General features: G+C 60.5%; 111 protein-coding genes, 1 tRNA gene and 1 pseudogene (2 of these 113 cut by a window edge). 58 read left to right on the top strand and 55 right to left on the bottom strand.

Annotated elements, in window-relative coordinates:
- Together IHQ71_RS11310 and IHQ71_RS11305 are read left to right on the top strand one after the other, a co-directional pair.
- Positions 1-474, top strand: partial view of an LpxI family protein gene (locus IHQ71_RS11310; protein WP_258162059.1) — the 3' portion only. It extends 399 nt beyond the left edge of the window; only the last 474 of its 873 coding nucleotides appear in the window; the start codon falls outside the window, past its left edge; the stop codon is at positions 472-474.
- Positions 471-1,634, top strand: coding sequence for a lipid-A-disaccharide synthase (locus tag IHQ71_RS11305; RefSeq protein ID WP_258162058.1), 1,164 nt, complete (start codon positions 471-473; stop codon positions 1,632-1,634). The genes IHQ71_RS11310 and IHQ71_RS11305 overlap by 4 nt, the downstream gene beginning before the upstream one ends.
- A gap of 33 nt (positions 1,635-1,667) precedes the next feature.
- On the opposite strand, the gene gltA is transcribed toward IHQ71_RS11305, so the two are convergent.
- Positions 1,668-2,960, bottom strand: coding sequence for a citrate synthase (gltA, locus tag IHQ71_RS11300; RefSeq protein ID WP_258162057.1), 1,293 nt, complete (start codon positions 2,958-2,960; stop codon positions 1,668-1,670).
- A 632-nt stretch (positions 2,961-3,592) separates the two neighbouring features.
- Between gltA and IHQ71_RS11295 the strand changes: the two genes are divergently transcribed.
- Positions 3,593-5,998, top strand: a complete 2,406-nt coding sequence (locus IHQ71_RS11295) for a ComEC/Rec2 family competence protein (RefSeq protein ID WP_258162056.1) — start codon at positions 3,593-3,595, stop codon at positions 5,996-5,998.
- Positions 5,999-6,022: 24 nt separating this feature from the next.
- Positions 6,023-6,697 (top strand): TetR/AcrR family transcriptional regulator, encoded by a 675-nt coding sequence (locus tag IHQ71_RS11290; protein WP_258162055.1) that lies wholly within the window; start codon positions 6,023-6,025, stop codon positions 6,695-6,697.
- Between the two features lie 27 nt (positions 6,698-6,724).
- On the opposite strand, the gene glp is transcribed toward IHQ71_RS11290, so the two are convergent.
- The 5 genes from glp to IHQ71_RS11265 are packed head-to-tail and all read right to left on the bottom strand — an operon-like array spanning position 6,725 to position 12,183.
- Complete coding sequence (gene glp / locus IHQ71_RS11285; protein WP_258162054.1) at positions 6,725-7,945, bottom strand: gephyrin-like molybdotransferase Glp; 1,221 nt, start codon at positions 7,943-7,945, stop codon at positions 6,725-6,727.
- Positions 7,945-8,433, bottom strand: coding sequence for a cyclic pyranopterin monophosphate synthase MoaC (gene moaC / locus IHQ71_RS11280; protein ID WP_258162053.1), 489 nt, complete (start codon positions 8,431-8,433; stop codon positions 7,945-7,947). Before moaC ends, glp begins: the two co-directional genes overlap by 1 nt.
- Before the next feature lie 2 nt (positions 8,434-8,435).
- On the bottom strand, positions 8,436-9,248 hold the full coding sequence (gene trpC / locus IHQ71_RS11275) for an indole-3-glycerol phosphate synthase TrpC (RefSeq protein ID WP_258162052.1): 813 nt from the start codon (positions 9,246-9,248) through the stop codon (positions 8,436-8,438).
- 5 nt (positions 9,249-9,253) lie between these two features.
- Positions 9,254-10,264, bottom strand: coding sequence for an anthranilate phosphoribosyltransferase (gene trpD, locus IHQ71_RS11270; RefSeq protein WP_258162051.1), 1,011 nt, complete (start codon positions 10,262-10,264; stop codon positions 9,254-9,256).
- A 23-nt stretch (positions 10,265-10,287) separates the two neighbouring features.
- Positions 10,288-12,183, bottom strand: a complete 1,896-nt coding sequence (locus IHQ71_RS11265; protein WP_258162050.1) for a peptidylprolyl isomerase — start codon at positions 12,181-12,183, stop codon at positions 10,288-10,290.
- 279 nt (positions 12,184-12,462) lie between these two features.
- On the opposite strand from IHQ71_RS11265, the gene ytfQ reads away from it, so the two are divergent.
- The 9 genes from ytfQ to IHQ71_RS11220 all read left to right on the top strand — a co-directional run bounded on the left by ytfQ (position 12,463) and on the right by IHQ71_RS11220 (position 23,673).
- Entirely contained in the window at positions 12,463-13,428 is a 966-nt protein-coding gene (gene ytfQ / locus IHQ71_RS11260; protein WP_258162049.1) for a galactofuranose ABC transporter, galactofuranose-binding protein YtfQ, read from the top strand.
- A 116-nt stretch (positions 13,429-13,544) separates the two neighbouring features.
- Positions 13,545-15,068 carry a galactofuranose ABC transporter, ATP-binding protein YtfR gene (gene ytfR / locus IHQ71_RS11255; protein WP_258162048.1) on the top strand — a complete coding sequence of 508 codons (1,524 nt, stop codon included), beginning with the start codon at positions 13,545-13,547 and terminating at the stop codon, positions 15,066-15,068.
- Entirely contained in the window at positions 15,065-16,087 is a 1,023-nt protein-coding gene (locus IHQ71_RS11250; RefSeq protein ID WP_258162047.1) for an ABC transporter permease, read from the top strand. The genes ytfR and IHQ71_RS11250 overlap by 4 nt, the downstream gene beginning before the upstream one ends.
- On the top strand, positions 16,087-17,052 hold the full coding sequence (gene yjfF / locus IHQ71_RS11245) for a galactofuranose ABC transporter, permease protein YjfF (protein WP_258162809.1): 966 nt from the start codon (positions 16,087-16,089) through the stop codon (positions 17,050-17,052). Before IHQ71_RS11250 ends, yjfF begins: the two co-directional genes overlap by 1 nt.
- Before the next feature lie 16 nt (positions 17,053-17,068).
- A complete protein-coding gene (locus tag IHQ71_RS11240) occupies positions 17,069-17,803 on the top strand; it encodes a FadR/GntR family transcriptional regulator (RefSeq protein WP_258162046.1) in 735 nt (244 codons plus the stop codon).
- Positions 17,804-17,934: 131 nt separating this feature from the next.
- Entirely contained in the window at positions 17,935-19,245 is a 1,311-nt protein-coding gene (locus tag IHQ71_RS11235) for a hemolysin family protein (RefSeq protein ID WP_258162045.1), read from the top strand.
- A 58-nt stretch (positions 19,246-19,303) separates the two neighbouring features.
- Complete coding sequence (gene glmU, locus IHQ71_RS11230) at positions 19,304-20,662, top strand: bifunctional UDP-N-acetylglucosamine diphosphorylase/glucosamine-1-phosphate N-acetyltransferase GlmU (RefSeq protein ID WP_258162044.1); 1,359 nt, start codon at positions 19,304-19,306, stop codon at positions 20,660-20,662.
- A gap of 98 nt (positions 20,663-20,760) precedes the next feature.
- Positions 20,761-22,584 (top strand): glutamine--fructose-6-phosphate transaminase (isomerizing), encoded by a 1,824-nt coding sequence (gene glmS / locus IHQ71_RS11225; RefSeq protein ID WP_258162043.1) that lies wholly within the window; start codon positions 20,761-20,763, stop codon positions 22,582-22,584.
- A gap of 405 nt (positions 22,585-22,989) precedes the next feature.
- Entirely contained in the window at positions 22,990-23,673 is a 684-nt protein-coding gene (locus IHQ71_RS11220; protein ID WP_258162042.1) for a DUF502 domain-containing protein, read from the top strand.
- Here the strand turns inward: IHQ71_RS11220 and recG are convergent, their stop codons facing one another.
- Positions 23,674-25,779: an ATP-dependent DNA helicase RecG gene (gene recG, locus IHQ71_RS11215; protein WP_258162041.1), complete on the bottom strand. Its 2,106-nt coding sequence runs from the start codon at positions 25,777-25,779 to the stop codon at positions 23,674-23,676. It abuts the gene before it with no gap.
- A 108-nt stretch (positions 25,780-25,887) separates the two neighbouring features.
- On the opposite strand from recG, the gene IHQ71_RS11210 reads away from it, so the two are divergent.
- The gene (locus IHQ71_RS11210; RefSeq protein ID WP_258162808.1) at positions 25,888-26,196 is read left to right on the top strand and encodes a succinate dehydrogenase assembly factor 2; all 309 of its coding nucleotides are present in this window, start codon (positions 25,888-25,890) and stop codon (positions 26,194-26,196) included.
- Positions 26,193-29,693: a transcription-repair coupling factor gene (mfd, locus tag IHQ71_RS11205; RefSeq protein WP_258162040.1), complete on the top strand. Its 3,501-nt coding sequence runs from the start codon at positions 26,193-26,195 to the stop codon at positions 29,691-29,693. The genes IHQ71_RS11210 and mfd overlap by 4 nt, the downstream gene beginning before the upstream one ends.
- On the opposite strand, the gene IHQ71_RS11200 is transcribed toward mfd, so the two are convergent.
- Together IHQ71_RS11200 and IHQ71_RS11195 are read right to left on the bottom strand one after the other, a co-directional pair.
- Positions 29,690-30,346 carry a DsbA family oxidoreductase gene (locus tag IHQ71_RS11200; protein ID WP_258162039.1) on the bottom strand — a complete coding sequence of 219 codons (657 nt, stop codon included), beginning with the start codon at positions 30,344-30,346 and terminating at the stop codon, positions 29,690-29,692. The genes mfd and IHQ71_RS11200 overlap by 4 nt on opposite strands.
- Before the next feature lies 1 nt (position 30,347).
- Complete coding sequence (locus IHQ71_RS11195; RefSeq protein WP_258162038.1) at positions 30,348-32,177, bottom strand: extracellular solute-binding protein; 1,830 nt, start codon at positions 32,175-32,177, stop codon at positions 30,348-30,350.
- A 262-nt stretch (positions 32,178-32,439) separates the two neighbouring features.
- Between IHQ71_RS11195 and IHQ71_RS11190 the strand changes: the two genes are divergently transcribed.
- Together IHQ71_RS11190 and IHQ71_RS11185 are read left to right on the top strand one after the other, a co-directional pair.
- Positions 32,440-33,048 (top strand): invasion associated locus B family protein, encoded by a 609-nt coding sequence (locus IHQ71_RS11190; RefSeq protein ID WP_258162037.1) that lies wholly within the window; start codon positions 32,440-32,442, stop codon positions 33,046-33,048.
- Positions 33,049-33,159: 111 nt separating this feature from the next.
- On the top strand, positions 33,160-33,825 hold the full coding sequence (locus tag IHQ71_RS11185) for a DUF2161 domain-containing phosphodiesterase (protein WP_258162036.1): 666 nt from the start codon (positions 33,160-33,162) through the stop codon (positions 33,823-33,825).
- Between the two features lie 124 nt (positions 33,826-33,949).
- On the opposite strand, the gene ilvA is transcribed toward IHQ71_RS11185, so the two are convergent.
- The gene (gene ilvA / locus IHQ71_RS11180; protein WP_258162035.1) at positions 33,950-35,206 is read right to left on the bottom strand and encodes a threonine ammonia-lyase; all 1,257 of its coding nucleotides are present in this window, start codon (positions 35,204-35,206) and stop codon (positions 33,950-33,952) included.
- 132 nt (positions 35,207-35,338) lie between these two features.
- Entirely contained in the window at positions 35,339-35,947 is a 609-nt protein-coding gene (locus IHQ71_RS11175) for a dihydrofolate reductase family protein (protein WP_258162034.1), read from the bottom strand.
- Positions 35,948-36,107: 160 nt separating this feature from the next.
- Between IHQ71_RS11175 and gfa the strand changes: the two genes are divergently transcribed.
- Positions 36,108-36,677 carry an S-(hydroxymethyl)glutathione synthase gene (gfa, locus tag IHQ71_RS11170; RefSeq protein ID WP_258162033.1) on the top strand — a complete coding sequence of 190 codons (570 nt, stop codon included), beginning with the start codon at positions 36,108-36,110 and terminating at the stop codon, positions 36,675-36,677.
- A 5-nt stretch (positions 36,678-36,682) separates the two neighbouring features.
- On the opposite strand, the gene tgt is transcribed toward gfa, so the two are convergent.
- From tgt to coaD, 5 genes are all read right to left on the bottom strand, one after another.
- Positions 36,683-37,813: a tRNA guanosine(34) transglycosylase Tgt gene (gene tgt / locus IHQ71_RS11165; RefSeq protein ID WP_258162032.1), complete on the bottom strand. Its 1,131-nt coding sequence runs from the start codon at positions 37,811-37,813 to the stop codon at positions 36,683-36,685.
- A complete protein-coding gene (queA, locus tag IHQ71_RS11160; RefSeq protein WP_258162031.1) occupies positions 37,810-38,889 on the bottom strand; it encodes a tRNA preQ1(34) S-adenosylmethionine ribosyltransferase-isomerase QueA in 1,080 nt (359 codons plus the stop codon). The genes tgt and queA overlap by 4 nt, the downstream gene beginning before the upstream one ends.
- Positions 38,890-38,955: 66 nt before the next feature.
- On the bottom strand, positions 38,956-39,468 hold the full coding sequence (locus IHQ71_RS11155; protein WP_258162030.1) for a peptidylprolyl isomerase: 513 nt from the start codon (positions 39,466-39,468) through the stop codon (positions 38,956-38,958).
- A 24-nt stretch (positions 39,469-39,492) separates the two neighbouring features.
- Complete coding sequence (locus IHQ71_RS11150) at positions 39,493-40,053, bottom strand: peptidylprolyl isomerase (protein ID WP_258162029.1); 561 nt, start codon at positions 40,051-40,053, stop codon at positions 39,493-39,495.
- A gap of 20 nt (positions 40,054-40,073) precedes the next feature.
- Entirely contained in the window at positions 40,074-40,568 is a 495-nt protein-coding gene (gene coaD, locus IHQ71_RS11145; RefSeq protein WP_258162028.1) for a pantetheine-phosphate adenylyltransferase, read from the bottom strand.
- Between the two features lie 301 nt (positions 40,569-40,869).
- On the opposite strand from coaD, the gene IHQ71_RS11140 reads away from it, so the two are divergent.
- Positions 40,870-41,004 (top strand): hypothetical protein, encoded by a 135-nt coding sequence (locus IHQ71_RS11140; RefSeq protein WP_258162027.1) that lies wholly within the window; start codon positions 40,870-40,872, stop codon positions 41,002-41,004.
- A gap of 84 nt (positions 41,005-41,088) precedes the next feature.
- On the opposite strand, the gene IHQ71_RS11135 is transcribed toward IHQ71_RS11140, so the two are convergent.
- The 4 genes from IHQ71_RS11135 to IHQ71_RS11120 are packed head-to-tail and all read right to left on the bottom strand — an operon-like array spanning position 41,089 to position 44,376.
- On the bottom strand, positions 41,089-41,367 hold the full coding sequence (locus IHQ71_RS11135; RefSeq protein WP_258162026.1) for a hypothetical protein: 279 nt from the start codon (positions 41,365-41,367) through the stop codon (positions 41,089-41,091).
- A gap of 22 nt (positions 41,368-41,389) precedes the next feature.
- Entirely contained in the window at positions 41,390-42,460 is a 1,071-nt protein-coding gene (locus tag IHQ71_RS11130) for a hypothetical protein (protein ID WP_258162025.1), read from the bottom strand.
- Positions 42,460-42,867: a hypothetical protein gene (locus IHQ71_RS11125; RefSeq protein WP_258162024.1), complete on the bottom strand. Its 408-nt coding sequence runs from the start codon at positions 42,865-42,867 to the stop codon at positions 42,460-42,462. The genes IHQ71_RS11130 and IHQ71_RS11125 overlap by 1 nt, the downstream gene beginning before the upstream one ends.
- A gap of 12 nt (positions 42,868-42,879) precedes the next feature.
- Positions 42,880-44,376, bottom strand: coding sequence for an FAD-binding oxidoreductase (locus IHQ71_RS11120; protein WP_258162023.1), 1,497 nt, complete (start codon positions 44,374-44,376; stop codon positions 42,880-42,882).
- A 320-nt stretch (positions 44,377-44,696) separates the two neighbouring features.
- Here IHQ71_RS11120 and IHQ71_RS11115 point away from each other — a divergent pair, with 320 nt between their 5' ends.
- From IHQ71_RS11115 to IHQ71_RS11105, 3 genes are all read left to right on the top strand, one after another.
- Positions 44,697-44,834, top strand: a complete 138-nt coding sequence (locus IHQ71_RS11115) for a hypothetical protein (protein WP_258162022.1) — start codon at positions 44,697-44,699, stop codon at positions 44,832-44,834.
- A gap of 180 nt (positions 44,835-45,014) precedes the next feature.
- Positions 45,015-46,958 carry a hypothetical protein gene (locus IHQ71_RS11110; protein WP_258162021.1) on the top strand — a complete coding sequence of 648 codons (1,944 nt, stop codon included), beginning with the start codon at positions 45,015-45,017 and terminating at the stop codon, positions 46,956-46,958.
- A gap of 132 nt (positions 46,959-47,090) precedes the next feature.
- Positions 47,091-47,408 carry a multidrug efflux SMR transporter gene (locus IHQ71_RS11105; RefSeq protein WP_258162020.1) on the top strand — a complete coding sequence of 106 codons (318 nt, stop codon included), beginning with the start codon at positions 47,091-47,093 and terminating at the stop codon, positions 47,406-47,408.
- A gap of 72 nt (positions 47,409-47,480) precedes the next feature.
- Here IHQ71_RS11105 and gyrA read toward each other — a convergent pair whose 3' ends face one another.
- On the bottom strand, positions 47,481-50,306 hold the full coding sequence (gene gyrA, locus IHQ71_RS11100; RefSeq protein WP_258162019.1) for a DNA gyrase subunit A: 2,826 nt from the start codon (positions 50,304-50,306) through the stop codon (positions 47,481-47,483).
- Positions 50,307-50,492: 186 nt separating this feature from the next.
- Here gyrA and IHQ71_RS11095 point away from each other — a divergent pair, with 186 nt between their 5' ends.
- Positions 50,493-51,134, top strand: coding sequence for a MarC family protein (locus tag IHQ71_RS11095; RefSeq protein ID WP_258162018.1), 642 nt, complete (start codon positions 50,493-50,495; stop codon positions 51,132-51,134).
- Between the two features lie 2 nt (positions 51,135-51,136).
- Here IHQ71_RS11095 and IHQ71_RS11090 read toward each other — a convergent pair whose 3' ends face one another.
- Complete coding sequence (locus tag IHQ71_RS11090; protein ID WP_258162017.1) at positions 51,137-51,634, bottom strand: ribonuclease H; 498 nt, start codon at positions 51,632-51,634, stop codon at positions 51,137-51,139.
- Between the two features lie 50 nt (positions 51,635-51,684).
- Positions 51,685-52,206 (bottom strand): single-stranded DNA-binding protein, encoded by a 522-nt coding sequence (locus IHQ71_RS11085; protein WP_258162016.1) that lies wholly within the window; start codon positions 52,204-52,206, stop codon positions 51,685-51,687.
- Positions 52,207-52,529: 323 nt separating this feature from the next.
- On the opposite strand from IHQ71_RS11085, the gene uvrA reads away from it, so the two are divergent.
- The gene (gene uvrA, locus IHQ71_RS11080) at positions 52,530-55,451 is read left to right on the top strand and encodes an excinuclease ABC subunit UvrA (protein ID WP_258162015.1); all 2,922 of its coding nucleotides are present in this window, start codon (positions 52,530-52,532) and stop codon (positions 55,449-55,451) included.
- 17 nt (positions 55,452-55,468) lie between these two features.
- Positions 55,469-55,777, top strand: a complete 309-nt coding sequence (locus tag IHQ71_RS11075; RefSeq protein ID WP_258162014.1) for a hypothetical protein — start codon at positions 55,469-55,471, stop codon at positions 55,775-55,777.
- Here IHQ71_RS11075 and IHQ71_RS11070 read toward each other — a convergent pair.
- Together IHQ71_RS11070 and IHQ71_RS11065 are read right to left on the bottom strand one after the other, a co-directional pair.
- Positions 55,767-57,236: an NAD(P)H-hydrate dehydratase gene (locus IHQ71_RS11070; RefSeq protein WP_374990018.1), complete on the bottom strand. Its 1,470-nt coding sequence runs from the start codon at positions 57,234-57,236 to the stop codon at positions 55,767-55,769. The genes IHQ71_RS11075 and IHQ71_RS11070 overlap by 11 nt on opposite strands.
- Positions 57,215-57,619, bottom strand: coding sequence for a hypothetical protein (locus IHQ71_RS11065; protein ID WP_258162012.1), 405 nt, complete (start codon positions 57,617-57,619; stop codon positions 57,215-57,217). The genes IHQ71_RS11070 and IHQ71_RS11065 overlap by 22 nt, the downstream gene beginning before the upstream one ends.
- Here IHQ71_RS11065 and IHQ71_RS11060 point away from each other — a divergent pair.
- The 5 genes from IHQ71_RS11060 to IHQ71_RS11040 all read left to right on the top strand — a co-directional run bounded on the left by IHQ71_RS11060 (position 57,597) and on the right by IHQ71_RS11040 (position 61,507).
- Positions 57,597-57,935 carry a P-II family nitrogen regulator gene (locus tag IHQ71_RS11060; protein ID WP_137153622.1) on the top strand — a complete coding sequence of 113 codons (339 nt, stop codon included), beginning with the start codon at positions 57,597-57,599 and terminating at the stop codon, positions 57,933-57,935. The two genes, IHQ71_RS11065 and IHQ71_RS11060, sit on opposite strands and share 23 nt — an antisense overlap.
- A 61-nt stretch (positions 57,936-57,996) precedes the next feature.
- On the top strand, positions 57,997-59,406 hold the full coding sequence (gene glnA / locus IHQ71_RS11055; protein WP_258162011.1) for a type I glutamate--ammonia ligase: 1,410 nt from the start codon (positions 57,997-57,999) through the stop codon (positions 59,404-59,406).
- A 140-nt stretch (positions 59,407-59,546) separates the two neighbouring features.
- Entirely contained in the window at positions 59,547-59,909 is a 363-nt protein-coding gene (locus IHQ71_RS11050; protein ID WP_258162010.1) for a YciI family protein, read from the top strand.
- A 14-nt stretch (positions 59,910-59,923) separates the two neighbouring features.
- Positions 59,924-60,283: a YciI family protein gene (locus IHQ71_RS11045; protein WP_258162009.1), complete on the top strand. Its 360-nt coding sequence runs from the start codon at positions 59,924-59,926 to the stop codon at positions 60,281-60,283.
- Positions 60,284-60,286: 3 nt separating this feature from the next.
- Positions 60,287-61,507, top strand: coding sequence for an RNA polymerase sigma factor (locus IHQ71_RS11040; RefSeq protein ID WP_258162008.1), 1,221 nt, complete (start codon positions 60,287-60,289; stop codon positions 61,505-61,507).
- Here IHQ71_RS11040 and IHQ71_RS11035 read toward each other — a convergent pair.
- Genes IHQ71_RS11035 through IHQ71_RS11020 form a run of 4 tightly spaced genes read right to left on the bottom strand, consistent with a single transcriptional unit; the run spans position 61,504 to position 65,021 of the window.
- A complete protein-coding gene (locus IHQ71_RS11035) occupies positions 61,504-62,013 on the bottom strand; it encodes a GNAT family N-acetyltransferase (protein WP_258162007.1) in 510 nt (169 codons plus the stop codon). The genes IHQ71_RS11040 and IHQ71_RS11035 overlap by 4 nt on opposite strands.
- Before the next feature lie 38 nt (positions 62,014-62,051).
- Entirely contained in the window at positions 62,052-62,534 is a 483-nt protein-coding gene (locus tag IHQ71_RS11030; RefSeq protein ID WP_258162006.1) for a hypothetical protein, read from the bottom strand.
- 11 nt (positions 62,535-62,545) lie between these two features.
- Positions 62,546-63,586, bottom strand: a complete 1,041-nt coding sequence (locus IHQ71_RS11025) for a TAXI family TRAP transporter solute-binding subunit (protein ID WP_258162005.1) — start codon at positions 63,584-63,586, stop codon at positions 62,546-62,548.
- 19 nt (positions 63,587-63,605) lie between these two features.
- A complete protein-coding gene (locus tag IHQ71_RS11020; RefSeq protein WP_258162004.1) occupies positions 63,606-65,021 on the bottom strand; it encodes a hypothetical protein in 1,416 nt (471 codons plus the stop codon).
- A 193-nt stretch (positions 65,022-65,214) separates the two neighbouring features.
- On the opposite strand from IHQ71_RS11020, the gene hspQ reads away from it, so the two are divergent.
- The 3 genes from hspQ to IHQ71_RS11005 all read left to right on the top strand — a co-directional run bounded on the left by hspQ (position 65,215) and on the right by IHQ71_RS11005 (position 67,047).
- Positions 65,215-65,544 carry a heat shock protein HspQ gene (gene hspQ, locus IHQ71_RS11015; protein WP_258162003.1) on the top strand — a complete coding sequence of 110 codons (330 nt, stop codon included), beginning with the start codon at positions 65,215-65,217 and terminating at the stop codon, positions 65,542-65,544.
- Positions 65,545-65,652: 108 nt separating this feature from the next.
- Positions 65,653-66,600, top strand: a complete 948-nt coding sequence (locus IHQ71_RS11010) for a phosphoribosylaminoimidazolesuccinocarboxamide synthase (RefSeq protein WP_258162002.1) — start codon at positions 65,653-65,655, stop codon at positions 66,598-66,600.
- Between the two features lie 225 nt (positions 66,601-66,825).
- Positions 66,826-67,047: a hypothetical protein gene (locus IHQ71_RS11005; RefSeq protein WP_258162001.1), complete on the top strand. Its 222-nt coding sequence runs from the start codon at positions 66,826-66,828 to the stop codon at positions 67,045-67,047.
- A 6-nt stretch (positions 67,048-67,053) separates the two neighbouring features.
- Here the strand turns inward: IHQ71_RS11005 and IHQ71_RS11000 are convergent, their stop codons facing one another.
- The 3 genes from IHQ71_RS11000 to metG are packed head-to-tail and all read right to left on the bottom strand — an operon-like array spanning position 67,054 to position 70,204.
- Positions 67,054-67,896: an MBL fold metallo-hydrolase gene (locus IHQ71_RS11000; protein WP_258162000.1), complete on the bottom strand. Its 843-nt coding sequence runs from the start codon at positions 67,894-67,896 to the stop codon at positions 67,054-67,056.
- Positions 67,863-68,648: a TatD family hydrolase gene (locus IHQ71_RS10995; protein ID WP_258161999.1), complete on the bottom strand. Its 786-nt coding sequence runs from the start codon at positions 68,646-68,648 to the stop codon at positions 67,863-67,865. Before IHQ71_RS10995 ends, IHQ71_RS11000 begins: the two co-directional genes overlap by 34 nt.
- Before the next feature lie 8 nt (positions 68,649-68,656).
- Positions 68,657-70,204, bottom strand: coding sequence for a methionine--tRNA ligase (gene metG / locus IHQ71_RS10990; RefSeq protein WP_258161998.1), 1,548 nt, complete (start codon positions 70,202-70,204; stop codon positions 68,657-68,659).
- A 204-nt stretch (positions 70,205-70,408) separates the two neighbouring features.
- On the opposite strand from metG, the gene IHQ71_RS10985 reads away from it, so the two are divergent.
- Positions 70,409-71,209, top strand: a complete 801-nt coding sequence (locus tag IHQ71_RS10985) for a sulfite exporter TauE/SafE family protein (RefSeq protein ID WP_258161997.1) — start codon at positions 70,409-70,411, stop codon at positions 71,207-71,209.
- Here the strand turns inward: IHQ71_RS10985 and IHQ71_RS10980 are convergent.
- The 4 genes from IHQ71_RS10980 to IHQ71_RS10965 form a co-directional block, all read right to left on the bottom strand.
- Entirely contained in the window at positions 71,204-72,238 is a 1,035-nt protein-coding gene (locus IHQ71_RS10980; protein WP_258161996.1) for a DNA polymerase III subunit delta', read from the bottom strand. The two genes, IHQ71_RS10985 and IHQ71_RS10980, sit on opposite strands and share 6 nt — an antisense overlap.
- Positions 72,235-72,918 (bottom strand): dTMP kinase, encoded by a 684-nt coding sequence (gene tmk, locus IHQ71_RS10975; protein WP_258161995.1) that lies wholly within the window; start codon positions 72,916-72,918, stop codon positions 72,235-72,237. Before tmk ends, IHQ71_RS10980 begins: the two co-directional genes overlap by 4 nt.
- Before the next feature lie 50 nt (positions 72,919-72,968).
- Positions 72,969-74,135 (bottom strand): D-alanyl-D-alanine carboxypeptidase family protein, encoded by a 1,167-nt coding sequence (locus IHQ71_RS10970; RefSeq protein WP_374990017.1) that lies wholly within the window; start codon positions 74,133-74,135, stop codon positions 72,969-72,971.
- A 68-nt stretch (positions 74,136-74,203) separates the two neighbouring features.
- Complete coding sequence (locus IHQ71_RS10965) at positions 74,204-75,223, bottom strand: septal ring lytic transglycosylase RlpA family protein (RefSeq protein ID WP_258161993.1); 1,020 nt, start codon at positions 75,221-75,223, stop codon at positions 74,204-74,206.
- Between the two features lie 310 nt (positions 75,224-75,533).
- Here IHQ71_RS10965 and IHQ71_RS10960 point away from each other — a divergent pair, with 310 nt between their 5' ends.
- The gene (locus IHQ71_RS10960; protein WP_258161992.1) at positions 75,534-75,770 is read left to right on the top strand and encodes a hypothetical protein; all 237 of its coding nucleotides are present in this window, start codon (positions 75,534-75,536) and stop codon (positions 75,768-75,770) included.
- A 113-nt stretch (positions 75,771-75,883) separates the two neighbouring features.
- Positions 75,884-75,973: transfer RNA gene (locus IHQ71_RS10955), tRNA-Ser, on the top strand.
- Positions 75,974-76,303: 330 nt separating this feature from the next.
- On the opposite strand, the gene IHQ71_RS10950 is transcribed toward IHQ71_RS10955, so the two are convergent.
- The 9 genes from IHQ71_RS10950 to IHQ71_RS10910 all read right to left on the bottom strand — a co-directional run bounded on the left by IHQ71_RS10950 (position 76,304) and on the right by IHQ71_RS10910 (position 86,614).
- Positions 76,304-77,311, bottom strand: a complete 1,008-nt coding sequence (locus IHQ71_RS10950; RefSeq protein WP_374989974.1) for an HAD family hydrolase — start codon at positions 77,309-77,311, stop codon at positions 76,304-76,306.
- Positions 77,312-77,322: 11 nt separating this feature from the next.
- Positions 77,323-78,279, bottom strand: coding sequence for a formylglycine-generating enzyme family protein (locus IHQ71_RS10945; RefSeq protein ID WP_258161991.1), 957 nt, complete (start codon positions 78,277-78,279; stop codon positions 77,323-77,325).
- A gap of 119 nt (positions 78,280-78,398) precedes the next feature.
- Positions 78,399-79,727, bottom strand: coding sequence for a BatD family protein (locus IHQ71_RS10940; RefSeq protein WP_258161990.1), 1,329 nt, complete (start codon positions 79,725-79,727; stop codon positions 78,399-78,401).
- On the bottom strand, positions 79,724-81,145 hold the full coding sequence (locus tag IHQ71_RS10935) for a VWA domain-containing protein (protein ID WP_374989973.1): 1,422 nt from the start codon (positions 81,143-81,145) through the stop codon (positions 79,724-79,726). The genes IHQ71_RS10940 and IHQ71_RS10935 overlap by 4 nt, the downstream gene beginning before the upstream one ends.
- A gap of 140 nt (positions 81,146-81,285) precedes the next feature.
- Positions 81,286-82,305, bottom strand: coding sequence for a VWA domain-containing protein (locus IHQ71_RS10930; RefSeq protein ID WP_258161988.1), 1,020 nt, complete (start codon positions 82,303-82,305; stop codon positions 81,286-81,288).
- The gene (locus IHQ71_RS10925; RefSeq protein ID WP_258161987.1) at positions 82,292-82,798 is read right to left on the bottom strand and encodes a DUF4381 domain-containing protein; all 507 of its coding nucleotides are present in this window, start codon (positions 82,796-82,798) and stop codon (positions 82,292-82,294) included. The genes IHQ71_RS10930 and IHQ71_RS10925 overlap by 14 nt, the downstream gene beginning before the upstream one ends.
- Positions 82,798-83,769 (bottom strand): DUF58 domain-containing protein, encoded by a 972-nt coding sequence (locus IHQ71_RS10920; protein WP_258161986.1) that lies wholly within the window; start codon positions 83,767-83,769, stop codon positions 82,798-82,800. The genes IHQ71_RS10925 and IHQ71_RS10920 overlap by 1 nt, the downstream gene beginning before the upstream one ends.
- A 9-nt stretch (positions 83,770-83,778) precedes the next feature.
- A complete protein-coding gene (locus IHQ71_RS10915; RefSeq protein WP_258161985.1) occupies positions 83,779-84,816 on the bottom strand; it encodes a MoxR family ATPase in 1,038 nt (345 codons plus the stop codon).
- A 145-nt stretch (positions 84,817-84,961) separates the two neighbouring features.
- Positions 84,962-86,614, bottom strand: a complete 1,653-nt coding sequence (locus IHQ71_RS10910) for an arylsulfatase (protein WP_258161984.1) — start codon at positions 86,612-86,614, stop codon at positions 84,962-84,964.
- An 804-nt stretch (positions 86,615-87,418) separates the two neighbouring features.
- Here IHQ71_RS10910 and IHQ71_RS10905 point away from each other — a divergent pair.
- The 3 genes from IHQ71_RS10905 to IHQ71_RS10895 all read left to right on the top strand — a co-directional run bounded on the left by IHQ71_RS10905 (position 87,419) and on the right by IHQ71_RS10895 (position 88,842).
- On the top strand, positions 87,419-87,649 hold the full coding sequence (locus IHQ71_RS10905; protein WP_258161983.1) for a hypothetical protein: 231 nt from the start codon (positions 87,419-87,421) through the stop codon (positions 87,647-87,649).
- Positions 87,642-87,881, top strand: a complete 240-nt coding sequence (locus IHQ71_RS10900) for a hypothetical protein (protein WP_258161982.1) — start codon at positions 87,642-87,644, stop codon at positions 87,879-87,881. Before IHQ71_RS10905 ends, IHQ71_RS10900 begins: the two co-directional genes overlap by 8 nt.
- 109 nt (positions 87,882-87,990) lie before the next feature.
- Positions 87,991-88,842: a DMT family transporter gene (locus IHQ71_RS10895; protein ID WP_258161981.1), complete on the top strand. Its 852-nt coding sequence runs from the start codon at positions 87,991-87,993 to the stop codon at positions 88,840-88,842.
- Here the strand turns inward: IHQ71_RS10895 and IHQ71_RS10890 are convergent, their stop codons facing one another.
- Both IHQ71_RS10890 and IHQ71_RS10885 read right to left on the bottom strand, forming a co-directional pair.
- Positions 88,843-89,784 carry a pyridoxamine 5'-phosphate oxidase family protein gene (locus IHQ71_RS10890; protein WP_258161980.1) on the bottom strand — a complete coding sequence of 314 codons (942 nt, stop codon included), beginning with the start codon at positions 89,782-89,784 and terminating at the stop codon, positions 88,843-88,845. It abuts the gene before it with no gap.
- A 10-nt stretch (positions 89,785-89,794) separates the two neighbouring features.
- Positions 89,795-90,409, bottom strand: coding sequence for a glutathione S-transferase family protein (locus tag IHQ71_RS10885; protein ID WP_258161979.1), 615 nt, complete (start codon positions 90,407-90,409; stop codon positions 89,795-89,797).
- Positions 90,410-90,520: 111 nt separating this feature from the next.
- On the opposite strand from IHQ71_RS10885, the gene IHQ71_RS10880 reads away from it, so the two are divergent.
- The 7 genes and pseudogenes from IHQ71_RS10880 to IHQ71_RS32035 form a co-directional block, all read left to right on the top strand.
- The gene (locus IHQ71_RS10880; protein WP_258161978.1) at positions 90,521-91,432 is read left to right on the top strand and encodes a LysR family transcriptional regulator; all 912 of its coding nucleotides are present in this window, start codon (positions 90,521-90,523) and stop codon (positions 91,430-91,432) included.
- A 110-nt stretch (positions 91,433-91,542) separates the two neighbouring features.
- Positions 91,543-91,779, top strand: a complete 237-nt coding sequence (locus tag IHQ71_RS10875; RefSeq protein WP_258161977.1) for a BrnA antitoxin family protein — start codon at positions 91,543-91,545, stop codon at positions 91,777-91,779.
- A 175-nt stretch (positions 91,780-91,954) separates the two neighbouring features.
- Positions 91,955-92,671, top strand: a complete 717-nt coding sequence (gene lexA, locus IHQ71_RS10870) for a transcriptional repressor LexA (protein WP_258161976.1) — start codon at positions 91,955-91,957, stop codon at positions 92,669-92,671.
- 287 nt (positions 92,672-92,958) lie between these two features.
- Complete coding sequence (gene gmd, locus IHQ71_RS10865) at positions 92,959-94,032, top strand: GDP-mannose 4,6-dehydratase (protein WP_258161975.1); 1,074 nt, start codon at positions 92,959-92,961, stop codon at positions 94,030-94,032.
- Between the two features lie 4 nt (positions 94,033-94,036).
- A complete protein-coding gene (locus IHQ71_RS10860) occupies positions 94,037-94,969 on the top strand; it encodes a GDP-L-fucose synthase (protein WP_258161974.1) in 933 nt (310 codons plus the stop codon).
- 32 nt (positions 94,970-95,001) lie between these two features.
- Positions 95,002-96,180: an acyltransferase gene (locus tag IHQ71_RS10855; protein ID WP_258161973.1), complete on the top strand. Its 1,179-nt coding sequence runs from the start codon at positions 95,002-95,004 to the stop codon at positions 96,178-96,180.
- Positions 96,181-96,377: 197 nt separating this feature from the next.
- Positions 96,378-96,455: pseudogene (locus tag IHQ71_RS32035) on the top strand (IS3 family transposase); the annotation flags it as partial.
- 82 nt (positions 96,456-96,537) lie between these two features.
- Here IHQ71_RS32035 and IHQ71_RS10845 read toward each other — a convergent pair.
- The 3 genes from IHQ71_RS10845 to IHQ71_RS10835 all read right to left on the bottom strand — a co-directional run bounded on the left by IHQ71_RS10845 (position 96,538) and on the right by IHQ71_RS10835 (position 99,053).
- Complete coding sequence (locus IHQ71_RS10845; RefSeq protein ID WP_258161972.1) at positions 96,538-96,828, bottom strand: hypothetical protein; 291 nt, start codon at positions 96,826-96,828, stop codon at positions 96,538-96,540.
- A 182-nt stretch (positions 96,829-97,010) separates the two neighbouring features.
- On the bottom strand, positions 97,011-97,784 hold the full coding sequence (gene xth / locus IHQ71_RS10840; protein WP_258161971.1) for an exodeoxyribonuclease III: 774 nt from the start codon (positions 97,782-97,784) through the stop codon (positions 97,011-97,013).
- A gap of 120 nt (positions 97,785-97,904) precedes the next feature.
- Entirely contained in the window at positions 97,905-99,053 is a 1,149-nt protein-coding gene (locus IHQ71_RS10835; protein ID WP_258161970.1) for a porin, read from the bottom strand.
- A 439-nt stretch (positions 99,054-99,492) separates the two neighbouring features.
- Between IHQ71_RS10835 and IHQ71_RS10830 the strand changes: the two genes are divergently transcribed.
- Positions 99,493-100,170 carry a hypothetical protein gene (locus IHQ71_RS10830; RefSeq protein ID WP_258161969.1) on the top strand — a complete coding sequence of 226 codons (678 nt, stop codon included), beginning with the start codon at positions 99,493-99,495 and terminating at the stop codon, positions 100,168-100,170.
- A 9-nt stretch (positions 100,171-100,179) separates the two neighbouring features.
- On the opposite strand, the gene IHQ71_RS10825 is transcribed toward IHQ71_RS10830, so the two are convergent.
- Positions 100,180-100,389: a hypothetical protein gene (locus tag IHQ71_RS10825; RefSeq protein ID WP_258161968.1), complete on the bottom strand. Its 210-nt coding sequence runs from the start codon at positions 100,387-100,389 to the stop codon at positions 100,180-100,182.
- 101 nt (positions 100,390-100,490) lie between these two features.
- Positions 100,491-102,254 (bottom strand): YbaL family putative K(+) efflux transporter, encoded by a 1,764-nt coding sequence (ybaL, locus tag IHQ71_RS10820; RefSeq protein ID WP_258161967.1) that lies wholly within the window; start codon positions 102,252-102,254, stop codon positions 100,491-100,493.
- 79 nt (positions 102,255-102,333) lie between these two features.
- Here ybaL and IHQ71_RS10815 point away from each other — a divergent pair, with 79 nt between their 5' ends.
- The 4 genes from IHQ71_RS10815 to IHQ71_RS10800 all read left to right on the top strand — a co-directional run bounded on the left by IHQ71_RS10815 (position 102,334) and on the right by IHQ71_RS10800 (position 103,615).
- Positions 102,334-102,588: a helix-turn-helix transcriptional regulator gene (locus IHQ71_RS10815; protein WP_258161966.1), complete on the top strand. Its 255-nt coding sequence runs from the start codon at positions 102,334-102,336 to the stop codon at positions 102,586-102,588.
- Between the two features lie 57 nt (positions 102,589-102,645).
- Positions 102,646-103,134, top strand: a complete 489-nt coding sequence (locus tag IHQ71_RS10810; RefSeq protein WP_258161965.1) for a (4Fe-4S)-binding protein — start codon at positions 102,646-102,648, stop codon at positions 103,132-103,134.
- On the top strand, positions 103,131-103,274 hold the full coding sequence (locus IHQ71_RS10805; protein WP_258161964.1) for a CDGSH iron-sulfur domain-containing protein: 144 nt from the start codon (positions 103,131-103,133) through the stop codon (positions 103,272-103,274). The genes IHQ71_RS10810 and IHQ71_RS10805 overlap by 4 nt, the downstream gene beginning before the upstream one ends.
- A 110-nt stretch (positions 103,275-103,384) precedes the next feature.
- Positions 103,385-103,615: a DUF4189 domain-containing protein gene (locus tag IHQ71_RS10800; protein WP_258161963.1), complete on the top strand. Its 231-nt coding sequence runs from the start codon at positions 103,385-103,387 to the stop codon at positions 103,613-103,615.
- 28 nt (positions 103,616-103,643) lie between these two features.
- On the opposite strand, the gene IHQ71_RS10795 is transcribed toward IHQ71_RS10800, so the two are convergent.
- Positions 103,644-104,528, bottom strand: a complete 885-nt coding sequence (locus IHQ71_RS10795) for an SDR family oxidoreductase (RefSeq protein ID WP_258161962.1) — start codon at positions 104,526-104,528, stop codon at positions 103,644-103,646.
- Positions 104,529-104,685: 157 nt separating this feature from the next.
- Between IHQ71_RS10795 and IHQ71_RS10790 the strand changes: the two genes are divergently transcribed.
- Positions 104,686-105,099 carry a helix-turn-helix domain-containing protein gene (locus IHQ71_RS10790; RefSeq protein WP_258161961.1) on the top strand — a complete coding sequence of 138 codons (414 nt, stop codon included), beginning with the start codon at positions 104,686-104,688 and terminating at the stop codon, positions 105,097-105,099.
- A gap of 22 nt (positions 105,100-105,121) precedes the next feature.
- On the opposite strand, the gene IHQ71_RS10785 is transcribed toward IHQ71_RS10790, so the two are convergent.
- A complete protein-coding gene (locus IHQ71_RS10785; RefSeq protein WP_258161960.1) occupies positions 105,122-106,393 on the bottom strand; it encodes a glycosyltransferase in 1,272 nt (423 codons plus the stop codon).
- A 9-nt stretch (positions 106,394-106,402) separates the two neighbouring features.
- A complete protein-coding gene (locus IHQ71_RS10780) occupies positions 106,403-107,332 on the bottom strand; it encodes a GntR family transcriptional regulator (protein WP_258161959.1) in 930 nt (309 codons plus the stop codon).
- 217 nt (positions 107,333-107,549) lie between these two features.
- On the opposite strand from IHQ71_RS10780, the gene IHQ71_RS10775 reads away from it, so the two are divergent.
- The 6 genes from IHQ71_RS10775 to IHQ71_RS10750 form a co-directional block, all read left to right on the top strand.
- On the top strand, positions 107,550-108,611 hold the full coding sequence (locus IHQ71_RS10775; protein WP_258161958.1) for a spermidine/putrescine ABC transporter substrate-binding protein: 1,062 nt from the start codon (positions 107,550-107,552) through the stop codon (positions 108,609-108,611).
- Positions 108,612-108,794: 183 nt separating this feature from the next.
- Complete coding sequence (locus IHQ71_RS10770; protein ID WP_258161957.1) at positions 108,795-109,661, top strand: ABC transporter permease; 867 nt, start codon at positions 108,795-108,797, stop codon at positions 109,659-109,661.
- Positions 109,654-110,433, top strand: coding sequence for an ABC transporter permease (locus tag IHQ71_RS10765; protein ID WP_258161956.1), 780 nt, complete (start codon positions 109,654-109,656; stop codon positions 110,431-110,433). The genes IHQ71_RS10770 and IHQ71_RS10765 overlap by 8 nt, the downstream gene beginning before the upstream one ends.
- Positions 110,430-111,476 carry an ABC transporter ATP-binding protein gene (locus tag IHQ71_RS10760; protein WP_258161955.1) on the top strand — a complete coding sequence of 349 codons (1,047 nt, stop codon included), beginning with the start codon at positions 110,430-110,432 and terminating at the stop codon, positions 111,474-111,476. The genes IHQ71_RS10765 and IHQ71_RS10760 overlap by 4 nt, the downstream gene beginning before the upstream one ends.
- A 17-nt stretch (positions 111,477-111,493) precedes the next feature.
- A complete protein-coding gene (locus IHQ71_RS10755; protein ID WP_258161954.1) occupies positions 111,494-112,783 on the top strand; it encodes a glycosyltransferase in 1,290 nt (429 codons plus the stop codon).
- A 204-nt stretch (positions 112,784-112,987) separates the two neighbouring features.
- Positions 112,988-113,243, top strand: partial view of a cupin domain-containing protein gene (locus IHQ71_RS10750; RefSeq protein WP_258161953.1) — the 5' portion only. 107 nt of this gene lie beyond the right edge of the window; 256 of the gene's 363 nt are visible here — the first part of the coding sequence; it begins with the start codon at positions 112,988-112,990; the stop codon falls past the right edge of the window.

Genomic DNA, 113,243 nt, shown 5'->3' with positions numbered 1-113,243 from the left:
CAGGATATCGCACCGGGACTGGTCGCGGAATTAGGTCCGCTCGGGCAGCATGCGCCCGATCGGCAGGCGGAAGCCGATATAAGGATATCGATCGAAGCTGCGCGACTGCTCGGAGAACTCGACATAGGGCAGGGTGTGATCGCGGTTGGCGGGCGTGTGGTGGCACTCGAGGGACCTGAAGGCACGGATTCCATGATTGGTCGCATCAACGAACTCAGGACACGGGAGCGGATTTCGGCGACGCGTCCAGGCGTGCTCGTCAAGCTTTGCAAACCGAGCCAGGATCTCCGCGTCGACCTTCCCTCGGCGGGCCTATCGACAATCCGCAATGCCCATGAGGCGGGCCTGTCAGGCATAGCCCTGGAAGCGGGCCGGTCTCTGCTGCTCGATCGTCAAGACGTCATCGACTTCGCCGACGGTCATGGGATGTTCGTGGCGGGTATCGATCCCGATGCCTATGGAACGGCGCGATGACGCTGAAGATCGCGGTCATTGCGGGCGAGAGTTCCGGCGATCTCCTGGGTGCCGGCATGGTCGCGGAAATCAAGCGGCTGACCGGCGGAGACGTTGAATTCATGGGCGTTGGCGGACCAGCGCTTGCCGCAGAGGGTCTGGTCTCGCTCTTCGACTTCAGCGACACGGCCATTATGGGCATTTCTGCCGTGCTGACGCGGCTTCCGACTCTCATCAAACGCATAAACCAGACTGTATCGGCCGTCGCCGCAGCGCGGCCGGATGCACTGGTTATCATCGATAGTCCGGGCTTTACCCATCGGGTGGCAAAGAAGGTGTGCAAGCAGATTCCAGGGCTTCCGGTGATCCAATATGTCTGCCCCACGGTCTGGGCGTGGAAGCCGTATCGCGCCAAGCGCATGGTCGCCTATGTCGATCATGTCCTGGCGATATTGCCATTTGAGCCCGAGGTGATGGAGCGGCTGGGCGGTCCTCCCACGACCTATGTCGGCCATCGGCTGAGAACGCTGCCTGACGTGCTCGAAGCGCGTTCGCACAATGCTTCAAGAATTGTCCCTGCCGGATCAGCGAGAACGATCCTTCTGCTTCCCGGATCGCGCGTCACGGAGATCAGCCGGCTTTTGCCCATTTTCCGGGAGACAGCGGAATTCCTGTCGTCGCGCGGCCAATATCGCTTCATCATGCCGACTGTGCCGCACCAGGAGACGCGCGTTCGCGAAATGACCGCGGATTGGCCGGTCAAGCCGGAGATCGTCGTCGGGGAAACAGGCAAATGGGAAGCTTTTCGCCAGGCCGATGCCGCTCTCGCTGCCGCTGGTACGGTGTTGTTCGAACTCGCCCTGACCGGCATTCCCGCGATTGCGACGTATAAGACGGACATCTTCATCCGCATGATCATGAGCCGTATCAAGACATGGTCCGGCGCGCTGCCGAACCTGATCGCGGACTATCCCGTGTTCCCCGAATTCTATGACCAGTTCCTGCGGCCGCAAATGCTCGGCCGCTGGCTGGAGCGGCTCTCGAGGGATACGCCTCAACGTGCCGCCGTGCTGGCGGGTTGCCAGACAGTCTTCGAGAATCTGGCGACCGAGAAGCCGGCCAGCGAACATGCCGCCGAAATCGTGCTCAATCTGGCGCAACGAAAAAGCCCGGCGCGGTAGCCGGGCTCGATCGACGCAAATCTGGTTGGCGGCTCAGCCGCGCTTGGACACCGGCACGTAGTCGCGCGGCGGCTCGCCGATATAGAGCTGGCGTGGACGGCCGATGCGCTGGTCCGGGTCTTCGATCATCTCGTTCCACTGCGCGATCCAGCCGACGGTACGGGCGAGCGCGAAGAGCACGGTGAACATTTCGGTCGGGAAGCCCATCGCCGACAGCGTGATGCCGGAATAGAAGTCGATGTTCGGATAGAGCTTCTTCTCGATGAAATATTCGTCCGAAAGCGCGATGCGTTCGAGCTCCATGGCCACTTCGAGCAACGGATCGTCCTTCACGCCGAGTTCTCCGAGTACTTCATGCGTGGTCTTCTGCATGATCTTGGCGCGGGGATCGTAGTTCTTGTAGACGCGGTGGCCGAAGCCCATCAGGCGGAACGGATCGTTCTTGTCCTTGGCCTTGGCGATATATTCCGGAATGCGGTCGGCGGTACCGATTTCGCGCAGCATGTTGAGCGCCGCCTCATTGGCGCCGCCATGGGCGGGACCCCAGAGGCAGGCGATGCCGGCAGCGATACAGGCGAACGGATTAGCGCCCGAAGAGCCGGCGAGCCGCACGGTCGAGGTCGAGGCGTTCTGCTCGTGGTCGGCATGCAGGATGAAGATGCGGTCCATGGCGCGCGCCAGGACCGGATTGACCACATATTCCTCGCAAGGAACGGCAAAGCACATGCGCAGGAAGTTCGACGCGTAATCGAGGTCGTTCTTCGGATAAACGAAGGGCTGACCAATGTGGTACTTGTAGGCCATCGCCGCAATCGTCGGCATCTTGGCGACCATGCGCAGGCTCGCCACCATGCGCTGATGCGGGTCGGTGATATCCGTCGAGTCGTGATAGAAGGCCGACAACGCGCCGACGCAGCCGCACATGACGGCCATCGGATGGGCGTCGCGACGGAAGCCGGTGAAGAAGCGGCTCATCTGTTCGTGCACCATGGTGTGATGCGTGACGCGATAGTCGAAATCCGCCTTCTGCGTCGCGGTCGGCAGTTCGCCGTAAAGAAGCAAATAGCAGACTTCGAGGAAGTCGCCATGCTCGGCGAGCTGGTCTATCGGGTAGCCGCGGTGGAGCAGCATGCCCTCGTCGCCATCGATATAGGTGATCTTGGACTCGCAGGACGCGGTCGACGTAAAGCCCGGATCGTAAGTAAAGGCGTGGGTGTTCTTGTAGAGCGGCCCAATATCGACAACATCAGGACCGATGGAGCCCGATCGGACCGGAAGTTCGACCGTCTTGTCATTGAGTGTAAGAACCGCTTTTTTGTCAGCCATGAATGCCTCCGGTCTGGGTCGAGGACGGTGGGGGACATCGTCCGTTTTTGCGATTTTTTGCTATAGTATGTAGGCGGTTATGCCAAGCACTGCCAATGATTATTGCTGCATCGCCATATCAGGTTTTGGCACTGCAAAACCCGGAAATCAAAGGGAATCTTGTGGCTTAAGAATTTAATCGATTGAAGCTCTATTGCCCGAAAATGGCGCCAGGCTGGACCAAAGCGTGTCGCAGCTATTTGGAGCCATTCTGTTGGCTCAAGCGGAGTCGGATGGTCGATCGGCCGGCGCGCGTCGTAGCCAGATCTACGGCCAAGCCGGCCGGTCGATCAGGCGGCCCGTTTCAGCCAACCTCCCGCAGATTTCCTGAAGCAAATCTGCAAGACATCAGAATCGCCGGGCGTCGCGAAGCGCGCCCGGTGGGCCGGGCATCTTTCCGCCATGCCCTGCGGCGTCGGGTCTCGGCCGTACCTAAGGGTACGACGCTCGCCCGCCGCCTTGGTCCTGACGAAAACCTGCTCCGGCAGAATGGCTCCAAATAGCCGCGACACACTTTAGCATCCCGCGGCTGGCAGCGGTTGCCATTTATCTCCAGAGGTTGCACTATCCTGCCTGCGGCGCGGGGTTGTGTTATGTCGGGCGCGCGTGACATCGATAAGACAGGCATGCGGACATCGGCACCGCGGCCGATCGATTTCGACCTGCTGCCGGCAGCAATCGGGCGCGAGCGGGATGATGGGATCCATCCGGCGCCACGAGCGGGAAATTGGCGAGCATTTCACGGGCTTATCGCAAAGTGGCGGCTCGCGGTTCATGCCGCTATGGAAGAGGAAGGAGCCTTCGGCCACCTCTTCTATTGGGCGCCGGTATTTCTTGGCGCCGGCGCGGGCGCCTGGTTTGCATCCCCCACGACACCGTCCCAGACATATCTGATTGTCTTGGTAGGGATGCTTTCGGCAGCCTGGCTGATCGCTGGTCCGTCGCGGCTGAAGCTGCGCGCGCCGATTGCGGTACTGGTATTGATCGCCACGGGAGCCCTGCTGGCGGCGTGGGAGACGCAACGAGCCGGCACTATCATTCTCGACAGTTCGGTGACCACCACGGTGACCGGGATGGTCACCGAACGCGAGGCGGACGCCAATGGGCGCTGGCGATACACGATCCAGGTCGCTGCGACGGAAAATCCGGTATTGGAGCGGGCGCCCGACATCGTCAAGCTCACAGCGTTGGGCAAGGGTGAGCCGTTTGCGCTCGCCGAGATCATCGAGGGCAGGGCGCGTTTGTCGCCACCCTCCGGTCCCGCGCTTGTCGGGCTCAACGATTTTGCCTTCAGCGCCCATTTCGAGGGAACGGGTGCGATCGGCTTCTTCTACGGCCGCCCGCTGACACTTGGGATGTGGGACGGCGATACAGACGTTGCCGAATCTGTAACCGGCAGGCTGAATGCATTGCGCGGCCGGATCAGCGAACATATCCGCTCCGTTCTACCCGGCGACACGGGCGCATTCGCCGCTTCGATGGTCACCGACGACCGCCGGGCGATGAGCAGGCAAACCGCCGAGGCGCTCAGGCTCGCGGGGCTGACGCATATCATCGCGATTTCCGGCCTCAACATGGCGCTCGCCGCAGGTATTTTCTTCGTCGGCATTCGCGCTTTGCTGAGTCTCAACCAGGAAGTCACCCACCGATATCCGGTCAAGAAGATTGCCGCCGCCGGCGCGCTTCTGACGGTGACGGGCTACTATCTTATATCCGGTTTCGCGGTATCGGCGGAACGCGCCTACATCATGATGGCGATCATGTTGACGGCGGTGTTCTTCGGCCGGCCGTCGATCAGCCTGAGGAATGTGGCGCTCTCGGCGATCGTGATCCTTGTCCTCTCGCCATCGGCGGTGATGGGACCAGGCTTCCAGATGTCCTATGCCGCGACCCTTGCGCTGGTGGCCGGCTATAGCCTCTGGCAACGCCGCCAGGCGCGTGATCTGCCATTTGCCGGCATACCTTTCATGAAACCAGCCCTGCCGGTCTGGGTATTCATGTCCGGTGTTTTCATGACCTCGCTGATCGGCGGCTTCTCGACGGCGCTGTTTTCCATCGAGCACTTTCACCGGATCGCCACCTGGGGGCTTCCAGCCAATCTCCTCGCCATGCCGATCATTTCCTTCATCGTGATGCCTGCGGGTCTGCTTGCGCTGATACTCATGCCGCTCGGCCTGGACTGGCTGCCGCTGCAGATCATGGGCCTCGGGCTCGATCTGGTCATCGCCATCGCCAAATGGATCGCGTCGTTCGAGGGCGATGCCATCGTCGGGCGAATTCCGGGCTGGCTGTTCGTCGGATTGACGATTGCCTTCCTGATACTGGCCATCATGCGATCGAAACTTCGCTATGCCGGCGCCGGCCTTGCGATCACGTTGATGCTGCTCTATCTGGCTCTGCCCGCTCGGCCGAAACCCGATCTTGTCATCTATGAGGATGGCACGCTTGCCGGACTGCTGAGTGACAAAGGCATTGCCACGACCCGCACAAGGCCAACCGCCTTCATCTTGGAACAATGGCAACGCGCATTGCCTGTCGATCAGCACATGCAGCCCGTGATGAAGGCGGTGCCCGGTGACCTGGCAAGAAAGGAACGCTGGCGCCTCGATCCCGAGCAACTTGCGTCTGCCCGAAAGCTGATGAAGGCCGATCTCGTCAAGGCGAGTTCAGACCGCTTCACCTGCCGCAATGGGCTCTGGTGCATCGCCCGCGTGAAAAGTGGTGCGGTGATTCTCCAGACGGACATCAGCGGTTTGGTCGGTTCTGCCTGCGACATGGCCGACATCGTCATCACCGGCGCCCGTCTGAAATGGACGGAATGCCGCTCTGGCGCGAAAATATTCAGCGGCACAAGCCTGCGCCGGACCGGATCGGTCGAAATCTGGTTTGATCCGGCAAATTCACGTAAAATCAGAGTGATTTCCGCCTTTGGTATTGGCGATCGATCGTGGTATAGTCATCGCGTGTACGATTGGCGGAGTGGGCAATACGTCTACTAGGGGACCGTCGCGAAAGTAACGGCGATGAATCAGAAGACCAACGAAGGAATCGCGCGGAAGAAGAAGACGCAAACGGGATCGTCCGATACGACGGAAAACGATTTCCTCGACGCGGCTGAGCGTCAATTTGCCGAAAACGGTTATGCGGGCGCGAAAATCCGGGCTATCGCCGAAGAGGCCGAAGCCAATCTCGGGGCGCTTCATTATTACTGGGGCAGCAAGGAAAGCCTGTTCCGCGCTGCATGCAGCCGCCGGATGGAACCCGTCATCGCCGAGCGCATGCGCCGCTACGACGAATTTGTCGGCCGCGCGCCGACGGTCGAGGAAATCCTGCGGGCCTATTTCGAGCCGGCTTTCCTCAGCAACCGGGAGGATCCCCCCAAAAGGGCGCATTTCTGCCGGATCTACGCACGCATCCTCACGGATCCCTCGCCTGAGGTGAAGACCATCATGGCCGAGATATTCAGTGAATGCACGGCACGCTTCGTCACGCTGTTGCGCGGGACATGCGGGCATCTCGACGACAACGCGTTCTACTGGCGCCTGCACTGCGTCTTCGGCGTCTTCCAGCACGCGGCGACTTATACCGACAATATCGGCATCCTGGCTGGCGGCAAGTTCGACATGACCGACCTCGACGCGGGTATCGACCGAATCATTCACTTCGTCGCCGCCGGTCTGAAGGCGCCGGCAATATAATCTATTCAATGGCCTAAGCGCTGTTGTTCACATCGGCTGACGTAAGGTGAGGATATCACATTCAGCGCCGGCCTGCAGGGCCTCGGCGTTCGGCGCACGCACGATCAGGCAGTCAGCCCCGGCGAAAATCTTCATCTGCGACGAATCCTGCTTGCCGAAGGAATGCGCCTCCAGCATTCCATCCGGCCGGCGTACGAGCCGCGCCCGCAAATAATCCTGGCGATGGTCGTTCTCGGCGAGTGCCATCGCCGCAACAGCCCTGGCGCGGCGTTCGGGTGGCGGCAGATGGGCCATGTGAGCGACGAGAGGTTCCAGGAACAGCAGCGAGCAGACCATGCTCGATACGGGATTTCCGGGCAGGCCGAGGACGCGGGCATTGCCAAGCGAGCCGACCATCAACGGCTTTCCCGGCCTCATGGCGATCTTCCAGAAATCCAGCTCCATGCCGATGGATCTGAGAACCGGCTGGACGAGATCATGGTCGCCGACCGAGGCGCCGCCGAGCGTGACGATTATGTCGGCTTGCGCGTCTTGCGCCTTGGCGACGGCACGTTCGATCTGGCTTTTGTCGTCGCTGACGATTCCGAGATAGAGTACATCCGCGCCGGCGGCCTTCGCCAAGGCCGAAACGCCGTAGATGCTAGAGGCGACGATCTGGTCCGGCCCGGGCGCGGTTCCTGCGGGAACGAGTTCATCGCCGGTGGCGATGACTGCGATCAAGGGCTTGCGATAGACCGTGACCTGCGGACGGTTCATGGCCGCTGCGACCGTCAACCGGCCAGCATCCATGATCTCGCCGGCATTGAGGACGATTTCACCTTCCACGAAATCCTGGCCGCGTGGCCTGACATGCCGTCCCTCGGTCACGACGAAATTTGTCTCGATGATGTTTCCGTCAAGCCGTGTGGCATCTTCCTGCAGAAGAACGGCGTCGGCGCCCGCGGGCATCGGGGCACCGGTAAAGATCCGCACGGCCTGGTCTTTGCCGACCGTGCCGGCGAAGCGACGGCCTGCGGCCGATTCTCCGATGACGTCGAGCCGCGTGCCAAGCGACGTGACATCCTCAGCCCGCAATGCGTAGCCATCCATGGCGGAATTGTCGAAGGGTGGTTGGGTGAGGCTGGCCGACACCGGCTCTGCCAGGACACGGCCGTCGGCATCGAAAAGATCGATCGTCTCGGTTCGCGATATCCTTGCGGCGCCGCCGATCAATCTGGCTAATGCGTCTTCGACGGAAAGGAGAGCCATCAGTCAGCCCGTTGCTCTCTGATGTAGTCGCCGGACTTGCCGCCGGACTTGGTTTTCAAGCGGATATCGATGATCTCCATGCCCTTGTCCGCGGCCTTCGCCATATCGTAGAGCGTCAGGCAGGCGACCGACACGGCCGTCAGCGCCTCCATCTCGACGCCCGTCTTACCTTCGATCTTTACGGTGGCCTGTACCCGGAGGCCGGGCAGGGCGGTATCAGGCGTGATGTCTACCGAAATCTTGGAGATCATCAGTGGATGGCAGAGTGGGATGAGGTCGGAGGTCTTCTTGGCGGCCATGATGCCGGCGATCCGGGCGGTACCGATGACGTCGCCCTTCTTTGCGTTGCCGGAGACGATCAGTTCGAGCGTATCCGGCCGCATACGGATCGCGCCTTCGGCAACGGCGACCCGGACAGTCTCGGTCTTGCCGCCGACATCGACCATATGGGCCTCGCCCGCCGCATCGATGTGGGTGAGGTTCGACATGGCTATTCCGCTGCGGCGGATGCCGCTCCGTTGAGAAGGTCGAGTGTAGCTTGCGCGACATCCGTTTTCCGCATCAGGCTTTCGCCGACGAGGAAGGTGGAGATGCCGGCCCCCGCGAGGCGCCGGCAGTCGTCATACGTAAAAATTCCGCTTTCGCCGACCAGCAGCCTGCCATCGGGCACCATCGGCGCCAGCCGCTCGGAGACCGCGAGATCGACCTCGAAGGTGCGGAGATTGCGGTTGTTGATGCCGACCAACTGAGATTTCAGCCGCAGCGCACGCTCCATCTCCGCTTCGTCGTGGACTTCGAGCAGCACGTCCATGCCGAGTTCGAACGAGAGATCCTCGAGCCGTTCGGCTTCATCGTCCGCCAGAGACGCCATGATCAGCAGGATGCAATCCGCGCCCCAGGCGCGCGCTTCATAGACCTGATAGGGCTCGAACATGAAGTCCTTGCGCAACGCGGGGAGCGCGCAGGCGGCTCGTGCGGCGTTAAGGAATTCCGGGGCGCCCTGGAAGCTCGGCGCATCCGTCAGCACCGACAGGCACGCAGCGCCGCCAGCCTCATAGGCGCGGGCGAGGGCGGGGGGATCGAAGTCCGGCCGGATCAGGCCCTTGGATGGGCTTGCCTTCTTGATCTCGGCGATCAGGCCGAACAGCCCATTCGATTGCCTGGCCCTCAGCGCATCGGCAAAACCGCGCGACTTTCCGGCATCTCCGGCGCGCGACTTGATCTCGGCGAGCGGCAGCGCTGCCTCCGCTGCCGCGATCTCGCGGCGCTTGTACTCTTCGATCTTCTTGAGGATATCTGCCATCTCACTCATCCGTTGGAAACGGCGATCAGCCTGTCGAGTGCGTTCCGCGCGGCGCCGCTCGAAATCGATTGCGAGGCCAGCGCGACGCCTTCGGTAATATCCTTCGCTTTGCCCGCGACCACAAGGGCTGCCGCGGCATTGGCGACCGAGACATTGCGATAGGCGTTCTCGGCGCCGTCGAGCACCGCGCGCAGAGCGGTAGCATTGTGCTCGCCGTCGCCGCCCCTGATGTCATCGAGTGCGCAGGCGGGAAGCCCGAAGTCTTCCGGCGAAAGCGTGAACTCGCGAATCTCGCCATTCTCGAGTGCAACGACATCGGTCTTGCCGGTCAGCGTGATCTCGTCGAGGCCGCTGCCATGTACAACCCAGACATGCTTCGAGCCGAGGCTTTTCAGCACTTCGGCGATCGGGCGCAGCCATTGCGGTGCGAAGACGCCGAGAAGCTGGTGCTTGACGCCGGCGGGATTGGAAAGCGGCCCGAGAAGATTGAAGATCGTCCGCGTACCGAGTTCGACGCGGCTCGGACCCACGAACCGCATCGCTGTGTGGTGCGCCTGAGCGAACATGAAACCGATGCGGGCCTCAGCGATGCACTGAGCGATAACATCAGGTGCAATGTCGAGCTTGACGCCGAGCGCGGACAGCGTGTCTGCGGTGCCTGATTTCGAACTCTGCGCGCGATTGCCGTGCTTGGCGACCGGCACTCCCACACCGGCGACGATAATCGAGGCAAGCGTGGAGATGTTGTAGGTATGGCTGCCGTCACCGCCGGTGCCGACGATGTCGATCGCGCCTTCCGGCGCCTCGACCGTCAGCATCTTTGAACGCATCGTGGTCACTGCGCCGAGGATCTCATCGACCGTCTCGCCGCGCACCCTCAGCGCCATCAGAAAGGCGCCGATCTGGCTCGGCGTCGCTTCGCCCGACATCATGATGTCGAAAGCTTCCCGCGCCTCGTCCACGCTGAGTGGGGAGCCGGTGGCAGCCTTGGCCAGGAAGGGCTTGATATCAGCCATGACGTCGATGACCCCGATCCGGTTTAGCGCTGCACCATCAGCTGGTTGCCAAGGGTCTGGTTGATGGAGACGCCATAATCGACCTTCAACTCCTCCACCAACTGGCTCATGATCTCCTGGGCGGCGCTGTCGGCGAGTTGCTTGGCCTGTGCCGCCGATTCGTCGAGTGCATCGGCGGCTACATTCTCGTTGACTTCCTTGACCTGCAGCACGATGCGGTTGGCGCCGCTTTCGTCTGCCGCGCTCGCGACATGGCCATTGGGACCCTCGAACGCCGCGGCAATCGCCGCATTGCCGAGAACCGCATCGGTCGAGCCGCGCTTGATGCCGGCCTTGCTCTCAACGGCGATCTTGAGGGATGTGGCGATATCGGCAAGCTTGGCACCGCCCTTCAGCTGGGTCACGATCTCATCGGCCTTCTTTGCCAGCGCCGCCTTCTGTTCGTCGGCGGTCCAGTCGGCGACAGCCTTGGCCTTGACTTCTTCGATCTTGCGGTCGCGCGCCGGCGTCACATCGTTGAGTTCGAACCAGACGTAGCCGCCATTGTCGAGGGTGAACGGCAGCGGCTCGACGCCGGTCTCGGTCTTGAACACCTCGTTGAGCAACTTCTGCCCGCCGGGAATGTCCTTGACCTCGGCGTCCTTCATGTCCTTGCCCTCGGCGTCGATCGCATCGATCGTCACCGCCTTGAGCTTCTGCTGCTTGGCGGCTTCGGCGAGGGATGAGCCGGATGCCCTTGTATCCTCGAAGCTCTTGTAGACGTTTTCGATTTCGTCATTGGCGAGGACAAGCGCCAGTTCCTTGCGGATCTCGTCCTTGACTTCGTCGATCGACTTGAGCGTCTCGGGCTTGATATTGGTGATGCGCATGATGACAGGTCCGATGAGGCCATCGGTAACCGGCGTCGTGCCGCCATCCGTCTTGACCGCAAACGCTGCATCACCCATCGCCTTGGTCGGCATGGTGTTCTGCTGGAAGTCGCCGAGAAGCACGTCGGTGGCGGTCTTGCCTTGCTCGGTGATGAGTTGGTCGAAGCTGGTGCCTGCGGCGAGCTTGGCGGCGGCAGCATCGGCGGCGGCCTTGCCGTCGAAGCTCAGCTGCTCGATTGTCCGGGTTGCGGGCGTGCGGTAGCTGTCCTTGCGCTTCTCATAGTCCTGCGCGACGGCGTCGTCAGATATGGCCGTGAGATCGGCAATGTCGGCGGGCTCGAGCTTCACATAGCTGAACTTGCGATATTCCGGCGCCTTGTACTTGTCCTTGTTGGTTTCGAACCATTTGGCCAGCACGGCATCCGCCGGTGGCTTGACCGGCTCGATATTGGCATTGGTCAGGATCAGGTAATCGAGCGCGCGGGTTTCGGTACCATAGGCGTGTAGCGCATCCGTCAGCGTCTTCGGCGGCTTGAAGCCATCCACCAGGGCGTCCGAGATCTGGCTCCGAATGGCACCGCTCGTAACCGTTTCGAGATAGTCGGCGTGGCGGATTCTTGCGTTCTCCAACTGCGAGATCATCTCGTCGCGGCTGAAGGCGCCGGTGATGCGGTCGCGGAAGGCGGGTTCCTGCTGGATGAGTTCGAGAATGCGATCCTCCGAAAGGCCGAGCTTCATGTCACTCGCCAGCTGATCGAGCGCTGCGTTGGAAACGAGGCTGCTATAGACCATGTTTTCCGCACCGAACATGCGCGCCTGCTCGAGCGTGAGCTGCGTGCCGAACTGCTGCGACAGCCCGCTGACGACATTGTTGAACGCGACCCGGAACTCGACGTCGGATACCTTCTGGTCGCCGACCGTCACCACCGCGCTGGACGAACCGGCGAACATGGACGCTTGGACGCCCCATATGCCGAAGGCGCCGATCATGATGATCAGCAAGCCCTTCATGGCCCAGGTATTGGCGGCGTTTCGCAAAGATTGAAGCATTTCTTCCCCGGTCCGTTTCGTTATCTGTCTATGACCTGCAAACAGGCGCTTCCAGACCAGAGCGCCCATGGAAACAAGGCTTTTAGAGACGGTCGGGCGACCCGGCAAGCTGTTTTTGCAGCCGATGCGAACGATAAGCCGGATGCCCATCGGCACCGCGGCTTTCAGGGACGGAAAATACAAAAGTATGACTATTGAGCGTTTTCGTCTTTACAAAAATACTATAGTATGATTTTTAAACCTTGCTGCGGGAGAGCAGCACATCATTGGGAGGTATTCATGAAATTCGTACAGGCACTTGCGAGTGCAACGGCGCTTGCTGTCGGCATGTTTGCGGCGACGGAAGCCAGCGCTCTAACGGTCGGTTTTTCGCAGATCGGTTCCGAGTCCGGCTGGCGCGCGGCTGAAACCACCGTCACCAAGCAGGAAGCAGAGAAGCGCGGCATCGACCTGAAATTCGCCGATGCGCAGCAGAAGCAGGAAAACCAGATCAAGGCGATCCGCTCCTTCATCGCCCAGGGCGTGGACGCGATCTTCGTAGCCCCGGTTGTTGCCACCGGTTGGGACGACGTTCTCACCGAAGCCAAGGACGCCGGGATTCCCGTCATCCTCCTCGACCGTACCGTCGATAGCGACAAGGGGTTGTACCTGACTGCCGTCACGTCGGACCTCGTGCACGAAGGCAATGTCGCCGGCAAATGGCTGGTCGATGAAACCAAGGGCAAGGATTGCAACGTCGTCGAACTTCAGGGCACGACCGGCTCTTCGCCGGCCATCGACCGCAAGAAGGGCTTCGAGCAGGCGATCGCCGATGCCAAGAACCTCAAGCTCATCCGCAGCCAGACCGGCGACTTCACCCGCACCAAGGGCAAGGAAGTCATGGAAAGCTTCCTGAAGGCGGAAGGCGGCGGCAAGAACATCTGCGCGCTTTATGCCCATAACGACGACATGGCCGTCGGCGCCATCGAAGCCATCAAGGAAGCCGGCCTCAAGCCGGGCACGGATATCCTTGTCGTCTCAATCGACGCCGTACCGGATATCTTCAAGGCGATGGCTGCTGGCGAAGCGAACGCCACCGTCGAACTGACTCCCAACATGGCCGGCCCGGCCTTCGACGCGCTCAACGCGTACCTGAAGGACAAGAAGGAGCCGCCGAAGTGGATCCAGACCGAGTCCAAGCTCTACACCCCGACCTCGGAAGACCCGATGAAGGTCTACGACCTCAAGAAGGGCCTCGGCTACTGATCGACTGCCACGCGCGCCGCAGGGAGTAATCCTTGCGGCGCATGGCGATGTTGCTTTGGCCATGCCGCCTTTATGCTCGCATGTGCAGGGATGCGGACAGGCAGGGGGAGCTTGAGATGCCTGACGGCCAGACGGAAATATTGAGCGCGACCGGCGTATCGAAGCAGTTTCTCGGCGCAAGAGCGCTGGATGGCGTCGATTTCTCGCTTCGCCGTGGTGAAGTGCACGCGCTGCTCGGCGAAAACGGCGCCGGCAAATCCACCCTGATCAAGTGCCTGACCGGTGCCTATCGCCGCGACAGCGGGAGCGTTGCGCTTGACGGGGTCGCGATCGACCCGCGCAACACGTTCGAAGCCCAGAAACTGGGAATCGGCACCGTCTACCAGGAAGTCAATCTCCTCGACAATCTCTCGGTGGCCGATAATCTCTATCTCGGCCGCCAGCCGCGACGGTTCGGCTTGACGCAGACCCGCGAGATGCACCGGTTGTCGCGCGCACTGCTCTCGCAATATGGGCTCGACATTGATCCCGGCGCGGCGCTCTCCAGCTTTTCCGTTGCCGTGCAGCAGGTGATCGCCATCGCCCGCGCGGTTGATCTCTCCGGCAAGGTGCTCGTGCTCGACGAGCCGACAGCCAGTCTCGACAAAAACGAAGTCGAACTGCTGTTCGGCATTATCACGGATTTGAAGCGCCGCGGGCTGGGCATCATCTTCATCACGCATTTCCTCGAACAGGTCTATGCAATTTCCGACCGGATCACCGTGCTGCGAAACGGCAAGCTGGTCGGCACGCGCGATACGGTCTCGCTGGAGCGCAAGGATCTTGTCTCCATGATGCTCGGCCGCGAACTGAAGGAAGAAACCAGCCACGGCGTCGCAACCGTTACGAAAGCCAAGGCACCGAGGTTCCGGTTCAAGGGCGTGGCGCGGAAGGGACATATCGAGCCGTTCGATCTCGATATCGCCGAGGGGGAGGTGGTCGGACTGGCGGGCCTGCTCGGATCGGGCCGGACCGAGACCGCGGAAGTGATGTTCGGTCGCAGGCCCGCCGACCAAGGATCAATTGAAATCGACGGCAAGCCTGCGACGATCTCTTCACCGCAAGCGGCGATCGCCGAGGGTTTCGGCTTCTGCCCTGAGGACAGGAAGACCGACGGAATCATCGGCGATCTCTCGGTGCGCGAAAACATCGCGCTGGCGCTGCAGGCGAGGCGCGGCTGGGCCAAGCCGATCTCGCGTGCCGAGCAGAACGAACTCGCCGACAAATACATCAAGGCGCTGGATATCCGCACCGACGGCCGGGAAAAGCCGATCAAGCTCCTCTCGGGCGGCAATCAGCAGAAGGCGATTCTCGCCCGCTGGCTGGCGACGGACCCGAAGCTGCTCATCCTGGACGAGCCCACACGCGGCATCGATGTCGGTGCGCATGCCGAGATCATCAAGCTGATCCGCGAACTCTGCGCCGAAGGCATGTCGCTCGCCGTCATCTCGTCGGAACTGGAAGAGCTTGTCGCTTATAGCTCGCGCATCAGGGTGTTGCGCGATCATCACCATGTGGCGGAACTCAGCGGCGAACAGATGACGGCGGACATGATCATAGATTCGATCGCGCAATCCCACGACGGAGCGGCGCGCGCATGACCAGAAACTGGCCTCCGATATTGGTCCGGCTCTTGCCGCAGATCATCACGCTGATCGTGGTACTTGTGCTCAACGTCCTGTTGTTCCCGGACTTTTTCAACATCTCCATCCAGAACGGCCGCCTGTATGGCAGCATCATCGACGTGCTCAACCGTGGCGCACCGGTGGCGCTGGTCGCGGTCGGCATGACGCTGGTCATCGCCACCAAGGGCATCGACCTGTCCGTGGGTGCTGTGGTGGCGATATCGGGCGCGACGGCGGCGGCGGCTATCGTCGCCGGTCATTCGGCGTTCAATGCCGTGGTCATGGCGCTGGGTGTCGGGATTGCCTGCGGCCTGTGGAACGGATTTCTCGTCGCTTTCCTCAATATCCAGCCGATCATCGCCACGCTGGTGCTGATGGTCGCCGGACGCGGCATCGCGCAATTGATCACCGAGGGTGCGATCCTGACCTTCACCGATGAACGCCTGGTCTTCATCGGCAGCGGCCGCGCGTTGCTGATGCCGATGCCAGTGGTGATCTGGGTCGTCTTCGGGCTCGCGGTCACGCTCCTGGTGCGCCGAACGGCGCTCGGCATGCTGATAGAGGCAATCGGCATCAACCGGCAGGCAAGCCAGCTCTCGGGCGTACGGACCACGGCATTGTTGATGACGGCCTACCTTCTGGCCGGACTATGCGCTGCGATCGCCGGTCTCATCGTGGCGGCCGACATCAAGGGTGCCGATGCCAACAATGCCGGTCTCTGGCTGGAACTCGATGCGATCCTGGCGGTCGTGGTCGGCGGCAATTCGTTGCTTGGCGGCCGGTTCAGCATATTGGGCTCGCTTCTCGGCGCCGTGATCATCCAGGCGGTGAACACCGGCATCCTCACCTCCGGCTTCCCGCCGGAATACAATCTCATCATCAAGGCCGTGATCATCGTGACGATCCTGATTATCCAGTCGCCGCGAATCGGTGACCTCTCCGCCTTCTTCAAACGAAGCCCTTCGAATACCAGTGCAGACAAGGGCCAGGCATGATCAAGTCCAAATATCTGCCGCTGATCGCCACGACACTGATTTTCGTGATCGCCTATGCGCTCTGCTATCTGCAGTTCCCCAATATCCTGTCGACGCGGGTCATCGGCAACCTGCTGACCGACAATGCGTTTCTCGGCATCGCCGCGCTCGGTATGACCTTCGTCATCATTTCAGGCGGTATCGATCTCTCGATTGGTTCAGTGATCGCATTCACCGGCGTATTCCTCGCCGTCATCCTGCAGAACACCTCGATCCATCCGCTCTTCGCATTCGCGCTTGCCTTGGGGATCACCACGGCCTTCGGTGCATTGATGGGCGCGATCATTCACTATCTCGAAATGCCGGCATTCATCGTCACGCTTGCGGGCATGTTTCTCGCCCGCGGCATGTCCTTCGTTCTGTCGATCGATTCCATCCCGATCGTGCATCCGTTCTACAAGACCTTGAAATCCCTCTACTTCAAACTCCCGGGCGGTGGCCGCATCACGCTGATCGGCGGGCTGATGATCCTAGTTTTCCTGGTCGGAGTCTTCGTCGCCCATCGCACCCGGTTCGGCACGAACGTCTATGCGCTCGGCGGCGGTACGCAGACCGCGCGGCTGATGGGCGTGCCGGTCGCTCGCACCACGATCGCGATCTACGCGCTGTCGGGCTTTCTCGCAGGGCTGTCGGGCATTGTCTTTTCGCTCTACACCTCCGCCGGCTATTCGCTCGCCGCCGTTGGCGTCGAACTTGATGCCATCGCAGCGGTGGTGATCGGCGGAACCCTGTTGACGGGTGGCGCTGGCTTCGTTGCCGGCACGCTGATCGGGGTTCTCATTCAAGGGCTAATACAGACTTACATCACTTTCGATGGCACTCTTTCGAGCTGGTGGACGAAAATTGTGATTGGTCTCTTGCTCTTTGCCTTCATTCTTATGCAAAAAGGCATATTGCTCGCTTCGAAGATCGAACGAAAAGCCTGAGGGGGAGGCGGAGCCGATGCGCAGGGGTGTTTTGGAGACGGCGCTATCCGGGCGCAAGACGAGAACCAGCCACGCGCAGGTGGTGGATGAACTCGGCCGCGAAATCATATCCGGGCACTATCCCGTCGGCATGACGCTGCCGGGCGACTTCGAACTTGCGCAACGCTTCCGGGTTTCGCGCACGGTGTTGCGCGAAGCGATGAAGACCCTGGCCGCCAAGGGCCTGATTGTGCCCCGCGCCCGCATCGGAACCAAGGTGACACCGCAGAATCAGTGGAACCTCTTCGACAGCGATGTCCTGACCTGGTATTTCCACAAGGGCGTCGATCAGCCATTCCTTCAACACCTGACGGAAATCCGGCTTGCGTTCGAGCCTTTCGCCGCGAGCCTTGCGGTGGAAAATGCCGATGATGACGATATCAGGCTGCTCTACGAACTCGCTGACGAGATGGGCGATCCAGCGCACACGCCCGCCACGCTCGCTGTCGCCGACCTTAAATTCCATCTCGCCATCGCCGAAGCATCGAGAAATCCATTCATGCGCACGGTTGGCAGCCTGATCGAGGCGGCCCTGGTCGGCATCTTCAAGCTGAGCTCGCCCGAGGCCAACGAGAACCGGACCGCCGAGGTGGCGGCGAGGCATCGCCTGATCGTCGATGCGATTGCAAAGCGCGACAAGGTAGGGGCGGCGGAGGCGATGCGGAACGTGATCATGGAGGGCCGCGACAGGGTCGGTTCGGTGCTCGGTTGAGCATGATCGAACGCGGCACGCTATGCCGGATCTGAAAGCCGGCTGGCCACACACGCCTTTTTCGCGCCATGCCTTGAAGATTGCAGCCCGTACCTTTAGTTTACGGCGCAATTGCAATTGGCTGCCAATCTGTGACCGAAATCATCGTCATCTTCTTTCTCCTGCTCCTCAATGCCTTTTTTGCCATGTCGGAGCTGGCGATTGTCTCCGCAAGCAAGCCGTTGCTGCGGCAGAAGGCCAAGCAGGGAAACACTCGCGCCGCCGCCGCGCTCGCCCTTGCCGAGGATTCAGGGAACTTTCTCTCCACGGTCCAGGTCGGCATCACGCTGGTCGGCATTCTGGCCGGTACCTATGGCGGCGCCTCGATCACTGAGAAGCTGGGACCCGTACTCAATGCGTACCAAGTCATCGCACCCTATGGTCACGCGCTGGCAGGCGCGATCGTCGTGGCGCTCATCACTTATTTCTCGGTGATCATCGGGGAGCTCATCCCGAAGCAACTGGCGTTGCGCAATGCGGAGGCGATCGCGATGATCGTCGCCCTGCCGATGTCGATTCTGTCGAAGATCACCGCGCCGGTCGTCTATCTCTTCGAAACTTCGGCGAGGGTTCTCATGCGGCTGCTCGGCATCAGGGGCGCCGACGGCGAGGAAGTCACCGAGGCCGAAGTGCATGCGGTGCTAGCCGAGGGCGCTGAGAGCGGCGTCTTCGAAAAGTCCGAGCATGAAATGCTCCGCCGGATCATCTCGCTCGCCGACCGCTCGGTCAAATCGATCATGACTCATCGTACCGAGATGGTGGCGATCGACATCAACGACAGCTGGGAAGAAGTGATCGAGGCGGTGCAATCCGCAGGTCATTCGCGCTATCCCGTGATCGATGGCGACAACGATACCGTGGTGGGCGCGGTGCGGGCGAAGAATATTCTCAGGGCTTCCCTCAGCCCGAAGAATTTCCAGATGAAGAATTACGTGGAGGAGATACCCAGCGTCCCCGAGATGACGACCTGCCTCAAGGCTTTCGAGATTTTCAAGAGTTCCAACATCCACATGGCCGTCATCGTCGATGAATATGGTTCGACCGAAGGCATCGTCACCTCGGCGGACCTGTTGGAGGCGGTCATCGGCATCCTTCCGTCGAACTACGACGATGTCGAGGATATCGCCATCCGCGAGCGTGACGACGGCTCCTGGCTGATCGACGGTCGCACGCCTATCCACGAAATGCAGCTGACCTTCGGTCTCGATCAACTGAGCACCGATGACGGATATGAGACGATCGCCGGATTCCTCGTCCAGCAGCTGCGCAAGAACCCGGTCGAGGGCGATAAATTCGAGTCCTTCGGTTATGTCTTCGAGGTCATCGACATGGACGGCCGCCGGATCGACAAGATCCTCATGGCGCGCGCCAGGTCCGTCCAGTCGAACAGCGACGCCGCGTGAGTTGCGCAATCGCAAGCCACGCGATAATCGAAATCCGGAATAAATCGGGAGAATCGGCATGAGTGATCGCGTTCTTGCGGTGGTGCTCGCCGCGGGCGAGAGCACGCGGATGAAATCGACGAAATCCAAGGTGCTGCATACGGTCGGCAATCTGCCGATGATCACCCATGTCATGATCGCGCTCGAGCGGACCGGTGTCACCGATGTCGCCCTGGTGGTCGGTCGCGATGCTGGTCCGGTGATTGCCGCAGCTTCGAGCGGTTCGCTGAAAGTCACACCCTACGAACAGAAGGAACGCCTGGGCACCGGCCACGCCGTGCTTGCAGCGAGGGCCGAGATCGCCAAGGGATACGATCAGGTCATCGTCGCCTATGCCGATGCGCCGCTGATCGAGCCCGGGCCGCTTGCCGAGGCGCGCGACAAGGTTCGTGCCGGCTTTGATGTGGCGGTAATCGGGTTCCGCACCGACAAGCCGACCGGCTATGGACGGCTGCTGGAAGCGGATGGCGAGCTGGTGGCGATCCGCGAGGAAAAGGATGCCACGGCGGAGGAGCGAAAGGTCACGCTCTGCAATTCAGGCCTGATGGCGATCGACGGCGCCAAGGCCTTGGCGCTGTTGGGCAAGATCACCAACAACAATGTCAAGGGCGAGTATTACCTCACCGATATCATTGAAATCCTGCGCGGCGAGGGCGGCAAAGCCGCCACGGTCGAAGCGCCGCTGGATACCGTGGCGGGCTGCAACAACCGTGCCGAACTCGCGGAACTCGAAGCGATCTGGCAGCGCAAGAAGCGCCACGAACTGATGATCTCAGGCGTGACGATGATCGCGCCGGAGACGGTGTTCCTCTCTTACGACACGCAAATCGGCCAGGATACGATGATCGAGCCGAACGTGGTCTTCGGACCCGGCGTCATGGTCGAGCCGAACGCGGTGATCCACGCCTTCTCGCATCTCGAGGGTGCCTATGTCGCCTCGGGCGCCAATGTCGGGCCGTATGCGCGGCTGCGGCCGGGCGCCAATCTTCGCGCCAATGCCAAGGTCGGCAATTTCGTCGAGATCAAGAAGGCCGAGATCGGGGAGGGCGCCAAGGTAAGCCATCTCACCTATATCGGCGACGCCACGATCGGCCCGCGCGCCAATATCGGCGCCGGCACGGTGACCTGCAATTACGATGGCTTCAACAAATTCGATACCGTCATCGGCGCCGATGCCTTTATCGGCTCCAACTCGTCGCTTGTGGCGCCGGTGAACATTGGAGAAGGCGCACTGACCGCATCTGGCAGCGTCATTACCGAAGACGTTCCCGCCGGAGCCGCAGCCTTTGGGCGTGCCCGCCAGATGAATAAGCTCGGCTATGGCACGGAGATAGCGGCGCGCAACAGGGCGCTGAAGGAATCGAAGAAGAAGACCTAGCGGCGTTAACGCAAGCAACCGAAAGTGATGGCGCATGCGTTGCGATGCGGCATAATTCGGGTAAGACGCAAACTATCGGAAATTTCGGGGGTCGTTGCATGTGCGGCATTGTCGGCATCGTCGGGAATCATTCAGTCGCTCCTAGACTGGTCGATGCGCTCAAGCGGCTGGAATACCGAGGCTATGATTCCGCAGGTGTGGCCACGGTTCACGCCGGCCAGCTCGATCGCCGTCGCGCCGAGGGCAAGCTGGTCAACCTGGAGCGCAGGCTGACTGAGCAGCCGCTCGACGGCAATTCCGGCATTGCGCATACCCGTTGGGCCACGCACGGCGCGCCGACCGAAGCCAATGCGCATCCGCACTTCACCGATGGCGTGTCCGTCGTCCATAACGGCATCATCGAGAATTTCGCCGAGATCAAGCACGAGCTCACTGCGGAAGGCGTGACCTTCAACACCCAGACCGACACGGAAGTGGTGGCGCAGCTGCTCGCCAAGCATCTTCGCGATGGCAAGACGCCGCGCGGCGCCGTCGAGGCAATGCTGAAGCGCGTCACCGGCGCCTATGCGCTGGCCATCCTCTTTCGGGACGAGCCGGGCAAGATCTACGCCTCGCGTTCCGGTCCGCCATTGGCGATCGGCTACGGCAAGGACGAAATGTTCCTGGGGTCCGATGCGATCGCACTGGCGCCGTTCACCAACCAGATTTCCTACCTCAATGATGGCGACTGGGCGGTTATCACCGTTGGTTCGGCGGAGATTTTCGATGCTGATGGCACGCCGGTCAAGCGGGCGCGCCAGCAATCGACGGCAACGTCCTTCATGATCGACAAGGGCAACCACCGGCATTTCATGGAAAAGGAAATCCACGAACAGCCGGAGTCGATCTCGCACACGCTGGGTCACTACATCGATTTCGCCGAGAGCCGGATCAAGCCGGTAGAAGGCATTGATTTCGCCAATATTTCGAGCCTCGCCATTTCAGCTTGCGGCACGGCCTATCTGGCCGGGTTGACTGGCAAATACTGGTTCGAGCGCTATGCACGCCTGCCGGTCGAGATCGATGTCGCCTCGGAATTTCGCTACCGGGAAATCCCGCTCAATCCGAATTCCGCCGCGCTCTTCATCTCCCAATCGGGCGAGACGGCCGATACGCTGGCTTCCTTGCACTACTGCCGCGAGGCGGGCTTGAGGATTGGCGCCGTCGTCAATGTCCGTGAATCCACTATCGCACGGGAATCCGACGTCGTGTTCCCGATCCTGGCTGGTCCCGAGATCGGCGTCGCCTCGACCAAGGCCTTCACCTGCCAATTGACGGTCCTGGCCGCACTTGCGATTCAGGCGGGCAGGGCGCGTGGTACGCTGACCGCTGCCGCAGAGAAGCAGATCGTCAGGCACCTCGCCGAAATGCCGCGCGTGATGGCCAAGGTGCTGAACACGATCCAGCCGCAGATCGAGGCGCTCGCGCGCGATCTCTCGAAGTTCAAGGATGTACTCTATCTCGGCCGCGGCACCAGCTTTCCGATCGCCATGGAAGGTGCGCTGAAGCTCAAGGAGATTTCCTATATTCATGCCGAAGGCTATGCCGCTGGCGAGCTGAAGCATGGGCCAATCGCGCTGATCGATGAGAACATGCCCGTCATCGTCATCGCGCCCCATGACCGGTTCTTCGAGAAGACAGTGTCGAACATGCAGGAAGTGGCCGCGCGCGGCGGCCGGATCATCTTCATCACCGACGAGAAGGGGGCCGCCGCCACCGACCTTCCCACCATGGCGACGATCGTGCTGCCCGAGGTCGATGAGGTCATCCACCCGATGATCTTTACGCTGCCGATCCAGTTGCTGGCCTATCACACGGCTGTCTTCATGGGCACCGATGTCGATCAGCCGCGCAATCTGGCAAAATCGGTCACGGTGGAGTGACGGAGCGCTTCATTGTTAAATGAAAGCAGTTCTGTTGGCTGAGGCGGAGTCGGATGTTCGATCGGCTGGCGCACGTCGTAGCCAAGCACTACGGCCAAGCCAGCCGATCGAAGAGCCGGCCCGTTTCGGCCAACCCTCCCGCAGATTTGCAAAAGCAAATCTGCAAGACATTAGAATCGCCGGGCGTCGCGAAGCGCGCCCGGTGGGCCGGGCATCTTTCCGCCAGTCCCTGTGGCGTCGGTCTCGGCCGTACCTTAGGGTACGACGCTCGCCCGCCGCCTTGGTCCTGACGAAAACCTGCTCGGCAGAACTGCTTTCATTTAACAATGAAGCGCTCAAAGTTCTTGTGCGACGCAAGAGACTGACGCTATTCATAGTCTTTGCGGATGAACATGGGACCGACGTATGACCGAAATTCCGCATAAGCCGCCGTTCGGCGTCAGGCTACGAAACAATTTCCTGACCGGGCTCATCATCTGTGCCCCGATTGCCATTACCATCTGGCTGACCTGGACCTTCATCCGTTGGGCCGACAGCTGGGTCAAGCCGCTTATCCCCGCGCGCTATAGCCCCGAGAACTACCTGACATTCGCTGTGCCCGGCTTCGGGCTTCTGGTTGCCCTTATCCTCATCACGATCGTCGGATTTCTCGGCAAGAACCTGATCGGCCGCACCATTGTCGAGGCGGGCGAGTCGGTGCTGGACCGGATGCCGCTCGTGCGCTCGATCTACAAGGGCCTCAAGCAGATTTTTGAAACGGTTCTCCGCGAGCGGACGAATTCCTTCAAGAAGGTCGGGATGATCGAGTATCCGTCGCCGGGGTTCTGGTCCGTGGTTTTTGTCGCAACAGACGCTCAAGGGGAGATCGCCACGCGCTTCAGCGACAAGGGCATGGAAATGGCGGCGGTCTTCCTGCCGCCCACGCCGGTGCCCACGGCCGGCTTCCTGATCTTCGTGGAGAAGAAGAAGATCATGGAACTCGACATGTCCACCGAAGACGCGGCCAAGCTGCTGATTTCGGGGGGTCTGGTCACCCCAAAATGGTCGCCCAAACAGCTACCGGCTCCGCCATCGATTTCCGCCGCCTGATCAGCCAGCTTTCAGGAACCGGATCGCCTCGTCGCGCCGGAAGAGATAAAGCAGGACGCGGATCGCCTCGCCGCGCGGGCTTTGCAGCTCTGGATCGCGATCGAGCAGATAGTGCGAATCCTTGCGCGCGATCTCCAGGAGGTCGCCATGCGCCTCAAGGCTGGCAATGGCGAAGCCCGGCGTGCCGGACTGTTTCGTGCCGAGCAATTCGCCTTCGCCGCGCAGCCTGAGATCCTCTTCGGCGATCAGAAAGCCATCCTCGGTCTCGCGCATGATCTTGAGCCGCGCCTCGGCATTCTGGCTGAGCTTGCCTGAATAAAGCAGGATGCAACTCGACGCCTCGCTGCCGCGACCCACCCGGCCCCTGAGCTGGTGGAGCTGGGCGAGCCCGAAGCGTTCGGCATGCTCGATAACCATGATCGTGGCATCGGGGACGTCGACGCCGACCTCGATCACTGTCGTCGCGACCAGCAGTCGCGTCTCGCCGCGCTTGAAGCCGGCCATGACGGCGTCCTTCTCAGGACCGCTCATCCGGCCGTGAATGAGCGCGACCTGCTTGCCGAAGAACTGCGAGAGCACCGCATGCCGCTCCTCGACCGACATCAGGTTGCTCTCTTCGGTCTCCTCGACCAGCGGGCAGATCCAATAGACCTTGCGTCCCTCGGCCACGGCTGTCTGCAGGCGATGAACGATCTCCTCGAGGCGCTCTCCGGGCACGATCACAGTCTGGATCGGCTTGCGACCCGCGGGCTTTTCGGTGAGCTTGGAGACATCCATGTCGCCAAAGGCGGCGAGCACCAGCGTGCGCGGGATCGGTGTCGCGGTCATCACCAGCATGTGCGGCGACAGGCCCTTGGAGGTCAGCCGCAGCCGCTGATGGACGCCGAAGCGGTGCTGTTCATCGACGACGGCAAGTTGCAGATTTTGATAGTTGACGCTGTCCTGGAACAACGCATGCGTGCCGATCAGGATCTGAGCCTTGCCGTCCGCGATGCGCTCGAGAATCTCGTCGCGCTCACGGCCCTTGGTACGTCCGGTGAGGATATTGATCTCGACGCCCGTGCCGCGTGCCATCTGGCTAAGGGTCGCAAGATGCTGGCGGGCGAGAATCTCGGTCGGCGCCATAAGCACCGCCTGGCCGCCGGCCTCCACGACCGCAATCATCGCCATCAGCGCAACAACCGTCTTGCCCGAGCCGACATCGCCCTGCAGCAACCTCAGCATGCGATCCTCGCCCGCCATGTCAGCGAGGATATCGGCGATCGCTGCCGATTGGCTCGACGTCAGCGAGAAGGGCAGGGCATCGGTCACCTTCTTCGCCAACAGTCCGGTCGGGCGCACCGGCACGCCGGGGACCTTGCGCAGCCTTGAACGCACCAATGCCAACGATATCTGGCCGGCCAGAAATTCGTCATAGGCGAGCCGGCGCCGGGTCGAGCATTGCGGGTCGATATCCTTCTCGTCCTCCGGATGATGCAGTTGTTTCAGCGCGTCCGCGGTTTGCGGAAAGCGCTGCTGCTTGATCAGGGATTCGTCGATCCATTCCGGCAGATCAGGCACACGCTCGGCCGCCGCTTCGATCGTCTTCCGCAGAACCTTGGGCGAGAGGCCGGCCGTGAGCGGATAGACGGGTTCGATCAAGGGCAGGCTCTGACCCTCCGACAGCCGTGCGACATGATCCGGATGTACCATCGAGACGCGGCCGTTGAACCAGTCCACCTTGCCACTGACCATGACGGTCTCGTCGATCGGCAGCGATTTTTCCAGCCAGTTGCCCTTGGCGCGAAAGAAGACCAGCGCCATTTCTCCGGTATCGTCCTGCAGGAACACGCGATAGGGAACGTTGGCATTACCGCGCGGCGGCGGCTGGTGGCGATCGACACGCGCCGTGACCGTGACGATCGAACCCTGCGGCGCATAGGCGATTCCCGGCTGTTTGCGCCGATCGATCACCGCCGAAGGCGCATGGAAGATCAGGTCGATGATCCGGCAATCCTCGATCGACTCGCGGCCGAGCAGGCGCGCATAGAGCTCGCCCATCTTCGCCCCGATACCGGGCAGCGAAGACAGTGACGCGAAGAGCGGATCGAGAAGGGAAGGGCGCATGGGCTTTTTTCCCAGTTGGAACGTTGATTGGCAAGGCTGACAAGCCGGTTTTCAAAGGATATAGAGAGCGCCGAACGAGAATGGAAAGAACCGCATGGCTCGCACGACATGACCGGCACGACAAGAACCAGCGCCGAACTCGACCCCCGCCGCCGGCGCATTCTCTTCCGCGCCTGGCATCGCGGCATTCGCGAGATGGACCTGATCTTCGGCCAGTTCGCCGATAACGAGCTTCGCCTTATCTCCGGCGCCGATCTCGATGAATTCGAGGCGATCCTGACCGAGGATGACAACGATCTCTTCAAGTGGATATCAGGCGAGAAGGCTTTGCCGGAGCACCTGAATACCCCGCTTTTCGCCCGCATCACCGCCTTCCGGCCGGAGGAAGCATTCAGACCGGACGCCGCCAGCACATGATTTCCGATTTCAACGCCGCCAAGATTCTTGCAGACGACAAGAGCTTCACGCTCGGCAGCGTGCCGCCGGGCATGGAAGCCTTGGTGCTGGCCCAGATGGCGCAGAGCGGCAAGCCGGTCGCCTATGTCATGTCGGACGGTCAGCATATGGCCGATATCGAGCAGATGCTGGCTTTCCACGCGTCCGAAATTCCGGTCCTGACACTGCCGGGCTGGGACTGCCTGCCCTATGACCGCGTATCGCCCGGCACCGATGTCTCCGCCAGGAGACTTTCAGCACTTGCCGGCCTCGTCGCGTTCCAGGCCAAGCGGCATCCGGCAATCGTGCTGACAACAGCCAACGCGCTGGTGCAGAAGCTGCCGCCGCGCGATGCTATGGCTACCATGACGTTCTCGGCGCGCGCCGGCCAACAAATCCGCATGGAAGACATTGCCGCCCAGCTTGAGCGCAACGGTTTCGATCGCACGCCGACGGTGCGCGAGGTCGGCGAATTCGCGGTGCGCGGTGGTATCCTCGATGTCTTCATGCCGGATTCCGAGCAGCCGATGCGGCTCGATTTCTTCGGCGATACGCTCGAAACCATTCGCTATTTCGATCCGGCGACGCAACGTACGACCGGCACCGCAAAGGCACTCGCGGTCAATCCGATGAGCGAGGTGTCGCTCAATCCGGATATGATCAGCCGCTTCCGCAAGAATTACCTGACGATGTTCGGCGCCGCCACACGCGACGACGCGCTCTACCAGGCGATTTCCGAGGGCCGCCGTTTCGCCGGCATGGAGCATTGGCTGCCGCTCTATTACGACCACCTCGACACGTTGTTCGACTATCTCGAGGGCTTCCGGCTGGTTACCGACAACACGCTGCAGGAATCGGTCAACGAGCGCTTCACACTGATCGGCGACTATTACCAGGCACGCCAGGATTCGGCCAGGCAGAAGGGCTCGATGCAGGCGGCGCCCTATAAGCCGGTGCCGCCCGACCAGCTTTATCTGTCAGGCGAGCAGGTCATGCTGTCGCTGCGCGAGCACGGTGCCATCCGTCTGACGGCTTTCAACGAGCCTGATGGCGACGCGCGCAAGGTCGTCAACATCGATGCCCGGCCCGGCATGCATTGGGCGAAGAATGTCGAGAACCAGAGCGAAGAGCGGGTCAACGTCTTCTCGGCCGCGGTGCGCCATATTGCCGACCATCGTGCTAAGGGCGACAAGGTCGTAATTTCGGGCTGGTCCGAGGGTTCGCTCGACCGATTGCTGCAGGTGCTGGCCGAGCACGGGCTCGAAAAGGTCGTGCCGGTTGCGAGTTTGACCGAAGTCCAGAAACTCAAGGCCGGGGAGGCGGGCTCCGCCATCCTCTCGCTGGAAAGCGGTTTTGAAACCGGCAAGCTGGTGGTCATCGGCGAGCAGGATATTCTCGGCGACCGGCTGGTGCGCCGCTCCAAGCGCCGCAAGCGCGCCGCCGATTTCATCTCCGAAGCGACCTCGCTCGAAGCGGGCAGCATCGTGGTGCATGCTGAGCATGGCATTGGCCGTTTCATGGGATTGACCACGATTCAGGCGGTCGGCGCGCCGCATGAATGTCTTGAACTGCAATATGCCGGCGGCGACAAGCTTTTCCTGCCGGTCGAAAACATTGAACTTCTGTCCCGCTACGGCTCGGAAGCCACCGAAGCCCAGCTCGACAAGCTCGGCGGCGTCGCCTGGCAGGCGCGCAAGGCGAAGCTGAAGAAGCAGTTGCTTGCCATGGCCGACGGCCTGATCAAGATCGCGGCCGCCCGCACCATGCGGCACGCGCCGGTGCTGGCTGCGCCCGAGGGGCTCTACGACGAATTCGCCGCCCGCTTTCCTTATGACGAAACCGACGACCAAGCCAACGCGATCGATGCGGTGAAGGACGATCTTGCGGCCGGCAAGCCGATGGACCGCCTGATCTGCGGCGATGTCGGGTTCGGCAAGACGGAAGTGGCGCTTCGCGCGACATTCATCGCCGCGATGAATGGCGGCCAGGTTGCCGTCGTGGTGCCGACGACACTGCTCGCACGCCAGCACTACAAGACATTTACCGAGCGCCTGCGCGGCTTTCCGATCAAGGTGCGGCAGGCCTCGCGCCTTGTGGGCGCCAAGGAACTCAACGAGACCAAGAAGGCGGCGGCCGACGGCAAGGTCGATGTAGTGGTCGGCACGCATGCGCTGTTGGGCGCGGGCGTCAAATTCGCCAATCTCGGCCTGCTGATCATCGACGAGGAGCAGCATTTCGGCGTCAAGCACAAGGAGCGGCTGAAGGAACTGAAGTCGGATGTCCATGTGCTGACGCTCTCGGCGACGCCGATCCCGCGCACGCTGCAACTGGCGCTCACCGGTGTGCGCGAACTATCACTGATCACCACGCCGCCGGTCGATCGCATGGCGGTGCGCACCTTCATCTCGCCATTCGATCCGCTGGTGATCCGCGAGACGCTGATGCGCGAGCATTATCGCGGCGGCCAGAGCTTTTACGTTTGTCCGCGCATCGCCGATCTCGACGAAATCCACATATTCCTCAAGCAGTCGGTACCGGAACTCAAGATCGCGGTCGCCCACGGTCAGATGCCCCCGGGTGAGCTCGACGATATCATGAACGCCTTCTACGACGGCCAGTATGATGTGCTGCTCTCGACGACGATCGTCGAATCCGGCCTCGACGTGCCGACGGCCAATACCCTGATCGTGCATCGCGCCGACATGTTCGGACTGGCCCAGCTCTACCAGATCCGCGGCCGCGTGGGGCGGTCCAAGGTGCGCGCCTTCGCGCTCTTCACGCTTCCCGTCAACCGCCTGCTCACCTCGACCGCCGACAAGCGGCTCAAGGTCCTGCAATCGCTGGATTCGCTCGGGGCCGGCTTCCAGCTTGCCAGCCACGATCTCGACCTGCGCGGCGCCGGCAACCTGCTCGGCGAAGAACAGTCCGGCCATATCAAGGAAGTCGGCTTCGAGCTTTACCAGCAGATGCTGGAAGAAGCGGTGATGGAGATCAAGGGCGACGAGCAAATCTCCGATTCCGGCTGGTCGCCGCAGATCCAGGTCGGCGCGGCGGTGATGATCCCGGAACACTACGTGCCGGACCTCAATCTCCGCATGTCGCTCTATCGCCGGCTTGGCGAGCTCAAGGAGTTGCAGGAAATCGACGGCTTCGGCGCCGAGCTCATCGATCGCTTCGGGCCGATGCCGGTGGAGGTCGAAAGCCTGCTCAAGGTCGTCTACATCAAGTCGCTCTGCCGCACGGCCAATGTCGAGAAACTGGAGGCAGGACCGAAGGGCATCGTCATGCAGTTCCGTGGCCGCGAATTCCCGAACCCAGCAGGTCTGGTGGACTATATCTCACGGCAGGGAACGCTCGCGAAAATCCGCCCCGACCACAGCGTTTTCCTGGCGCGCGATCTCGCAGGCCCGGAAAAGCGCCTGACGGCTGCGGCACAGGTGATGACGCAGATGGCGGGGATCGCAACGAGGGCGGCTTAAGCGTTCGCCTTCATCTCCGCGATCTGCCGGAGCGCATTGGCAAATACATCGACGCCCTGAGCGCCCGAGATGGCATATTTCCCGTCAATGACAAAGAATGGCACACCGGAGACGCCCATGCGTTGGGCATTGGCGATCTCGGTTTTGATTGTATCGCGATCCGTATCCATCGACAGAAGTCTTTCAACTTCGGCGCGGTCCATGCCGCACGCCTCCGCGATATCCGCCAGCACTGAGTGGTCGCCGACATTCCTGCCCTCGACAAAATTCGCGGTGAAGAGCGCATGTGCGACCTTGTCCTGCGTCTCCGGACCAATCTTGCCGGCCCAATGGAGAAGACGATGCGCATCCAGCGTGTTGGGCAGGATCCCGGCCCGTTCGAGCGCGAAGGGCAGGCCGATCTCAGCGCCCAGGCCTTTCAACATCTCATGCGATTGCTTGACGCGTTCCGGTCCGCCAATCTTCTTGGCGAGATAATCGAAAGTGTTGAAGCCCTCAGGCGGTGCGTTGGGTTCGAGCTGATAGGGTTTCCACGCGATATCGGCGACTACCGAATCCCTAACCTCCTCAAGCGCCAGGGCCAGGCGTTTTTGCCCGAGATAGCACCACGGGCAAACCACGTCGGATATGATATCGATTTGAATATGCTGCACTTTACTGATCCTGTTGCGCGCGCTCGTCCCACCATGAGGGCAGGTAAGCACCGTATAATGGCAGATATTCCGGGTGGCCGATATGCTTGCGGCGGGCAACCCACTGTTCACCGATATGATAAAGCGGCACGAGGTAGTGGCCCGAAACCAGCAGGCGATCATGCGCCCGAACGGCGGCCTCGAACTCGTCCTCGCTCTTGGCCGACAGGATGTGCTGGATCATATTGTCGATATCCGGGTTCGATACGCCGGCAAAATTGTCACTGCCAGGCCGATCCCGCGAGAGCGTGCCCCAGCGGGTCATCTGCTCGATACCCGGCGACAGCGAGGCTGAATAGGTCTTGAGGATCATGTCATAGTCGAAGGTCTGGGTGCGTTCCTGATACTGCGCATCCTCCACCGTGCGAATGGTGACTGCAATACCGAGCGCCGCGAGATTACGCTGGTAGGCGAGCACGATCTTCTCCTGATCCTGGTTTTGAGCCAGAATCTCGAAGGCGAGGGGCCTCCCATCTGGCCCCAGCATCCTGCCGCCCGATATCTTGTATCCCGCGGACTTGAAAAGGTCGAAGGCCTGCCGCAGCACTTTGCGGTCGCGACCGGAGGCATCCGTGACCGGCAGACGGTACTTGCCTGAGAGAACTTCCGCCGAAAGCCTGTCCTTCGCCTCGCCCAGCAATTGCAGCTCCAGAGGGCTGGCCGGCACGTCTAAGCTCGACAGGACGGAGTTTTGCCAGAAGCTCTGGGTCCTCACATAGGCATTCTCGAACAGGCTCTTGTTCACCCATTCGAAGTCGAAAGCCAGGGTGAGCCCTTCGCGTATCCTCGGGTCGGCAAAGAGCGGCCGCCTTGTGTTGAAGACCATAGCAAACATGTTGGCGGGCAAGCGTGGCTTGAAACTATCCTTCACCACGGCACCCGAGGTCACCGCGGGAAAATCGTAGCTCCGCTTCCATTTCGTCGGCGAACCCTCCTGGTAGAGATCGACCTCGCCTTTCTTGAAGGCCTCGAAAAGCGAACTGTCCTGCAGGAAATACTCGACCGACACTTCGTCGTAATTGTCGATGCCGACCTTGGACGGTAGATTCCTGGCCCAGTAATTCGGATCGCGCTTGTAGACGATCTTCTCGCCCGGCTTGACCTGCTTGACCAGATATGGCCCGGAGCCGAGTAGCGGCGTCAATGTCGTCTGTTCGAAGCCCTCGATCTTGGTCGCATGTTTCGGCAGCACCGGCGAAAGCGCCAGCAGCAGCGGCAGTTCCCGCGAAGCATCCTTGGCGAGCGTGAAGCGGACGGACCGGTCACCGACCTTCTCCATTTTCTCGACCAGCGCGATCTTGCTGGCAATCAATCGTGTCGAGAACGGCGGGGCGCCATGGTCGCGCATCAACTCGAAGGTGAAAATCACATCTTCCGGCGTTACCGGCTTGCCGTCGGACCACTTGGCCTTCGGATTGAGATTGAACTGGATAAAATTGCGGGCGTCATCCCATTCGACCGTCTCGGCCAACAGTCCGTACATCGTGAAGGGTTCGTCCTTCGCGCGCATCATCAGCGGTTCCACGACGAAATTGCCGAATTCCGGGTCCCACATACCCCGGGCCGTTGTGCGCTTGCCCTTGATGATGAAGGGATTGAGGTTGTTGAAGCTGCCCACGACGCCATAGGAAATCCTGCCGCCCTTCTTCACATCGGGATTGACATAAGGAAAGTGCTTGAAATCGGGTGCGAGGGCAGGGGTGCCGTGCATGGAAATCCCGTGCAGCGGCTCCGCTCCGGCGAGACTTGCGGCAAGCAGGATCGGTAAGAGGGCGCAAAGCAGTCTTAGCACGGGCAATTCCTTGGTTGGGATCCGATTCAGCGTGCCTGAATCTATCAACTGTGGGCCATATATCCAACGGCTGGCGGGAAATTATGAAAATCATCGCCGGGAAGGCTTGGAAAGGCTGGATATATTTCAAACGCCGATGTAACAGGTGCTTCCATTACGCCACCGGGTCATGTATTTGCCTCATTTGACCGTCAGGAGGGCGCAGGTTTCGGGCGGCCAGACCATGCGGCCGGCCCACGGGTTCACGAAACGGGAAAACATTATGAGCTTGAATTTCAAGACCGCCATTGCCGCGCTGACCTTCGCTTCCGCGGCACTCGCTGCGCCGATGACGGCGAACGCACAGCAGCAGCAGCCGCAGGGCTGGTTCAAGGTATGCGACAAGCAGGACGGCAACGAAGTCTGCTCGGTGCGCAACATCATGACCGCCAATACCGGACAGCTGATCACCGCAGTCGCGATCATCGAGGTCAAGGGCAAGGTCAACCGCAAGTTTATGCAGGTGTCGGTTCCGTCGGCGCGTCTGATCCCGCCCGGTCTCCTGATGCAGATCGATGGTGGCAAGGGCTCGAAGCTCGAATACGCCGTCTGCATGCCCGACCTCTGCATCACGGAAATGCCGGTGACCGACGGCATGATCGCCAACCTGAAGAAGGGCAAGGAAGTCGTCTTCACCTCGATCAACTTCCAGCGCGCGCCGAACCCGATCAAGATGTCGCTTCAGGGCTTTACCGGGATTTTCGATGGCCCGGCGATGGAACAGTCCAAGCTCGAAGAGCGCCAGCGCCTGCTGCAGGAAGAAATGCAGAAAAAGGCCGAGGAAGCCCGCAAGAAGCTTGAAGACGCGCAGAACGCTGCCAAGGCGCAGTAATCAATCTTCAGTCAGACCATTTGCAAAGCCCGGGACGCAATTCCCGGGCTTTGTGATTCCGGCATGCGCTTGGTAGGCTGGGACAATCGATTCTGGTTCGCAACGGCACCAATGGAAACTTCGCTTTATATGCCCATCAAGAAATTCCTCGAGGCTGCGGGCTACGAGGTCAAGGGCGAGATCGGCCATTGCGATTTGGTCGGGCTGAGCGAAGCGGATCCGCCGGTGGTGGTGATCTGCGAATTGAAGATGACGTTCAATCTCGACCTGATCCTGCAAGCCGTCGATCGCGCCTCGATTTCCGACGAAGTCTGGATCGCCGCCAGGGTATCGGCCAGAGGCAAAGGCCGTGAGAGCGACAAGCGCTATCGCGATCTCTGCCGCCGGCTCGGCATCGGCATGCTCGGCGTGTCCGATCTCGGCGATGTCAGCATCATCGTCAGTTCGGTATCGCCAATGCCGAGGACCAATCCAAAACGGAAAACCAGGCTGGTCCGCGAGCACCGGAGACGCCGCGGTGACCCGACGGCCGGCGGCGGCTCGAAAGCGCCTATTATGACGGCGTATCGCCAGCAGGCACTGATTTGTGCCGATGCCTTGAAGCAAGGTCCGCTGCGGCCGAGGGACATCAAGGCGCTGGCGCCGGACGCCGGCAAGATCATGCTGAGCAATGTCTATGGCTGGTTCGAACGCATGGGCAAGGGCGTCTACCAACTGACCGAAACAGGCCATCAAGCAATCATTCGCTGGCCACAAGTTCGAGACGCCGCGGAATGATCAGGCATATCAATGCCTAAGCCTTAGTTCCATAATCTATCTTATGCGATCTTAGTTTGCACGTATGGCGCCACCAGTCGAACTGCACTCCCGCATTTAGCCGGCAAACCCTCGCCCCGAGTTTTCAAATGATCAGATTGGCCACGATCTCGTTTTCGGTGATGTCCTCGAAGCCGAGGCCTGCATCGTCGAAGCGCTTCATGAGACCGTCGAAATTCGTGCGATCCTTTGTTTCGATGCCGATCAGGATGGAGCCGAAATTGCGCGCCGACTTCTTGAGATATTCGAACCTGGCAATGTCGTCATCGGGTCCGAGCATTTCGAGGAAGTCGCGCAATGCGCCGGGACGCTGAGGCAGCCTGAGGATGAAATACTTCTTCAGCCCGGAATAGCGCATGGCGCGCTCCTTCACATCGGGCAGACGCTCGAAATCGAAATTGCCGCCCGAGACAATGCAAATGACCGTCTTGCCCTTCAATTGTTCCGGGTCGAAGCTCTCGAGCGCCGTGATCGCCAACGCGCCGGCGGGTTCCAGCACCACGCCTTCGACATTGAGCATGTCGATGATCGTAACGCAGATGGCATTCTCGAATACGAGCCGGACCTGCTTCGGCGAATAGCCGGCCAGCGCCTCGAAATTGTGATTGCCGATGCGTGCGACCGCCGCGCCATCGACGAAGTTGTCGACCTTGGGCAGCGTGACGATAGTGCCCGCCTCCAGGCTTTTCCGCAGGCTTGGTGCGCCGGCGGGCTCGGCAAAAACAAAAGCGTTGTCAGATAATTCCTCGCGCAGGAAGCTTGTAACGCCGGACGACAATCCGCCACCACCGACCGGCATGACGACATAGTCGGGATGGGTCTCGGCCGGCAGCTGCGCCATGATCTCGGCGGCTACTGTCGCCTGGCCCTCGATGATATCGGGATGGTCGAAGGGCGGCACCATGAAGCCGGATGTCTTGTCGGCATAATCCAGCGCCGCTGCATAGCATTGGTCGAAGAAGTCGCCGACCAGCCTTATGGTGATGAACTCGCCGCCGAAAATGCGGGTTTTGTCGATCTTCTGCTGCGGCGTTGTAACCGGCATGAAGACGACGCCCGGCACGCCGAAATGCCGGCAGACATAGGCAAAGCCCTGCGCGTGATTGCCGGCGGAGGCGCAGACGAAGGTACGCCCCTTCCCGTCACGGTCGATCACCTTGCGCATGAAATTGAACGCACCACGAATCTTGTAGGAGCGGACAGGGCTGAGATCCTCGCGTTTCAACCAGATATTCGCGCCATATCGGCTGCTAAGATGCTGATTATGCTGGAGCGGGGTCTCGGGAAACAGCTCGCGCATCACTCTCAGCGCGTCCATCACATCGTCTCTGGTCACGTCCATCGTCCTATCATTTGCCAAGTGACGCTATGACATGACGAACCGAAATGAGGAAGGCGTTTCCGCCCTCCTCGGTACTGATCGGATTAAACACGATGCGTATGTCATGTTGTGGTAGGAGCCGCAGGATCTCCGTCAGACGAACGAGCCGGTTTTCAGCTCTCCGGCTGGGACATAGCTCGCCAGCATCACGCCATTCGGGAACGTCCGCTGCTCCATGAGGTTCAGAGCCTGTGTGACCGTGCCGTCGCCGAACAGGCGTTTGCCCTTACCAAGCAGAACCGGGAATATGAGCAGACGGTATTCGTCGATCAGGTCATGCTCTATCAGCGTCTGGATCAGGTCGGCGCTGCCCTGGATCAGAAGCTCCGGACCATCGCTCGCCTTGAGTTCGCGCAGGGTCGCGACGACGTCACTGCCCAGTGACTGGCTGTTCTCCCAGTCTAGTTTCTGGTGGCCGTGTGTCGCGACGTATTTCGTGACGCTGTTGAAGAGCTTGCCGATCGGATCGTCCGCTCCTTGCTTGGGCCAGTAGCCGGCGAAGATGTCGTAAGTCTTGCGACCCAGCAACAGGTCAAATTTCCTCTCGAACAGTTCGTCCATGACGCCGCCGGTGGCCTCGTCGAAATAGTGGAAGACCCAACCGCCGGCAGTAAAGCCGCTGTCGGTGTCTTCGTCCGGGCCGCCCGGCGCCTGCATGACGCCATCAAGACTGACGAAAACGGCTGCAGTAATCTTCCTCATCATAGTTCTCCTGAAAATCTACCCGACGGGCGTTACCGGCCTAGGACGTTGGCAAAACCAGGCTCCCGACACGACCTCAGAATTATTTCGCTTTGCCAACATGCCGATCTCATGAAACACTCGTTTCGAGGTTGGAGCTATATCAACGGGAGGAAGTACCATGGCAGTCGCATTGCATCCATCCATCGACGGCGGTGTCAAACCGGGCACTGGCAGCTTCGCGGGCGGCACGCTCAGCTGCCTCTGCACGACGCGCACCGTGCGCTTGAAGATCAAGGGCGACGTCGCCCACAATCACGCCTGCGGCTGCACCAAGTGCTGGAAGCCGGCAGGTGCGGTTTTCTCTGTGGTCGCCGTGACCGGGACCGACAATATCGAGGTCACGGAGAATGGCGACAAGCTAGCAGTCGTCGATCCCTCGGCGCTCATCCTGCGTCACGCCTGCAAGGAATGCGGCGTCCACATGTATGGCCCGGTCGAAAAGGACCATGCCTTCAAGGGGTTGAGCTTCGTGCATCCGGAGCGGTTCGCCGAGGCGGGCTCCGCAGCGCCGGGCTTTGCAGCCTTCGTGTCTTCGGTCATCGAGTCGGGTGTCAGCCCGTCGAAAATGGACGGCATCCGGGCGCGGTTCAAGGAACTGGGGCTCGAGCCCTATGATTGCCTGAACCCTGTGCTGATGGATGTGCTTGCCACATTCACCGCCAAGAAAATGGGCACGTTCAAGGAATAGGGCGCTTAGAGCGGGGCGAGGTCACCCCTCGCCCAGCCTTCCTGCGTCTTCGCCATGAAGTCGGCGAAGCGGCCCTCGTCTATTGCCTTGCGGATGCCGCTCATCAGGTCCTGGTAGTAGCTCAGGTTATTCCAGGTCAGCAGCATGCCGCCGAGCGCTTCGTTCGACCGCACGAGATGGTGCAGATAGGCGCGTGAATAATCCCGTGCCGCCGGGCATGACGATTCCTCGTCGAGGGGACGGATGTCCTCGGCGTGCCGGGCATTGCGGATATTGACCTTGCCGCGCCGGGTGAAGGCCAGGCCGTGGCGGCCGGCGCGTGTCGGCATCACGCAATCGAACATGTCGATGCCGCGTGCCACCGATTTCAGGATGTCATCGGGCGTACCGACGCCCATCAGGTAGCGCGGCTTTTCCGTCGGCAGATGCGGGTTGACGGTATCGATCATCTCCAGCATCACATGCTGCGGTTCGCCGACGGCCAGCCCGCCGATCGCATAGCCCTTGAGGTCGAGTGCCTTCAGCGCGTCGGCGCTTTTGACGCGCAGATCGGGCTTGTCGCCGCCCTGCACGATGCCGAACATCGCCTTGCCCGGCTGGTTGCCGAAGGCCACTTTGCAGCGCTCGGCCCAGCGGACCGACATTTCCATGGCGCGCTCGATCTCCTTCACCTCAGCCGGCAGCGCCAGGCATTCGTCGAGCTGCATCTGGATATCGGAACCGAGCAGGCCCTGGATCTCGATCGAACGTTCCGGAGACATGTGATGCAGCGCGCCGTCGAGATGGCTCTTGAAAGTCACACCCTTCTCGTCAAGCTTCCTGAGGCCCGAAAGCGACATGACCTGGAAACCGCCGGAATCGGTGAGGATCGGATGCGGCCAGCGGATCAGTTCATGCAACCCGCCAAGCCGAGCAACGCGTTCCGGCCCGGGCCTAAGCATCAGGTGATAGGTGTTGCCGAGGATGATGTCGGCGCCGGTGTCGCGCACCTGGTCGAGATACATCGCCTTGACGGTGCCGACCGTGCCGACCGGCATGAAGGCGGGCGTGCGGATGGTGCCGCGGGGCATCGAGACCTCCCCTCGCCGCGCCTTGCCGTCGGTCCTGAGCAGCGTGAACTTGAACTCGGTATTCATGGACTTTTCCGGAAAAGGAGGCTGGCATCGCCATAGGAATAGAAGCGATAGCCGGTTTGTATAGCGTGGTGGTAGGCCGCTTTCATCGTCTCGGTACCTGAAAACGCCGAGACCAGCATGAAGAGCGTCGAACGCGGCAGATGGAAATTGGTGAACAGCATATCGACCGCACGGAAACGATAGCCGGGCGTGATGAAGATATCCGTGGCGCCCGACCAAGGATGTATAACGCCGTTTTCGTCGGCGGCGCTTTCGAGAAGCCTGAGCGACGTAGTACCGACCGAAATCAACCGCCCGCCCCGCGCCTTGACCGCGTTCAGCCTTTCGGCGGTCGCGGAATCGACGTAGCCGCTCTCGAAATGCATGACATGGTCTTCGGTATCGTCCGCCTTCACCGGCAGGAAGGTCCCTGCCCCGACATGCAGCGTCACGAAGATCCGCTCGATGCCTTTTTTATCCAGTTTTTCAAATAGTTGCGACGTGAAGTGGAGGCCGGCGGTGGGTGCTGCGACCGCCCCTTCTTCCCTGGCGTAAATTGTCTGGTAATCGGCGCGATCCCGCTCGTCCTCGTCGCGCTTCGAGGCGATATAGGGCGGCAGCGGAATATGGCCGACGGTGGCGATTGCCTGGTCCAGTGCCGGGCCGTGGAAGTCGAAGCGCAGTGTTACTTCGCCCGCATCGCCCTTTTGCTCGACTGTTGCGTCAAGTGTCCCGAGCATGCAGACATCGCCATTATGCCCAAACCGGATCCGGTCACCGGCTTTGATGCGCTTTGCGGGCCGCGCGAAGGCCTTCCAGCGATCTGGTCCCACGCGCATATGCAGCGTCGCCGATACGGTGGACTGGTTGCCGTCGCGCTCGCGGATACCTTCCAACTGGGCGGGGATCACCTTGGTGTCGTTGAACACCAGCGCATCGCCAGGCTTTAGAAAATCAACCAGATCGCCGACATGCCAATCCTGCAGGGATGAGCCATGCGGATCGACCACCAGCAAGCGTGCGGAATCACGGGGACTGGCTGGTCTCAGCGCAATTCGCTCGTCTGGCAGGTCGAAATCGAAGAGGTCTACGCGCATGTCTCGCCCAAAAGAAAACCGCCCCGGCGCATAAGCCCCGGAGCGGCTGATGTCCATAAATTTCGATCAGGCGATGTCGGCGGCGACCTTTACCGAGACGATCGAGTCGGGATCGGAGACGGGCTCGCCCTTCTTGATCTTGTCGATATTGTCCATGCCTTCGATGACCTGGCCCCAGACCGAATATTGCTTGTTCAGCCACGGCGCATCGGTGAAGCAGATGAAGAATTGCGAATTGGCCGAGTTCGGGCTCTGCGAACGCGCCATCGAGCAGGTGCCGCGGATATGGCTGATCGCCGAGAATTCGGCCTTGAGGTCAGGCTTTTCAGAGCCGCCCATGCCGGCACGGCCGGGGTTGAAATCCTTGCCGCCCTTCTTGCCGAACTTCACGTCGCCGGTCTGCGCCATGAAATCGGGAATGACGCGGTGGAAGACGACGCCGTCATAGGCGCCTTCGCGTGCCAGTTCCTTGATCCGCGTGACATGGTCCGGGGCGACATTCGGCATCATTTCGATGACGACCTTGCCCTTGGTGGTTTCCACGACGAGGGTGTTTTCCGGGTCCTTGATCTCGGCCATATTCTGTCTCCTTGTTTCGAATTCTTATTTGCTTACCGTGACTTTGAGCATGCGGTCAGGGTCGGTCACGGCGCCGGTTTCCGGGGCGCCCCGTTTGATCTTGTCGACGAATTCCATGCCCGAAACGACCTTGCCGACGACTGTGTACTGGCCGTTGAGGAAATCGCCGGGCGCGAACATGATGAAGAACTGCGAATTGGCCGAGTTCGGGTCCTGAGACCGCGCCATGCCGAGCACGCCGCGCTCGAAAGGCACATTAGAGAATTCGGCCGGCAGGTCCGGCAGATCGGAGCCGCCTGTGCCGGCGCGGTCAGGCTGGAATCCGTTTGCCATATTGCCGAACTTGACGTCGCCGGTCTGGGCCATGAAGCCTTCGATCACGCGGTGGAAGGCGACATTGTTGTAGGCGCCCTTCTCGGCGAGCTCCTTGATCCGCTTCACGTGCTGGGGTGCCACGTCAGGCATCAACTGTATAAGAACCGGACCATCCTTGAGCAGGATCGTCAGCCGGTCAGCGGCGGACGCTTGCCCGGTAAGTCCAAGAACCAGAAGAAGGCCTGCTGCGAATGTCTTGACGATGTTCATGATACTCCCTTCCTGAAGGCTCAGGATTTGCGTTTTTTCTTGAGGGCGGCAAGCACCGGACCGGGCACGAAGGCGCTGACATCACCGCCCATCGAGGCGATCTGGCGGACCAATGTGGCGGTAATGGGCCGCGAGGCCGGCGCCGCCGGCAGGAACACGGTCTGAACGTCGGGCGCCATCTGCCGGTTCATGCCTGCCATCTGCATTTCGTAATCGAGGTCGGTGCCGTCACGCAGGCCGCGGATCAGGATTTTCGCATCGAATTTTCGCGCGGCTTCCACCACCAGCCCCTGGAATGAGACGACCTCGATATCGCCCGCCCGCTCCGGCAATACTCCGGCGAGCGATTCCTTGATCAGACCAGCGCGTTCCTCGAAACTGAATTCCGGCTGCTTGCTGGGATTGATCCCTACGCCGACCACCACCTTGGGCGACATGGCCAGCGCCTGAATCAGCACATCGAGATGGCCGTTGGTCAGCGGGTCGAATGAACCGGGATAGAAGGCTTTGGTCATGGGGCCGCCGTTGGGCTCTCGGGGTTTTTCGCAGCGCCTTGTGTCATGGAAAATTGCCCCATGCAACTGATTTTCAGGCGTTTGCGGCCTCTGCTCTGGAACCTGAACGCCAGATGAACGTTCCATTCAGGACGATTTCAGCCGAGGCGTGGTTAATTGATCTCAAGTTAGCGGAACGGTTGGGTCAGAACGAAAGCGACGACACCAAAGCCTGTTCCCCCGGAAACAGCAATCCGGGTTCCAGTCATGAAATAACGCCCTCGTGGAACCCGGCGCCCAAACGGACTTGAGGAATATGACGATGATGTATGCGACGCTTACTTTGATGGCTGGCCTGATTGCAGTCATGTTTGTTGCCACAGCTGTTTCCTCCGTCGTCAATGCAGTCCGAGAATATGAAGCCGTGAAAGACACCATGCGCCGAGCGGCGCTCTGACCTCCCCGTAAAGCGCTGGGTCTTCCACTCCCACCCGCGCTTTCCCTCAGACCGGACGGTGCCCCCTCACCGTTCGGTTTTTCTTTATGCGGCGGCCGGAATGCAGCCCGAGGGTCTGACGGGATAGACGATCACCGCGCCCCAGGCATAGAGCCGTCGCGCCGCCGAAGCATCGACACCCTGCAGCACGGCAAAATGTCCATCCCAGCTTTCGATCGACAATCCTTCGGGAAGACCGGGGGGATTGGGAATCTTCGCAAACACGACGCGGGCAGACTGCGCCGGACCTCCGGCTGGCAGGATCACAGCCGGCAGCAGCACGGCTGCCAGGCCGATCGTCGCAATTCCCACCAGGGTCTTCATGAAGCGCGCCAAATGACTGCCTTCAATAATCGAACACGTGTTCCACGCTGGGGTCGGCCAGCGGCTGGGATGCGAGCAAACCAGCGAGATCCGTGACCTTCATATTCACCAGCACGCGCTCGGTGGCGAAACTCTCGCGGCCGATCCGGACGATCACCTCGCCAGGGCCGGCGTATTCCTTCTCCGGCTCCACCATCGCGCCGACCATGATGTCATCATTTCCGGCGATCTCGCGGATTTGCCCGCCTGCCTTCGCGATCGCAATGAGAATCTTGGTGAAACTGTCGTAGCGCGGCGTTTCGATCACCACGCCATCGGCCACGTCGCTGATGACCTTCACATCGGGTATCTGCCGCAGCTGATCAGCCGAGAGACCTGATACCACGGAACGAATCTCAAGCTTCGCCTCGCCCGTTGCCGCCACGCCCGCAGCGATCGCGCCGGCATAGAATGTCTTGGCCTTCCATTCGCCACCCAGCGCCAGTCGCCGTTCCCAGCCGCGTGCGGGTTCAATCATCGGCGCGGCCCAGAGCGTTGCCACCTGCTTTTCAAAATCATACTTGTACCAAGGCGTCTGGCGCAGGAACGCCGCATAAGCCACGGCCATGATCGCTGCTACCTCGTCCTGCGGCGTCTTCACCGGCCCGCGCACCGCCGCGAATATCCGGCCGATGGTTTCCTCATAAGCGCCCTTCAGTCCCATTTCGAGCGTGAAGCTCGCACCGATCGTATAGATCATCGTGCGCGTCTGGCTGTCAGCGCCGCCGTGGCGATCGGCAATGCCGGTCAGTGCGCAGGTGGATTTCCAGAAGTTCCAGACGCTCGGAATGTAGCTGAACTCATGCTCGTCACCTGATTTCAATGCTTCGGCAAGGCCGTCATAAGCATAGACGATATGCCATTCCGGATAGGTCAGATAGCTGTTGGCTTCCTTGCGCTGGAAGGCAGCGTCAGTGATCAGCCGCTTGTACGGGTCGTTAGTCACCGGCGCGTGACACGCCAGTTCGACATATGCGATCGGACTTGCAAGACCGATCACCAGAAGGATCACCAACACGACCAGCCACTTGAACAGCTTGAGAATGAACCGCATCAGGCGGCATCCCTGCGAAACAGGATCGCCGATATGACCGCGATGCCGCCGAGGCCGAGATGCGGCAGGTTCGCCATGATCTTGAAGCCGAAGGGCAGATCCTGGATGCCGTAATTGATGATGCCGAGATCAAGATAGCCCGATCCGGTGATCAGCCCGAGGAACCCGTCGCCAAAATAAAGCACGCCGAAATAGAGGAGGAAGGCACGCGACGCGCGCGCGCCCAGCCATGCCGAGATCCCGGCCCATAGCGCCGAGACCAGATGCAGGCCGTCGTCATAGATATCGAGCGCGAAGATGCCGAATGTCTTGCCGTCGATGACGGGAATGAACGGCAGGTAATTGAGCGAAGCCGCGAAGAGCAGCACGAGGAAGTAGACGAAGGCGATCAGCCTCAGGCGGTTCATTGGTCGTACTCCTCAGACCTTGGACAGGTAATTGTCCCAGAATCGATTGCGGAAGGTCACAGCCTTGTCGATCTCGCGCTTTTTAGCGGCGAATTCGGCGGCACGCGGATAAGCCCGCTTGAATTGATCCAGCGTTGCATGCGGCCTGTAGGGCAGATAGTAGCTGCCGCCGATCGACAGCACACGCTCGATCAGCTCATGCGTCATCCGTGCCATGTCGGTCTCCGCCCGCACGGATTTTTCCTGCGAGAACAGCAGAACGGAGGCGATGCGCGGCACAGGGGCGTAGGCAAGCACACTGTCCTGGTCGGCCTTCACGTAACGCACGGTGATGTTGAGGAGCTGCTGGTAAGAAGCCGGGATAACCGCCTGGCAATGCTGCACGAATTCGGCGAACCGCTCAGGCGCCACGAAATATTCGTGCAGAATATCCGTGCGATCCGGGTCACCGTCGTCAAGCGTCACCGCCGGTTCGTTCATCAGCGTGTTGCGGGTGGAATCCCGGACGATTTGCGGTCCCAGCGATGTCTCTGTCCACCAGCGCAGATGCTTTGCGGTATCGGATTGCAGTTGCGCCCGGAAGATCGGCGCCGACAGGTTGGATACCACGCCCGATCCGGTGGCGACCGGCAAAGCGCTTTGATCGGCGCTCGCCCGATAGGTTATCAGCATGCCGTCATTGAAGAAGCGGTCGAGCGAGACATCGAGCCGGCCGTAGGCCATCTGGATCGTCGGATCGGCGGCAAGCGCGCTGGCAAAATTCTGTCCCACCTCGGTGCCCCGCATCGGCTCATAGGTCGGCGTCAGCAGCGCGTTCGGAACCATGTCGAGTTCCAGGTCGGTAATGATGCCCATCAGGCCGTAGCCACCCATGGCATGGGCGAAGATCTCCGGATTGGCCTCTCGAGAGCATTTAATGACGTCGCCATCGGCCTGCATCAGCCGAAGCGAGCGGACCGTGCTGCCCATCGGACCGAAGGGCACCGGCCAGCCGTGCGCGTTGACCGAAAAGGTGCTGGCCACGCCGAAATCGTTGTTGGATTGCATGACCGCAGGCGAAAAGCCGATCTTGTCGAGTTCCGCGATCACCGTCGACCAGCGGGTGCCGGCTGCGACGCGATAGGTCTTCTTTGCCTTGTCGGCCTCGAGCCACGTCTGCGAGAGGGTCAGCGCCAGCCCATCCTCCGGCAGGCTGTGGCCGCCCATGGAATGCCGTGCGGTGCTGGCCATGAAGGGGCGGTCATTGTTGACCGCATCGGCAAGCAGCGCCCGGATCCGGTTGGTGTATTCGGTGTCGAGCCCGCTATTGATGGTGATGTGCTTGTAGATCTTGGTCGGGTTCATCTGGCTGGCGTCATTGAGAACCCGGCCATCCGCCTCGGCGAAACTGTCATAGGCCGGATATTTCGGCCCCTTGGCGCTCTGCGGCTGCAAAAACCAGCGGCCTGCCGCCAAACCGGCCGCCGCCGACACGCCGGTGAGCAGTGCGCGCCGCGAAAACTTCCCCATGCCTGTCCCCGTTCTCCCGATGCAATCTCAAGTCATCGTCGCCTGATTGATACGTATGGCAAGGCCCAAAAAATCGCAATCGCGCGAAATTCTCTGCATCTGAAAACTTTCGACCCGCCCGCAACTATTTCCGCCGATGAACGTTTGATGAACGCGATGTTCAGAGCGGTTTCAGAGCTAAGATGTTTAATAGGCATCAAGTTTGGAACGGCGGCTGAAGAACATATTCGCCGGCCTGTTACATTAGGAACAGAAGTGCCGCGCGATTGGTGAGATAACAACATCAAGCAAACGGCGAGACGCTGAAGAGGACGACGAAGATGATGTACATGACCCTTTCCCTGACGGCAGGCCTGATCGCGGTGATGTTCGTGACCACGGCGGTATCGTCCATCGTCGTTTCGATCCGCGAGACCGAAGGTCTCAAGGAAGCCTCGGCCCGCCGCATGGCATTTTAGAGTTTACGACCTCCCCCAAGCGCGGGCTTCCCCTCCCTACCCCTTGTTCCCGCGCTATTTAGAAAACCGGACGGCTTCCCCTGCCCGTCCGGTTTTTTCTTTTTTGAGACTTGTCCGCAAGCCCCGCGCCATTGCACCCCGATAATATTGAAGCAATTCGGCAAATGCGGATTCTTGATCTTGTCCACTTTCTCCGCGCAACGCGTGACCGCTTCCCTCGAGACGATCTACAACGACGCGCTGGCGTTCTACGAAGGCGGAAATCTGCCCGGCGCGCTGGAACTGCTCGCGGCAGTCGATGAGGCCGGCATCCGATCCGATCCCCGTATCGCGGCGCTGCTGGCCAATACACATCTCAAGCTCGGCAATCTGGCGGGAGCGGCCGAACGATTTGAGCTGCTTGCCGATCTATTGCCCCCGAAGCGTGGGTTTTTCCTGAAATTTGCGGCGACCCTTTATCAACGCTGTAGCGAAAATGGGCGCCTTGCGGTCATCGGCCCAGAGGTGATCCTAGCCGGCCAGGCCGAGCAACCACTGCTGCTGGCGATCCTCGAAGCGATGCTGCACCGGAACCATATCAAGGAAATCGAACCTCTTCTGGTCCAATTCGACCGGTCCGATCCCAAGCACTTCTATTTCCTCTTGGCTTACTACAGGCGCACGGGCGACAAGGAGCGTTGCTATCGTGCCGTGATAGATGGTGCCACCCGCTTCCCCGGGGAAATCGGCTTCAATGTCGAAATGTATTCCTTCGCCCGCGGCGCCTGTGATTTCCCGGTCATGCGCGCCTTCGATGCGCTGATGCAGGCGCCGCGCACGCCGTTTGCGGAGAAGATATTCATTTCCGAGCCCGTGCTCCGGCGTCTCTACTGGTGCGAGGACGAAAGCGAACTCGCCAAACCGTCACAGGACTCCCGCCTTCTCGCCCTGCAAAAAGCGCCGATTCTTTCATCGGGCGGCGCCCGTCGTCCGGTTTCGCCGCGCGGTGAAAAGCTGCGGATCGGCTACATCTCCGATGAGTTCGGGCACTACATCGTCATGCAGGTGATCGAACAGGTGCTGCGCCATCATGATCGCGAGCGCCTCGACTTCCGCTTCTTCTGCTACACGGGCCAGCAGGCACGGCGCTACCAGGATCAATGGCCGGACTGGATGCGCCAGGCTGTGGTGCCGATAAGGGAGTTGAACGATGAAGCGGCGGCCCAGGCGATCACGGATGAGAAAATCGACATTCTCGTCGATCTCAAGGGGCATACCCAGGGCGCTCGGCAGAACATCATGCGGCTCACCGATTCGCCGGTCACTGCGACCTATATCGGCTATCCCGGAACCGTGACCGGTGCAGGGATCGACTACATCATCTCCGACCGGATCGTCACGCCGGACAGTTCGAAGCCGCATTATGGGGAGAAGCTCTGCCGGCTGCCGGAAGTCCAGATGCCCAATCGCCCCTTCGACGCCCGGCAGATAACACCCCAGTCCCGCCGCGACTGGGGCCTCCCCGACGACCGCTTCGTCTTGGCCTCCTTCAATGGCATGAACAAGATGACGCCGCGGGTTATGGATCTCTGGTGCCGCATTCTGCGCGAAGCACCGGACGCGGTGTTCTGGGTGCTCTGCGGCGACGACGATTTCACCCGTCGCAACCTGCTTGCCGAGTTCCAGCGGCAAGGTATCGACGCGTCACGGATCATCCCCACCGGCAAGGTCGCGTCGATCGAGGACTATCTGGGCCGGGCCCGACTCGCCGACCTCGCGCTCGACATGCTGCCCTATAACGGCCATTCGACGACCGCCGATCTGTTGCGGGCTGGACTCCCGGTGCTCACCGTCAAGGGCAAGGCATATCAATCCCGGGTGAGCTGGAGCCTGCTCAGAGCCTGCGGCATCGAGGAGCTCGCGGCCGACGATGACGATGGATATTGCGCGATCGCCAGCCGCCTCGCGAAGGATCCAGCCTCGCTTTCTGCGATGCGCGCCAGGCTGGAAGCCTCCCGCGCCCAGTCGCCGATCTTCAATCCGGAGCGCATGGCTCGCCATATCGAGAGCGCATTCGAACTGATGGCGGAACGTGCGCGCCTCGGTATCCGGCCGGATCACATCGACGTGCCTGCTTTGCCCTGACGGACCATCAGCCATGCCCGGGACGCGATTGACCGCGAAATTCCCCGGCCGTATAGTCTCAACTGTCTCGCGGGGACGACCTCGCACTTTCCGGACATATTGGGGACGGCCCTACTGCCCAAGGAGGGTCATATGAACTGGATATTGCTTCTTATCGCCGGCGGGTTCGAAATTGGCTGGGTCTATGCGCTCAAGCAGTCCGACAATTTCGCCAACCTGAAATTCGCAATCCTCGCCGTCCTGCTTCTCGCGATCAGCATGGCCTGCCTGTCGCTGTCGCTCCGGACGATTCCCGTCGGCACGGCTTACGCGATCTGGACCGGCATCGGCGCGGTTGGCGCCGCCACGCTTGGCATCATGGCGTTCGGCGATCCCGCGACAGCCATGCGGCTCATCTGCATCGCGCTGATCGTGATCGGCGTCGTGGGGTTGAAGCTGGCGAGCGCATAAAATCCGTCAAGTCCAAATAAAACGCCCGCGAAGATTGCTTCGCGGGCGTTTCGTTATCTTAAGGCCGTTCGATTACGCCTCAGGCGTTTCGCCGCCATCTGCGTCCGGCGCAGACGTCTCGCCCTCAACGGCAGTCGGTTCACCTTCGACGGCGATCTCTTCCTCGTCATCCTCCGGCTCGCTGATTCGCTCGACCGAAACGACCTTTTCGTCGGCGGCCGTCGAGAAGATCGTGACGCCCTTGGTCGCGCGGCTGGCGATGCGGATGCCGTTGACCGGCACGCGGATCAGCTGGCCACCGTCCGAGACCAGCATGATCTGGTCGGCGTCCTCGACCGGGAAAGCGGCGACGAGTTGGCCGATCTCGCTGGTCTTGGATGTATCGGTGGCGCGGATACCCTTGCCACCACGGCCCGAGATACGGAAATCGTAGGACGACGAGCGCTTGCCGTAGCCCTTTTCCGATACCGTCAGCACGAACTGTTCGAGCGCCTTGAGGGCAACATAGCGATCGTCACTGATGTCACCTTCTTCAGTTACTTCCTCGCCGACAAGCTGGATGTCTTCTTCGTCGACACCCATGGCGCGGCGCTCCGCTGCAGACCGCTTCAGGTAGGCGGCCCGTTCCGACGCATCGGCATCGACATGGCCGAGGATCGTCATCGAGATCAGACGATCGTTCTCGGCGAGCGTGATACCCCTCACCCCGATCGAGTTACGGCCGGCAAAGACACGTACCTCATCGACCGAGAAGCGGATCGCCTGGCCGAGCGCGGTTGTCAGCAGCACGTCGTCGCCCGGATCGCCGATCAGCGGATCGGGACCGTTGCAGGTCTCGACCGAGAGGATCTCGTCGCCCTCCTCCTCGAGCTTCATCGCGATCTTGCCGTTGCGGTTAACCTGGATGAAATCGCTGAGTTTGTTGCGGCGCACGGTCCCACGCGTCGTCGAGAACATGACGTCGAGATTGGCCCAGCTCTCCTCGTCCTCCGGCAGCGGCATGATGGTGGTAATCCGTTCGCCCTTTTCCAACGGCAGCATGTTGATCAGTGCCTTGCCACGCGAGGTCGGCGTGCCGATCGGCAGGCGCCAGACCTTTTCCTTGTAGACGATGCCACGTGAGGAGAAGAACAGCACCGGTGTGTGGGTATTGGCCACGAACACGCGGTTGACGAAATCCTCGTCGCGCGTGGTGACGCCCGTGCGGCCCTTGCCGCCTCGGCGCTGGGCGCGATAGGTGGTTAGCGGCACGCGCTTGACGTAACCGGCATGCGACACGGTGACGACCATGTCTTCGCGCGCGATCAGGTCTTCGTCGTCCATTTCCAGGCCGCCATCGATGATCTGCGTACGGCGCGGCGTTCCGAACTCGTCGCGCACCGCTGCGAGTTCGTCCTTGACGATGGTCATGATGCGCAGGCGCGACGACAGGATATCAAGATAATCCTTGATCTCGGCGCCGATCTTGTTGAGTTCGTCGCTGATTTCATCGCGTCCGAGTGCGGTCAGTCGCTGCAGGCGCAGTTCGAGGATGGCGCGGGCCTGTTCCTCGGAGAGATTGTAGGTGCCGTCCTCGTTGACCTTGTGGCGCGGGTCGTCGATCAGCAGGATCAAGGCTTCGACATCCTGCACCGGCCAGCGGCGCTCCATCAACTGCTCGCGCGCCGTCTGCGGATCGGGCGCGCGACGGATAAGCGCGATGACTTCATCGATATTGGCAACCGCGATCGCGAGGCCGACCAACACATGGGCCCTCTCGCGCACCTTCCGGAGCAGGAATTTGGTGCGGCGGCTCACCACTTCCTCGCGGAAGGCGATGAAGGCTTTCAGCATGTCGAGCAGCGTCAACTGTTCCGGCCTGCCGCCATTGAGCGCCACCATGTTGCAGCCGAAGGAGGTCTGCAGCGGCGTGTAGCGGTAGAGCTGGTTCAGGATGACGTCGGCATTGGCGTCCTTCTTGAGCTCGATGACGACGCGATAGCCTTCGCGGTCGCTTTCGTCGCGCAGGTCCGAGATGCCCTCGATGCGTTTTTCGCGCACCAGATCGGCCATCTTCTCGATCATCGTCGACTTGTTCACCTGGTAGGGGATTTCCGAGATGATAATCTGTTCGCGATCGTTTCGCATTGGCTCGATGCGGGCCACGCCACGCATGATGACCGAGCCGCGGCCGGTTTCATAAGCCTGGCGGATGCCCGCGCGGCCGAGGATCATCGCGCCGGTCGGGAAATCCGGCCCGGGAATGATCTCCATGATCTGCGGCAGTTCCATCGCGGGATTGTCGATCAGCGCGATGCAGCCATCGATGACTTCGCTGAGATTGTGCGGCGGAATGTTGGTAGCCATGCCGACCGCGATGCCGCCGGCGCCGTTGACCAGCAGGTTCGGAAACTTGGCGGGCACCACGACGGGCTCGCTCAGCGTGCCGTCGTAGTTGTCGCGGAAATCGACCGTTTCCTTGTCGAGGTCGTCGAGCAGCGAATGGGCGGCCTTTTGCAGCCGGCACTCGGTGTAGCGTTCGGCCGCCGGCGGATCGCCATCGACCGAGCCGAAATTGCCCTGGCCGTCGATCAGCGGTAGCCTCAGTGACCAGTCCTGCGCCATGCGGGCCAGCGCGTCATAGATCGCGGAATTGCCGTGCGGATGATATTTACCCATCACGTCGCCAGTGACGCGGGCGCATTTGACGTATCTCTTGTTCCAATCGATGCCGAGTTCGTTCATGCCGTAGAGGATGCGCCGATGCACCGGCTTCAATCCGTCGCGAACGTCAGGCAGCGCGCGGCTGACGATCACGCTCATGGCATAATCGAGATAGGAACGCTGCATTTCCTCGATGATGGAGACTGGTTCGATGCCGCTCGGGCCCTTGCCGCCTGGGGGGGTAATCTCTGACAAAGTTCTCACATTTCCTTATGAAGGAATCACTGCCAAGGTTATAGCCGATAGGCTGTGATAAGGCCAATTTCGACGCTGCCTTATGAACAGGTTTTGCCTCTTTTTCCAGCCCTTTGCGCGCTATTTGCTTGCCTTGGCACAGCACGTCCGGCACGTTGTCGGAAAAAGAGAAAACAGGGGACAGATATGGCGACGACGGCGGAGCTGATCAATGCCTTCACCACGCTTCTGGTGACCACCGACCCGCCCGGCCTGGCGCCTATTTTCCTCGGCCTGACGGCGGGCATGAACGCCGCCCAGCGAAAACAGACGGCGCTCCGAGGCACGATCATTGCCTTCGTCATCCTGTCGGTCTTCGCGGTCACCGGTGCAGGCGTGCTTGGCGTGCTCGGCATATCGCTGCCGGCCTTCCGCATCGCCGGTGGTTTTCTGCTATTTTTCATCGCCTTCGAAATGGTGTTCGAGAAGCGCCAGGAGCGCAAGGAGAAGACTAGCGAGACCGCGATTACCAAGGATCATATCCAGAATCTCGCCGTCTTCCCGCTGGCCATTCCGCTGATCTCGGGCCCGGGATCAATCTCGGCGACGATCCTGCTGGCGGGCAACTTCCCCACCCCGTTCCAGCGCGTTCAGTTGATCGCGGTCATCGCCGTGGTATTCGTCATAATTCTGGCAGCCCTGATGATAGCCGACCGTATCGACCGTTATCTCGGACAGACCGGCCGGGCGATCCTGACCCGGTTGCTCGGTGTCCTGCTCGCGGCCCTGGCAGTCCAGTTCGTCATAGACGGCGTGCGGGCTTCGATGACGGTCTACACGGGACCATAGCTTCAGGATCGGCGTCCGAGTTCCGCCAGTCCGTCCGCTTTCTCGTTGCCCGGAATGCCGGAATGACCCTTGCACCAGGCAACGGTTAGAAGGCTATTCTTCGACAGCGCTGCATCCACGGCCTGCCAGAGTTCGGGATTGGCGATCGTTCGGCTCCGGGCATTCGAACCGGGATCCCTCTTCCGCCAGCCGCTGTTTTTCCAAATGTGTCGCCACCGATTGCAACCGCTCACAGCATATACGGAATCGGACCAGAGGATGGCCGCCTCGCCTGCGGCGTTGTCATTGACCCATGTTGCGGCCGCCAGCAGTGCGCTCAACTCCATGCCATTGTTCGAGGATCGCTCGACCCTGCCGAAGCCGGAGGTAACTTCGAAACCGTCGCGATAGACGACGAACGCCCAGCCGCCCGTTTGGCTTTCCGGTTCGTAACAACCATCCGCGTAAATGTGAAGACCGCAGCCCGAACCCGACATATCCTCGAAATCAGCAGAGGCCATTGGTTCAGGTGCTGTTGTTGCTCACGGTCTCGTAACGTTGCCAATCCGGATCAGAACGGAATGTCGTCATCCATGTCGCGCGAGAACGACGGCGCAGGCGCGGACGAGCGGTTCTGGTTGGACGAACGTGCCGGCGTGCTGCTGCGCCCGCCGCTGTCGCCGCCGCTCTGGTCGTAATCGTCATAACCGCCGCCTTGCGGGCTGCGTCCGCCGCCCTCGCCACGACCATCCAGCATGGTCAGCGTCGAGCCGAAACCTTGCAGCACGACTTCCGTCGAGTAACGCTCGTTGCCCGTCTGGTCCTGCCACTTGCGGGTCTGCAGCGCGCCTTCGATATAAAGCTTGGCGCCCTTCTTCACATATTGCTCGACGACCTTGCAGAGACCTTCATTGAAGACGACGACCGTGTGCCATTCCGTCTTTTCCTTGCGCTCGCCGGAATTCTTGTCGCGCCACGTTTCCGAGGTTGCAATGCGAAGGTTGGCGATCGGACGGCCGTCCTGGGTGCGGCGGATTTCAGGGTCCGCGCCCACATTACCGATGAGAATGACCTTGTTAACGCTGCCCGCCATCACTATTTTCCTTGCCACGCGCGGGTTCCGCCCGCGCCACTAAATCCAGACCATCCATAGACGCTTTGAACCGGAGATGCGCGCCCAACAGGCCTTCATCCACAGTTAATGCCGTTACCAGCAAATGGTTGCTCGCAGTTTGTTCTTTATTTGTTCTAGTATTTGCGCTAGGACTTGTCAAATGGATTCGGACAGCAGGATGCTGACATTTTTTGGCGGCGAACGTTTGCCAAGCGAGCAGCGTTTGGGATAGTTAGAAGCAGCAATTCCGGGCTCCGCGCAAGTCGCCGACCGGTGACAAATCTTATCGAAAGCCTTCATTGATGAGCGAACTGAAGAACATCTCCATTCGTGGCGCGCGTGAGCACAATCTCAAGAACATCGATCTCGACCTGCCGCGCAACAGCCTGATCGTGATGACCGGCCTTTCGGGCTCGGGCAAGTCGTCGCTCGCCTTCGACACGATCTATGCCGAGGGTCAGCGCCGCTATGTCGAGAGCCTTTCGGCTTACGCGCGCCAGTTCCTGGAGATGATGCAGAAGCCGGATGTCGACCAGATCGATGGCCTGTCGCCGGCCATCTCGATCGAGCAGAAGACGACCTCGCGCAATCCGCGCTCGACGGTCGGCACAGTCACCGAAATCTACGACTATATGCGCCTGCTGTTTGCCCGTGTCGGCGTGCCCTATTCACCAGCCACCGGCCTGCCGATCGAGAGCCAGACAGTGAGCCAGATGGTCGATCGGGTGCTCGACTACGAGGAAGGCACGCGGCTTTATATCCTCGCGCCGATCGTGCGCGGCCGCAAGGGCGAGTACAGAAAAGAACTCGCCGACCTGATGAAGAAGGGCTTCCAGCGGGTCAAGATCGACGGCCAGTTCTACGAGATCGCCGAAGCGCCAGTGCTCGACAAGAAATACAAGCACGACATCGACGTCGTCGTCGACCGCATTGTCGTCCGTCAGGATATGGCATCACGGCTCGCCGATTCCTTCGAGACCTCGCTCAGGCTTGCCGATGGCCTGGCGATCGCCGAATTCGCCGACAAGCCGCTGCCGCCGGAGGAAACCTCCGAGGGCGGTTCGGCCAACAAGTCGCTCAACGATACGCATGAGCGCGTGATGTTCTCGGAGAAGTTCGCCTGCCCCGTCTCCGGCTTCACCATTCCGGAGATCGAGCCGCGCCTGTTCTCCTTCAACAACCCGTTCGGCGCCTGCCCGTCCTGCGACGGCCTCGGCTCGCAGCAGAAGATCGATGCGGACCTTATTGTCCCCGAGGCCAACCGGACACTGCGCGATGGTGCCGTCGCGCCATGGGCGAAATCCTCGTCGCCTTACTACAACCAGACGCTCGAAGCACTCGGCAAGGCCTATGGCTTCAAGCTTTCCAACCGCTGGAGCGAGCTTTCCGAAGAGGCTCAAGATGCGGTGCTGAATGGCACCGGCAAGCGCGAGATCACCTTCCAATATGCCGATGGCGCGCGCTCCTACCAGACGACCAAGACATTCGAAGGCATCATCCCCAATCTCGAGCGCCGCTGGAAGGAAACCGATTCCGCATGGTCGCGCGAGGAGATCGAGCGCTACATGAGCGCCGCCCCCTGCCCGGCCTGCAATGGCTATCGCCTAAAGCCGGAAACGCAGGCGGTGAAGATCGACAAGCTGCATATCGGCCAGGTCTCGGAAATGTCGATCAACGTGGCCAATGCCTGGTTCATCGCGCTGCCGGAGCATCTCAACGCCAAGCAGAACGAGATTGCCGTCCGCATTCTCAAGGAAATCCGCGACCGCCTGAAATTCCTCAACGATGTCGGTCTCGAATATCTCTCGCTGTCGCGCAATTCCGGCACTCTGTCGGGCGGCGAAAGCCAGCGCATCCGGCTGGCGTCGCAGATCGGCTCGGGTCTTACGGGTGTACTATACGTTCTCGACGAGCCCTCGATCGGCCTGCACCAGCGCGACAATGCCCGGCTGCTCGATACGCTCAAGCATCTCCGCGATATCGGCAATACGGTGATCGTCGTCGAGCATGACGAAGACGCGATCATGAGCGCCGACTATGTCGTCGATATCGGCCCGGCGGCCGGCATCCATGGTGGCGAAGTGGTGGCCGAAGGCACGCCCGCCGACATCATGAACCATCCCAAATCGCTCACCGGCAAATATCTCTCCGGTGAGCTCTCGGTCTCGCTTCCCGGTGAGCGCCGCAAGCCGAAGAAGGGCCGCGAAATCAAGGTTCATGGCGCCCGTGCCAACAATCTCAAGAATGTCACGGCTGCTATTCCGCTCGGCGTCTTCACGGCGGTCACCGGCGTGTCGGGCGGTGGAAAGTCCACCTTCCTGATCGAGACGCTCTACAAGGCCGCCGCCCGCCGCATCATGGGTGCGCGCGAAAACCCGGCCGAACACGACCGGATCGATGGTTTCGAGCATATCGACAAGGTCATCGACATCGACCAGTCGCCGATCGGCCGTACGCCGCGCTCGAACCCCGCGACCTATACCGGTGCCTTTACCCCGATCCGCGATTGGTTCGCCGGCCTGCCCGAGGCCAAGGCACGCGGTTACGCGCCCGGCCGTTTCTCGTTCAACGTCAAGGGCGGCCGCTGCGAAGCCTGCCAGGGCGATGGCGTGATCAAGATCGAGATGCACTTCCTGCCCGATGTCTATGTCACCTGCGATGTCTGCCACGGCAAGCGCTACAACCGCGACACGCTGTCGGTACATTTCAAGGGCAAGTCGATCTCAGATGTGCTCGACATGACGGTCGAGGAAGGCTGCGATTTCTTCTCGGCCGTGCCCGCCGTGCGCGACAAGCTGACTGCGCTGCGCGAGGTCGGCCTCGGCTATATCAAGGTCGGCCAGCAGGCCAATACGCTTTCCGGCGGCGAGGCCCAACGCGTCAAGCTCGCCAAGGAACTGTCGAAGAAATCCACCGGCCGCACGCTCTATATCCTCGACGAGCCGACCACCGGCCTGCATTTTCACGATGTCGTCAAACTACTGGAAATGCTGCACGAACTGGTCAACCAGGGCAATTCCGTCGTGGTCATCGAGCACAATCTCGAAGTCATCAAGACCGCCGACTGGATCATCGATTTCGGTCCTGAAGGCGGCGACGGGGGCGGCGAGATCATCGCCGAAGGCACGCCGGAACAGGTGGTGAAGGAGAAGCGCTCCTATACCGGCCAGTTCCTCAAGGACCTGCTGGAGCGCCGGCCGATCCGCAAGGATGCGGCGGAGTAAGGTCGGAGGGCGATCCAGTGATCAAGCGATTTCTCTCGAAGTTGCCGTTTCTGAATTCTGCGTTGGGAGATGTTGTTTTCGAGACCGCGCCGTTGAAGGGCCAGGCCTCCGGCTCCTTTTTTCAGTGGCGAATCAAGCAGACAGGTGACGGCAAGGGAATGTTGATCGGGATGAAGCTCCGTCCGGATCGCTATGCTGGCCCCGAAGGGGCCGTCACAAACTACATCGAGCTGTCCATCGAGGCAGCGGAGCAGGCGCGGGCGGATCTCGATCGCTGTATCGCCGAATATCACCGGCGGGCGTCATCGGTATCCATCAACGTCTGACCCGCTCAACCAGCGTCTCAGCCGTCAAGCCTGCCCCCGCCCGGTTCGCCGCATCGCCGTGATGCCAGACGGCGGCGCAGGCGGCCTCGTAGGCCGGATAGCCCTGCGCCAATAGCGCGCCGCAGATGCCGGCCAGCACGTCACCTGAGCCAGCCGTGGCGAGCGAGGGTGGCGCATTGGTGTTGATCGCGGCGCGACCGTCGGCGCTGGCGATGACCGTATCGGATCCCTTGTAGATGACGGCCGCGTTTGCACGCCTCGCGGCGGCGATGGCCTTGTCAACTTTGGAGAGCCTGGCGTCGCCGGCGATATCGGCAAACAGCCGGCTGAACTCGCCTTCATGCGGCGTCAGGATCAAATGAGGTTCGCCGGTCGCAAAGGCATTGAACAGGATGCTTGGGTCGTCCCTGAAACTGGTTATGCCATCAGCGTCGAGCACCAGTTTGCGGTCCTTCAGCGCGAGCACAAAGTCGCGCGCCTTTGCTCCGACGCCAAATCCCGGCCCGAGCACGAAGGTGGACAGCCGCTTGTCCTCGAGCCAGCCATTCAGGTCGTCAATATGGTCGATCTGCCGCAGCATCACGGCCGTAAGATGCGTGGCATTGACCTCCATCGCCTCGGCCGGACTGGCGATCGTCACCAACCCTGCTCCGGCCTTCAAGCCAGCGTTCGCCGTCAACCTTGCCGCTCCGGTATGGGAAGCACCGCCGGAGAACACTGCGAGCGCACCCCGTGAATATTTGTGCGCACTGGCATCACGCGGATGCGGATATGCATGCCAAATTTCAGGGCCGTTGACATGCACCGTCGATCGATGCGCTTCGATCAGCCGCTTTGGCACGCCGATTTCGGCAATCTCGACCTGCCCGCAATGCTCGCGGCCCGGAAGCAGCAGCATGCCGGGCTTCAATGCCATGAAGGTGACGGTGACATCGGCTTTGAACGCCGCACCGAGCACTTGCCCCGTTCGACCATCGATCCCGCTGGGAAGGTCGACTGCGAGAACTGGTATCCGCAGTAGCTTGATCTTCGCGATTAGTGTCGCCAGTTCAGACGGAACGTCGCGTGAAAGACCGGCGCCAAAGACGCCGTCGATGACGATGTCTCCTTCCGTCGATTCGAATGCGTTCATGGATTGCGCGACGACACCGCATTCTGCCAGTGCTCGTGCCGCGTCGTCCGTCGATGGCCGACGAGACGGCAACTGAAAGACCTCGATCTCCGCGCCAGCGTTTCTCAGCGCGCCCGCCGCGATATAGGCGTCGCCACCATTGTTGCCCGGCCCGGCCAGCACCGCGAAGCGCCTCGCGCCGGGAAAATGCCGCAAGGCAGAAGCAGCCACCGCAAGCCCCGCCGCCGTCATCAGCCGGAAACCCGGTATTCCAGATTGAATGCAGGCAGCGTCGATCTCTCGGACGCTTTCAGGCTCGATCAGCATTATGCGGTCCCGTTTGCATATATTTTCAGCAGACGATGGGGAATCTCACGCTTGATCTCCCCGGTATCGGGAGTCTGCCCCGACCTTTCAAAAAATGCAAATGGTTGAAAAATAAGCAAATGCACAAAGTTTGCACTGATCGACGGTTGGCGAATCCTGCTACATTTCATAACCGAGACGAATTTCTCGATTTGCGGCGAAATTTCTCCTGTTTGGCGTGATTTTCGTCTGGTTTTTTGCTCAGAAACGCGCAAGATCACGCCCATTCGGTAGTTTTCTGGCGAAAAATCGAAATTGCTGCTCATGCTGGCATGTAATATGCATGATGTGGCGCGGCGGGCCAGACCTGCGGAAACGGGAGAAGCGGAGAGAAATTTCCTCATGAAAAAGATCGAAGCGATCATCAAGCCCTTCAAGCTCGACGAAGTGAAGGAAGCCCTTCAGGAAGTCGGTTTGCAAGGCATCACAGTCACCGAGGCCAAGGGTTTCGGACGTCAGAAAGGCCACACGGAACTCTATCGTGGTGCTGAATATGTCGTCGATTTCCTGCCCAAGGTGAAGGTGGAGGTCGTGCTTGCGGATGAGAACGTGGAACGTGTCATTGATGCGATCCGCAACGCAGCACAGACAGGACGTATCGGGGACGGCAAGATCTTCGTCTCCAATGTGGAGGAAGTTGTCCGCATCCGTACCGGCGAGACCGGTGTCGACGCCATCTGATCGCCCACACGCATAATCCGCGTTTGGGCGGACCATCGTCATATCAATAGGGAAGAGCTACATGACGACCGCGAAAGATATTCTGAAGCAGATCAAGGACAACGACGTGAAATTCGTCGACCTCCGCTTCACCGACCCCAAGGGCAAGCTGCAGCACGTCACCATGGATGTAGTGGCCGTCGATGAGGACATGTTCGCCGATGGCGTGATGTTCGACGGCTCGTCCATCGGCGGCTGGAAGGCCATCAACGAATCCGACATGGTGTTGATGCCCGACCCGACGACAGCGCATATGGACCCGTTCTTCGCCCAGTCGACCATGGTCGTGCTCTGCGATATTCTCGATCCGATTTCCGGCGAGGCCTATAATCGCGACCCCCGCGGCACGGCCAAGAAGGCGGAAGCCTATTTGAAGGCATCCGGCATCGGCGACACGGTCTTCGTCGGCCCCGAGCCCGAATTCTTCGTCTTCGACGACGTCAAATACAAGGCCACACCCTACAATACCGGCTTCAAGCTCGACTCCTCGGAACTGCCGGAGAATGACGACACGGATTACGATTCAGGCAATCTCGGCCACCGCCCGCGCGTCAAGGGCGGCTATTTCCCGGTTCCGCCGATCGACAGCCTGCAGGACATGCGTTCCGAAATGCTGACAGTCATGGCCGAAATGGGCGTGGTCGTCGAAAAGCAGCATCACGAAGTGGCGGCCGCCCAGCATGAACTGGGTGTCAAGTTCGCGACGCTGGTGAAGAGTGCCGACCAGATGCAGATCTACAAGTATGTGGTCCACCAGGTCGCCAATGCCTATGGCAAGACCGCGACCTTCATGCCCAAGCCCGTCTTCGGCGACAATGGTTCGGGCATGCATGTGCACCAGTCGATCTGGAAGGACGGCAAGCCCACCTTTGCCGGCGACGAATATGCCGGCCTTTCCGAGACCTGCCTCTATTATATCGGCGGCGTCATCAAGCATGCCAAGGCGATCAACGCGTTCACCAATCCCAGCACCAATTCCTACAAGCGCCTGGTGCCGGGCTATGAAGCGCCGGTCCTGCTCGCCTATTCGGCCCGCAATCGCTCGGCTTCGTGCCGCATCCCGTTCGGCTCCTCGCCGAAGGCCAAGCGCGTCGAAGTCCGCTTCCCCGATCCGGCCCAGAACCCCTATCTCGGCTTTGCCGCCATGCTCATGGCCGGCATCGATGGCATCAAGAACAAAATCCATCCGGGCAAGGCCATGGACAAGGATCTCTACGACCTGCCGCCGAAGGAACTGAAGAAGATTCCGACGGTGTGCGGCTCGCTGCGCGAAGCGCTCGAAAGCCTCGACAAGGACCGCAAGTTCCTGACCGCCGGCGGCGTCTTCGACGACGACCAGATCGACAGCTACATTGAGCTCAAGATGGCCGAGGTGATGCGTTTCGAAATGACGCCGCATCCGGTCGAGTTCGACATGTACTATTCCGTCTGATCAGCGAACGGATCATGCGATAAGCAGCCGGCGGGAGCCCTCTCCCGCCGGTTTTGTTTTTCCGGCTGGATTTTTTTGATCCGTCGTGTCGAATTGTGTCGAGCCGGTGCGACTATGGATGTCCAACCTGGAGACAGATCATGAAATACCTTTGTGTCGTACATTTTGACGGTTCCATTCTCGACAAGATGAACCCTGACGAGAAGCGCGATCTCGATCGCAATTCGCTCGGCTATGACGAGGCTTTGATGGCCAATGGCCACTATATTCACGCCGAGGCTTTGCAATCGCCGTCCTCCGCCTCGCTCGTGAAGGTGCGCAATGGCCAGATGTCGGTCACCGACGGCCCCTATGCCGAGGCCAAGGAGCAGATGGGCGGCTTTATCCTCATCAACGCCCGTGACATGGAGGAAGCAGTGAAGGTCGCCGCCGGCATTCCGCTTGCCAAATACGGTACGATCGAAGTCCGTCCCGTCTACGAAATCCCGGATCCCGGTAAGTGATGGGAAGAGGCGCCATGAAGTACCTTTGCATTGTCCATATCGATTACGACCTCTTCCCGCGCATGTCGAAGGATGAGATCGTCGAACTCGAAAAAAGCAATCTCGCCTATGATGCCGAATTGATGGAGCGCGGCCAGTTGCTCACCGGGCACGGGTTGGAGCCACCGGAAAGCGGCCTCGTCGTCAAGGTCCGCAATGGGGAAATGTCGATGAGCGACGGACCGTTCTCGGAGGCCAAGGAGCAGATGGCCGGCTTCGTGCTGGTCGAGGCGCGCGACATGAACGAGGCGATCGGCATCGCCGCCGGCATTCCGCTGGCGAAGTACGGCCAGATCGAGCTGCGTCCGATCTACCCCGTGCCGGTTCACGCCTGAGCGATGCACGCGATCGAGCAAATCTACCGCAACGAAGCGGCCCAGGTGCGCGCGACGCTCATTCGCCTTCTCGGCAGCTTCGAGCTTGCCGAGGAGGCGGTGCAGATGGCGTTTCTAGCGGCCGCTGCGCAATGGCCTCGGGAAGGCGTGCCCGCCAATCCGCGATCATGGCTGGTTTCCGCCGGCCGTTTCAGGACCATCGACATGCTTCGCAGGCGCGCACGCTTCCGTGAACTCGAGCCGGAGATCACGCGGATGATGGAAGAGGATGACGAAGGCCCGCCCGATCCTGATCTCGTGCAGGACGACATACTGCGGCTGATCTTCACCTGCTGCCATCCCGCCCTGCCGCCGGATCAGCAGACGGCGCTCTGCTTGCACGAGGTCTGTGGCTTGACGACAGAAGCGATTGCGGCGGCATTCATGACCAGGGCGCCGACGATTGCACAGCGCATCGTCCGCGCCAAGGGCCGCATCAAGGCTCTGTCCCTGCCCTATGAAGTGCCTGCAAAATCAGAGATGGATGCGCGCCTCGATACGGTATTACGAGTCATCTACCTCGTCTTCTCCGAAGGCTACGCCGCTGGGGGCGGCAAGGACATCCTGCGCGCCGAACTCTGCGAGGAAGCGATCAGGCTGGCGCGACTGCTCGCTGAGCATTTGTCAAATCCCGATATCGATGGGCTGCTCGGCCTGATGCTCCTCCAGCACGCGCGCCGGGCGGGACGCCTGGATGTTGAAGGCAATCTGACACCGCTCGACGAGCAGGACCGTTCGCTGTGGAACGCGGGCGAGATCGCGGAAGGCAGCGGACTGGTTCAATCTGCAATCCGGCACCCGCCCTTTTCGACCTACACCCTACAGGGTGCCATCGCCGCCGAGCATGGCGCCACGATCGACGGCCGTTCGACCGATTGGAACGCGATTGTCCGCTGGTACGATCTCCTGGAGATTGCCGATCCCGGCCCGATAAGCGAACTGAACCGCGCCATTGCGATTGGGATGCGCGACGGGCCGGATACCGGGCTGGCACTGGCCGATGCGCTGATGGCGCGTAGCGATCTCGTGGCCTACCGCTATGCCCATCTCACGCGCGCAGATTTCCTGCGTCGCCTCGACAGGCGAGCGGAGGCAAGATCGGCCTATCTCGACGCCCTGGCGCTCACCCATTCACCGGCCGAAAAGCGCTTTGTCGAGCGCCGGCTGGAAGCGCTCGGGATTTAGGACCAGCCGCAGTTGTGCCGGTAGACGAGGCAAGCATCGCCATTTGGCGTCAGCGCATCCGGATCGACTGTCGCGCCAAGCCGCTCCGCCAGGCGGGCCGAGCGGATATTGTCGGGATCGACATAGGACACCAGCGTCGATAACCCGGCTTCGGAGAAAGCCCAATGTCTCGCGGCTACAGCAGCCTCGTAGGCATATCCCCTGCCCTCGAAACCGTCGAACAGCAGCCAGCCGAGCTCGATCTCCGGAAAGTCGACAGGATGGGTGACAGCGACCTCGCCGACGATTGAACCGGAGGCTGTCTCCTCGACCGCCCAGCCTCCAAAGCCGAATATCGTCCATTGCCCGATGCAGTTCATGAACGCATCCCACACCTGCCGTGGCGACAGCCTGCCGCCAATGAAGGCGGCTCGGTCGGTATCATAGAGCGCCAAAAGATGCGGATAATCCTCCAGCCGATAAGGCCGGAGCAGCAATCGTTCGGTTTGGATCAGGGGTGCCTGCAATGCCTTTATTATCCTTCTTCCTGTCCGATCGCGCTCATTCAGCACGTCGCGTGCAAGGATTTGACCAGTCTTCCGACGATGCCGTGATACGCGTCAAGGTCAGCTCGATCATATTCGAGCCGGAAGTAGATTGCCGCGTCATCACAACCCTTCATTGAACGAGCATAGAAAACACGGCCGCTTTTGCTGCCAGACCAGCTGGCATTGGTGCCCGTCCGACGATCGTAGGAAATCGCCCAGCCTTCAGATGTGTCCGACTGGACGCGTCCCGCTATCTCGGACTTGAAATCGCTATCGACGAGATATCCGCCCCAGACACGCAGTTCCGCCTTGCCATCCGCACTTGCAGAGACGCCGCCGTCACTGTTTTCGGCCTCCGCCACTTCGGAAAAGTCCGGCGGTATGTCGATCGCATAGGCAAAGCGCACGTTGTCGTAACGGCTCCAGTCGCCCGCGATTGCCTGAAGGGGCGCAACAGCCATCACGGCGCTAACGAGTGCGACAAGAAATCCAGAGCGCATGATCGCCTCGCCTACTGCTTCTTCAGCCGCTCCTTGAGCAGCTTCAGATAATCGTCGTTCTCGCCACTTTCGTCATCGCTTGTGGGCGTTGCGGCTGGTGTCGTGCAGGTCGGCTTATAATTGGCCGCGAGGCCTTCCTTCACGCAGACACCAACCTTCCAGCCCGGCGGCAAGGCGCTCAGATCGACTGTCTGCCACTTCGGGTGGCCGGTTGCCTGCAGCTTGTCGAGGTTGCTGATGATGTAGTTCGAGAAGTCGGCTACCGCCTTGCAGGATTCACGTTGATAGGCGTTGCGCTTCTTGTCGTAGTCGAAGGTCATCATCACGGCTTTGACCGCGACGACATCCACTGCCTCCTTTTGAAAGGTATAGGTTCCGGCATCGATCTTCGCGGGAATATAGGTCGCCAGCAGCGGTGCCTCGGTAATCGGCACTAGATGGAATTTCGTCCCATCGATGGTATCACTCTGGAAGAGCGACGCGGGCGCACCGGCGACGTAGAAAAAGGCGTCGATGTCACCCGATTCCAGTTGCGGCAGCGCCTTATCAGGATTGACCTCGACCTTCTGCACATCCTTGATCTGCAGGATATCAAGCATCAGCGTTGCCGTGAGATAGGTGCCGGAATCCTTGACGCCGATCGCGACCTTGCGGCCGGAGAGATCGGCCATGCTCTTGATGTCGGTCTTGGCCAGCACATGCACTTCTTCATTATAGAGCGGGAACATGATGCGCACGCCGCGAACTGCGGTCTGGATCTCGGGATCGTTGGCCTCAAAGGTCTTGAGATATTCGAGCACGTCGTTCTGGACGATGCCGAACTGGGTGTTCTTGCGGTTGCGCACGCCGATGAAGTTTTCGAGCGAGCCGGCGCTCTCCACCACGTTGAGCGTCTGTCCGCACGCCTTGCCCAGTCCGGCAATATCGCGGCCGATCTTGATGTAGGTGCCCTTGGCACCGCCGGTCATGATGTTCTTCTCCAGTTCGGCGGAACCCGCCGGCAGGCAGAACATCATCAATAGCGAAAGTGCCAGGCCCAGTTTCTTCAGCATCGGTCCTCTCCAATCCATTTCAGCATCTGCTGCCAAGATCGCGTATCAGGTTTCTCAGCGCAATGGCAGGCACGCGGCCGAGCGAGGCCTTGAGCGCATCGGCGACGCATTCGCCGCTTTCCAGTCGTGCCGCAAGGTCGCCCTGCTTGTCCGGCGTCAGGCGGCTGAAGCCGGGCATGTCGGCGAGCGCATTGCGCACCGCATCGGAATCCCGCTTGCCTGATGTGTCGTTCTCGTCACTGCCGTTGGTATCATCCGCCGGCTTGTCTTCAACCGGTTTCACTTGCAACTTGGCGATCGCGGCGCGCAAGCCGGCATTCTCGGTTTCGAGCTTTTCCTTTTCGGTGCGCATCGCGCTTAGGTTCATCCCGAGCAGTATCCGCTGCGAATCGATCGACATCGCCTTGCCTTTGGCGTCCGAAACAGCGTCTTTCAGCTCTTCCGTCTGTGCCTTCAGCGACGAAATCTCGGTATCCTTGCTGGCGAGCTGTTCCTCGGCCGCCGCAAGATCCTTGCGCAGGCCTTCGGCTTCACTTGAGCTTTCTCCAGCTGCGGCAAGCTGCTTCTTGGCATCGTCGAGCGCGGTCTGCAACTTGTCCCGTTCGGCCTGGAGGCGCTTGAGCTGATCGTCTGCGCCACTGCTGTTGGCTGCGGCATCGGCGCGTGCCTTGTCGAGCCTTGTCTTAAGGTCAGCGACCTGCTTGTCGAGATCGGCGGCCTTCTTGCGGGCGGCACTCACGTCGGCGGCCTTCTGTGCTAGGTCGTCCTCGATCTCAGCGATCCGCTTCTTGAGGTCGGGCACGGTGGAAGCCTGCTGGCGGGCGCCGTGGAGTGCGGATTCCAGCGTCTTGATCTGGTCGCTCAGCGCCTTGTTACCGTCATTGCCCTGGCTGGCCGCCTTGCCGAGGTCGCTGCGCAGCTTCTTGATTTCGTCCTGCTGGCTTTTGACTGTGCCCTCGAGTTCGATGAGCTGCAGTTCCGAGACCTTCAGCGATCTGCGCGCACGGGTCAACTGGCCTCGAAGGTCGCCGGCCTCGTCGATCGTCTTCTTGAGCGCGTCGATCTCCGCCTGGACGTCGGCGCTGACTTGGCTCGACTGCTCGTCGTTGAATCTCTTGAGTGTATCATTGGCCTTGTTCAGCGCCGCGACCTGATCCTGGAGTTCCTCGACCTTCGAGCGCAACACGGTATCCGAAGTCTGGTCACCGCTGGTCTTTTCCCGGAGCTTTAAAACCTGCTGCCGGAGTTCGCTGATCGTCTGGTCGCGTGATGCCAGATCGCCCGCCGAAGCGCCACTGAGGAACCGGCCGGCACCATAGCCGCCGCCAGCGCCGATCAGCAGTGCGATCACGGCGGCGATGAGAATGCCCGCGCCACCCGACGATTGAGAACCGGAGGATGAAGAATTGCCATCCCGACCCCATTGATTGACCACGCGTGAACCCTCTGTGCTGTCCTGGCTGAAGTGTCAGCCGTAGAAGATAACGGGTAATGCGGCGGTTTTCTGCATTCGGCCGTTCCGATTCCCGTCATGACACGCTATTGTGAGCAGGTCGAGCCCGCTACTAACGCCTTGAAAATTGGTAAATTCATACCAAATGTAATGTCAAATGGTTTGAGGTGTTGTTATGCGTGAACGTTTTGCAAAATATCAGATCGGACAGGTGGTTCGGCATCGGGTATTTCCGTTCCGCGGCGTGATATTCGACGTGGATCCGGAATTTGCCAATACCGAGGAATGGTGGAATTCCATTCCCGCGGAGGTGCGCCCGTCGAAGGACCAGCCTTTCTATCACCTCTATGCGGAGAATGCCGAGTCGGCCTATGTCGCTTACGTCTCCGAGCAGAACCTATTGCCTGATGAGAGCGGCGATCCGCTGCGCCATCCCGCAGTGATGCTGAATTTCAGTCCAGACACCAGCGGCATTTATCGTCCGAAGACCCTGCAGACCCACTGACCGGCGATTTTCGCCGATCAGTTCCTGTTTAGGGTTGCGGCGCCCTTGACCTTTCCCGCCAGCGCTGGTTTACCGCGCCCATCAGCGACATCGAAAAGGTCAGTTGCCATGGCGTCCCTCCCCGTGCTCGACGATGCTTTCATTCCCGAACTGCCGAACCGCTACAAGGGCAAGGTCCGCGAGAATTACGACCTGGCCGATGGCAGCCGCATCATCATCGCCACCGACCGCATCAGCGCCTTCGATCGCATCCTGGCGGCCATCCCTTTCAAGGGCGCGGTGCTGACGCAGACGGCGCGCCATTGGTTCGAGAAGACCGGCGACATCTGCCCCAATCACGTCATCGCCTACCCGCATCCCAATGTCGTCATCGGCAAGCGGCTGGATATCCTGCCCGTCGAGATCGTCGTCCGCGGCTACCTCGCCGGCACGACATCGACGTCGATCCTGACCAAATACAAGGCCGGCGCGCGCTCGATGTATGGCGTCAGCCTGCCGGACGGCATGCGAGACAATGAAAAACTCCCCGAGGCGATCATCACGCCAACCAGCAAGGCATTTGACGGCGGTCATGATGAACCGCTGTCGCCGGCGGAAATCCTCGACCAGAAGCTCCTGACGCCAGATCAGTGGGAAACCGTCTCACGCTATGCGCTCGACCTGTTCAAGCGCGGACAGGAACTCAGTGCGAAAAACGGCCTGATACTTGCGGACACGAAATACGAATTTGGTACCGACGAGCAGGGCAACATCATTCTCGCCGATGAAATCCACACGCCGGATTCAAGCCGTTTCTGGATCGCCGAGAGCTATGACTCGGCCTTTGCCTCAGGCAAACGGCCGCGGAGCTTCGACAAGGACTTCATCCGTTCCTGGGTCGTGGAACGCTGCGACCCTTACAAAGACGACATTCCTGAAATTCCCGCAGAACTGATCGAGCAGACGTCTGACGTCTATATCCAGGCCTACAAGATGATCACCGGCAAGCGGTTCGCACGCGACATGAGCCCGGAGCCGCTCAAGGCGATCCGCGAGGCGCTTAAGGTCTATTTCTAGACGATCGTCAAGTTGTCCCTGAGTCGTTCCCTCAGGCATCGGCGCAATCCAAACGTGCCGATTTGTTCCCTTGAGCACAGGGTATGAGCCAATGTGGTTCGTCGAGCGAATAAGCTCGACGCTCTCCGCGTTCCATTGTGGAACATCCGACGCCGAAAGGCAGAGAAGTAAGGTTAATTTTCCGTCAAAGCTTGCAGGAAACTGCATATATGTCAGAGTTTGCTTATGAACCTAGAAGCACCGACATATTCACCGCTCGATCCGAGACGGGAACATAACGCCAGGCACATCTTCTCGAGTGCGGCGCGCGATCTCATTCTGCAAGCAGTGAGCGCAGGCTGGCGGGAACCGGAAGCGGCAATGGCATTGGCTGATGCTGCGGACGATTACATCCTGTATCTTGCGCAGAAGCCGACCCGAAAGCTGATGGCTGCCAACTCAAACTAAGACCAGTCAGTACGCAGCTTCAATGATCATTCCGTCATAAGCCGGCTCGATATGATGGGGCGTGGCAAGCCGCACCGTCTCGTAGTCGAGCGGAATGTGCATATGGGTCAGGATTGCCTTCTTGGGCTTGATCCGTGCGATCCATTCCATCGCCTGTTCGAGCGACAGATGGCTGGGGTGCCGCCGGTATTGCAGGCAGTCGATGACCAGCACGTCGAGGCTCTCGAGCCTCGGCAGGCTGAAGGCCGGGAAATCGCTGACATCGGTGCAATAGGCTATGTTGCCGATGCGGAAGCCGAGCGAATGGCTGTCGCCGTGATGCTGGTAGATCGGCAGGAAAGGAACCGCTCCGCCCGGTCCCTCGACTTCGAACATACCGTTGATATCGTTGATGATCTGCGCCCGGCTGATCGGCGGATACGAACTCCCCTCCGGCGTTTCAAAACAGTAGCGGAAGCCTTCGAACACCCGCTCCATGGTCAGCTTGTCGGCCCAGACCGGCATGCGATGCTGGTTCTTGTAGACGAAGGATCTGATGTCATCGATGCCGTGCAGGTGGTCGGCATGGGCATGGGTCAGCACCACGGCATGAAGATCGGTCGCGCCGACCGCAATCATCTGGCTGCGGAAATCCGGCCCCGTATCGACAACGACCGAGGTCTTGTTGCCATCGTCGTCGAATTGCTCGACCAGGACCGACGCCCGCGTGCGGCGGTTTTTCGGATTGGACGGATCGCAATCGCCCCAGTCGCCGGTGATCCGCGGCACGCCGGGAGAAGAACCGCAGCCCAGGATGGTGAAGCGGCGTTTTCCCATCAGGCAGCCAGCCTCGGCATCTTCGAGAAGCATCGGAAGGCGTTTTCAGTCGTGATGTCGGCGATCTCGTCCTCGCTCACGCCTATCGTCTCGGCCAGGACTTGCGCCGTGTTGACGACATAGGAGGGTTCGTTGCGCTTTCCCCGCCATTTCTTCGGCGCCAGATAGGGCGCGTCGGTCTCCACGAGCAACCTGTCACGCGGCACGGACTTGGCGATCTCGCGGATATCGTCGGATTTCGGGAAGGTCAGGATGCCCGAGAACGAGACGTAGCCGCCGAGTTCGACGCCGACTCGCGCCAGTTCGGCGCCCGACGAGAAACAATGGAGCAGGAATGGAAATGCGCCATTGGCTGCCTCATCCCTCAGAATCGAGATCATGTCGTCGTCGGCGGCGCGGGCATGGATCACCAGCGGCAGGCCGGTGATGCGGGCAGCAGCGGCATGCCGGCGAAGGCCCCTGGCCTGTATTTCCGGCGGTGCATAGTCGTAGAAATAATCGAGCCCGGCCTCGCCGATCGCCACGCATTTCGGATGTTGCGACAGCTCGACAAGTTCCTCGGTTGTGATATCGGGCTCTTCATGCGCATTGTTGGGATGGACACCAACCGAGCAGAAAACCTGCTCATAGCTCTCCGCCAGCGCCTTGATTTGGTCGAATTTCGCGACGCGAGTCGAGATGGTGATCATCTGCTTGACGCCCGCATCGAGCGCACGCTGGATGATCTCGTCGCGCTCTTCGGCGAAATCCTTGAAATCGAGATGGCAATGGGTATCGATCAGCATTCCGGCCGCTACTCCTTGGGCGGATAATACTTCGGGAAGACCGGCTCGGGCTTGTCGAGCGTGATGCCGCCCGCAAGCCGCCCGGCCTCGCCGAGATGCGCGAAATTCCGTTGTTCTGTCGGAATCTTCAACTGATCCAGCAGCTTGGACGCAGACGCTGGGACGAACGGCTGCAGCAGGATGCCAATCTGGCGCACGACCTCTATCGTAACGTAAAGCACGGTCGCCATGCGCGCCACGTCACCGCTCTTCGCCAGCGCCCAGGGCGCCTGCGCGGCAAAATAGCCGTTGGCTTCCGACGACAGCGCGAATATCTGCTGGCTCACCTTGTGGATCTGCTGCCTGTCCATCTCGGTGCGGCAGGCGTTGATGACGACATCGGCGGATGCAATGATCGCTCTATCCTCATCGGTCAGCGGCCCGGGCGCCGGCAGCACGCCCTCGAGATTCTTGGCGATCATTGACAGCGAGCGCTGTGCCAGGTTGCCGATATTGTCGGCGAGATCGGCATTGATCCGGTTGGCGATCGCTTCCTCGGAATAAGAGCCGTCCTGGCCGAAAGGTACCTCGCGCAGGAAGAAGTGCCGGACCTGATCGACGCCGAAATGCTTTACGAGATCAAAGGGATCGACGACATTGCCGACCGACTTCGACATCTTCTCGCCCTTGTTGAGCAGGAAGCCGTGGGCGAAGACGCGCTTCGGCAGCGGGAGGCCCGCCGACATCAGGAAGGCCGGCCAGTAGACTGCGTGGAAGCGGATGATGTCCTTGCCGATGATGTGCGTCGCCGGCCAGAATTTCCAGCGCGGATCGTCCGTGTTGGGATAGCCTGCACCGGTAATGTAATTGGTCAGCGCATCGACCCAGACATACATGACGTGCTTGGTCTCATTCGGCACCGGGATACCCCAGTCGAACGTCGTGCGCGAGATCGACAGGTCCTTGAGACCTGATTTCACGAAGGACAGCACCTCGTTGCGGCGCTCATCCGGCCCGATGAAATCCGGATGGCTCTCGTAATAGTCGAGCAGTTTCTGCTGATAGTTCGAGAGTCGGAAGAAATAGCTTTCCTCCTCGACCCATTCGACGGGCGTACCTTGCGGCCCGTAGCGCACGCCGTCATCGCGCACTTCGGTCTCTTCTTCCTGGTAATAGGCCTCGTCGCGCACCGAATACCAGCCGGCATAGCTGTCCTTGTAGATGTCGCCCGCGTCGGCCATCCTGATCCAGAGATCCTTGACGGACGCGTAGTGGCGCGGCTGCGTGGTACGAATGAAATCGTCGTTCGAGGCATTGAGCAGCGTCGTCATGCTTTCAAATTCGGCGGCATTGCGGTCGGCAAGCTCGATCGGCGTGATCCCCGCAGCCTTCGCCGTCTGCTGCATCTTCTGGCCATGCTCGTCGGTCCCTGTCAGGAACAGCACCTCGCGCCCGTCGAGCCGCTGGAAGCGTGCCAGCGCATCGGTCGCGATCAGTTCATAGGCGTGCCCGATATGCGGACGTCCGTTGGGGTAGGAGATCGCGGTCGTGATATAGAAGGGCGAGGTGTCTTTCATTCGCTTGGGAAGCCTTGATGCGGAACGGTTGTGAGGCGGCTTCTACCGCATGTTTCCGCGCGGGGAAACATCAACTTTGCCGGCGCCGGCGATTTCTGCTGCGTTGCGCCATCCACAGCTGCAACAATCCACGAGGCCTGCGTCGCTTGACTTGCCGACCCCTGCCCTATATCGCCCTTCGCTGGTCTGTCAGGGGATCGCATTTTGGATTTATTGAGCTCGTTGAACCCGCTCTATTCTATCTCGGGGCTTCTGGTTGGAATTCTGGTGGGTGTGACGGGCGTCGGCGGCGGATCGCTGATGACGCCGTTGCTTGTGCTTTTCTTCAATGTCCATCCGGCAACCGCGGTCGGCACCGATCTGCTCTATGCCGCGATCACCAAGTCGGCCGGTACGGCCGTCCACAATCGCAACAAGACCGTCAATTGGAAGATCGTCGGCATGTTGGCGCTCGGCAGTATCCCCGCCGCGCTGATCACGCTCTATCTGATGTCGGGCGTTGACCGCAAAAGCCTTGGCGCCGTCTCGTTCCTCACCAATGCACTCGGCTGGATGCTGTTCCTGACGGCGTTCCTGCTGCTCTTTCGCAAGCAGATCGTGGATTGGGTGGCGAATTACCGCCGCCATCACAAGCCCGTCGAGCCGCGCACCATCGTCGTCGCGACATTCATATTGGGCCTTCTGCTGGGCGCCATGGTGACACTCACGTCTGTGGGCGCCGGTGCGCTGGGCGTGACGGCGCTGCTGATGCTCTATCCGCGGCTTGAAATCCGCGACGTCGTCGGCTCGGATATCGTCCACGCAGTGCCGCTGACGCTGGTCGGAGGCCTGGGCTACTGGGCGATCGGCGAGATCGATTGGGTGCTGCTCATCTCGCTGTTGATCGGCTCGATCCCGGGTATCATCATCGGCAGCCATCTGGCGCCGAAAATGCCCGATCGCGTGATCCGGCCCATCCTCGCCTGCACGCTGGCGCTCGTCGCGCTCAAGCTGGTGACATCATAGTTTCTCGGCAAGATCGCCGATCAGGCTGATCACCGTCTGCTTGCGCTCCAGATTATAGGCATCGGCGGTGTTGACCCGCTCCGTGAGCGATGAATGCAGTTCCGATAGCTGAAACGCGCGGTTGATATCACCTGCCACGGCAGCCTGCCGGGCGTGGGATGAGATATGCTGCGTGGCATGGTCGATGAAAAAGCCGTAGAGCGTGTCATTTCCCTTCGCCGCCACCGCATCCGCGAGCTTGTGGATCGCCTTGCGCTGCTGCGGTCCGCGCGCCGCGAGCACCGAATCGAAGGCCTCGATGATTTCGAGCCCTCCATAATTCACCAGCTTGATCGCCTGCGCGACGCTGCCGCCGGCGGCATCGAGCGCCTTACGCTCCAGTTGCGGAGCGATCGACAGGCCGAGATGGCCGAGCGCCTGCTTTAGATCATCCTCGGCAAGTGGCCTCAATACCAGCGGCATGCAGCGCGAGCGGATGGTCGGCAGGAGCTTGCCCGGTGCATGCGATAGAACCATGAACATCGACCGCTTCGGCGGCTCCTCGAGGATCTTGAGGATGGCATTGGCGGCGCTGCGGTTGAGTTCGTCGGCCGTATCGATGACCACGATCCGCCAGCTTTCGGTTCCCGATGTCTGGCCGAAGAATTTCCCGGCGCGCCTCACTTCATCGACGGTGATCGCCGTCTTGAGTTTGCCTGATTTCGCATCCACCGGCCGCGCGAGATGCAGCAGATTGTGTGACGCGCCGGCCGCGATCTGCCGGAAAGCAGGCGCCTGGGGATCGGGATCCGAGATCGTCTCCGGCGCTTCCGTCGCAATCGGATATTTCAGCACATGGTTGGCGAAGCGGAAGGCAAGCGTTGCCTTGCCGATCCCCTCGGGGCCTTCGATCAAGACGGCATGATGCCCCTTGCCGGAGCGATAGGACTGGGCAAGGAAGTCCTCGGCTTCTGTGTGGCCGAACAGGCGCGTATTCTCGGCCGGCGAGATCGCCCCGTCGAGAAGCGTGGTTTCCGTTTCCGCACTCACGCGCTTCCGGTCTCCCGGACCCGCGAAGACTGGATGGGAAGCAGCGGCTCGACGACGGTGAAGACCTTCTCTGCGATCTCCTCGGGCGTACCGCCGGCGTCCACCACCCGGCAGCGCAAGGGGTCGGCCGCAGCGATATCGAGGAACGCCTCGCGGCGCTTCTCATGCGTGTCGAGTTCTTCCCGCTCGAAGCGGTCGAGAACCTGCTCCTGGCCGGACTCTCCGGCGCGCAGCCTGGCTCGCTTCAGCCCGTCTGCGGCCGGGATATCCAGAATAATGGTGCAATCGGGCGTGACGCCGTTGACGGCGATCCGTTCGAGATTTTGCACGAAGGCCGGCTCCAGATTGCCGGTGATCCCCTGGTAGACCCGGGAGGAATCCATGAAACGGTCGCACAACACCACCGCGCCGCTCTTCAGCGCTGGCCGGATGATCTCCTCGACGTGGTCGTTGCGGGCGGCTGCGAACAGCACCGCCTCCATGCGGGTGCCATATTCCTCGGCCGCACCCGACAGGATGACGTGCCGTATCGCTTCAGCGCCCGGCGAACCACCGGGCTCGCGCGTCACCAGCACGTCGATCCCCTTGCGCCGGAGACGGTCGGCGAGGAGCCGGATCTGGGTACTCTTGCCGGTACCCTCCCCGCCCTCGAATGTCACGAATAGACCCTGTCGCCGCACCGAAAATTCCCGTTCACTCGTCCTGTCGCACAATGTAATGAGCCGGAGCCTCAAAGCCAGAAGAAAAGTAGCTCCTTCAAGCCGTCGTAAGCCTTGCTGGTCAGCGTGCCGGTTCCGATATCGCTCGACGCATAGACGGGCATGGTGCGGACCGCACGTTCGCCGAGCGAGATGATCAGCGAACCGACCTGCTGGCCGCTTTTCACCGGCGCCTTCAGCGGCCATCTATAGGCGATTCTTGCCCGAATTCTGTCCGCGTTGTCCACCGGCACGAAAATATCGATATCGGAAATCGCTTTCAGGGCAACATGGCTGGCATCGCCACCGAAGACCGGCGCGTCCGCGATGGTCTCGCCGGCCTTGAACACGATCTGCTTGTGGAAAGAGGTCAGCCCCCATTCCAGCACGCGCTTGGTCTCTTCGTTGCGTTCCTTGTCCGACTTCAGCCCGCCCATGGCGAGAAACAGCCTGGTGCCGTTGCGCTGGATCGTTGCCAGAACTGCAAAGCCGTAGTCCTCAGCAAAGCCGGTCGCCATGCCGTCGATGCCGACATTCTGCTGGATGAGCGTATTCTTGTTGCGCTGGAAGATCTTGTTCCACTCGAAGGCGTCTTGCGAGTAGAGCTTGAAATATTGCGGATATTCAATCCGGATGTGACGCGCCAGCAGCACCAGTTCCCGCATCGTCATCTTGTTTCCGGGATTGGGCAGGCCGTTCGAATTGACGAAGACCGATTTCTCAAGCCCGATCGCCCGCGCCCGCGCTGTCAACGCCTCTGCGAACTTCTCCTCCGATCCCGCCATGCCCTCGGCGAGAATGATGCAACCGTCATTGGCAAGCTGGACGATCACGCCCTGCAGGAGATCGATGACCCTGATATTGGAATTGAGCGCCGCGAACATGGTCGACGTGCGCGACAGCGCGCCACCTGTCCGCCAGGCATATTCGGATACCTTGTATTCGGTATTCTCCGAGATCTTGCCTGCCTTGATTTCGCTGAAGACATATTCGGCCGTCATCAGCTTCATCAGCGAGGCCGGCGGAAACAGCTCGTCCTCGCCACGGGAAAAAAGCACCGTTCCCGTCGATTCCTCGATCAGATAGATTTGCCGCGCCTTTGAATCGAACGGGGCGGCCTGCTGGGCATACGAAGGTGCGGCCAGTGCCAGAAACACCGCGCAAAGCGTAGCTATCAATTTGTTGTAACGCCGCACTATCGATTCCGGTCTATTGCAGACGCGTTCATAATGGATCGAAAGTCTTTTTGCTACAAGACCGCGACGGTTCAGAACATCGTGTTCTTGCGGCGCTTGACCGAGGCGCGGATGCCTTCGGCGTCGAGCTTGCCCCTGGCGGTCAGCACCTTGTCGAACGGGCTCGAAGACGTCTCGAACGGCATTTCGGCATAAGCCGAAAGCGCGCCGTTATTCGGCTCGTAGTTCATCGGCCGCTCGCGCGGGATGGGGCCGAATTCCGGCAGTTCCGCATATTGCTCCATCACGTCGAAGCTCGCGACAACGGCGCTCTTTGGGCTGTCCACCAGTGCGGTGGTGGTCGCGCTGTAATCGACGCCATCATCCGCGTGCGTGTCCTTCGGTATCCTGACGCGCTTCTCGTTCGACGCCACCATGACGCCGGTCGCGATCTCTCCACCTGGATTGAAGCGCTTGAGCCGTTCACCCTTACGCACGAAGGACGCCATCAGGAACGGCATGTCCTTGCCGTCCATCCTGGCGCGGCCGACATACTGAACGCGGACCTTGGCCGTGCCCTTGTTCTGCACTTCGAGCAGCTCGGCGGCCTTGTCGGAGAGATCGATGATCCGTCCGGGATGATAGGGGCCGCGGTCATTGACCCGGACCACGACGGAATCGCCGTTTTCGAGATTGGTGACGCGCGCATAGCTCGGCAGCGGGAATGTCGGGTGGGCTGCCGAGAGACCATACTGATCGTAGATCTCGCCATTGGCAGTCAGGCGCCCGTGAAAGGCCGAGCCGTACCATGACGCAAGCCCCATCTTGTCATATCGCCTGTCTTCCTTGGGAACGTACCACTTGCCCTTGACCTTGTAGGGCTTGCCGGTGATGTCGCGCCCGCCGCCCTTGGGCACATTGCGGCCGTAATGGACGCGTGGCGATGCCTTGACGCCATATTCGCTTTCGGCGAAATATTCCTTCGAACGCTTCTTGCGGACGGTCGTGTGATCCTTGGTCGAGGCGCAAGACGCCACTGTCGCGCAGACGACCGCAAAGGCCAGAAACCTGGACGCCCTGCCCCAGAATCGATCATCCCCTGATAACGCCATCACGCTCTGCGCCACTGAATTTCTTATTATTAGACACCCGTCCCGGCAAATCGCGCCCGAACGTCGTCATCATTAACCACGTCGCCTGAAACCATGCCAATAACGGGGCGGAATTGCGAACGATTTCCGTGGATTGCGCTGTGTTTCGCAAACTATGGTTTGCGAAGAGTTAACTTCGCGCCGGGCGCGGCTCGTCGGGCCGAAGCCGCTCCGGCGATCGGAATATTGGTGTTCATTCATCTTCCGTTAAGCAAGAGGGTGTGAAGTGGCCGCACACCACGAGCCCCAAGGGCCATTCCGGAGAGCAGAAATGAAGAAACTGATTGCCGGCGGCATTGCCGCCCTTATCGCTACCGCTTCCCTCGCGACATCAGCCGATGCCGGCGTTGTGATCAAGTACAAGTCCGGCTGGCGCCGCCCGGCCGCCGTCGTCGTCGTCAGGCCGCGTGTCCGTGTCTACTCGCCCCGCGTCGTCATCGGCAGCGGTTGCGTCGTCAAGAAGCGCGTCAACGCCTGGGGTGAGGTCGTCAAGAAGCGCTATTGCTGATTGCCGGTCGGCAATGATGGAAGTTTGGTGAAGGCGGTCCCGCGGCCGCCTTTTCCATTGGACAACCTTCATCGTTGACGCCGTTTCGAAAACTGCTAAAAGCTGCCGCTCACGGATGGGTGTCCGAGTGGTTTAAGGAACCGGTCTTGAAAACCGGCGTGCGGGAAACCGTACCGTGGGTTCGAATCCCACCCCATCCGCCAATACTCTCGTGAATATCCGTAACCCTGGCCTCGCTTGATGCCGCTTTGCCCGAAGGGCATGATTAATTCCGAGACAATTGAGCCTCCTACCATTGGAGTGGCACGGCACCCTTCAAACGAAGGAGGCCGACGTGAGAGACAACATACCCTACTTCGACAGCACGCGTCACTGCCGTTGAACTATCTCGAAGTCCTGTCTCGCGATCAGAGAATTGGACAGGATGGACGGATGCCAAGCGTGGGCCGACAAGGCAGCGGCGCTCGCCTCCTATGCCAGGCAGGCCAAGGACGAACGTCGCTCACAATTGCTATCGCGTATGAGGTCCGAACTCATGGTAGTGCGTCATAGACCTTGCTCCAATCATTTTTCATGTCGATGAGGATCCAACCGCGCTCACTGGCTTCGGTCATGGCCTTGTCGAGCTTGCCGAAATGCGTCTCGCGATCGTAGGCGTATTCTCTTACCTCATCGGTGTGGTGGACGATGACACCCAGCCTTGGCCCATCGCCTGCCGTGGCCCACCGCAGCATTTCGTAGTCGCCGTCCGAATTACCGGCGACGAAAATCGGACGGCGGCCAATGATGGCATTGATGCCGACCGGCTTGCCTGGGCCATCATCGACGAAATCGACCTTGGGCTCGCGCATCAGGATCGGCTTGTCGTCTTTCAACATGTACTTCGTCGCGATTCGGCTGCCGATCACCTGTTCGGGTGGTATGCCGTACATTTTCTCGGTCATCGGTCGCATGAATTCGACGCCACCCCCCGAAACGATGTAAGTCTTGAAGCCGTTGGCGCGCAGGTAATCGAGAAGTTCGCGCATCGGCACGAAGGTCAGTTCGGAATAGGGCCGCTTGAATTTCGGGTGGCGCGCGCTGGCGAACCAGTCGGTGACAATGGCGTTGAATTCATCGGTGGTCATGCCGCCATGTGTTTCCATCGCGAGTTCGACGATGCCCTTCTCTCCGCTCGCGGCCAACCCTTTCATGTCACCGGCGAGGACGGATTTGAAAGGCTCGTTTTCCTTCCATTCGGGATGCTGGGGGGCGAGCGCCTTGACACGGTCGAGTATGAAAGCAAACTGAAAATAGACCGGGTGCTCGGTCCATAAGGTGCCGTCATTATCGAAGACGGCGATGCGATCCTCGACAGCCACGAATTTCGGTCCGCCCTCGTGAGTCACGGCTTGGACGAAATCGACGATCGCCTGTCTTGTCGATCCGTCCCTCCAAGATGGAAGCACCTGTTGGGCGGCCGCCATCGTCGATGTCAGCAGAAGCATCGCGATAACGAGAAGAGTCGAGAAACAATTGGAAACGCGGTGGTGTCGCGGCATTGCGGCCTCCTCTAAAGCTGGTTATTCGTCCTTCGCACACAACGAAAGCCGACATGGCTGGTGGAAGTATCGTCGGGTTCTGCATGGCGGGCCGCCGGTCGGTAGCGCCTGCAGTAGTTTGGTGCGCACAAATGCGAGCCGCCCTTCAGCACGCGGCGAGTGATGCGGATATCCGGAAGTCGCGGATCGTAGCTCGCCTCCGCCGGGCCGCCGCGCGGATTGCTCGGAATGCAACAGGACTTTGCCGCCGGCTCGGGATGGCGCGTCGACCAGTAATCGCTGGTCCATTCCCAGACATTGCCGATCATGTCGTAGAGGCCATAGCCGTTGGGCGGAAAACTTCTCACGGCTGACGTGCGCTCGGTGCCCTGCGGCTTCAAGCTCAGATGCGGAAAGGTCCCCAGCCAGGTATTTGCAAAGCGCTCGCCACCGGGGGTGAATTCTTCGCCCCAGGCAAACTGGGCGCCGTCCAGTCCACCCCGCGCGGCAAATTCCCATTCCGCCTCGGTGGGCAGGTCCATGCCCGCCCATCCGGCATAGGCCAGCGCGTCCGCATAGGCGACATGGATGACGGGATGATCAAGCTTGCCCCTGATGTCGCTGCGCGGTCCCAGCGGATGACGCCAGTCCGCCCCGAATTTGAATGACCACCATTGACGGATGTCGTTGGACCTGATCGCGAGCTTGGGAGCCGTGAACACCAGCGATCCGGCCCGCAACATTTCGGGTAGGGCGCCGGGATAGTCTTCAGCATTTGGGACCTTTTCGGCGAGGGTAACATGTCCGGTCGCTTGGACGAAGTCCGCGAACTGCCTGTTGGTTACCGGGGCCACGTCAATCCAAAAGCCATCGACCGACACCGAATGTGCCGGGGCTTCTTCAGGATAGTGATCATTGGATCCCATCAGGAATGTACCGCCGGGAATCCAGACGAGGTCGCGTTCCGCGGAGGAACGGCTTTCAGGCATAGCATGTACTTTTGATCGATTTTCCACTGGACCGTCCATAATTGGTTTTCGCTGAGGCACCACAACTGGGAACTTGATTGCGATCGTCTACTCGAGAGATTGTAATGTCAGCTTGTTTCTCATGGGTTTAGAGGCGGCAAGACGCCACCGGCCTTAGCTGCATGCCTAAGATTCAGATTGGCGGCGTGGCGCGCCGCCGGCAGGTGGCGGGCAAGTTGGGCCATCGCCTGGGCATATTGCGGATGCTCGCCGCCCCCGAACAGGGCTTCCTCGAATCTTGCCAGCGCTGCGTGTAATTCGCCGTTGGGAAACCGCGCAGCCCAATCAGATATCGAGCGAAAACCAAGCCGCACGACCCAGGCGTCGAGCGCGCGCCAAGCAAGCAGAGGCTCCTTGCCTGAAAGCGCAGTCTCGACTTTGTGGAAATAGGCAGACTCGGATTCCGCTCGACGGCGACCTGCCTTCTCCCAACCCAACCTGAGGCGCTCGACCAGATAGTAGGCGGGAACGAACAGTAAAAGTGCAAGCAGCCCACGCAGAGCCGTCGATAGAAGCATTCTGTTGACCTCCCGGCGGTTCGCCTCGCGATCTGCCGTAGGCGCCGTTCCAGCGGGAATGATCTGCGCCGACGCCGGGTTTTCCGTCGCCACGATCTTGATCGCGGGGGCTTCCGCAACTTCAATCTTGCCGGATGTGGGATCGAACCATCTCACATCGACGGGAGGAAGAATGATCTCCCCGGCTTTCTCCGCAACGTAAGTGACGGATTCGACTCGTTGTGCGGCGTTCGGAGCGTCATCGTCCGAGCCTGCCGTCCGGAGTTCTGGATCCGCGCGATAAATCTTGATGCCGGGCGGTTGTGCAAATTCCGGCACGGGGATCATCATGGGCTGGGTATCGTCGGCGCGGATGGTGATCAGTCGCACCAATGCATCGCCTGTTTTCAATGTTGAAGGGTCCCGGTCGAGTTGCTGATCGATCACCACGTCGCTGGATACAAATGGAATTTGGCCCTCCCAATCACCCGGTGCGGCGCCCACGGCGAACTCGACAGTGGGCAGGGTTACGATGCTCTCTATCGTGACTCCGTCGTCATTCGCGTAAGCAACGGGGATGGTGATACTGGGCAAGCGGAAGTCGCCCGGTTGCTCCGCCATCACCATGTAACTCTTGCGAATGCCGGAAAATTCGTCGTCACCGACCGATTCCACCATGTTGCTCGAGCGCTGGTCCGGCAGTGACACGATCGCATCCTCAAGAGTGAAAAGCGGAAACTCCGGCGCGGCCTTGAAGAAGCTGGGGACATAGACATCGATCGCGATCTCGATCTGCTGGCCCGCCACGATCTTTCCTTTTGTCAGCACCTCGGAACGCGCGAAAGGTTCGGCAGCGTGGAGCGCGGCCGGAAAGCTGAAAAGCAACAGGGCGGCGAAACGCAACGCCGTCATTTTTTCGCTCCCTTGGCTTCGATCGAGAATTTGCGGGCAAGGAGATCGGTCGGGCTCACGACAATGTTCTTCATCCAGAGTTCGGAGGTCTGCTGGCCGAGTTCGACGGTGCCGACCTTGCCCTTCTTGCCCTTGTCGTCGAACTGGATCTGGTCAGGTTTGTCGTTCGGGTCCTGCGGATCCTCTTCCTCGTTTTCCTTTTCCTTCCTTGCGAGTTCCTGCGCAATTGCCAGGTTAGCCTTCGCCTCGTGCCATTCCTTCCGCTTGCTGAGCGCACGCGAATAGGACGCGATCGCCTCGTCATACTTCTTGAGAAACAGCAGCGCGTTCCCCTGGTTGAAGTCGCTGTCCGCACTTTGCACTTGTGCGAAGGCGTCGATGGATTCGGCGTATTTGCCGGCACGATAGAAGGAAGTGCCCCGCCACATCTGATCATGGAACAGCGCTGCCGCGCCCGCAAAATCACCGCTGTCAAAAGCCCGCCGGCCCTGCTGATCGGGGGTCAGGAACGCGTCGACTACGTTCCAGTCCGCGGCTCGAGCATTGTCCACCGACATGGCCAGATGGGCGGCCAAGATCATGCCAGCCCATCGGATCACCCATCCCTTCCGGAAGAACAACGCGGCGAGTGGTATCAGGAGAAGCATAAGCCACCAGCCCATGTCCTTCCATCGGCTGTCGCCCTCTGCGATCTGTTGTTGAAAATGCGTCTGGATGCGTTCTCCGATCCACCCAATATCACGATCGTCCGAGCTGATGGTCGCGACATCCGCACTGCTCTCACGTTTCAGCCGGTTGAAGCTTGCGACGTCCAGCTTCGGGAAGAGGCGGGCGCCGCTGCTATCGCTTTGGAACCCCCCATCCGGGGTTTTCACGGGCCCTCCTTCCGGTGTGCCGACACCGAGGACGATGACACCATTCCTGCCGCTTGTCTTCAGCGCAGCGAACGCGCTGTCGTCGACTGTATCGGTGAACACGAGAATGGTGCCCGGTTCTCCGCCATCGGCAAGGATCTTTCCCGCGAGCGTCAGGGCTTGGGCCATCGATCGCCCTTCATTCGGCATGATGCGTGTCTCCAACGCATCGACATAGGTGTCGATGAGTCCCGCGTCGTCCGTGAGCGGCAGCACCATATGCGCCGAGCCGGAATAGGCGATCAGTGCAGTGCGTGCGCCTTTGCGCTGCTCGACGACGTCGTGGATCTTCAGTTTGATGCGTTCGAGTCTCGAGGGTGTGACATCGACCGCATCCATGGTGGGCGACAGGTCGACGGCGACGACCAAGGTCGCGTTGTCGGCGACAAACGGAGGGCGCTCCCTCTGCCAGGTAGGGCCGGCAACCGCGATCGAGCCGATCGCAATCAGCAACGCGGCGAGATGGTAGGGGCGAAAGTGGCTGTCCTGCGTTCCGCCGATCACGAGATGGTCAAGCAGATGCGGTGCGATCATGTCACGCCAGCGCGAGCGGATATCATTGTGCCGCGATCCGATGATTATGAGTGCCGCAACGAAGATGAGGCCGAGCAGCCACCATGGCCTGAGGAAGTGGAAATCCCAGATCATGTCGTAGCCTCCGCGGTGGCCTGACGCGATGGAACGGACTGCAAGCGCATGTTCGCCGCAAACCGGTTGATTATTATGAACAGGATTGCAAGCACGACAGCTGCGCCGAGAGGATAGGGGTAGAGTTCGATGCGCGGTCGCCAGGAAAGCACTTTCTGATTGGCCGGCGTGATGCTGTCGAGCGTCGCGTAGATATCCGCGAGTCCCTTCTGGTCATTGCCAAGGAAGAAGCGGCCGCCCGTCTTGTCCGCGATTGCCTGCAGGTTTTTCGTATCGAGATGGTTCTCGCCAGTCGCCTTCTCGTCGCCGATGCCAACCGCATGTATGGTGATGCCCTTCTGCTTGGCTATGTCGGCGGCCTTGTCTGGCGGCATCTTGCTGGCGGTATCATTGCCATCGGTCAGCAGGATCAGGACCTTGTCCGGGGCCGCGGATTTATCGAACATCTTGATGGAAAGACCGATGGAGTCGCCCAATGCGGTGCGCGGCCCCGCCATGCCGGGAACCGTGCCGGAAATCATCGCTTGGACCGTGCGATGATCCATCGTGAAAGGCACCAGGGGATAGGGCGCGTCGCCGAATGCGATGAGGCCGATGCGGTCGCCGGAGCGTTTTGCGACGAAATCGGCCACTACCCTGCGGACTGCGGCTATGCGAGTCTCGACCTGGCCTCCGACACCGGGGAAATCCTTCGTGTCCATCGATTGGGAGAGGTCCATCGACAGCATCAGGTCACGTTGCGGTTCGGTCTTTTCGAGCGGCGGTTCGACATATTGCGGCCGCGCCAGCGCAAGGACGAGCAGGCTCCATCCGACGACGACGAAGATCATCTGGATCAGGGATCGCCTTCTAACCAGCGAGCCCGTGCCGGGTGCTATGCCCGAGGCCTCGGTGACCTCTCGAAAAAACGGAAGTCGCACCGACGCGGATTCTTCTCTGTGCGGCGGCAAGCCCCACCAGACGAGCAACGGCAGCGGCAACAATATGAGGAGCCATGGCAGGTCAAGCTGATACATGATGATCCTCGATCCACCTTCTGGCAGCTTCGACCAGGCGGGCGCGCTCGTCCGTTGTTGGCGCAATGTCGGTTCGATACTCGCGCTCATCGACCAGCCCGGCCAGTACGTCGCCTCCTGTTCCATGCCGCTTGAGGAACGCGGCCCAGTCGCTACCGCTCAATTTGGCGACCTCCTCTCGCGGCCAAGCCGCAAGTGCCGTACGTTTGAGAAGCTCAGCCAGTTCCTGGTCAAAACGCGCCGGCCCATTCTGCATCATGCCGTGTTCGGACAGCGTTTCCAGTTCCGCCAGCGCCTCGCGGCGATATCGGTTTGCCTGCCAGCGGCGGATCCATCGCCATAGACCGAGTGCGAGAAGCATGGCGAAGATCACAGCAAGCGCCGCCCAGCCCCAGGTTTGCGGGATATAAGAGATAGGTGGAGGCACGACAATGTCGTTCAACGACTTCAATGCTGCTTCGGTGGAGGTATCGACCATGCCGTCGGATTCCATCATCGCCTCCGCTGTTGCCACGCCGCCTGCTCGAGCAGGCTGCGAAGCTGCGGGGCGGTTTCCTCGGCGGAGGACAGCGGCAGCATCGGCAAGCCGAGCTCGCGCTGCCAGGCTCGGAGATCACGGCCGCGCTGGCGGGCAAAGTCGCCAATCGCCTTCTGGACACTCGTGTCGCGGAACGAAAGCTCCGCCTGGGTGCGACCGCCGCTGATGACCATGTTGCCCGTCGTCGGCAGGCTGAGCAGGAACGGATCGTAGACGAGCACCGCGACGACGTCATTGGCGACGGCGAGCCGCAGCATCAGGTCGCGCGTGGCGGGGCCGTGCCCGTCGAAATCGCTGACGACGACGATCAGGTGATCGTGATGGGCAAGATTTGCTACAAGCGTCAGGGCACGGTCGAGCGCGCCGAGGCCGCGTTCCTCCGGCAGGTCCACGTTCAGCGCCTGGTTGAAGCTCGCGATCTTGTCGCAGAGCCCGATGACCGCAGGCCGGCTGCGATGCGGCTTGGCGTCGGTCATCTCGGTATCGTTGAACACGATCCCGCCAACCCGGTCGCCCGAGCCGAGGATGCGCCAGGCGCACATCGCCGCCGCCTCGGCCGCCGCGACCGATTTCATGTTGAGCTTGCTGCCAAAGAACATGTTGGCGCGCTGGTCGACGACGATCAAGGCGGGCCGCTCCTTCTCCTCGTCGTAGACGCGGACGGCCGGCTTGCCGGTGCGCGCCGTCACCCGCCAGTCGATCGAACGGATATCGTCGCCGGGCAGGTACTCACGCACCTCTTCGAAAATAAGGCCGCGGCCGCGGATGCTCGAGGCCATCCGTCCGGCCAGCATCTGCTGCACCGGGCGTTTGGCGACGAAGCTCAGATTGCGGGCCGCACCTTCGAGCGCGACGAGATCCTGCGTCGAAACGTAGGCACCCCGCTTTCCCTCAGCCAGCTTATCGTCTTTGATCTCGGCGACCATGGGCCGTCCTCATGAAACCGCGACCAGATCCACGATCCGATCGATCACCTGGTCCGGTGTCGTGTTGGATGCATGCGCTTCATAGGACAAGATCAGGCGATGGCGCATGACATCGTTGATGATGGCCTTCACATCGTCGGGCGTGACATAGTCGCGACCCTTGAGCCAGGCATAGGCGCGCGAGACCTTGTCGGCGCCGATCACGCCGCGCGGGCTGACGCCGACCTGCAGCAGCTTGGCGAGATCCTTGTCGAGCCTGTCGGGATAGCGGGTCGCAAAGACCAGCGACACGATATATTTCTCGACCGCTTCGGAGACCTTGATCGCGGTGATTTCCTTGCGCGCCTGGAAGACGACGGCAGGATCGAGTTTCTGTGCCTCCGTTTTCGTCGCAGCATCCGGCTTCGCCGGATCGGCCCCCGCCGGAGCCGGAGTTGCCGGGGCTGGAGTCGCCGGATCTGGCGCAGCCTGCTCCTCGCCGCGCACCAGCAGCATGACCTTCCGTTCGTCCTCCTCCGACGGATAGGTCACCTCGACATGCATCAGGAAACGGTCGAGCTGCGCTTCTGGTAGCGGATAGGTACCCTCTTGCTCGACCGGATTCTGGGTCGCCATCACCATGAAGAGGTCGGGCAGCTTGTAGCTGTTGCCGCCGACCGTGACCTGTCGCTCTTCCATCGCCTCGAGCAGCGCCGCCTGCACCTTGGCCGGTGCGCGATTCACTTCGTCGGCGAGAATGAGGTTGGCAAAAACCGGACCCTGCTGGAACTTGAATTCGCCCTTGCCGCCCTCGCTGTAATAGATGTCGGAGCCGGTGATGTCAGCGGGCAGCAGGTCGGGGGTGAACTGGATACGGGAGAGTTCGGCATCGAGGTTCTTCGCCAGCGCCTTGATGGCGCGGGTCTTGGCGAGACCGGGCAGGCCCTCGACCAGGAGATGGCCATTGGCCAAAAGGCCGAGGATAAGCCGCTCGATCATCTCCTCCTGCCCGATAATGGACTTACCCATGCGTTTGCCGAGTGCGAGTATGTCGTCACGTATGCTCATTGGGCAGCCTCGGCATGGAAGCGGTTGGAACAGGCATTGACGGCGTGCGTCCGGCGGCAAAGCTTCCCGGCTCGAAGTGACCGCGCCGAACAGCCGTGCGATAAGGGCGGGAGAGCGCAGGTACACGCCCTCCCGACTGAGGCCGCTATTGCGGCATCAGGCGTTGCTCGAGCTCGCCAAGCTTCTTGAGTGCCGCCTGCTGCTGCATCCAACCGTAATTGATGCCGCCCGCGTTGAGCGAACTGCCGGACTGGGACGGATACTGATCGAAGTCAGCGAACAGTTGCTTGATCTTGTCCTGGATCGGCACCAGCAGCCACATGTTGCGGGCGAGGAAGTCAACGGCTCCGCCGCCCTCCTCGAGGCCCTTTTCATAGGGATCCATGCGCAGGTTGGCGATCAGTGCCCAGGCCGAAACCTCGCGCGTGCCGGTCGCGATATTGCCGTGGGACGTGGCGAAGCTGAGCTTCCAGTCGTTCCAGCGGATTGCGTTCAGGTTGCCGCCCTGATCGAAATAGTAGACCACGTCCCGCGGCGGCTTCTCCGTCTCGCCCTTCAGGAGCCCCGTCAGGTCGTAGCCGTCGAGATGCACCTTGAAGGTCTTCTTCGCGCCCTGGAAACCCGTCTTCATCTGCTCTTTGACATCGGGAACGCCGACGGCGGTGGCGAAAGTGGGCAGCCAGTCCATAAGGGTGACCGGGTCATTGATCTCGGTGCCCGGCTTTACCACGCCCGGCCAGCGGATCATCATCGGAATGCGGAAGCCGCCTTCCCAAGTCGTGCCCTTCTCGCCGTGGAACATGGTCATGGCGCCATCCGGCCACAGCGCGATTTCCGCGCCGTTGTCAGTGGTGTAGAGCACGATCGTGTCGTCGGCGATGCCGAGATCATCGAGCTGCTTGAGCAATTCGCCGACATGGCCGTCATGCTCGACCATGCCGTCGGCGTGGATGCCCATACCGGTCTTGCCCATCGATTCCTTCTTCAGGTGGGTGAAGACATGCATGCGCGTGGAATTGAACCAGACGAAGAACGGCTTGTCCGCCTTGGCCTGGCGATCGATGAAATCCTTGGCGGCGCCGAGGAATTCCTCGTCGACCGTCGGCATGCGCTTGGTGTTCAGCGCGCCGGTATCCTCGATCTTGCCGTCGGCGGTCGACTTGATGACGCCGCGCGGACCATACTTCTGCTTGAACTCCGCATCCTTGGGATAGAAGTAGCCTTCGGGCTCTTCCTCGGCATTGAGATGGTAGAGATTGCCGAAGAACTCGTCGAAGCCATGGTTGGTCGGCAGGTGCTCGTCGCGGTCGCCGAGATGGTTCTTGCCGAACTGGCCGGTGGCATAGCCCTTGGTCTTCATCACATCGGCGATGGTCGGCATCCAGTCCTGGATGCCGTGCGGATCACCTGGCATGCCGATCGTCAGCAGACCGGTCCGGAACGGCTCCTGGCCCAGAATGAAGCTGGCGCGGCCAGCCGTGCAGCTCTGCTGTCCATAGGCATCGGTGAAAATCGCGCCTTCCTTGGCGATGCGATCGATGTTGGGCGTACGATACCCCATCAGGCCCATCGTATAGGCGCTGATCTGCGGGATACCGATGTCGTCGCCGAAGATGACAAGGATATTGGGTGTTTTCGACGGCGGTTTCGCGGCATCCTGCGCTTTAGCGGTGCCCGGGAGGACACCACTGCCTGCTGCTGCGGTTGCGGCCAGAATGGTGCCGCCTAGCAGGAGGTTTCGACGATTGATACTGAGCGAATGTTGCGCCTCTGGCGCTTCCAGGTCTTCGCGGCTCATCCTTGTCTCCTCAGGTTGTCGGAGAACGTCTGATCCGCCAGGACCACATAGGGGAATGCGCCCGGAAGTTTTCTCCGCAACGGACAAGAGCTAGAAATTGCGCGGGTGCAGAAGTACGTTACGGTTACATAACGGTTACACAGCGATCAGGTGTAATTCACGTGGAGCTATTTGAGACCCCAGGCGTTTATTGAACCGCTGTATAAATACTTGGCCCGATGCAGCGAACACACCGTTCCGCAGCAAGAAGACAACCAGCTGGGGAGGTGCTTTGGGGTACCCGCGATGATCCGCCAGTTCCACTGATGTTCCTTATTGCTCGATCCGCCGCTAGGCGACGCAAGACGGGAAGGTGAAACCGCCCCCTATGCGTTGATTGGGGTAGCAGCAGCACTACTCCATAACCCGGGACATCGACTGAGCTACCGACGTTCGTCAACAAACCAAACGCTCCGTCACTTTGCAACAGCATGGCGGTGCCGGAGGATGTTGGCAAATCTATTCGAAGGGCCGGGCCGTCAGGTTGGAGAGCAGAATCTGGACTTCCCTCTCATCGCCGAAGGCGATCGCTGCAAATTCCGGGCAAGCGCCCAGCTTTTCCAAGAATTCGAAATGCCTGCCACACAGTGGTTGCTTCTCTACGAGGCGTAGCCATCGTCAAATACCATGTCCGCGGTGTCCATCAGAAATCTGGCAGCAAACAGGAGATCGTCATGGAATTCGGGGGGACACGGGTACGCCGACACTCAACACCGGAACAATCCCTCCTCCTGTGACTTAACAGGTCACAACGAGGATTGCGTTATGAATATCAAGCCAGCCAATGACAATCACAACCGCGCGATCGCTGGCGATCCGGGTGTGGGCGGCCTGCTCGCCGATCCGCTCGAAAGCGACCGGCACCGCGACAAGATCGATCCCGGTGCCGGCGAAGCCTCCGCCGATCCAGCGCCGCCACGCCACCATCGTGACTGGTCTCCAAACAAGCAGCCGAAAACCAGCGGTCCGAACCGGAAGGACTTCCGTGATGCGTGAGCACAATTCCATCGCTCCCGATCGTCCCCTGGCAAGACTGTCGGCGTCGAAAAAGAGATCGCGCTCACCGGACCTCGGCGAACCCCCGATCGCACGGCTCGGATCGAGAGTCGGCATGCCGCGCGCGATTTTCAACGAGGACGACGATACGACGCTTGGCGATCTCGCGCGGATAGGCCGTGAAACCCCTCCGATGCGCCGACGCGGGAAAGTCTTCGGTTCCGGCATGTAACTGAACGGCAGTGTAGTCGCGCAACCCTCGCGCGGGCTCGCCGGAATCGATATCGTTGCGATAACGATTCTCTTAGTTTCGGCCTTCCGGCCGTCCGGATTTCTCCCGCATGCGTCTTAACTCCGACAATATCAAAGCCGCGGCGATCGCCACCGCTTCCTACGGCATATTCGTCGGCTCCGACACCGTGGTGAAGCTGCAGAGCGAAGGCCATCCGCTGTCGCAAACCATTTTCATGGTTTCCGGCATGGCCTGTGTCTTCATGGCGCTCTTCTGCATCGTCACGCGCAATCCACGCCGGCTTATCCCGATATATCCCCGTTTCGTGATCACCCGCGGGCTGATTCTCGCGACCAACACCGCGATGTTCTACTACTCCATCTCGTTGATCCCACTCGCCGATGCCTATGTTCTTGCCTTTACCGGCCCGATCTTCGTGGCGCTGCTCGCCTTCCTCGTTCTAGGCGAACGGCTGTCGGTGCTGGCAACGATAGGCGTCGTCCTTGGCTTTGTCGGTGTCGTCATCGCCACGCGACCGGCGGGCGGCTCGTTCGGGCTCGGCCACGCGGCCGCAGTCGGCTCGGCCGTGCTGTTCTCGATCACGCTGCTGATGCTGAGACGGGTGCATCACGCCGAATCCGATCTCGCGCTCGCGTTCGTGCCACTCGTGATCATGGCCGGCGTGGCATTCCTGATCGCCCTTTCCACCGGCAGTATCATTCCGGTGGCACTCGATGCTTTCCTTGTCTTCGCCCTGGGCGGTTTCTGCCAGTTCATCGCCAACATCCTGCTTGTTCGCGCCTTCAGGCTTGGAACGGCTTCGGTGGTCGCACCGTCCCAGTATAGCCAGATCTTCTGGGGCAGCCTGATCGGCTATCTCGTCTTCGGCGCAACGATCGATATCTACACCGTCATCGGCGCGGTCGTGATCATCGGCTCGGGCCTGCTCGTGTTGCGTTGATCATCCGACGATCTTGGCCAGGCTCGGCGACCACTCGCGAAAATCCCAACGCAATGCCAGCACGCCGGGCCGCCAGACGACCTTTCGTGGCGTGAAGCGCCACATCCGCTCCGCGCCGGGCAACAGCGCCGTCTCGACCGGGTCCATAATGAAGGCGTCGCCGCTCAATTGCAGCAAACCACCGCTCTCGAAATCCACGAAAGTGAGGCCCACGCGCGGATTGACCGCTATATTGCCCAGCGTGTTGAAAAACAGATTGCCGGCATAGTCGGGAATGACAAGCACATCGCCATCGATCCTGACGAAGCCCGGCGGGCCGCCGCGATGTGAGACATCGACCTGACGACGACCATCGGCCAGATCGGCATAGCTGGCAACGAAGAACGTATCCGCCCGCCGGACCAAGCTTCGCGCATCCTCGCCCATCGAGTCCGCCATCTCCGGAATCACCTCGGACGGCAAAGTAGGATCACTGGCATAGTACGCGCCACGCAGCTGGATATATTTCGGGCAGTTGCCGAAGCTCTGCTCGACGCGCACGCTGAGGCCGGTGTCGCTGTGAACAACCTCGCCGTTGAGCCGGTTGCGGCGGCGCGTGCCGAGATCGATCCCCAGCATGCCTATTGCCCTTCCGTCATCCATTCCCGCATCGGCGGGATCGCGAGGATCACGCTTCAAATCGAGATGCAGATATCGATCATCGATCGCCTGCATGAAACCAGGATAGCCTGTTCTTACAGTCGCCCAGGCATCGCCGGCAGCGTCCACGGAGGCCAGGACAGCCATCGGCAGCAGCGGATAGAACAGCTGATGCTGCTCGATGAGATGGTCACGGATGACGTGCCTGCCGACCTCGGCCAGCCGTTCGGCAACGCCGAGCGAAGCCTGCAGCGCGACCTCACCGGGATGCCAGGGACTATCGACTTTGAGATTTTGCAACATCGTAAAGCCCTCACGCGGCTCGAACGGCCGAGGCAAGCGGAAATTCCACGAAGCCCGGCAGGTTTTCGACCCTGTCAAGCCAAGCGAGGATGTGCTGATAGCCGCCCAATTCCACATTGCCTTCCGGTGCTCGGGCGACATAGCTGTAAAGAGCGACATCCGCGATGCTGGGCGCGGTGCCGCCCGCAATCCATTTGCGCTGCCCAAGCTCCTGGTTGAGGACGTCAAGTATGGCATGGGCGCGCGGAATAACTTCTTCCGGCCTGTAGGGCGCGTTGAACACCGTGATCAGCCGCGCCTGAGCCGGACCATGGGCAAGCTGCCCGGCAGCCACGGAAAGCCAGCGCTGCACTTCGGCTGCGCTGTGGGCATCTTCCGGCAGCCAATCCGTACGGCCGAATTTCTTGGCGAGATAGACCAGGATCGCATTGGAGTCGGCGATGATCACGCCCTCATCTTCCAGCACCGGCACCTGGCCGAGTGTGTTCAGGGCCAAAAACTCCGGCGATTTGTGCGCACGCTGTGCAAGATCGACATCGATGATCTCGCAATCGACGCCGAGCAGCGAGAGGAACAGCCTGGCGCGATGCGAATGGCCCGAGAGCGTGAAATTATAGAGTTTCATTTTGACCTCCAATAATTGGGAAAGCTCAATATGATTGTTTCTTACTGAATTGATAATCGGCGAACATGGAACTACACTGTTGCGTCAGGCGAAATAACAATAGAGCAAAATATGGACCGCTTGCAGGGAATGCGCATTTTCACTGAAGTGGTCGATTCCGGTGGTTTCGCCGCCGCCGCCAAGGCGATGCATCTGAGCGCACCAGCGGTGACCCGCGCGGTTGCGTCTCTCGAGGCCGAGATAGGCACACGCCTGCTGATTCGCACCACCCGCTCGGTGAAGCTGACCGCAGCCGGCGAAGGCTATGTCGCCGATTGCCGTCGGATCCTCGCTGAAATCGCCGAGGCCGAGGCCAATGCCGCGGGCAGTTTCGGCAATCCGGCGGGTGCGATTACCATCACCGCGCCGGTGCTTTTCGGCAGGCTCTACGTCCTGCCGATCCTGCTGGATTTCCTCGATCTCCATCCGGCCGTGCAGGTGCGGTTCCTTCTGCTCGACCGCGTCACCAATCTCGTGGATGAGGGTATAGACGTTGCCATCCGCATCGCCCACCTGCCCTCCTCAGGCCTGACCGCACGACGCGTCGGCTTCATCCGGCAGGTCGTGTGCGGATCGCCCGACTATTTCGACCGGCACGGCGAACCCAGAATTCCGCGGGACCTGACATCCCATCGGCTGATCGGCCGCGACGGCATTTTCGGCGGCACGGAGTGGCAATTCGGCAAGGGAACCAAGATTCGTGTGCCGATCTCGACCCGCCTCACCTGCAACACCAATGACGCCGTCATCGATGCGGCGATCGCCGGTTGGGGACTGTCGCGCTTCCAGTCCTATCAGGTCGCCGCTCATGTCAGGGCCGGCCGCCTCAGGACCGTGCTTGCCGAGTTCGAACAGGAACCCGTGCCCATCCACATCGTGCATGCCGAAGGCAGATCCGCCTCCGGCCGCCTCCGCGCATTCGTGGACTTCGCCTCCGAGCGCTTGCGTGCCGATCCGGTGCTTGCCAACCCGGAGAAGGTGTGAGCTCCACGAGCATCCGCCGAAGATAGCGCGTGATCGAATGCGGTGGACGGGAGAGAATTAATCGGAAATGATCGTCGAGATCCTGCAATCAATAAACGGAAAGTGAAACCATGGCCAACACACCCCGCAGACCCGTCAGCGCCATGGATGCCGCTGAAGCATTGTTCAAGCCAGCGAAAAAGGCGGCCGCAGCGCCTGCCGTCGAGCGGCCGGCCTTGCCCAACACCAGGGAACTGGTTTCGCTCAAGATCGACAGCGATGTTCTGGCGTATTTCCAGGAAGCAGGTCCCGGCTGGCAGGAGCGCATCAACGATACATTGCGTGCGGCAATGCCAGGCAAATCCTGAAGATTTCCGCGCGCGATGCGCCACAGTTCATACCAGATTGCTTTTTTTGTGGTCCCACCGCCGAAAATCGCATGATCACATGCAGATATAAGCAAAAATTAAGCCCTTGCAGAACATAAATGGAACATATAGTGTTTGTTCCAGATTTGTTTCACGATTCTGCCGGGGTTTGAACATGCTAACCAGAAAACAGCAGGAATTGCTTCTCTTCATTCACGAGCGGATGAAGGAGTCGGGCATTCCACCATCCTTCGACGAGATGAAGGATGCGCTCGACCTCGCATCCAAATCCGGCATCCACCGTCTGATCACGGCACTGGAGGAGCGCGGCTTCATCCGCCGCCTGCCGAACCGGGCCCGCGCGCTGGAGGTGATCAAGCTGCCCGAGGCCTATTCGCCCAGCGTGAAGCCGGCCGCCAGGGGCTTCTCCCCCAGCGTCATCGAGGGTTCGCTCGGCAAGCCGCAGGCGCCACCACAACCCCGGCCCGCCAACGACGACGTGCTTGATTCCGTGGCCATTCCAGTCATGGGCCGCATCGCGGCGGGTGTGCCCATCTCGGCGATCCAGAACAACACGCACGAGATCGCGGTGCCCGCCGGCATGATCGGCAGCGGTGATCATTTTGCGCTGGAGGTCAAGGGCGACTCGATGATCGAGGCTGGTATCCTCGACGGCGACACGGTCGTTATCCGCACGGGTTCGACCGCAAGTCCCGGCGATATCGTCGTGGCGCTGGTCGATGACGAGGAAGCGACCCTCAAGCGCTTTCGCCGGAAAGGCGCCTCGATCGCGCTCGAAGCGGCAAATCCCGCATACGAAACCCGCATTTTTGGCCCGGACCGCGTGAAGGTTCAGGGCAAGCTCGTAGGGCTCATCCGCCGTTATCACTGAGCATCTTGGCAGGGCCGGGAACTTTTCCCGGCCCGTGCGTTTTCCGCCGGGCAGAGCCATATTTGCGAGTCGAAGGCGGGACGATTGCAGTCTTACGCGTCCTCCGATAAGGAGAAGCGAAGGGTCAGAATTTCCGGAAATTTCTGCTTTTGTCCGTCCCCTCCGGGGTGATCGGTTAATTGTTGTGCTGTGTTCCGGCCTTCCGACATTTTGCCGCCCCAATCCGCCTCTAGCGCGGAGGCAAGCAGGCAAATAGCCCAGAGATTGCATTCGACAGGAGAATCCATTTGAGCAACGACAAGAGAAAAGTAGCCCTTGTTACCGGCATTACGGGCCAGGATGGCGCCTATCTCGCCGAGCTGCTTCTGAGCAAGGGTTACATCGTCCACGGCATCAAGCGCCGCTCGTCGTCGTTCAACACCAGCCGCATCGAGAACATCTACCAGGATCCGCACGAGAAGGATCAGCGGTTCATCCTGCATTACGGAGACATGACGGATTCGACCAACCTGATCCGCATCGTACAGGAAGCCCAGCCGGACGAGATCTACAATCTCGCCGCCCAGAGCCATGTGCGCGTGTCCTTCGAGACGCCTGAATATACCGCCAATGCCGACGGCATCGGCACGTTGCGCCTGCTTGAGGCCATCCGCATCCTGAAGATGGAGAAGAAGACCCGCTTCTACCAGGCCTCCACGTCGGAGCTTTACGGCTTGGTGCAGGAAGTGCCGCAGCGCGAGACGACGCCCTTTTATCCGCGCTCGCCTTATGCAGCGGCGAAACTTTATTCCTACTGGATCGTGGTCAATTACCGCGAAGCTTACGGCCTGCACGCCTCCAACGGCATCCTGTTCAACCACGAGAGCCCGCTGCGCGGCGAGACCTTTGTCACCCGCAAGATCACGCGTGCGGCGGCCGCCATCCGCCTCGGCAAGCAGGACAAACTCTATGTCGGCAATATCGATGCCAAGCGCGATTGGGGCCATGCGCGGGAATATGTGCGCGGCATGTGGATGATGCTGCAGCAGGACGAACCGGACGACTACGTGCTCGCCACCGGCGAGACGACGGAAGTGCGCCAGTTCATCACCTGGGCCTTCGAGGATGTCGGTATCAATCTCGAGTGGCGCGGTACCGGCGTCGATGAAAAAGGTTACGACACACTGTCGGGAGACGTCATCGTTGAGATCGACCCACGCTATTTCCGTCCCACCGAAGTCGAACTCCTGATCGGCGATCCGTCCAAGGCGCATCAGAAGCTCGGCTGGAAGCACGATACCTCCGTCCGCGATCTTTGCCGCGAAATGGTCAACGAAGACCTCAAGGTCATGCAGACCGCGACCGTGATGAAGGAAGCCTGAGGCCATGTATTCCCTCTCCGGAAAGCGGGTCTGGGTCGCCGGTCATCGCGGCATGGTCGGTTCGGCGATCATGCGCCGGCTCGATAGCGAAGGTTGTGAGGTGCTGGTTGCCTCCCGCCAGGACGCCGACCTGCGTGACCAGGCCGCGACCATGGCCTGGATCGAAAAGGCCAAGCCTGACGCCGTCTTTCTCGCAGCGGCGAAAGTCGGAGGCATCCTCGCCAACGACACCTATCCGGCCGACTTCCTCTACGACAACCTGATGATCGAGGCGAACATCATCAACGGCGCGTTCAAGGTTGGTGTCGAGAAGCTTATGTTCCTCGGCTCGTCCTGCATCTACCCGAAATTCGCAGCCCAGCCGATCACCGAGGATGCGATGCTGACGGGCGCGCTGGAGCCGACCAACGAATGGTATGCGATCGCCAAGATCGCCGGCATCAAGCTTGCGGATGCTTATCGCAAGCAGCATGGCGCCGACTACATCTCCGGCATGCCGACCAACCTCTACGGCCCTGGCGACAATTTCGATTTGAATTCCAGCCATGTCATGCCGGCGCTGATCCGCAAGGCGCATGAAGCGAAGCTCGCCCGCGCACCGTCGATCACCATCTGGGGAACCGGCACGCCGCGCCGCGAGTTCCTGCATGTGGATGATTGCGCCGACGCCTGCGTTCATCTGATGAAGAATTATTCGGCCGCCGGCCACGTCAATATCGGCTCCGGCGACGACGTTACGATCCTGGAACTCACCCAACTGGTTTGCGACGCCGTCGGCTTCCAGGGCGAGATCGTCCACGACCTGACCAAGCCGGACGGCACGCCCCGCAAGCTGATGAGCGCCGACAAGCTGCGCGGCATGGGCTGGCAGCCATCGATCGAACTCGAGGACGGCATCGCAGCTGTCTACAGGTGGTTCCTGGAAAACAAGGCCTGATCGATCCGACTGCGGCGACTGGAGCGTAATGAATGGCGGACAGCCGGCATCAACTGGCATTTCTCGATGGCCTCCGCGGATATGCCTCGCTGTGGGTGCTGGTCGGCCATGCCATGTTCATGACCGGCTACAAGATCGAGATCATCGCCCAGCCCGACATGGCGGTCGAGCTCTTCATCATCATCTCCGGCTTCCTGATGACCTACCACTATCAGGCTCGCGAGGTGCGAGAACCGTGGATGGAGCCTGATACCTGGAAGATCTTCTGGATCCGCAGGTTCTTTCGCATAGCTCCGCTCTACTATGTCTGCCTGGCGCTCGCGCTCTATTTCGGGCCGGAACTCTGGCAGAGCAGGCTCGATGCCGCCACGGTCCTGTCCGGCGGTGTCGAAGAGCAGGCACGCTATGCCAGCCGCTATCTCGATCAATCGCTGACTAATATCCTGCTGCATGTCAGCTTTCTGTTCGGCATGACCTGGACGCACAATTTCCAGACCCCCCTGCCCGATTGGTCGATCGGGCTCGAAATGCAATATTACGCGATCTTTCCGTTCCTGATGATCCTTGCGCTGAAGCTCGGCCGAATCGCCGGCATGACGCTCCTCGTGGGCGTCATGGCGGTCGTGGGCGCCTGGCTCGACCGCAACGGCTTCGTTATCGGCGCCTATTCGATCCTGGCCATGAAGTTCCACCTCTTCGCCGCCGGCATGTTGATCGCCATGACGCTGCGCGCCGAAGGCAAATGGAAATGGCTGCTCATCGCGGGTGCGCTGGCCGTCATTTTCGTGCCGCTCGGCGGTGGCCGTTCGGCGCTGCATCGCGCTATCAAGATCGCCATCGTGCTTGGATTTGTCGCGCTTCTCTACAAGGACCGCCTGCCGGCGCTCCTCAAATGGCCGACAGAGGTGCTGGACCGGTTCCTGTCGAACGCGCCAGCGCGCTTTATCGGTGACGTCTCCTACGGCGTTTACCTACTGCACCTGGTTGTCATGCTGCCGGTGTGTGGCTGGCTGGCGATCCAATATCCTGAAATGGCACCGATCCCGCGTCTCTTCGCATCACTGGCCCTCACCGTACCGATTACCTATGGGGCCGCCTATCTTTGCTACCGCTTTATAGAGCAGCCCGGCATCAGCCTCGGGCGAAAGATCGCCAGCCGCTACCAGAAAGCACCTCCACCGAAGGGCATCCCGAGCGAGAATCCAGCCTGATCCATCTCAATTGACCGCATGGAAAAGGCCCAGCGTTTCGAACTGACTCCCGAAAGTGGGCAGCCAACCTCGGGGTTTGCATGCCAAGCACAGCCTGTCGTTCAAACAGAGCGTACAGGCGGAACGGCATGTTCGAAAACCGCAACAAGGCCAACTACCTCGACAGCATCGACAGTCTGCCGGGGGACTGCAAGAACTGCATCCACTATTACCACACCGACCGCATCAAACTGGAACTCAAAGGGCTGAGCCCTGTACAATACAGAACCCAGCCCGTTTCTTCCCAATCTGTAACCATCCAACTTCATGGGGTCAGTTTATTTGGCGGAACTTCAACCCACCCAATCTTTCATCCGGTCACTCATCGACGATTACCGTCGAAGGCTCCTGTTGGATGACGACGTCGGGCTGGCGCTTCTTGATGATCACGGTTTCCTCTTTCGGCTTTCCGGCATCATCGATAATCGCGCCAGTGGTCAGGCCCATGGCGCCGCCAACCACGGCACCAACGGGGCCGGCAACAACTGCGCCCGTAGCGGCACCGGCGACGACGCCGGTCGTCTTGGCCGAATCATCATCAGCATGGGCGGCCGGAATAAAGGCTGCAGAAAGGGCGATGGCGGCAGTAGCAAACAGTGTCTTTTTCATTTGTCTTCTCCATATTTCGATAAGTCCATGCCGTGTTAATGTCACCCGACAATGTTTGTTCCGATAAAATTCCCCGGCATCTTTCCGTTCACTTTTCGAAAAGTGAATATATCCGGCGTTAGACCTCCGTCTGCATCCCTGAAACCCGGCGCACTTTAAACACGGTTCGCAGGTGGCTGGATTCACTTTGAAATTTCGATCCAAACCGGTGCATGATCGCTTGCATGCGCCCACCCCCTGACATGCCGGTCGACGCCTGCAGAGACGAGGCGTGACGAGATTTTGGGTGCGAGCAGGAAGTGATCGATGCGCAGTCCCGCATCGCGCGCGAAGGCATTGCGGAGATATTTCCAGAACGTGTAGATCCGCGCATCGGGATCTAGATGGCGGATGGCGTCGGTCCAACCCTGGTCGAGGAGCGTGCGGTAGGCATCCCGCACTTCGGGCCGGAACAACGCGTCATCGCGCCAGCGTTCCGGCGCATAGACATCCAGATCCGCCGGCATCACGTTGTAGTCGCCGACCAGGGCGACCGGGATATCAAGCGCCAGCAATTCGCGCGCGTAGGCGTGCAGGCGATTGAACCAACGGAGCTTGTAATCGAATTTAGGTCCGGGCGCAGGGTTGCCGTTTGGAAGGTACAAGCAGCCGACAAGAATGCCGGAAACGGCGGCTTCGACATAGCGGCTATGGCTGTCGTCGGGATCACCGGGAAGGCCGCGGCGGGTTTGCACGGGCTCGGTGCCGCGTGCCAGGATCGCCACGCCGTTCCAGCTCTTCTGTCCATGCCAGATGGCGCCATAGCCGGCACGTTCCAGGACGCGGGCGGGAAATTTGTCGTCAGGCGCTTTCAGTTCCTGAAGGCAGACCACATCGGGAGAGGATTCCTCAAGCCACCGCAACAGGATGTCGATTCGTCCATTGATCCCGTTGACATTGTAGGAGGCGATTTTCATGCCGTAGGAATGCTTGTGAAGCCCGGGTAGTTCCTGTGACGGCGGCCGTTTGGACGGATCGGACAAGCACAAATAAGTAGGGCCCGCAATCGGGCCCTACTCACGCGATATTAGACGATACTAGAAGTCACGCTGGAAGCGCAGGAAACCAGCCTTGCTGTCGTCGCCCTTGTCAGGGTTGAAGTACACACCTTCAGCCAGGACCGAGAAGCCCGAGGCAACCTGCCAGCTGACATCGCCAACCAGACGCCAGTCGCCGTTGTCGAACCACTGGATGTCCTTCGCGACGGTCACGGTGTCGGTGACCTTGGCCGAGAGACCAATGATGGCGCTGAAGCCGTCATAAGCGAAGTAGATGTTTTCCGAGCTGTCCGAATACAGGCCCATGGCGGTGAAGCCGAACATGCCGATGTCGCCACGAACAACCTTCTTGATCGCGAAGGATTCGTCGGATTCATCGTATGCAACCGCAGCGGCAGCGTAATAGTCGCCGAACGTGCCGGACACACCAGCCGAGATATCCGGCAGGTACTGGCGACCACGCTTGCCGGCGACGCCGTCGCCGTCATGATCTTCCGGCTTGTAGAATTCGTCAGCGTCGTTATCGAGCGAGACGAAGGCCTTGAAGTTGCCGAAGTCAGCCGAGTAGCTCACATACTGGCGGGAATCCGGATAGTTGAAGTCGGTAGTATAGATGCCACCGTCATCGGTACGGCCGCCATCGCCCATCCACTTGGCCCACTGGCTATCGTAGTTGCCGAATTCGAGACCACCGATGCCGAAGTAGTAGTAGGCACGGAGGTAGCTGTTATCGCCGTCGCCATAGATGTTTTCGCCGTTGTTCACGGAGTCGGTTTGGATACGAATCCAGCTGTAGACAGTGCCCCACTCGGAATCATTCCTTGCATCGAAATTGACGCGAACGCGGGTGTGGTTGTCGTAAGAATCCTTCGTGTTTTTGGCGATGGGGTTGCCATCAGCATCGAGCTTGAGGGTGCCATCTGCACGGGTCCTGAACATCGGCAGACCGTCGCGGTCGAACTTCTGAGTGCCGCCGTCGGAGAAGCGCTTTTCGTAACGCAGCTGACCGCCGATCTTGAGGCAGGTTTCGGTGCCCGGGATGTAGAAGAAGCCCGTGCCGTAAGCGTCGCAGACGCGTACATATTCCATGGGTTCCGGCTCAGCAGCGACAACAGCGTCGGCAGCCTGTGCGCCAGAGACCACTGCCAGGGCAGCGGCGGAGCCGAGAAGAAGGCTCTTGATGTTCATGGTGTACTCCAAGTCGAAAGGTTGATTGAGACCGGTCGAGAATGGGAGAGTCAATCAAACCGGCCAGGGCATCCATCGATAACCCTGCCCCATGGACTACTGTCGTCGATCCATGCCGTCAACGAAACCGGATGCTTTGCCGACCACGTAACGCCGTTGAAAAAGATTTGCGTTGCCGATCTGCAACTATTTCAGCATGTGTATGAAAACACGAAAAACCCCATTTTTACATGAGGTTACAAGGAGCGAGAATTGTTGCCAAAATCGGAGGAATCTCTACCGGTACGCCGATTATCCCAGACATAGGTAGCGCATAGATGACAATCAATGTCATCATTCGAATAAATCGATCATCTCTTTCGTCAATGGAGATACGGGCATTTTCAAGTGTCTATTTTGCCCAAGCGGCCCGATGCAACCCACATTCGAGGGAGGCCTCATGAGAACGGCTTTTCGAATCGCATTGGTGCTTCTCGCAATGCCGGCCATTCCCACCATAGCCGCTGCTGCCACGAAGAACGAAGTTCTCTACCAGACCAGCCTCGATATCGACCGCGACGGCAATTCGGACAAGGCAGCGCTTGTGCTGGTGGGGCCGGGCCGTACGGATTTCCACGAACTGACGAGGGATCGCTATGGCTTGAGCGAGAACGAGCGTGTCGATCTCTATATCTATCTCGGCAAGGGTGGAGAAAACGCCGACCTGAGGCAAAAGCCCGATTTCATCAAGCAGCAGGTCGCCGATCCCGAGCGGGTGCCTTGGGTCCAGCCCCTTGAGGTCAGCAAATCAGGTTCATTGCTGATCTCCGCAGCGCATCAATGGGGCGCAAGTCACGACTGGACGGAAATCCTGACTGTAATTTACCGCAATGGCGAGCCCGTCGTGGCCGGCTTTACCATGGGATGGTCCTGGAACAGCCTTCTCGCCGACGACACGTTCGAAACGCGGGAAGGCGAGTGCGACGTGAACTTTATGACCGGCAAGGGCACGCTGACCAAGGACGTGGACAAGCCGCAGCCGATCAAGGTTGTGTTCAAGCCGGTCAAGCTGACGGATTGGACGAGCGCCAACATCCCCAAGGCATGCGACTCGTGGCAATCGCAAGACGACGGTTAGGTTTGCTAGTCAGCCTTCGTTGCCGTCCGACACCCAGTTCTGCTCGACCTCCGGCTTGACCGGATCGTGCGCGGGACGATGCTCCAGGCACCACCAGCCGGTGACACCCTCCCCACCATCATAGCCCCAGGCGCCCCAGCGGTCGCAACCGGAATGCCGACAGAGATGGTCGATCTTGTCGCGGCTCGATATGATCGGGCCGGGTAATACGGTGTCCATCGCGTGTCCTCCCAAATGCTAGCCGTGAACAGGTTATATCCGATGGCCGAACAATCCAACCGATAAAGGTGCGTTCCCAGGCCTGCGCGAATATTCCGTGCTCAGGCGTGCCCCATCACCTCGCCGGTTGGAGGAGGCGCATGGGCGTGGAGATATTCGACCATGCCGCGGGCAATTTCCCGCTCGCCCATGATGACGATATCGGCACCGAAACGCGTGAGGTGTTCGATCTCGTCATCGGAATGCGCGCGGCCGACGATGCGGATCGACGGATTGGCGGCGCGTGCCTGCTCGGTCACCTGCCCCGCCTCGAACGCATCGGGAATTGCAACCACGATCGTCTCGGCCCCGGAGAGATTGGCCAGCTTGAGGATATCGGATGACACGGCGTTGCCGGTGATGACCTCGACGCCTTCTTCTCTCAGGCCCTCGGTGCGTTTTTCCGAATCCTCGATCACCAGCAGGGGCCTGCCGGCATTCCTCACAGCCAGCGCCACCACGCTGCCGACCCGGCCATGACCGACGACGATCGTGTGGCCGGTGAGCACGGTCGGTAGTTGCACCGGCGCCTCATCGGGCTCGGCCTCGGGCTCGATCTTGCCGGGCCCGGAGGGCGCCTCCTCTCGAGCGAACCGGGATTCCAGCCATGGCCTGATATAGTCGCAGGCCCAGAAGACGATGGGGTTGAGGATGATCGAGATGATGGCGCCTGCGAGGATCAGATCGCGCCCCTCTTTGGGCAACAGATCGAGGCCGACGCCGAGTTCGGCCAGAATGAAGGAGAATTCGCCGATCTGCGCCAGGCTGGCCGAGATGATGAGCGCGGTGCCCATCGACTTGCGGAACGCGATGACGATGAGGAATGCCGCGACCGACTTGCCGAACACGATGATGGCAACCGTGATCAGCACGGGAAGCGGATCGCGCAACACGCTCAAGGGATCGAACAGCATGCCCACGGAGACGAAGAACAGCACCGCGAAGGCATCGCGCAGCGGCAGGCTTTCCTGCGCCGCGCGATGGCTGAGCGGGCTTTCCGACAGGATCATGCCGGCGAAGAATGCACCGAGCGCCAGCGAGACGCCGAAAAGCTGCGCCGCGCCGAAGGCGACGCCGAGAGCGATTGCCAGCACACCGAGCCGGAAGAGTTCGCGCGAGCCGGTATGGGCGATGTGATGCAGGATCCAGGGAATGAGCTTGCGGCCGAAGACCAGCATGACGCCGATGAAGGCGGCAACCTTGACCAGCGTGATGCCGATCACGCCCGTGATGCCGAGATCGAAGCCGGCGAGCTGCGAGAGTTTCAGCGCCAGCGGATCGGTGGGCGCGTTGTCGCCGCCGGCTACGCCTGCGATCGCGGGGATCAGCACCAGGGCCAGGACCATGGCGAGGTCCTCGACGATCAGCCAGCCGACGGCGATCCTGCCCTTCTCGGTGTCGACGATGCGCCGCTCCTGCAGCGCCTTGAGCAGCACGACGGTCGAGGCGACGGAAAGTGCCAAGCCGAAGACCAGGCTGCCGCCATGCGACCAGCCGAGCCATTGCCCGAAGGCCCAGCCGAGTAGCGTCGCGAAGGCGATCTGTACGATCGCGCCGGGCACCGCGATGAAGCGCACGGACAGGAGATCCTTGAGCGAGAAATGCAGGCCGACGCCGAACATGAGAAGGATGACGCCGATCTCGGCGAGCTCGAGCGCGAGGCTCTGGTCGGCGACGTAGCCGGGCGTATACGGCCCGACCAGGATGCCAGCGATCAGGTAGCCCACCAGCGGCGGCAGCTTGAAGCGATTGGCGATCGTGCCGAATATGAATGCCAGGACGAAACCCGCGACGATGGTCGTGATCAAGGGGGTTCCGTGGGGCATTGGCAACTCCGGCGCTGGAAATCCTCAAAAATATATGCCATAAATGGCTTATATTGACCAATATGGGTAACATTGGACGATGGGTCAAGGCCAGAATACGCCAATTCTTTCGCCGGAACTATGCCGGGCGGCGCGCGGGCTGCTTGACTGGACCCAGAGCGAGCTTGCGGAAGCCGCCGAAGTTTCACGCAGCACGATCCGCGATTTTGAGGGCCGTCGCCATGACATCCATCGCGCGACCAGCGCGCAACTGCGCCGGGCGTTCGAAGAGAATGCCGTGGTGTTCGTGACGATCGACGATGTCGGTCCCGGCGTTTGCCTCAAAAACCGTTGATTGCCCCGGCGCCTCGTGATCTTATCGCCTCAACGGCTACCGAACGAGGATTAGGCAATGACCGTGGAAATTACCGAAGGCGCCAAGATTTCAATCGGCTTCGACGGCCAGCGCTGCATCCACGCGCGGCGATGCGTGACGGGTGAGCCATCGGTGTTCCGCGCCAATGTCGAGGGTCCGTGGATCGATGCCGATGGAGCAACGGCCGACGAGATCCTCACGGTCGCGCTGAACTGTCCATCCGGTGCGATCACCGTCCGCCGCAAGGACGGTGGAAACGAGGAGCATGCGCCGAAGACCAATAAGATTCTCGTCCGGGAGAACGGACCGCTGGCGGTCAATGCGGAAGTCATCATTGATGGCCACGGCGAAATGCTGCGCGCCACGCTTTGTCGCTGCGGGCTGTCGCAGAACAAGCCGTTCTGTGACAATTCCCATATCAAGGGCGGCTTCACGGCGACCGGCGAGCCGGCATCGAAGGACTCGAAGCTCGCGATATCGGAGCTTGTCGGTCCGGTGACGATCGCACCGCAGCCGAACGGGTGACAGGCAAGCTGGAGGTCGAATCCGGCACGGGTCGCAATGTGAACCGCGTCGAGAAGACATGGCTCTGTCGCTGCGGCCATTCGGCCAACAAGCCCTATTGCGACGGATCGCACAAAACCGTCGGCTTCGTCGCGCCGTAGGCTCCCGGGCTCTTCAATATTCACCCCAGAAATGGTCCAGCACGGCCTGGCGAAAGCCGGTACCGTGCGAACAATGCACATTGACGCACGCAATTTCAGGGGGAAGAATAATGATACGGAAGATGACGAGGATTGCTGCCGCGGGCCTCATGCTGGGTATGGTATTCGGCGCCGCACCGCAGGCCTTTGCCTGGGCGTGCCAGGCACAGGCCAACGATGGCGCCTCTGGCTATAGCTATAACTATCCGAACCGTCGTTCGGCGCGCCAGCGGGCGCTGGCCGAATGCAACGTGAACACCAACTATCAATGCTACATCGCCGACTGCCAGCGCAACGGCTGACAGCCGACGATATATGAACGGCTGCCGCTCAGCCTGCGAGAGCCGCCTTGTTCTCTTCGAAGAACGCGCGGAACGGTTTCGGCTTCCTTCCGGTCAGCGTCTCGACATCGCCGGTGAGTGCGGCGAGATCGCCTTCACGCGTGGCGGCCTCGAAGCTGATAAGCGTCGGGATCAGGAAATCCGGCACGCCGGCCGCCTTCATGCCGCCGGCGAGTTGTTCGTCGTTCAGTTGGATGACCTCGATCGGCTTGCCGGTGATTTCGCTGGCCAGAACGGCGATTTCGGCGGTCGTGCGGGCTTCCGAACCGGTCAGGGTATAGGTCGCCTTTTCCTCGGAACCGGAAGCGAGTGCAGCGGCAATCGCCTCGGCGCAGTCTGCGCGGGCGACATGGGCGATCCTGCCCTCGCCCGTCGATGTGTACCAATGGCCCGATGCCAGCACCTGCGGCAGGCTCATGAACATGTTTTCCTGATACCAGGTGTTGCGCAGGATGGTGTAGCCAAGGCCGGAGGCCTTGACGGCTTCTTCGGTCTTCAGGTGATCGGGCGAGAAGATGACCTTGGTGTTGTCCGGCTGCGGCATTGACGTGTAGACGATGTGCTTGACGCCGGCGGCTTTGGCCGCGGCCACCGCGCTCGTGTGCTGCTTGATACGGGTGCCTGCGCCATCCAGCGCGTCCGTCGAGATGATGGCGACGCGGTCGGCACCGGCGAAGGCCGCCTTGACCGAATCCGGATCGTTGAAATCGGCCTTGCGGATCTCGATTCCCTTGGCCGCGTAATCTGCGAGCTTCGCCGTGTCCCGGCTGGTGGCGATGATGTCGGATGCCGCCACGCCGCGCTTGAGCAATGCGTCGAGAACGAGTTTGCCGAGCTTGCCGGAGGCGCCGGTGACGAGAAGTTTCTGTGCCATGATGACGATCCTTGTATGCCGCCAGGCCCAAATGCCTTGCGGTTTCTCTTGTGAAACTATATAGTCTCTTTTCGAGACCTGCTCTTATCTAGAGATTTAAAAATCGCTGTAAAGACGGCAGTTTTTCGTAGCCTGGTTACCTGGAAGGAACCACCCGATGACCGTTCTGGACGAACACGGATTGCCGATTTCGCGGCGCGAGGCGTTCGAGAAATACGGCTTCACGCCGGCGAACTGCCCGGTGCGCGACGTGATGGACCATATCAGCGGCAAGTGGTCGATCCTGATGATGCTGGAACTGATCGACGGCCCGCTACGCTTCGGCGCGATCCGCAGGCGTGTGCCGGATATCTCGCAGCGCATGCTGACCCAGACGCTGCGCGACCTTCAGCGGGACGGCTATGTCAGCCGGACGGTCTATCCGACCCAGCCGCCCAGCGTGGAGTACAAGCTGACCGAACTGGGCGAAAGTTTCTCGAAGCCCTTGGTGGCGCTGGTGAATTGGGCAGCGCAGAACCACGACACGATCAAACGGGCGCGCGTGGAATTCGATGGTGAAATGGCGGCGTAAACGCCGCCAAGGCACTTCACGATTATGTCTTTACGAGGTCGAGGATCGACTTCGCGGCCAGCGTGACGCCGGCGGCCTTCCGCATCGACTTTGCGTTCTCTCCGAGTTTTGTGCGCATGGCCGTATCGGTGGCAAGGCGATTGATGGCCGTGGCAAGCTCTTCGTCACGCCAATCGTAGCGCGGCAGCTTCACGCCGACGTCCGTTTCCGCCGCGCGCGTGGCATTGTCGTGGCCGTCCCAGCAATAGGGCATGACCAGCGACGGCACGCCGTGATAGAGCGCCTCGCAGAAGGAATTGTTGCCGCCGTGATGGATGAAGACCGAGGATTTTTCCACCAGCGACGGCTGCGGGAACCAGCTCTCGATCACCACATTGTCGGGCACGTTGCCGTAATCGTCGCGCCACGGGCCGGCATTGACGACGAAGCGATAGGGCAGCGTCGCAAACACCGAAATCATCCGCTGGATCATCGCCACATCCATGGCGCCGAGGCTGCCGAAGGATGTGAGCACCAGCGGTTTGTCATTTTGTGCGGCGAAAGTGGGCAGTGCGTATGGTGCTTCCTGCCTTACACAGCCATCGAGATAAATGAACTTTGCCGGATCGAGTTTTTCCTGGCGATCGAAACGGACGATCTCCGGCGAGAGCAGCAGATTGAGATGCGGCGACGCCTCGAGGAATTCGTCGAGCGGATAAGGCTTGAGGCCACACTCCGCAAGGAAGGCATTCATGCGCTTGTGGATGGGCTGAACCTCTCGCGCAAAGCGGGATGAAAAGGCCGTCCAATCCTTGCCCGGTTGGGCGCCGTAGCCCGAAAGGTAGGGAGGGACTGCCGGGTCGGGGATCTCGGTTTCGGCGCAGGAGACCACCCTCACCCATGGCACGCCGGCATTGGCGATGGCCGGAAACATCACGACGTTGTCGAGGACGATCGCATCTGGCTTGATCCGGGCTATGAGGCGTTTGAGCGGCTCCTCGGCCTTGATGGCCGTATCGACGATCGCATCCCAGGTCGGCACGACATAGCTGGTGATCTGTTCGAGCGGCGACTGGCGGAACGCATCCTTGTGGCGGTTTATGAAATCCGTCCAGTTGGCCTCGCCGCCATTGGTATCTGATACGAGGCTGTATTCGGCGAACCCATATTCGGCGAAGACGCCGCGAAAATTCTCCTGGCAGACGAAGACCGGGCGGGCGCCAAGCCGACGAAGCTCCTGGGCGATGCCGACGCAATTGAGTGCGGCGCCGAAACTCGCTTCAGGAAACAGGGCGATGACTTTCTGCTCGCTCATGCCTTCACGCTATCCCGCGATCCGGAAGGCGATCGGCACGCCGCGACCGGCCAGACGCGGCCGCTCGACATGGCTGAGCTGGATATGGACGCGCAAGAGATCGGCGGCGAGATCGAACTGGCCGCGCTCGATCTGTTCCAATATCTGAAGGTGCTCCATGTTCGACTGGATCAGCCGGAAAGCGTTGACATGCATCGGCGGCTGCGAGGTCTTGCGGCGGCGATGGTGGGTCGCAAGCGTCTCCGACATGAAGGGATTGCCGCATGAGCGCGCGATCAGCATATGGAAATCATGGTCGGTGCGCTCGAAGAGCTTCTGGTCGAAAGCGCCCTCGCCCATGCCGCGCAGGATTTCCATGGATTGCCGGAGCGAGGTGAGCGCGGAGCCGTCGCGCCGGAACCCCGGCATGGTCAACGCCAAAGGCTCGCAGGCGAGTCGGAATTCATAGGATTTCGCCACCGCGTCACCTGATATGGCAAACTGCTTGATCAGCCATTGCTGGCCGGGTGCGCGCTCGGCGAGATTTTCCTCGGACAGTTTGATCAGCGCGTTTTGTACCGCGCTGCGGGAGAATCCATAGCGGCGCTGCAGGCCGGCGACCGTTTGGGAATCGCCGATGCGGCCGGCCGAGATGTCGCGCAGGATGGCGTTGTAGAGTTCGGTTTCCTCGGCCGGAAGCGCTTCGTCCCCCAACCCCGGAAAGGATGCCGGGTCGATCGCGAGCTGATAGCCGCCTTCCGGCTCCGGGCTGACGATGTTCTTCTCGGCGAGCAGCTGGAGTGCCTTTCGGATCGGCGTTCGCGAGACATTACAATGCGATGCGAGAACCTGTTCGGTCAGTCTGCCGCCGCGCGGCAGGCCGCGCTCGATCGCGAAATCGAGTATTTTCTGCGCCAATTCGACATGGCGGTGGCGGACCTTGCCGGTGGATTCTTCCATATCAGCGGTTGCTTCCAGCTCCTGAAGAGTGCCCGCATGCTGCCTCTTTGCACCGCTTCACGCAAGAGGTTAACAGAAATATTCAAGCCAATGCCGATTCATGGTTGACGTATTTTTTTTATAAATAATACTGCCGACTTCAAAAGCGGACCAAGAGACCGGGATACCGGCATGCCGTTTCGGGAACCAACAGATCCAGACAACCGGGAGAAAATCCGTGACCGTTTCATTAAAGCTTCGTGCCGGTGTTGCCGCGATTTCCGTAGTGGCCGGCCTCGCCTTCAGCGCGTCATCCGCGCTTTCCGCCGACCTCGTCATCTCCAATTGGGATGGCTACATGGCCAAGGATATTGCCGAGACCTTCAAGGCGGCGACCGGGCTCGAAATCGAGGTCGTCAACCATGCCACCAATGAAGAGATCATGGGCAAGCTGATGGCGAGCGGCGGCAAAGGCTACGACGTCGTCTTCGTCTCCTCACCGTTTGCCGAGATCCTCAATGGTCAAGGCCTGGCCGAGCCGCTCGACAAGGCCGCGATCCCCAATCTCGCCAATCTCTATCCGGAAGCAGCCGCGCTCGCCTACGACCCGGGCAATGCCTATTCGGTGCCTTATACCTGGGGCACGACCGGGCTCTGCTACCGCTCCGACCTCGTGAAGGCCCCGGTCGACAGCTGGAACGCGCTGCTGACGCCGGACGCCGCGCTCAAGGGCAAAACCACCATGCTGGCGACCGACCGCTGGCTGATGGCGGCAGGCCTTCTGTCGCTCGGCTATTCCGTCAACGAGAAAGACCCGGCCAAGATCGACGCAGCCAAGAACAAGCTGATCGAGGCCAAGAAGACCCTGCTCGCCTATGACGACACGACCTTCTATTCGAAGCTGGTGTCCGGCGAAGCGCAACTGGTGCAGGCCTGGGATGGCTGGTGCAACTACGGCATCACCGAGAACAAGGACATCAAGTTCGTGGTGCCGAAGGAAGGCTCCGACCTCTGGGTCGATACGATCGTTGTGATGAAGAGCTCGGAGAAGAAGGACGCCGCGATGAAGTTCATCAACTTCATCCTCGACGCCAAGAACCACGCCTGGGCGGCGAGTAACATTCTCTACAACGTACCGAACAAGCCGGCGATGGAGAGCCTCGATCCGGCGCTCGCCAAGCAATATCCGACCATGGGCGTGCCCGCGGCCGACTTGGTCAAGTATGAGCTGCTGCGCGATCTCGGCGCCTCGATGAAGGACTATTCGAAAGCTGTGAGCGAGATCAAGGCGGCGAACTAAGAGCCCGCGAATGCCCCTCATCTGCCTGCCGGCATCTTCTCCCCGTTTTGACGGGGAGAAGGGACTCGTGGTGGTGTGGGCGCCCCCAGCCCTCCTTCTCCCCGCTTGCGGGGAGAAGATGCCGGCAGGCAGATGAGGGGCGATCTTGAGCAGCAATCTTCCAACCGAAATGAACTGAACCAAATGTCCTTCAACGCCGCAAAGCCGAACCTGCTTGCCGCCCCGGCCATTATCTGGCTGGTCGCGTTCATGGTGCTGCCATGCGTGCTCATCCTCGTCTACGCCTTCTTCGAGCGGGGCATGTTCGGGGGCATCGAGTACAGTTTCACGCTCGACAATTTCAAACGCGTCGTCGATCCGCTCTACGCGAAGATCTTTCTCAACTCCGCCCGGATCGCGCTGACCGCGACCTTCTTCGCCATCATGATCGGCTATCCGGCGGCCTATGCCATCGCCAAGGCGCCGCAGCGCTGGCAGCCGATCCTGCTGTTCTTCGCGGTGCTGCCGTTCTGGTCGAACTATCTAATCCGCACCTATGCCTGGATCGTGCTGCTCAATCGCGAGGGCCTGTTCAACAACCTGCTGCGGGCGCTAGGTTACGAGGGCGAGCCGCTGTCGATGCTCTATACCGAGGGCGCGGTCATCACCGGTCTCGTCTACAATTACCTGCCCTTCGTGATCCTGGCGATCTACTCGACACTTAGCCGGCTAAATCCTGAACTGATGGAGGCCTCGCGCGATCTCGGCGCCGGCGCCGTGCGCACCTTCTTCCGGGTGACGCTGCCGTTGACGCTTCCCGGCGTCGCGGCCGGCGGCGTCTTCGTGTTCGTGCTGTCGATCGGCAATTTCGTGACGCCGGCATTGCTTGGCGGCGGGCGCTTCCAGATGATTGGCAATCTCGTCTACGACCAATTCCTGACCGCCAATGACTGGCCGTTCGGTGCTGCCCTCGGCATGGCGCTGATCGCCGTCATGATCGTGCTGCTGATGATCCAGGCGCGCGCCACCTCGCATGCATCGGGCGACCGTGGGAACCGCGACGATGCATAGTGCTGCCCTCTCCCGCCGGATCGTGCTGATCCTCGTGTTCGGCTTCCTCTATCTGCCGATCGCTGTGCTGGTGCTGCTGTCGTTCAACGAAAGCGGCTTGCCGACCAGTTGGTCGGGCTTTTCCACCAAATGGTACACGTCGCTGGCCGGCAATGCCGAAATCCTGCATGCGGCCTGGAATACATTGATCGTCGCCATCTTTGCCACCCTGATCTCCACGGTGCTCGGCACGATGCTGGCGCTCGGCATGGAGGCGCGGCGGCGGAAGTCGAATACGCTGGAAGCACTCGCCTTCGCGCCGATGGTGATACCCGACATCGTGCTCGCCGTGGCGCTGCTTAGCCTGCTGTCGCGGCTCAATATCACGCTTGGGCTGCACACGATCGTGCTTTCCCATGTCATCTTCGACCTCGCCTTCGTCTGCTCGGTGGTGCGGGCGCGGCTGAAGAGTTTTGACTATTCGCTGGTCGAAGCCTCGCGCGATCTCGGGGCGTCGGGCTGGACGAGCTTTTGGCGCGTCACCTTCCCGGTCATCCTTCCGGCAATCATCGCCGGCGGATTGCTCGCCTTCACGCTCTCGGTCGATGAGTTCATCATCGCCTTTTTCACCGCGGGCGCCGGCCGCGCCTCGATCACGCTGCCGATGCAGATCTATTCGATGATCCGCTTCGGCATCACGCCCGAGATCAACGCGCTCGCCACCCTAGTCATGGGCCTCTCCGCCACCATCCTCCTCATCTCGCAATGGCTGAACCGGGAACAAAAAGCATGACCAACAGCCCGATGCCCTTGCTCCGGATCGACCAGGTCGCCAAGTCTTTCGGCAAGACGCGCGCCGTGGATGGCGTGAGCCTCGATATCCACGAGAACGAGTTTTTCGCGCTTCTCGGCCCATCCGGCTGCGGCAAGACCACGCTGCTCAGGATGTTGGCAGGCTTCGAGGCACTGGATTCTGGGCAAATCCTGTTATCCGGCAAGGACATCTCGCCGCTGCCGCCTGAGAAGCGGCCGCTCAACCTCATGTTCCAGTCATATGCGCTGTTTCCGCATATGACAGTGCGGCAGAACCTGAATTATGGGCTGGAAATGGAGCGGCTGCCGAGGAAAACGATCCGCTCGCGGGTAGACGAAACGCTGGCCTCGACGGACCTGACGGCACTGGCCGACCGCAAGCCTGACCAGCTCTCCGGTGGACAGAAGCAGCGCGTGGCGCTGGCGCGCGCGCTGGTGAAGCGGCCGAAAGTGCTGCTACTCGACGAGCCGCTCGGCGCGCTCGACAAGAAGCTGCGCGAACGGATGCAACTCGAACTCAAGCGCCTGCAGCATGAGGCGGGCATCACCTTCATCATCGTCACCCACGACCAAGAGGAGGCGCTTGTCATGGCCGACCGGATGGCGATCCTTAAGGACGGCAAGCTGTTGCAAGCCGGCACGCCGGAGGAGATCTACGAGGAACCGAGTGACCGGTTCGTGGCGAACTTCATCGGGATCATGAACTTCCTCGACGGCGAGATCGATGGCACTCACGCCTTCGTCGTCGATGGCAGCAGGCATCCGATTGCAGTGCGCCACGGGCCGCGTAAGGCGACGCTTGCGGTGCGGCCCGAGCATGTGCGCATCACCGAACGCGCCGATGGGCTGGGCGTTATCATCACCGACATCGCCTATCACGGGCTCGACCGGGTGCTGCATGCGAAGACGGTGGCGTCCGGCCAGCCGCTGCAGCTTCGGCTGAGTGCCGCCGAGGGCCAGAAGTATGCTGCCGGCCAGGCGATCATGATCGCCCTCGATGCCGCCAAATGCCGGATTTACTGATTGGAGAAGGACACCACATGGCAAAAATAGCATTCTTTCCGGAGGCCGCCTTCGGCCCGGCGCTGAACTCGGTGGGTATCGCCCAGGCCGTCGAGGCGCTCGGCCACAAGGCCGTGTTCCTGTCCGATCCGGGCTTCGTGTCGGTCTATGAGGGCTATGGCTTCGAGGCGCATCCGGTGAACCTTTCCGAGCCGATGCCGCCGGAGCAGATGGCGAAATTCTGGGAGGATTTCATCAACGGCCATATCCCGAATTTCCGCAAGAGCCCGTACGATCAGATCGACAATTACGTGAAAGATTGCTGGACGGCGATCGTCGATAGCGCAAAATGGGCGGAAAAGGATTTGCCCGGCGTGCTTGCAAAAATCAAGCCGGACCTGATCTGCGTCGACAACGTCATCCTGTTCCCGGCGATCAAGCATTTCGGCAAGCCCTGGGTGCGGATCATCTCCTGCTCGGAAAACGAGATCGAGGACGACAACATCCCGCCACATCTCTCCGGCTGCCGCCAGGACGACCATGCCGGGCACAAGGCCTATCGCGATCACTTCAATGCGGTGATCAAGCCGATCCATGACGATTACAACGACTTCCTCGCCTCGACCGGCGAAGCGGCCTATCCGATCGGCCAGTTCTTCGAGGCTTCGCCCTTCATGAACCTGCTGCTCTATCCGGAGGCGGTGAAATTCGATCGCGAGCATCCGCTCGACCCAAAACAGTTCCAGTATCTCGAAGGCTGCGTGCGCAAGGAAGCGCCTTACGCGGTGCCGACTTTCGCCGCGAACAACGACAAGCCGCTGATCTACATATCCTTCGGCTCGCTGGGCGCGGGCGACACGGACCTGCTGAAGCGGCTGATATCAACCATAGGCAAGCTGCCGTACCGAGCGCTGGTCAATGTCGGCGATTACAAGGGTGAGTATGCTGACGTACCCGGCAATGTGGTGATCGACAGCTGGTTTCCGCAGCCGTCGGTCATTCCGCAGGTCGATGCCGTGATCCATCATGGCGGCAACAACTCGTTTACGGAGTGCCTTTATTTCGGCAAACCGGCAATCATCATGCCCTATGTCTGGGACGGTCATGATAATGCGACGCGCGTGGACGAAACCGGCCACGGCTTCAAGTTCCCACGCTACGACTGGACCGATGAGGAACTGGCCATGAAGCTCGACTTCATGATCAACGATCCGGCGATGCAGGCGAAACTGAAGGCGACGTCGAAGAATATGCAGGTGCAGAATGGGCCGCAGAAGGCGGCGAAGGTTCTGGATGAGCTGGTGAAGACGGGGAAGTACAATGGTTGAGGCTCACCCCCCTCTGTCACTTCGTGACATCTCCCCCTCAAGGGGGGAGATTGGAGACTCGTGGCGCGGCTGGCACCTCAATCTAACTGCTGCGTCTGTTGAGAGGCAGGGAGCCCACTCCATCCAATCTCCCCCCTTGAGGGGGAGATGGCCGGCAGGCCAGAGGGGGGTAATCACGATGCGCAATGATTTGAGGGTATCACGATGACCAACACCCTCAAATCCACCGCCCCGCACATCCATAATGCCACGACCTATGGCGACCTTGTAGATTGGGGCAGTCAGCCCGACATGGTCGAGGGTCAGTCGCATTCCTCCGGCCGGCTGCTGTTCAAGGGACCGAACAACCAGCCGGAAACCGGCATCTGGGTCTGCACCCCGGGCCGTTGGCGGCTGACGATACCGCGCGACGAGTTCTGCCATTTCGTCGCCGGGCGGGCGACCTACCGGCATGACAATG

It is taken from the genome of Rhizobium sp. TH2, assembly GCF_024707525.1.
Classification (GTDB): domain Bacteria; phylum Pseudomonadota; class Alphaproteobacteria; order Rhizobiales; family Rhizobiaceae; genus Rhizobium_E.
Note: the sequence above shows the minus strand (reverse complement) of the source record. Positions and strands in the feature narration are given on the sequence as shown.

Coding starts and splice junctions, on each gene's coding strand:
- IHQ71_RS11305 (WP_258162058.1), top strand. CDS start 471: ATGACGCTGAAGATCGCGGTCATTGCGGGCGAGAGTTCCGGCGATCTC.
- gltA (WP_258162057.1), bottom strand. CDS start 2,960: ATGGCTGACAAAAAAGCGGTTCTTACACTCAATGACAAGACGGTCGAA.
- IHQ71_RS11295 (WP_258162056.1), top strand. CDS start 3,593: ATGTCGGGCGCGCGTGACATCGATAAGACAGGCATGCGGACATCGGCA.
- IHQ71_RS11290 (WP_258162055.1), top strand. CDS start 6,023: ATGAATCAGAAGACCAACGAAGGAATCGCGCGGAAGAAGAAGACGCAA.
- glp (WP_258162054.1), bottom strand. CDS start 7,945: ATGGCTCTCCTTTCCGTCGAAGACGCATTAGCCAGATTGATCGGCGGC.
- moaC (WP_258162053.1), bottom strand. CDS start 8,433: ATGTCGAACCTCACCCACATCGATGCGGCGGGCGAGGCCCATATGGTC.
- trpC (WP_258162052.1), bottom strand. CDS start 9,248: ATGGCAGATATCCTCAAGAAGATCGAAGAGTACAAGCGCCGCGAGATC.
- trpD (WP_258162051.1), bottom strand. CDS start 10,264: ATGGCTGATATCAAGCCCTTCCTGGCCAAGGCTGCCACCGGCTCCCCA.
- IHQ71_RS11265 (WP_258162050.1), bottom strand. CDS start 12,183: ATGCTTCAATCTTTGCGAAACGCCGCCAATACCTGGGCCATGAAGGGC.
- ytfQ (WP_258162049.1), top strand. CDS start 12,463: ATGAAATTCGTACAGGCACTTGCGAGTGCAACGGCGCTTGCTGTCGGC.
- ytfR (WP_258162048.1), top strand. CDS start 13,545: ATGCCTGACGGCCAGACGGAAATATTGAGCGCGACCGGCGTATCGAAG.
- IHQ71_RS11250 (WP_258162047.1), top strand. CDS start 15,065: ATGACCAGAAACTGGCCTCCGATATTGGTCCGGCTCTTGCCGCAGATC.
- IHQ71_RS11240 (WP_258162046.1), top strand. CDS start 17,069: ATGCGCAGGGGTGTTTTGGAGACGGCGCTATCCGGGCGCAAGACGAGA.
- glmU (WP_258162044.1), top strand. CDS start 19,304: ATGAGTGATCGCGTTCTTGCGGTGGTGCTCGCCGCGGGCGAGAGCACG.
- glmS (WP_258162043.1), top strand. CDS start 20,761: ATGTGCGGCATTGTCGGCATCGTCGGGAATCATTCAGTCGCTCCTAGA.
- IHQ71_RS11220 (WP_258162042.1), top strand. CDS start 22,990: ATGACCGAAATTCCGCATAAGCCGCCGTTCGGCGTCAGGCTACGAAAC.
- recG (WP_258162041.1), bottom strand. CDS start 25,779: ATGCGCCCTTCCCTTCTCGATCCGCTCTTCGCGTCACTGTCTTCGCTG.
- IHQ71_RS11210 (WP_258162808.1), top strand. CDS start 25,888: ATGACCGGCACGACAAGAACCAGCGCCGAACTCGACCCCCGCCGCCGG.
- mfd (WP_258162040.1), top strand. CDS start 26,193: ATGATTTCCGATTTCAACGCCGCCAAGATTCTTGCAGACGACAAGAGC.
- IHQ71_RS11190 (WP_258162037.1), top strand. CDS start 32,440: ATGAGCTTGAATTTCAAGACCGCCATTGCCGCGCTGACCTTCGCTTCC.
- IHQ71_RS11185 (WP_258162036.1), top strand. CDS start 33,160: ATGGAAACTTCGCTTTATATGCCCATCAAGAAATTCCTCGAGGCTGCG.
- ilvA (WP_258162035.1), bottom strand. CDS start 35,206: ATGGACGTGACCAGAGACGATGTGATGGACGCGCTGAGAGTGATGCGC.
- IHQ71_RS11175 (WP_258162034.1), bottom strand. CDS start 35,947: ATGAGGAAGATTACTGCAGCCGTTTTCGTCAGTCTTGATGGCGTCATG.
- gfa (WP_258162033.1), top strand. CDS start 36,108: ATGGCAGTCGCATTGCATCCATCCATCGACGGCGGTGTCAAACCGGGC.
- tgt (WP_258162032.1), bottom strand. CDS start 37,813: ATGAATACCGAGTTCAAGTTCACGCTGCTCAGGACCGACGGCAAGGCG.
- queA (WP_258162031.1), bottom strand. CDS start 38,889: ATGCGCGTAGACCTCTTCGATTTCGACCTGCCAGACGAGCGAATTGCG.
- IHQ71_RS11155 (WP_258162030.1), bottom strand. CDS start 39,468: ATGGCCGAGATCAAGGACCCGGAAAACACCCTCGTCGTGGAAACCACC.
- IHQ71_RS11150 (WP_258162029.1), bottom strand. CDS start 40,053: ATGAACATCGTCAAGACATTCGCAGCAGGCCTTCTTCTGGTTCTTGGA.
- coaD (WP_258162028.1), bottom strand. CDS start 40,568: ATGACCAAAGCCTTCTATCCCGGTTCATTCGACCCGCTGACCAACGGC.
- IHQ71_RS11140 (WP_258162027.1), top strand. CDS start 40,870: ATGATGTATGCGACGCTTACTTTGATGGCTGGCCTGATTGCAGTCATG.
- IHQ71_RS11135 (WP_258162026.1), bottom strand. CDS start 41,367: ATGAAGACCCTGGTGGGAATTGCGACGATCGGCCTGGCAGCCGTGCTG.
- IHQ71_RS11130 (WP_258162025.1), bottom strand. CDS start 42,460: ATGCGGTTCATTCTCAAGCTGTTCAAGTGGCTGGTCGTGTTGGTGATC.
- IHQ71_RS11125 (WP_258162024.1), bottom strand. CDS start 42,867: ATGAACCGCCTGAGGCTGATCGCCTTCGTCTACTTCCTCGTGCTGCTC.
- IHQ71_RS11120 (WP_258162023.1), bottom strand. CDS start 44,376: ATGGGGAAGTTTTCGCGGCGCGCACTGCTCACCGGCGTGTCGGCGGCG.
- IHQ71_RS11115 (WP_258162022.1), top strand. CDS start 44,697: ATGATGTACATGACCCTTTCCCTGACGGCAGGCCTGATCGCGGTGATG.
- IHQ71_RS11105 (WP_258162020.1), top strand. CDS start 47,091: ATGAACTGGATATTGCTTCTTATCGCCGGCGGGTTCGAAATTGGCTGG.
- IHQ71_RS11095 (WP_258162018.1), top strand. CDS start 50,493: ATGGCGACGACGGCGGAGCTGATCAATGCCTTCACCACGCTTCTGGTG.
- IHQ71_RS11090 (WP_258162017.1), bottom strand. CDS start 51,634: ATGGCCTCTGCTGATTTCGAGGATATGTCGGGTTCGGGCTGCGGTCTT.
- IHQ71_RS11085 (WP_258162016.1), bottom strand. CDS start 52,206: ATGGCGGGCAGCGTTAACAAGGTCATTCTCATCGGTAATGTGGGCGCG.
- uvrA (WP_258162015.1), top strand. CDS start 52,530: ATGAGCGAACTGAAGAACATCTCCATTCGTGGCGCGCGTGAGCACAAT.
- IHQ71_RS11060 (WP_137153622.1), top strand. CDS start 57,597: ATGAAAAAGATCGAAGCGATCATCAAGCCCTTCAAGCTCGACGAAGTG.
- IHQ71_RS11065 (WP_258162012.1), bottom strand. CDS start 57,619: ATGATCGCTTCGATCTTTTTCATGAGGAAATTTCTCTCCGCTTCTCCC.
- glnA (WP_258162011.1), top strand. CDS start 57,997: ATGACGACCGCGAAAGATATTCTGAAGCAGATCAAGGACAACGACGTG.
- IHQ71_RS11050 (WP_258162010.1), top strand. CDS start 59,547: ATGAAATACCTTTGTGTCGTACATTTTGACGGTTCCATTCTCGACAAG.
- IHQ71_RS11045 (WP_258162009.1), top strand. CDS start 59,924: ATGAAGTACCTTTGCATTGTCCATATCGATTACGACCTCTTCCCGCGC.
- IHQ71_RS11040 (WP_258162008.1), top strand. CDS start 60,287: ATGCACGCGATCGAGCAAATCTACCGCAACGAAGCGGCCCAGGTGCGC.
- IHQ71_RS11030 (WP_258162006.1), bottom strand. CDS start 62,534: ATGCGCTCTGGATTTCTTGTCGCACTCGTTAGCGCCGTGATGGCTGTT.
- IHQ71_RS11025 (WP_258162005.1), bottom strand. CDS start 63,586: ATGCTGAAGAAACTGGGCCTGGCACTTTCGCTATTGATGATGTTCTGC.
- hspQ (WP_258162003.1), top strand. CDS start 65,215: ATGCGTGAACGTTTTGCAAAATATCAGATCGGACAGGTGGTTCGGCAT.
- IHQ71_RS11010 (WP_258162002.1), top strand. CDS start 65,653: ATGGCGTCCCTCCCCGTGCTCGACGATGCTTTCATTCCCGAACTGCCG.
- IHQ71_RS11005 (WP_258162001.1), top strand. CDS start 66,826: ATGAACCTAGAAGCACCGACATATTCACCGCTCGATCCGAGACGGGAA.
- IHQ71_RS11000 (WP_258162000.1), bottom strand. CDS start 67,896: ATGCTTCTCGAAGATGCCGAGGCTGGCTGCCTGATGGGAAAACGCCGC.
- IHQ71_RS10995 (WP_258161999.1), bottom strand. CDS start 68,648: ATGCTGATCGATACCCATTGCCATCTCGATTTCAAGGATTTCGCCGAA.
- metG (WP_258161998.1), bottom strand. CDS start 70,204: ATGAAAGACACCTCGCCCTTCTATATCACGACCGCGATCTCCTACCCC.
- IHQ71_RS10965 (WP_258161993.1), bottom strand. CDS start 75,223: ATGGCGTTATCAGGGGATGATCGATTCTGGGGCAGGGCGTCCAGGTTT.
- IHQ71_RS10960 (WP_258161992.1), top strand. CDS start 75,534: ATGAAGAAACTGATTGCCGGCGGCATTGCCGCCCTTATCGCTACCGCT.
- IHQ71_RS10950 (WP_374989974.1), bottom strand. CDS start 77,311: ATGCCGCGACACCACCGCGTTTCCAATTGTTTCTCGACTCTTCTCGTT.
- IHQ71_RS10945 (WP_258161991.1), bottom strand. CDS start 78,279: ATGCCTGAAAGCCGTTCCTCCGCGGAACGCGACCTCGTCTGGATTCCC.
- IHQ71_RS10940 (WP_258161990.1), bottom strand. CDS start 79,727: ATGACGGCGTTGCGTTTCGCCGCCCTGTTGCTTTTCAGCTTTCCGGCC.
- IHQ71_RS10930 (WP_258161988.1), bottom strand. CDS start 82,305: ATGTATCAGCTTGACCTGCCATGGCTCCTCATATTGTTGCCGCTGCCG.
- IHQ71_RS10925 (WP_258161987.1), bottom strand. CDS start 82,798: ATGGAATCCGACGGCATGGTCGATACCTCCACCGAAGCAGCATTGAAG.
- IHQ71_RS10920 (WP_258161986.1), bottom strand. CDS start 83,769: ATGGTCGCCGAGATCAAAGACGATAAGCTGGCTGAGGGAAAGCGGGGT.
- IHQ71_RS10915 (WP_258161985.1), bottom strand. CDS start 84,816: ATGAGCATACGTGACGACATACTCGCACTCGGCAAACGCATGGGTAAG.
- IHQ71_RS10910 (WP_258161984.1), bottom strand. CDS start 86,614: ATGAGCCGCGAAGACCTGGAAGCGCCAGAGGCGCAACATTCGCTCAGT.
- IHQ71_RS10905 (WP_258161983.1), top strand. CDS start 87,419: ATGAATATCAAGCCAGCCAATGACAATCACAACCGCGCGATCGCTGGC.
- IHQ71_RS10900 (WP_258161982.1), top strand. CDS start 87,642: ATGCGTGAGCACAATTCCATCGCTCCCGATCGTCCCCTGGCAAGACTG.
- IHQ71_RS10895 (WP_258161981.1), top strand. CDS start 87,991: ATGCGTCTTAACTCCGACAATATCAAAGCCGCGGCGATCGCCACCGCT.
- IHQ71_RS10890 (WP_258161980.1), bottom strand. CDS start 89,784: ATGTTGCAAAATCTCAAAGTCGATAGTCCCTGGCATCCCGGTGAGGTC.
- IHQ71_RS10885 (WP_258161979.1), bottom strand. CDS start 90,409: ATGAAACTCTATAATTTCACGCTCTCGGGCCATTCGCATCGCGCCAGG.
- IHQ71_RS10880 (WP_258161978.1), top strand. CDS start 90,521: ATGGACCGCTTGCAGGGAATGCGCATTTTCACTGAAGTGGTCGATTCC.
- IHQ71_RS10875 (WP_258161977.1), top strand. CDS start 91,543: ATGGCCAACACACCCCGCAGACCCGTCAGCGCCATGGATGCCGCTGAA.
- lexA (WP_258161976.1), top strand. CDS start 91,955: ATGCTAACCAGAAAACAGCAGGAATTGCTTCTCTTCATTCACGAGCGG.
- IHQ71_RS10860 (WP_258161974.1), top strand. CDS start 94,037: ATGTATTCCCTCTCCGGAAAGCGGGTCTGGGTCGCCGGTCATCGCGGC.
- IHQ71_RS10855 (WP_258161973.1), top strand. CDS start 95,002: ATGGCGGACAGCCGGCATCAACTGGCATTTCTCGATGGCCTCCGCGGA.
- IHQ71_RS10845 (WP_258161972.1), bottom strand. CDS start 96,828: ATGAAAAAGACACTGTTTGCTACTGCCGCCATCGCCCTTTCTGCAGCC.
- xth (WP_258161971.1), bottom strand. CDS start 97,784: ATGAAAATCGCCTCCTACAATGTCAACGGGATCAATGGACGAATCGAC.
- IHQ71_RS10835 (WP_258161970.1), bottom strand. CDS start 99,053: ATGAACATCAAGAGCCTTCTTCTCGGCTCCGCCGCTGCCCTGGCAGTG.
- IHQ71_RS10830 (WP_258161969.1), top strand. CDS start 99,493: ATGAGAACGGCTTTTCGAATCGCATTGGTGCTTCTCGCAATGCCGGCC.
- IHQ71_RS10825 (WP_258161968.1), bottom strand. CDS start 100,389: ATGGACACCGTATTACCCGGCCCGATCATATCGAGCCGCGACAAGATC.
- ybaL (WP_258161967.1), bottom strand. CDS start 102,254: ATGCCCCACGGAACCCCCTTGATCACGACCATCGTCGCGGGTTTCGTC.
- IHQ71_RS10815 (WP_258161966.1), top strand. CDS start 102,334: ATGGGTCAAGGCCAGAATACGCCAATTCTTTCGCCGGAACTATGCCGG.
- IHQ71_RS10810 (WP_258161965.1), top strand. CDS start 102,646: ATGACCGTGGAAATTACCGAAGGCGCCAAGATTTCAATCGGCTTCGAC.
- IHQ71_RS10800 (WP_258161963.1), top strand. CDS start 103,385: ATGATACGGAAGATGACGAGGATTGCTGCCGCGGGCCTCATGCTGGGT.
- IHQ71_RS10795 (WP_258161962.1), bottom strand. CDS start 104,528: ATGGCACAGAAACTTCTCGTCACCGGCGCCTCCGGCAAGCTCGGCAAA.
- IHQ71_RS10790 (WP_258161961.1), top strand. CDS start 104,686: ATGACCGTTCTGGACGAACACGGATTGCCGATTTCGCGGCGCGAGGCG.
- IHQ71_RS10785 (WP_258161960.1), bottom strand. CDS start 106,393: ATGAGCGAGCAGAAAGTCATCGCCCTGTTTCCTGAAGCGAGTTTCGGC.
- IHQ71_RS10780 (WP_258161959.1), bottom strand. CDS start 107,332: ATGGAAGAATCCACCGGCAAGGTCCGCCACCGCCATGTCGAATTGGCG.
- IHQ71_RS10770 (WP_258161957.1), top strand. CDS start 108,795: ATGTCCTTCAACGCCGCAAAGCCGAACCTGCTTGCCGCCCCGGCCATT.
- IHQ71_RS10765 (WP_258161956.1), top strand. CDS start 109,654: ATGCATAGTGCTGCCCTCTCCCGCCGGATCGTGCTGATCCTCGTGTTC.
- IHQ71_RS10760 (WP_258161955.1), top strand. CDS start 110,430: ATGACCAACAGCCCGATGCCCTTGCTCCGGATCGACCAGGTCGCCAAG.
- IHQ71_RS10755 (WP_258161954.1), top strand. CDS start 111,494: ATGGCAAAAATAGCATTCTTTCCGGAGGCCGCCTTCGGCCCGGCGCTG.